Source organism: Mycolicibacterium cosmeticum (genome assembly GCF_000613185.1).
GTDB lineage: Bacteria > Actinomycetota > Actinomycetes > Mycobacteriales > Mycobacteriaceae > Mycobacterium > Mycobacterium cosmeticum.
On the sequence record NZ_CCBB010000003.1, the window covers coordinates 1354318 to 1467570 of the forward strand.

Sequence of the window (113253 nt, forward strand, 5' to 3'; positions counted from 1 at the left end):
AAGGCCAGCCCCATATCGTGATAGAGCGGCAGCCACGAGTGCCCGGTTTCGCCGGCATCCACCTCGACCCGGGCCACGAGTGCCTGCAGGTTCGCCAGCACCGCCTCGGGTGAAAGCTGGGCGGTACGAGGCGTTCCCGTCGATCCGGCGGTGCCTTGCAGGACGGCCACGGTGTTCCCGACGGTGCCGTCGTGGGTGACCGACCGGCGCGGGTGCGCGACGGTGGTGACGTCGTGCACGGTCAGCGCGCTTTCGGCGGCGCCGAGTTCGCGCAGGTGCCCGCCGTGGCTGAACACGGTGCGCACGCCGATGCCGTCGAACCGGGCCAGGGTGGACTGTGCCCATCGTTTCGGGTCGGCGCCGCGGACCGGCCCTGGCAGGATCGACACGGCGGCACCGGCCAGGAAGGCGCCGGTGATCGCGGCGATGAACTCGACGTTCGGCTCTCCGACGAGGCCCACGGCCGGGGCCCCGTCGGCGCAGATGCGGGCCGCCACGTTCTCGGCGCGGGCATGCACCTCGGCCCACGGGTGGCGGGTCCATGCGCCGGTGTCGGTGTCGAAGACGTGCAGGTCGTTGGTCGACGTGGTCATCGACCGCCGCAGGGCGTCGGCCAGAACGTTCACGAGTTGCCCTGCCCGGCGGGGAGTTTGGCCAGCACCGCGGCCTCCAGTTGGCCCACGGTCTCGCAGCTGAGCAGGTCCTCTTCGCTGAGGGCGGCGTCGAGGCGGTCCTCGATGGCAACCATGCCGACCGCGAAGGCCACCGAATCCATGCCCAGATCGTCGATCAGCCGGGAGTCTCGGGTGATCCGGCTGACGTCGACGCTGAGATCGTCTCTCAGGATGGCGAGCAGCTCAGGGTTGACAGCAGCGGGTGGTGACTGTTCCATGTCGGTGGACGCTACACGGGCAAGTTAGCCAAGGCTAGGCTTACCTCGTGGCTTCATCCGCTGTGCGCGGCCAGCCCCGTGTCACCGCGCCGGTGGCCGCCGTCGATACTCACCAAGGCCGGAACAAGCTCGCTGGTGACCAGGCCGTGCCGGCCGGTCAGCTCGTCGACGATATCGAAGCACGCAGCGATGCGCGCCGGGGTGTCCACCACCACCGTGGTCACCGGCACCCGGCGGCTGAGCTGAAACAGCTTGTCGCCGTGCGGTTCATGGTCACCGTGGAAGCCCCAGACGCCGCGCAGCACTGTCACCCCGCTGACCGCCCGGCGGTCTCGGAGCCGGGCAACCAGCGCCCGGTGAATCGGTATCTCGCCGTGCGGTGCCATGGTGTTCTCCGCGGTGTGGATCATCAGTTTCTGGTACAGCGGCCGTCCATCGGCGTCGGTGGCGGGCAGCGGGTCCGGCGTTGCGAGCAGCCGGCCGTCCCGCTTGCACACCTGCGCCCGCTCCACCGTCATGGTGGCGCCGGGCACCAGCCGCTGCAGCTCGGGCGCGGCGGCGGCCACCTGCTCACCGGTGCCCGGGGCGATGATCATCACCGGGACATCGGCGTTGGCGCTGAAGAAGCGGGCCCGCCTGCGCCGGCCACCGGTGGTGCCGTCCACGCCGAGGAACGCGGCCGCCCCGGCGAAGCCGTGCGCGCGCAGGATGTGGCAGACGGCGCGATAGGACCCGGTGCGCTTGACGTAGACGGTCAGTTTGGCGTGCTCGGGTGGCGGCGCACCGAGCAGCTGCGCCCGCTCCAGGGTGACGATGCCCCGGCTGATCATCGTCACCGCCTGTTCGGCCAGCCCGGTGATCCGTTCGGCGCGGTCCACCGCGGCCACGGCGACCGGCAGGTCCTCCGACAGCGACAGCGTCAGGTCGCTGCGCAATTCGTGGCGCGGCCCGTAGCCGGCGCTACCGCGCAGCACCACGCTGGTGGCCACCCGATGCGCCCCGAACAGGTCCAGCAGTTCGTCGGCGACGAAGCGGCGCTGCCCCCGCAACCGCTCCCCGAAATACGCGGTGAGCTTCAGGTACTCGGTGCTCACAGCGCGGCTCCCATCGTCTGGCCCAGCCACGCCGCGGCCAGCCCGAGCGCCATGCTGATCACGATATTGGCGGCGGCCGGCCACATCTGGCGTTCCTCGCCCAAGCGTTGGGTCTCCAGCATCCACGTCGAGAAGGTGGTGTAGGCGCCGACGAACGCGGTGCCGGCCAACAGCGCCACGTGCGGGCTCAGGGCCAGCCCGCCGATGAAACCCAGCAGCCAGGCGCCGCTGATGTTGACCACCAGCGTCCCCACCGGAAACGGCCGCGACACCCGCTGCTGCACGCGCTTGTCCACCACGAACCGGCATACCGCGCCGACACCGCCGATCAGCGCGACACCGATCCAGAGGGCGACGGTCGTCATCGGACCCGCGCCCGCCGCACCAGCGCGGTGGTGACGTGCATGGCAAGCAATCCGACGACGATGCCGGCCACGGTATAGGCGGCGGCCAGCGCGTAGAACCGGTGCTCCAGCATGGCCACCGTCTCCACCTGCATGGTGGAGAACGTGGTGAGGCCGCCACACAATCCGGTGCCCAAAAGCGGCCGCCGGTACGCCGATGTCGGCAACCGCTCCAGCAGGCGCGTGGTGAAGAAGGCCAGCAGCACCGTGCCGACGATGTTCACGATGAACGTCGGCCACGGCCAGTGCCCGGGTGGCACCGTCAGCACATGACCCAGCCCCGCCCGGGCCAGTGTGCCCAGGGCGCCACCGGCGAACACGGCCGCCAGTTCGCGTCGGTCGAAGCCAGTCATGCCGCTCAGTATGTAGCCCGCCGCTGGGAACGTTATGTTGGGCACACCATGACAGCTGTGCGGATCTGTGTACTGGGCCCGGTCCGTGCATGGGTGCAGGGCGAGCCGGCGGGCAGGAGCGAAGCGACCGGGGAATTCAGGTCGGTGGATCTCGGCGGTCCCAAGCAGCGCGCCGTGCTGGCCCGGCTGGTGCTGGCGCACGGTCACGTGGTGTCGGTGGATCGCCTCATCGAGGACCTCTGGGAAGGCGAACCACCACCGAAGGCGCTGGCCGCGCTGCAGGCCTATATCTCTCATCTGCGCCGGGTGCTCGAACCGGGACGGCAGCGTCGCGCCGCGGCGCAGGTGATCGTCAGCGCCGCACCGGGTTACTGCCTGCGGCTACCCGACGACGCCGTCGACATCTGGGCGCTGGAAGCCAAAACCGTTGCGGCCGAGTCGCAATCGGACCAGCTGGAGGATGTCCTCGCCGGATGGGTCGCCGATCCGTACGTGGAGGTGGCCGACACCTTCTGGGCGGCGCCAGAAGTGGCCCGGCTGACCGAGCTGCGGCTGTCGGCCGTGGAGTCCTATGCCGGCGCCCAATCCGCGCTGGGACAGCACGCCGTCGTGGTGCGGCTGCTGGAACCGCACGCCCGCGACCATCCGGGCCGGGAGACCGCCGCGTGTCTGCTGGCCGCCGCGCACTACCGCGCCGGACGACAGGTCGCCGCGCTGGAGGTGTTGCGCCGCACCCGGGAGTACCTGACCGATGAACTCGGTCTGGAACCCGGCCGTGCCCTGCGCGACCTGGAGCGTGACATCCTGCGCCAGGCCGATCACCTCGAGCCGATCGCGGTGGCTCCCGCCGTGCTGCCGGCCCCCGCGGTGCCGGCGTCGGCGATGCCCCGGACCCGTGGTCGGGCAGGCGAACTCGCCGCGATCGCCTCGGCCGCCAAGGCCGCCTGCCGGGAAGGACTGAAGGTGGTGTGGATCGGCGGGGAGGCCGGTGCGGGCAAGACCACACTGGCCGACGCCGCCGCCGCGACCCTGCGCCAGTCCGGTTGGCTGGTGACACTCGGGCGGTGCCCCGAGGTCGACGGTGCGCCGGCGGGCTGGGCCTGGACGGAGGTGCTCGGCACGTTCCGCCCCGGGTTGGACCCCACGGCGGCGGCGGCGCTGGCACCGCTGCTGCACGACGCGGGCGCACCCGCACCGGAGGGTGGCGCCTTCTGGCTGGCGCACACCCTGGCCGATGTGCTGGGCCGGGCCGCGTCCGCCCAGCCGCTGGCCGTCGTGCTCGACGATCTGCACCGTACCGACGGCCTGACGCTGGAACTGCTGCGCCTGGTGTCCGACCGGCTCGGGGCCCAACCGGTGCTCGCCGTGGGCACCTACCGTCCATCGGAATCCGGTGCCGAACTCGAGATGGCGCGCGCGGCACTCGCCAATGTCACGGCCGCACATGTGCATCTCGGCGGACTGGACGACGCGGCGCTCGTCGAACTGGCCGCCGACTGCGGCCTGCCCACGGTGACGGCAGAAACCCTGAAACTGTTGCGGGACAGGACGGATGGCAATCCGCTGTTCGTGCGCGAGATGGCGCGGCTGATGGCTGCCGAGGGTCCCGCCGCCGGGTATGCCGGTGTCCCGGCCGGCGTGCGTGATGTGGTGCGTCGCCGGCTGGCCCGGCTACCCGGACAGACCGCCACCGCGCTGCGCCAGGCCGCGGTGCTGGGCCGCGAGGTGGAGCTGGATCTGCTGGAGGAGCTGGCGCACAGCGGGGACGAAATGCTGGACGCGCTGGAACCCGCGGTGTTGGCCGGCCTGCTCGACGAGCCGGCGCCGGGCCGGATCAGGTTCGCGCACAGTCTGATCCGTGACACGCTGTACGACGACACCTCGCTGCTGCGGCGCACCCGACTGCACGCCGCCGCGCTGGCCGTGCTGCGCGGGCGTGGCGCCGACGCCGCCACGCTGGCCTACCATGCGGTGGCCGCCGCCACCACCGAGACCGCCGGTGAGGCAGCCCGATTCGCGACCGCCGCCGCTCGTGAGGCCGACGCCATGGGTGCGCCGGGCGAGGCCGCGCGGCAATGGCGGGCCGCGGTGCGGATGCTCGAACTGGCCGCCGCGGAACCGCAGCGGGCCGTCCCGGCGCGCTGCGGTCTGATCTCCGCGCTGGCGCGGGCCGGTGACGCCATCTCGGCGCGCGAGGAGTTGAACAGGACCGTCACCCTTGCCGCCGCCGACGATGACCTGCTGGTGCAGACGATGACCGCGCTGGACAGCCCGCTGGTGTGGCGGTTGCGCACCGGTGACCACATCGATCCGGTGATCGTCGATCCGCTGCGTCGGTTGCTGACCCTCGACCACCCGCCGCACCTGCGGGCGCGGCTACTGATCACGTTGTTCAAAGAGGTGGAGGGCGCCGAGCACGCGACGGCGATGGCGGCCAGCGCCGAGGCCCTCGAACTGGCCCGCGCGCTGTACGCGCAGGACCCGAATACGCATGCCCGGTTGCTGTGCGCAGCCCTGAACGTGCGGGCTTTTGCCTGTCTGGGGCCGGATCTGGCCGACCAACGCGACGCCGTGTTCGCCGAATTCCTGCGCACCGCACAGGACTGCGGTGCCGTCGACTATCAGGCCGTGGGGCACTGGCTGCTGTTCTTGGCGGCGTCCGGTCGATCCGATCTGGCCACCGCACTGCACCACGTCGACCAGGCGGTGGCCCGGGCAGCCACCGGCCAGCTGGCCTACCTGCTGGGCGTGCTGGACGCCTACTCCGCGCAGCTGACGGTGCTGGCCGGACGCCCGGACGAGGGCGAGGCCCGGTATCTGGCCGCCGGTGCCAAGCTGGCCGAACACGGGGTGGCCAACGGTGTGCTGGTCGGTCTGGTGGGCCGGGTCAGCGCCGCGCTGACCCGGGGCGATCTCGGGCCGATGGCCGACGAACTATTGGTGCTGCACCGCACGGTGTCGGTGACGATGGCCGACGGGGCGGCGCTGGCCTTGATGTCGGTGGGTAGAACCGCAGAGGCGCGGGAGGTCTGGTCACAGCGCGTTCCGCTCGAACGGTCCTATTACTGGGTGGCGATGGCAACCCTGCGAGTGCATGCCGCGGTGCGGATGGGTGACCTGGCCGTGGCCCGCGAGGTGGCCGGGGAGCTGATGCCCTACCGCGGGCGGATGGCCGGCCTGGACAACGGCACCCTGCTGACCGGTCCGGTCGACGAGGCGCTGGCGGTGTTGGCCGAAGCCGACGGTGACACCGCAGCCGCGGCCCGTTATCGGGCCGCCGCCGCGGAGCTGACGCGTCGGCTGGCCGCCGAGGCGGCCGCCCTGCTCTAGCCGAAAACCCGGCGTTCGAAACGGTTGTGCCGGCGCATCATCAGCTTGATGAAGGCGATCAGCAGCGGGTTGGCCGCGGCCGCGGCCGCGGCGAACTCCTCCGCGGTCGCCACGTTCATGACGCGCGGACCGTCGAACGACATCTTGCCGGCGCGCTTCGCGGCCTTTTCGACCACCGCCCAGTCGGCCACCGACACGTGGTCGCGGATCACCGCGAACACCGTTCGCTCCTCATCGGAGATGTGCTCACACACCAACTGGTGCAGGTCGGCCAGGGCGGCCGCCAGGGGAGCCGCGGTGGGCTGGCCCGGTGCCGTGCGGAACGCGGTGGACAGCGCCCGGATGCGATCGAGCTGGGGGTCCAGTGCGGCATGGTCGTCGACAAGCTCGGACAGGTCGACGAAGCTGCCCGCCGACGCCGTCACGATCGGCCAGAGCACCTCGTCCTCCACGGTGTGGTGATGGTGGATGGAATCGCACAGCAACCGGATGTAGCGGTCGACGTCCTTGGGGTGGGAGCAGGTGTAAGTGCCTTGGGCGACGGCATCCAGCAGCGCGGCCAGCCGCCCGACGTCGGCGATCATCGCGCGGTGCGCCATCGTGATACCGGACAGGTCGGGGACGGTGGTCTGTTGGGCTGATCGTGCGGAACTGTTCATGTCGGATACGTTGTCGCGCCGTACTTGTGACGCACTTGCGGCAGGCTTGCGGCAAGTACGCAAGAATCGTGGGCATGGCTGCCAATCCACGTGCCGGTACGCCGGCAGACCCATCCGACCTGATCGATATCGCACACGTGGTGACGGCGTATTACACCGTCGTGCCCGACCCCGAGGACATCGCCCAGCAGGTGGTGTTCGGGACGTCCGGGCACCGCGGCTCCAGCCTGGACGGGGCATTCAACGAGGCGCACATCGTGGCCACCACCCAGGCCATCGTCGAATATCGTGCCGGCCAGGGCACCACCGGCCCGCTGTTCATCGGCCGCGACACCCACGCCTTGAGTGAGCCGGCGTGGGCCTCGGCGCTGGAGGTGCTGGCCGCGAACGACGTGGTGGCGATGATCGACACCGCCGACCGCTACACCCCGACCCCGGCCATCAGCCACGCCATCCTGACCTTCAACCGGGGCCGGGAGGGCGACCTCGCCGACGGGATCGTCGTCACCCCGTCACACAACCCGCCCCGCGACGGCGGCTTCAAATACAACCCGCCCAACGGCGGACCCGCCGACACCGACGCCACCGGGTGGATCGCCAAGCGCGCCAACGAGATTCTGCGTGACGGCCTCAAGGACGTGAAGCGGGTGCCGCTGGCCCGGGCGCTGCAGAGCGCGCAGCGTCACGACTACCTGAACGCCTATGTCGAGGACCTGCCCAATGTGGTCGACCTGCATGCCATCCGTGCGCAGGGCATCCGGATCGGCGCGGACCCACTGGGTGGGGCCAGCGTGGACTATTGGGGTGCCATCGCCGAACGGCACCAGCTGGACTTGACGGTGGTCAATCCGCTGGTCGATGCCACCTGGCGGTTCATGACGCTGGACACCGACGGCAAGATCCGGATGGACTGCAGCTCGCCAAACGCGATGGCCTCACTCATCGCCAACCGGGACAAGTATCAGATCGCCACCGGCAACGACGCCGACTCCGACCGGCACGGCATCGTCACCCCCGACGGTGGGCTACTCAACCCGAACCACTTTCTCGCGGTGGCCATCGACTACCTGTACACCCACCGGTCGGGCTGGGCCCCAGACACGGCGGTCGGCAAGACGGCGGTGAGTTCGTCGATCATCGACCGGGTGGTCGCGGGCCTGGGCCGCAAATTGGTCGAGGTGCCGGTCGGGTTCAAATGGTTCGTCGACGGATTGATCAGCGGCTCAATCGGATTCGGGGGTGAGGAAAGCGCCGGGGCATCGTTCCTGCGCACCGACGGCAGCACCTGGACCACCGACAAGGACGGCATCATCCTGGCGCTGCTGGCCTCGGAGATCCTGGCGGTCACCGGGTCCACCCCGTCGCAGCGCTACGCGGAACTGGCCGGCAAATACGGCGCACCGACCTATGCCCGCATCGACGCACCCGCCGACCGTGAGCAGAAGGCGCGGCTGGCCAAGCTGTCGGCCGAGCAGGTCACCGCGACCGAACTGGCCGGTGAGCCGATCACCGCGAAGCTGACCACCGCACCAGGTAACGGCGCGGCCCTCGGCGGACTGAAGGTCACCACCGAGAACGCCTGGTTCGCGGCGCGGCCGTCGGGCACCGAGGACGTCTACAAGATCTACGCGGAGTCGTTCAAGGGCGCCGAGCATCTCGCCGAGGTGCAGCAGGCCGCCAAGGAGCTGGTGAATACAGTCATCGGGTGAGTTCTGTTACGGAGGGCGACTGCGGACGCGAGGAGCAAATCGAGCACTGTACGGCGCCCCAGAAGTCCAAGCTGCCCGCTGAAGTCTGGGTCCTGATCACCGCCAATGCGGTGATCGCCCTGGGGTATGGCGTCGTCGCGCCGGTGCTTCCGCAGTACGCCCGCAACTTCGGCGTCAGCATCAGCGCCGCGACGTTCGTCATCACCGCCTTCGCGTTGATGCGGCTGTGCGCGGCGCCGGCGTCGGGCATCTTCGTGCAGAAGCTGGGGGAGCGGCGGGTCTACCTCACCGGCCTACTGATCGTCGCGGTGTCCACCGGGGCGTGTGCGTTCGCGCAGACGTATTGGCAACTGCTGGTGTTCCGGTCGCTCGGCGGGTTCGGGTCGGCGATGTTCACGGTGTCCTCGCTCGGGCTGATGATCCGCATCTCGCCGGAGAACGCCCGCGGCCGGGTGGCCGGCATGTTCTCCAGCGCGTTCCTGGTCGGATCGGTCGGCGGGCCGGTGCTGGGTGCGCTGACCGCCGGGCTGGGACTGTCCGCGCCGTTCGCCATCTACGGAGTGGCGCTGCTGGTGGCCGCCGCGGTGGTCTGGGTCAGCCTGCGGCATTCCCCGCTCGCGGCGCCGGCCGAACGGGACGGGCCGACGGTGACGGTGCGGACGGTAGTGCGCAACCGGGCCTACCTGGCGGCGATGTTCTCCAACTTCGCCACCGGCTGGTCGGTGTTCGGGTTACGGGTCGCGTTGGTCCCGCTGTTCGTCACCGAGGTGCTCGACCGGGGGCCGCGGATGGCGGGGCTGGCGCTGGCGGTGTTCGCGGTCGGCAACGTCGCGGCGGTGATCCCCAGCGGTCACCTGTCCGACCGGGTGGGCCGTCGGGTGCCGTTGATCACGGGGCTCGCGGTGTCCGGGGTGGCCACCCTGCTGGTCGGGCTGACGTCGTCGCTGACGTTGTTCATGGCGGCCGCGTTCGTCGCCGGGGCGGCCGCCGGGGTGTTCACCTCACCGCAGCAGGCCGCGGTGGCCGACATCGTCGGCAGCAAGGCGCGGGCCGGCACCGCGGTGGCGGCCTACCAGATGATGTCCGACGTCGGCTCCATCATCGGATCGTTGGCGGTCGGGCAGATCGCCCAGTACGTGTCGTTCGGGTCGGCGTTCGTGATCAGCGGCGTCATTCTGCTGGTCGCCGCGCTTGCGTGGGTTTTCGCGCCCGAGACCCGCGGGATGGCCGCGCAAGAGCACACGCCGGCCCGTCCGTTGGGGCCGGAGGCGGGCGGTGAGCTCCCGTGACCAGCGGTTTTGAACCAGGGGTACGAGTGGTGTACTTTCGGTGAGCACAAGTTACGGGGCTATGGCGCAGTTGGTAGCGCACCACACTGGCAGTGTGGGGGTCAGGGGTTCGAATCCCCTTAGCTCCACTCGTGGAAAACCCGCTCTGGCCTCGGTCAGGGCGGGTTTTTGTGTGAACGCCTTCGCGAATGTCGGCCCCGGAAAGCCCGTGAGGAGCCGGACAGGATCAGGATCGGCGAGCCCTTCGCGTCTGCGGTAGCGTCCCGAGCCGGGGGTCGGTGGGGTACCGGTCATTGCGGGGGGACGAACGGTTGGCGGGCTATCTGCGGGTCGATGCTGACTCGCTTCAGGGGGACGGTCGTGATCTCGCGGCGTTGGGAGACGCTCCGCAGAAGGAGAGCTGTCCAGCGCCGGCCGGCGACCCGGTGTCGACCAGCATGGCGTTCGCTCTCACGGGCCACGACGAGAATCTCTGCGACAAACTTGCTTACGCCAAACTCGTCCGCGAGCATGGCGGGGCGATCGTGACTGCTGCGGGCGTGATGTTCGAGGTAGCTGATGACCATGGCGCTCTCCAGATCAGCCGAGTCGAGGTGGACCACCAGAGCCGCCCCGCCTCCGCGGCAGCGGCCGCTATGCCTGCGCTGCCGCCGCAACCTCCGCAGCCGCCGCGTGCCAACATTCCAGCCGTATTGGACCAGTCGATGGAACCAGAGGCATTCGCCGGTGCAATCCATTCCGGTCAAGGGTCCGGTCGCGTCCGCGATTTCTCGACTCATTGGCGTAAAGGCGCAGACAACGTCACCTATATCGGTGATCGCACCACGCACGTCGCCGACTCGATCGACGAACACTGGCCCGACAGCTCCAGCAATGCCGCCAGCAACGTACGCGATCATGGACGATGGATGCGATCCGCGTCCGAATGGGGCGACCGGCTCTCGAAGGCCGCCGAATCCGCCGCGGCGGCATACGACTACGCGCGAACCGACACGCCTACTCCAGCCGAGTTCGCTGATGCCCGCAAGGACGTGGAGAACGCCCAGCGGATCGGTTCACTCGCCGGCTACATCGCGGCCCGCGTGAAGTTCGAAGAACTCAAGGATAAGGCGAAGACAGCCGGCACCGATTACGAAGCGAGGATCAAGACCGCCGTCGCTTCCGTTGGTAACCCTATCGTTCCGCCGCCATTGATCGCCAAGAGCGCCACGATTCCCCACGAACTGGTGAAAGGTCCCGGTGAGTGGACGACAAAATCGCGGCGCGGTGGTGAGTGGCGTGACTTCGAGCAGCAGGCCACAGGCTATCCGTCCGGGATGGAATACGAAGTGCCTCGCGACGGTGGCCCTCCGCTTGCATTTGATGGATTCGAGCCTGACGCCGGTCCCAATGGTCTGCTGGTCGAAGCGAAAGGCAAAGGGTACGACTGGATGATCGGATCCGACGGCAAGTTCAAGCCGAACATGCAGGCGGCTGAGGTTATTTCGAACGAGCTCACTCGCCAGTTCCAGGTGTCGCAACAGACCGGGATCCCGGTTGAATGGCGGGTTGCTGAGCCGAGATTGGCTGAAGTGGTAGAAAACATGATCGATGACGCGGGCTACGGTAGCCGGATCCACGTCGTCGTGGTACCGGCAGCGTGAGGGAGTGACCGTGACGTTGAGACTCATCGGGGGATGGGGTAACCGCAGCGACGACCTTCCGTCATGCGTTGAGCGCGTGCAGCGTTCAGTCGAACTGATGCCTGCCGAGCCAGACGTCTATCACCCCTGGGGTGTGTGGCAACCGCAGGGAGCCGGATCCGCTTACCGCGACCTGGTACCCATTGACATCGACGACATTCAAGCGTTGACAACTGCAATCGCCGCGATCACTGAGCGCGTCAACGACGGGCCGATGACCAGCCCAGGCCAGCACATCAAGTTCACGCGAGAAGGCTTCGCCGAGCCGGGTTCGACCGAGCCGCAGTTCTTCGATTACACGGTGCGCGCTGGATTCGTCGGCTACCCAGAACCTTTCAATCATCTACTACTTGAGGTCTCTGACGGCACCGACGAAGCCGCACTTACCCGTTACCTGAGCGCTTGCGTCATCGCATGGGAGCCAGACCACCTAGCCGTGGCAACCCGGGCAACTCAACGCGCACAAGGGCATAGGCCCCCACAGGCCGTCGTCGGGTGGCTGACTTACGTGCGCGCCGGCACACCGCTGGACAGTGCTGTCCTCGATGAGCAGATCGCAGTCGCTCACGCCGACGGCGGTACGTACATCACTGTCCCGGGAACACCCGAAAGCCCCAGCCTCGACCACATCCGGCAGGTCCGCGCCGCCCTCGGCTACCCCGATTGACCAGTCGCCTACACGACCACCGGCGCCTTCCAGAACCCGTTCATCGGTTGGGCGTACGCGTCGTTGGCGGTGAGCGTGGGCAGGCCGAGTGAGTCCTCGATGGTGCGCAGCAGGCTGTAGTGGTTGGCGTACCCGCCCACCGTGAAGTTGCCGGTCCGCATCCCGGCCGCCGCCGCACCCGGTGACGGGATGACGATCGTCACGACGTGGTTGCCTTCGTTGGCGAAACCGACCGAGAGGTTGTTGCTGTCCTCGTCGAAGGTCAGGAAGATCCCGCTTTTCTGCGTGACATCTTGCCAGACAGTCGAATTCATGATCGTCGAGACGGTGTCCTGGACGAACGTGTCACCTGCCTTGATGTTGTACTGCCGATTGGTCAGCAGGCTGACGACGTAGCTCAACACGCCGCCCACCGAATCGACCGGGCCCTCCATGTTGTTGGCTTCGTTGGCGGCGAACCAGACGAAGTTCGGGGTGGTGGTCGGCGAGCTCAGGTCGGTGGCCAGCCGGGTCAACGGGAACAGGTGTGCCGTGGCCCGGGTGGGGTCGTCGTAGATGTCGCGATAGGCGAGGAAGGGCAGTTCCTCGGGTGCGTAGTCGGCGGTCTCGACGTACGGTCCCGCCGGTGACATGCCCTGTGCGTATCCGGCCCACGTCTTCTGGGCGGCCTCGATGTTGTCGGCGAGATTGTGCTGGTCGAAACAATCGGTCGGGCAGTTGTAGTTGAAGCCGAAGTCCGATCCGCCCAGGAGCGGGTAGTAGTTGGGGTCGCTGGGGTGGGTCAGTGCGTAGTAGGCCGTCGCGACGCCGTAGGTCTCGACGAGGCTGTTGATGTACGGGGCGTTGGGGCTGCCGACGACATCGGCGTAGCCCTTGTTCTCCATGTACACCATGAACACGTGGTCGAGCGCGCCGACAGTGGACGCCGGGGGAGCGGGCGGCGGCGGCGCGGGCAGCGCGGCGCCGACGGTGAAGGACACGTCGTCGGCGTAGGCGTTGTTGTAGCCCAGGGCGGCGGGGTTGGAATCCTTGAGCGTGACGACCACCTGCGCCGAGCGCGTGCCGGCGGGGATGACGCCCGACTTGTCCCGCTGGAGCAGCCCGCACTGCCACCAGCGATCGAGCGCGGTGACGGGCCCGATCTTGCCGACTCCCAAGGAGGTTCCGTCACCGGCCAGGAATTGCACGGTGATCGACGCCGCGGACGGGTCGGTCGATGCGCCGCCCAGCCACCCGCTGAGTTTGAACGGCACCGTACCGGCGTCGATGCTCGACGCTGCCGCGCCGAGGTCCACGGTCTGCGACAGGGTCGATGTGCCGACGTTCCCACCGCCGAAGAACTGCGTGTCGGTGGGTGAGGGCCGGACGCTGGGATAGCTGCCCCACACCGGACCCGGTGTCGACAGGGGCCATGCGGTGCGGCGTTGGGCGCCGTACTCGATGACGGTCGGGGTGCCGGTCACCGACCAGCCGGGGATGGTCACCGAACTCGTGCCGGACGGCGATGGATCACCGACTTCCGCACTCGGATTCACCAACAGGTTGGGACTGGTCACCGACCAGGCAGCCGTCGCCTGGTGTGGGAAGAGATTCTGTTCGACCTCCTTTCGCACCCACGCCAGCACCGTCCACACCACGGGTGACTGCGGGGGTACCTGCGAAGGCAGCGTCGACACCAGGGGCCCCAGGGCCACCTTGATGAGTTGTTTGGCCGCTGTGACCACCTCGCCGAACAGCGTCGGTGGATGCGACGGTGCCACCGCAGGCTCGGCCGTCGGCGTCACCGTTGCCGACGTGGCCGCCGCCGGTGTCGGACGGGCGGGCGCCGTTGCCGGCGCGGGCTTGGCGTCGGTGGGGCTGGGATCGGCCGGCGGCTTCTTGGTCTTCTTGGGCGGATGCGTCGACGAGGTGGTGGCGGTGTCGGCCGAGACCTGCATCTTCGGGGTGGTATCCGCTACGGCGGTGCGGTGTTTGTGCGTCGCGGCCGCGTGCAATGCGGCGGCGGGCAACACGGCGGTGGGCGCCGCGGCGCCGGTGGGATCCGCCGTCCCCCCGCCGGGATCCGCCGCGCCGGTGGCCACCGCATCTGCGGCCGGCGTGGAATCGGCAGGGGTGGAGCTCGTGGCCGGCGGTTCGGCCGATGCCACCCAGTCCGGCATCGTGACTGCGGCGCCGACGCCGAGGAACACGGCCAGTGCCCCGACGCGGCCGATATACCGTGAGCACTTCATCGAGGTTCCCTTCGCCAGGGCCGGACCACGCGATCACGCCGGCGGGAAATTGACGTCAGGGTAGTCCCCTCGGGCTGCGGCACGGAGGCGTATCCACGGCTTGGTAACGATGGGGCAGGAGTGCTCACCCGTTCCGCACGCGCCCGTCCAAACCTTTATGGTTGAGCCGCAATCCCGCACCTCGGCGTGGCACCGTCGGCACGCCGCCTCGACCATGGATCGGCGGAAACCATCAGCATCCTCATCCGCGAGGTGGGCACCCACCTCGACGTGGACATCACCGAGCCGGCCGCTCTGGAGTTCCAGATCGCCGTGGCCCCACACCCGGGCGCCGAGGTAGCGGAGTCGCTGACGTTCGTCCTGAACGGGCAAACGGTCTTCGCGACCGAGATCACCGGAGTGCACGGCAACCGGATCCACAAACTCGACGTCGGGGTCGGCAGCCTCAGCGTCGACTACGCGGCGACCATCACCGGCCGCAGCCAGCCCGCTCCGGTCACCGACTACGACCTGTCGCAGTACCTTCGGCCGAGCCGCTACGCCGAGTCGGACAAATTCTTCGGTTTCGCCGGGTACGAGTTCGGTCGATACTCCGACACCGCAACGTTATTGGAGACGATTTCGTCGTGGGTCGGGTCGCGGTTGCGCTACGTCCCGGGCAGCAGCGACCCCATCGACGGCGCCGAGGACACGCTGCTGGCCGGGGCGGGCGTATGCCGCGACTACGCTCACCTGGTCGTCGCGCTGCTTCGGGCCGTCAACGTCCCGGCCCGTGTCGTCGCGGTGTACGCGCCGGGCTGCGTACCCATGGACTTCCATGCCGTCGCCGAAGCCTTCGTGAACGGGCAGTGGTACGTCGTCGACGCCACCTACCTGGCGCCGCGCCAGACATTGGTCCGCATCGCGACCGGACGCGACGCCGCCGACACGGCCTTTCTCGACAACCACGGCGGCTCCATCACACTCACCAACATGGTCGTCACCGCGACCACCAATGAACCGCTGCCGTTCGACGCGCACGACGAGTTGATCTCGCTCAGCTGACCACCACACCCGTCAGTTCCTCCGACACCGCCCACAACCGTGCGGCGCTGGCGGTGTCGCACAACGGCTTCCACAGTGCGTGCTCGCCAGGCGGACCGCCGGCGTTGCCCGGCCACTGCGGCCCGTAGAACCCGCCGTCGCGGCCCGCGGTGGCGGCCAGCAGCGCAGGCAGCTGGGCGCTGTCCACGGTTCCCACCATCAGCCCCAGCGCCGACAGTCGCCGAATCACCCGGACCCCCAACGTGTCCCGGGCCCGCCCGACCTCGGGACGCGCCGCGAGCAAGCTGGTCGGCGCCACGCCGGGATGTGAGATGTTGCTGCTGATTCCCCAACCGGCCGCTTGACTGCGGCGGCTGAGTTCCAGGCCGAACAGCCCGCACGCGATCTTCGACTGCCGGTACGCGGCCATGCCGTCGTAGCTGCGTTCCCAGTTGAGGTCGTCCCAGTTGATCGCACCGCGCTTGGCGGCCACGCTGGTCTGGGAGGTGACCCGCGCCCGCCCGGCTTTCAGCAGCGGCAGCAGGCGCCCGGTCAACGCGAAGTGCCCAAGGTGATTCGTCCCGAACTGCAGCTCGAACCCGTCGGCGGTGCGCTGGAGATCCGGCGGGGTCATCACCCCGGCGTTGTTGACGAGCAGATGTATCGGGGCTCCCTCGGCGCGCAGCTTGTCGGCGAGCGCAGTCACCGACGCCAGGGCGGACAGGTCGAGGTCCTCCAACGTCACCTTGGCGTGCGGATACCGCTTGCGAATACCGGCCACGGCGATCCGGCCCTTGTCCGGGTTGCGGACCGGCATGATCACCTCGGCGCCTGCCCCGGCCAGCCTCGTGGCGATGCCCAGTCCGATACCGTCGCTCGCGCCGGTCACCACCGCTCGCTTGCCGGAGAGGTCGGGCATGGGAATGTCGTACTGGGCGCGGGGCATCGGGTGTCTCCTGTCGTGGTGTTACCGCCTACCGATCACACTGGTTGCCGACGCGCCGGATAGCCACGGACTGACGATCCGTGGCTACGCGATGCCGAACGGGGACACACTGGACAGGTGATCGATCGGGCGGGATTGGCGGAGTTCCTCACGCGCAGGCGCGCGGCGATGCAGCCGGAGGATGTCGGGCTGCCCCGCGGGCGGCGCCGTCGCACCAGTGGGTTGCGCCGCGAGGAAGTCGCCGCGCTGTGCCACATGTCGGCCGACTACTACGCACGCCTGGAACGGCAACGCGGCCCGCAGCCGTCGGCGCAGATGATCGCCTCGATCGCGCAAGGGCTTCACCTGTCCCGGGACGAGCGCGACCACCTCTTCCGGCTGGCCGGTCACCAGCCACCCGACCGCGGCGCCGGTACCGACCACATCAGCCCGGGCATGCTGCGGATCTTCGACCGGCTCACCGACACCCCCGCCGAGATCGTCACCGAATTGGGGGAGACGTTGCGGCAAACCCCGCTGGGCGTCGCGCTCGTCGGCGATCTGTGCCGGTACACCGGCCCGTCCCGCAGCATCGGCTACCGGTGGTTCGCCGACCCCGGCGCACGCGACATCTATCCACCCGAGGATCACGAGTTCTACTCGCGCATGTACGTTTCGGGGCTCCGGGCCGTGCTCGCCCGGCGCGGCCCCGGGTCGAAGGCCGCCGGGCTCGCCGAACTTCTCAGCGCAGAGAGCGACGAGTTCCGGATGCTGTGGGACGCACACGAGATCGGTATCAAGCCGCGTGAGATCAAGCGCTACCGGCATCCCGAGGTGGGCCGACTCGAGCTGAACTGCCAGGTCCTTCTCGACCCCGAGGAGTCACATTCGCTGCTGGTCTACACCGCCGCGCCGGGCAGCGAGAGCTACGAGAAGCTGCAACTGTTGTCGGTGATCGGTGCACCGTCGACGGTGTGAGCTCAGCACGCATGGGTACACCCGTGCCATGGCGATCACGAAAGAAGACCTCCGTCGACTGTTGGCGGCCGACGATGACGCGACACTGGTGTTGGTCGAGGGTCGGGCCGAGATCGTGTCCGGCCCGTCCGCTGCTGGGCTGGAGGTGATCTCGCGCGCGGATCTGCGGGCCCGGATGGGTGACGCGGAGCCATCCGATGCCGAGCTGGCCGACCAGGCGGCCGCGCTGCAGACCGCGGTGTCCGAGCTCGGGGGATGATCCGGCGCACCGAACGTTGCTGCCGCTCTCATCTGCCGTGATTAGAAGACGTCGCGGCCGGGTATACGGGTGTTGTCGCTGTCGTCAATAACCAAGGAGTCCACGGTGATCGTCCTCGGCATCATCCTCATCGCGATCGGCTATTTGTTGCCGGTCCCCGCCATCATCGCCACCATCGGCTGGATCGTCCTGGTCGTCGGCCTGGTGCTGTTGGTGCTCGGCCAGGTCGGGCGCCCCGTCGGCGGACGCAAAGTCTGGTACTAGCGTCTGATCCGGCATGTCGACCCGGTGCCCCCGCCCCCTCGGCCGGGGGCACCGGCTTGTCGAGATGGTTACCGCTCAACGGGTTTGGCTGCCCCCGGGCTGCACCGACCAGGCCAGGCCGATGACGTCGTCGACCGCTACGGTCCCGGCCGCCGGGTCACCGGTGCACAGCACGCCACGCTCGACATGAGCCTGAACCTGGGCGCAGTAGACACGCGAATCGGCGGAATGCGTGCGGTTGTCGCCCATCACCCACAGCCTGCCCGCCGGCACCGTGACCGGGCCGAAAGCGCTGCCCAGACAGGGCAGTAGCGCGGGATCCACTTCCAGTGCCGTCTTGTCCAGGTAGGGCTGGGCGATCGGGGCGCCGTCCACCGTGACACCGGTTTCCATCCGGCATTCGACGGTCTGCCCGCCCACCGCGATGACCCGCGTGACGATCGCATGGTCATCCGGTGCGCCGAAGCCGAACACCGCCAACGCGTCCTGCGTCCAGCGCAGCACCGGATTGGCGGACCGGGGCGACGGATAGCCGACGTCCCAGTGCGCCGGGGCGCGCAACACCACGATGTCACCCGGCCGGGGTGGATGGCTGCGGAAGGCGAGCTTGTTGACGACGACGCGGTCGTCGGGCTTGACCGTCGGGGCCATCGCCACCGACGGGATCCGGTATTCCTGCCCGACGAACGCCAGGACCAGCGCCCACGTGACCAGAACGAGCACGGCGGCCAACGCGGTCGCCGGTACCACCCACCGGAGAATGCGCCGCAGTCGTCTGTGTCTGGGTGGTCCGGACATGGTGGTGGCTCTCCAGCGGCTCGGTGCGTCGTCGTTTGGGCCAGGTTAGATGCCGTGCCGCTGACGACCATGGCGGCAAACTGGCCCTTGGTAGCTGCCGTCGACCGGCTTCGACCGGCCGTTCGTCACACCGCGGCCGAGAGTGGTGGTCTTCCGAGTGGGTGAGAAAGGTTGCCACCATTGCAACTCGGCGGCGATTTCATCCGCAAGAGTGCACCTCAACCGGCCGCGAGACAAGACAGCGCAGACGCACGAGAATTCACTGAATCTGCCAACCTGGGAATATTTGCTGGAGGCATGCGGAGGCTTGACACGCGCCCAGATACCGTCAGGTCACTGCCCATTCGGCGGTTGACCAGGTGGTCGCCTATTCTTCGCCCGTGGCCCTCTCACCTTTGCGAAAGCAATCACGCGCGTGACCGTGCCAGCGCTCTCGTCCCAGCTGGGCGGACGATCCAAGCGCCTCGACATACAGGGCATGCGCGCCATCGCCGTGGCTCTGGTCCTCCTGTTCCATGCCGAGATTCCGGGGTTCGGTGGTGGCTACGTCGGCGTCGACGTGTTCTTCGTGATATCGGGTTTTCTCATCAGCACCCACTTGCTGGAAAGCCTGCAGCGCGGCGGCCGTATCGGGTACGGCGCCTTCTACGCCCGTCGGGCACGACGCCTGCTGCCGGCGGCGTTCCTCGTCATCGCGGCCACGTTGGTCGCGGCGACGGTCTTGGTGTCACCCGTGCAGTTCCGCTACGTCGTCAAGGATGCGGTCGCGGCCGCGCTCTACGTTCCCAACCTCTTGTTTGCCTACAACGCGACCGACTACCTCGCGGAGAAGACGCCGTCGCTGTTCCTGCATTACTGGTCGCTCGGTGTGGAGGAACAGTTCTACCTGGTGTGGCCCGTCCTGCTGGCGTTGGTGTTCGGGCGGTTCGCGCTGCGGTGGCGGTTCGGGTTGACGCTCGCCGTGCTGACCGCAGTCTCGTTCGTGCTGTGCGTTTGGCTGACCGGATTCAGCCAGGCGAACGCGTTCTTCATGCTGCCGGCGCGGATGTGGGAGTTCGGACTCGGTGCCCTGGTGGCGTTCGGTGTGCTTCGGCGCGGCCGGATCCTGCCGACTTCGATTGCCCCGCTGGCGGGTTGGCTGGGTTTGGGCGCCATCGTCGCCAGTGGGGTGCTCTTCTCCACCGCCACGGAGTATCCCGGATACGCGGTGGCCGTCCCGGTCGCCGGGGCGGCGCTGCTGATCGCGGCCGGGCCGGTCGCGCGCGGTCCCGCCGCCGTGTTGAGTGTTCGTCCGCTCACCTGGCTCGGTGACATCTCCTACTCGCTGTATCTGGTGCACTGGCCGGTCCTGATGCTGCCCGTCGCCGCGACCGGTTACATGCAGGCCCTGCCGCTCTGGCTGCGCGTGGCCGCGGCGACCGCATGCATTCCGCTGGCCTGGGTGCTCTACCGCTTCGTGGAACAACCGGGTCAGCGCGCCGCATGGCTGACCGACGGACGTCCGCGCCGGACCTTCGCGGTGGCCGCGGCAGCGATGGCCGCCATCGTCGCGGCCGGGACGACGGCCGGGGTGACGCTGCACCCACCCCTGAGTGCGGCCAAACCGGTCGCCCATACGTCGCTGACCGTCAAACCCGCTGGCACGCCGTATGTCCCGGACAACCTCAACCCGGCCCTCGGCACCGCCGAGGGTGACCAGCCCGTCGTCTACACCAACGGCTGCCACCGCTCGCAGTGGTCCACCGACGCCGCGGGCTGCCTGACCGGAACCAACCCGGCAGCACCCCTGGTGGCGCTGTTCGGCGATTCCCATGCCACGCAGTGGTATCCGGCCCTGTCGGCGCTCGCCGAGCGTGGGGTGATTCGGCTCGACAGCCATACCAAGAGTGCGTGCCCGGCGGTCCCCATCCCCATCGCGCACTACGCGGCATGCGCGGCCTGGCGCAGCGCGGTGCTCGGCAGACTCGTCGACTCGAAGCCCGACCTGATCCTGCTCGCCGGCTACCCGCGCAACTACCTGAGCCGCGCCGATGACCCGGCCAGGGACTGGGGGAGCGCCTTCGCCACGCTTCTCGATCAACTACCCAAGGCGGCCCGCGTCGGAATCTTCGCCGACACACCGTCGATCGGTGTCACACCGTCAATCTGCCTGGGGCGCTTCGTCGACGACGCGCTTCGCTGTGCGCTGCCGCGTGCCGTCGCGCTCGATCAGAACATCCGCGAGACCGAGCGTGCGCTGGCGGCGGGCCGATCGATCACCTACCTGGACTACTCCGACTACCTGTGCAACGACAGGATGTGCCCGGCGATCATCGGGGACACGCTGGTGTATCGCGACGGTTCGCATCTCACGGCCACGATGAGTGCCGAATTGGCGCCGTTGGTCGGCGCGGACATCACCGCCTTGCTGCCGGCGCGCGGGAGTGCGACGGTCGACGCGGCCGGGCCCGAGATGCTGATACGCCGGCCGGGTGGGTGAACCGACCGGCTTCACCGGGGCGCCCGGGGAAAACCCGGACGCCGGTCGGTCAGTCCGTCATCCTCGTGTCGGGGGTGGTCCGTTTCTCCACGTACATCAGCTCGTCGGCACGGACCAGCAACGCATCCAGCGAGTAACCGCCCGCGTCGGTACCTGCCAGACCCACACTGGCCGACATCGCGTACGGGCGAGCCTTCGACTCGTTGAAGATCCGAAACGCCTCGGACAGCCGGTCTTTGAGACCGGCAGGGTCACCGTCGGGCTCGGTGATCAGCACGCAGAATTCGTCCCCGCCGATGCGGCCGAGGATGTCGGAGTCGCGAAGCGTGGTCCGCAGCACCTCGGCCACATCGCTGATGAGTGAGTTCCCGGCATCGTGGCCCAGCTCGTCGTTGACCCTTTTGAGTCCGTCGACGTCGATATAGGCAAGCAGGCACGGATGGTTGTTGCGCCGGGCGGCGCGTAGCGCGGACTCGGCCAGGAGATAGAACCCGCGCCGGTTGTTGAGTCCGGTGAGATCGTCGGTGACGGAGAGTTGCCGAATCTCGTCGTTGGCCCTCTCCAGTGCAGCGGTGCGATCGCGCACCCGCTGTTCCAGTTGCGCGTATAACTGGATGTTCTCCATGGCGATCGATGTCGAGTCCGCCAGGGCTTGAAGCAGTGCCACCTCACGCGGGGTGGCGTCGCGCTCGGTCGCCCAGTATGCGCCGATCGCCCCGACCGGGCGCATCCTGCGGATGGGCACCATCACGAGGCTCTTGACGAACGTCGGGCGGTAGGCCTCGTGCGGCACCCGCGGGTCGAGATAGATGTCGGGAATGACCGCCGCCGTACCGTTGAGCATCACCCACCCGCTGACACAGGCCGCCATCGCGAATCGGCTACCTTTCCACAGCGGGGCGATCGCGTCCTCGTCGGCGTAGTAACACATGTCGTCGTCCCTGAGCACGAACGTGATGCCGTCACAGCCGACAACGTCGCGCGCCGAGTGCCGGACGATGCGCTGAATCTCGCCCAGGCTGCGGGCCAAGGACAGCTCCTGCACGGCCTGCAGCAGTCGTTCCATGCCGCGGAGATAGTCGTCCTCGGAGAAATCGGGGCCGTCGGTACCGTCGGACAAGGGCATGCCGAGTGGCGCGTTCACTCGCACCTCCGAGGCGGGAACTGGACCACAAATGGGCGACGGGCTATGTTCGGGTCACATTAGCAGACTGTCGATACCACACCCGGAGAAGCTATTTGCGTTGCCGCAAATTGCGCGAAAAGCGTTGATGTGGCGCCTCTTCCCTCCTCGGGTCGGATTTGCCTCGGAACGCGGAGGGCAAAGGCTGCGCAATATCGGGCAGGCTTCGTGTGACAATCCCCTGGTGACCAAGGTTGTCGTCATCACCGGCGCCGGTAGCGGGATCGGCCGCGCCACGGCGCGGGTTCTGCTCGACGCGGGGCATCGTGTCGTGCTGGCCGGTCGGCGCCCCGGGCAGCTCACCGAGACCGCCGACGGCCGGCCCGATGCCCGCGTGGTGCCCACCGATGTCACCGACCCGTCATCGGTGCAGGCCCTGTTCGCCGACACGGTGTCGGCCTTCGGCCGGGTCGACGTGTTGTTCAACAACGCCGGGATCTTCGGGCCCTCCGCATCGATCACCGACATCGACATCGAGGCGTGGCACACCGTCTGGCGCACGAACGTGGACGGCTCGGTGTTCTGCGCCCGCGAGGCCGCTCGCGTCATGGCCGCGCAGCTCCCTCGCGGCGGGCGGATCATCAACAACGGCTCGCTGTCGGCGCACCGGCCGCGACCGAACAGCCTGGCCTACACCGTCACCAAACACGCGATCAGCGGGCTGACGGCGTCGATGCTGCTGGATCTGCGGGATCTCGACATCTGCGTCACCCAGCTCGACATCGGCAATGCGGCGACCGACATGACCGCCGGATTCAGTGAGACGCTGCAGGCCAACGGAACCCTGGCCGCCGAGCCGACGTTCGACGTCGAGCACGTCGCCCGGGCGGTGGCCCACCTCGTTGATATGCCGCTTGCGGTTTCGGTGCCCGAGTTGACGGTGATGGCTCGTGCCATGCCGTACTACGGGCGTGGATGAGTCGTGAGCGCCCACTACGTCGTCAACTGTTCGATCCTGCTCACCCACCTGCCGCCGCTGCAGCGGCCGCAGGCCGCGCGCGATGCGGGTTTCGAGGCGGTCGAATTCTGGTGGCCCTTCGCCGATTCCGTACCCGGTGATGCCGAGGTCGACGGGTTCGTCCGGGCTGTCGCAGACGCCGGGGTGGCGCTGGTGGCGTTGAACTTCGCCGGTGGTGAGATGGCGGCGGGGGAGCGTGGCTTGCTGTCCGACCCGGCCCGGTCGGCCGAGTTCAGGGACAACGTCGATGTCGCGATCGGCATCGCGCAACGGTTGGGCACCAAGGGATTCAATGCGCTCTACGGCAACCGGATCGACGGCGTGCCGGCAGAAGCACAAGACGAGCTGGCCACCGAGAACCTGGCTCATGCGGCGGCGCGGGCCGACACGGTCGGCGCCGCCGTCCTCGTCGAACCGCTGAGCGCGGTGCCCAGGTATCCGCTGCGGACGGCCGCCGACGCGGTCGCGGTCCTGGACCGGGTCGGATCACCGTCGCTGCGGCTGCTGGCCGATCTCTATCACCTGACCGTCAACGGTGATGATCTCGCCGCGGTGATCGAGACCTACGCCGACCGCATCGGGCATGTTCAGATCGCCGACGCACCGGGGCGCGGGGCGCCGGGCACCGGAACGATCGACTTCGCCGGCCACCTTGCCCACCTGAACCGCCGCGGCTACCGGGGCCATGTCAGCCTGGAGTATGTGTCCGCGGACGAGGACCCGTTCGGGTGGTTGTCGCCGCGGCGCCGCGGCGACAGCCCGTGGCGGTAGCCCAACACAAATCAGAGCCGGGGCCCGTATGGGCCACCGGCTCTGTCTGCGAGATCGTTTTCGATCAGCGGATCAGCGCACCGAATCTTCGAGCTCGTACCGCTGCGCCACCGCGATCAGTTCCTCACGAACCGTCGAGTGGGGCATGGCGTTGATCCGCGCGTAGAGGCGCCGCCGGTTGTTGGCACGCTTCACGTCGGCGCGAAACTTCGCGAAAGACATTCTTCTCACTCCTTGAAAGTGCCCCCGGGTTACGGGGGCTTTCGTTGTCATCGTCGTCCACAGATTGGGGATCGCCCGATATGTGGAACACCTCGATGGTCCTTGTTAATTCTGTGTAAAGCAACTTTCGCGGTGTGAGATTCGATACAGCTCAAGCGAATTGGAGTGTTCGCCGTCACATTCCTCAGTCCAGGATGCGGCGCGCCACGTTGGTGGTCATCAAGTCGAGCAGTTCGTCGGCGCGTCCGGCCATGATGGTGCGGATTGCGTACAGCGAGAAGCCCTTTGCCTGTTCGACCGTGATAGCCGGCGGAATCGACAACTCCTGCCGCGCGGTCACCACGTCCACCAGCGCCGGGCCGTCGTGGGCCAGCGCCGCGCTGAGCGCGGACTCCAAATCCGCCGGATTCTCCACCCGGCGCGCGAACAAGCCGAGGGACTGGGCCACCGTGGCGAAGTTCGGGTTCTCCAGGTCGGTGCCGAAGGTGACGATGCCCGCCGCCTTCATCTCCAGTTCGACGAAGTTCAGCGACGAGTTGTTGAACACGACCAGTTTGACCGGTAACCGGTTCTGGACCAGCGTGATCAGCTCGCCGAAGAGCATGGTCAATCCGCCGTCGCCGGCGAACGCCACCACCTGCCGGTCCCGGTTGACGGTCTGGGCGCCGATAGCCAGCGGCAGCGCGCACGCCATGGTGCCGTGGTTGAAGGAACCCAGCAGCCGGCGCTTGCCGTTCATCGTGAGGTACCGCGCCGCCCACACCACCGGCGAACCGACGTCCACGGTGAACACCGCGTTGTCGGCGGCGAGCCGATCGGCCACGGCCGCCACGTACTCGGGGCGGATGGGGGTGCGGTCCCGGTCGTTGACGGCCAACTCGTCGAGCCGGCGCCGGGTCTTGCGGTAGTGATTCAGGGACCGGTCCAGATGGGTGCGGTCGTGCCGGGCGGTGAGCAATGGCGCCAGGGCGGCCAGCGTATCGGTGACGGTGCCGACCAGCCCGAGATCGATCGGGGTGCGCCTGCCCAGATTGCGGCCGCGGATGTCCACCTGGATGACGGTGGCGTTCTCCGGATAGAACTGCCGGTAGGGAAAGTCGGTGCCCAGCATGAGCAGCACATCGGCTTCCTTGATGGCCTTGTAACCGGAGGCGAAGCCGAGCAGACCGGTCATCCCGACGTCATACGGGTTGTCGTACTCGACGAATTCCTTGCCGCGCAAGGCGTGTACGACTGGAGCCTGCAGGGTCTGCGCCAGCTGCACCAGTTGGTCGTGCGCGCCCTGGACGCCCGCGCCGGCGAGGATGGTGATGTTGCCGGCGCCGTTGAGGATCGACGCCGCCCGCCGCAGTTCGTCATCGGAGGGGCGGATCACCGGATGGCTGGGCAGGACCGGCGTGACGCGCACGTCGGCGATCTTGGACAGGAAGATCTCACCGGGGACCACCACGACGGCGACGCCGTTCTCCTCGATCGCGGCGCGCATGGCCATCTCCAGCACGCGGGGCGCCGACTCGGCGGTGGTGACCAGTTCGCAATACACGCTGCATTCGCGGAACAGTTCCTGCGGCCGGGTCTCCTGGAAGTACTGCGACCCGATCTCGGCCTGCGGGATGTGCGCGGCGATCGCCAGCACCGGGACCCGGCTGCGCTGCGCGTCGAACAGTCCGTTGATCAGGTGCAGGTTCCCGGGTCCGCAGCTTCCCGCACACACCGCCAGCCGTCCGGTGAGCGCCGCGTCGGCGGCGGCGGCGAACCCGGCGGCTTCCTCGTGTCGCACATGCTCCCAGGTGAAACCGTCGGATCGCCGGATGGCGTCGGTCAACCCGTTCAGGCTGTCCCCGGGCAATCCATAGACGCGCTGCACGCCGCTGGCGCGAAGGGTCGAGATGACGTGATCGGCGACTGTGGTCATGTGCTCAACCCTAGGCGCCGCGCGCGGCGCGCACCGGGAGCGGTGCGACGGTGTCCGGCCGCGGGAATTTTGGGATCGGTAGTGATCCGCGCGCCGTGTACTTGCTGCCATGCGACGCCATCGGGGCGGAGCAGAGGAAAGGACCCAGACATGAACATCGTGCCCGCTCGTATCCAGGAACAGATCAACCGCGTCGACCGCAGCCGCGCCATGGTGCTCGGCATCGTCGCCGGCCTGACCGTGCTGTGGTCGGTCTACCGGCTGATCTGGCTCGTCTACTCGGCCACCGTGCTGGCCGGCGTGGGCTGGTCACCGATCGCCCTGATCTTCCCCTTCGTGCTGTGGACCGCGGTCGGTGTCGCCGCGGCGATCGCCGGGCTCGGCTTCCTGAACCGTTACAAGCAACCCGAGTAACGGAACCTGTTGACGTACTGGGTCATGGTCTTGAGTTGGTAGGCCGAGACCTCGTGGGCCGTCTCGTCCTCGGCGAACACCGAGGACACCATGACGGTGTCCTCGCGGTCGTAGAAACCGATCTCGGCCAGGCCGCCGAAGAACTCGTCCCAGTCGATGTCTCCGTCGCCGATCTTGAGGTGCTGGTGCACCCGCACCGGGTTGCCCGGCGGGTTGGTGATGTAGCGCAGGCCGTGGCTGCGGTGGTGATCCATGGTGTCGGCCACATGCACCAGGCGCAGCTTGTCTGCGGCCGCGCGGATGGTCTCGAGCATCTTCCCGCCCATGTGGAACGCGTGGCAGGCGACGTACACCATGCCGATGTTCGGGGAGTTCACCCCGCGGATGATGCGCAGCGCCTCCAGCCCGTCTTCGACGAAATCGTCGGGGTGCGGGTCGATCCGGACGTCGATGCCCTCGCGTTCGATGATCGGCAGCAGTTCCTCCATGGACCGGAAGAACGCCCGCTCGGATTCCTCGGCCTTCTCCGGGCGGCCGGAGAATTCGGTGTTGATCACGTTGACGCCGAGGTCGACGGTGATCTGGATGACGCGCTTCCAGTTGCGCACCGCGGCCTCGCGGGCATCGGGGTCCGGGCTGGACCAGCGCAGCACCGGCAGTACCGAGGCGATCCCGACGCCCGCGTCGGCGCACGCCCTGCGGAACGCGGCGACCAGCGCGTCATCGGCGCGCGGGTGGTTGAAGAACGGGATGAAATCCCGGTGCGGGGTCAACTGCAGGTGCTCGTAACCCAATTCCGCGACCACCCGGGGAAGTTCGAGCAGCGGGTAATCGTGATGAAACGGTGTCGGATCGAGGGCGATCTTCATCTCATGCCCCTTCGATCGATCCGCGGTCGGCCAGCGTCACCTCGACCGGCAGCCCGGTGTTCAGCGACTCGACACCGGCCTCACACACCGCCGCGGCCGCGTAGCCGTCCCAGGCGGTCGGTCCATCTGTGTAGTCTCCCGTCGTCCCGCCGCGCGCTACCGCGTCCACCCAGCGCTGGAATTCGGTGTCGTACGCCTGCCCGAAGCGCTCCTTGAACGACGGCGTGATCTGGCCACCCCAGCTCCCGGGCGACGTCTTGCGCACCAGACCGACATCCAATCCGATCATGGCGCTGCCTTTTTCGCCCACGAGCTCGGTGCGCACCTCATAGGCGACACCGGTGGTGACGAACACCTCGACGTCCACATGCTTGCCCGAGACGGTCTTGAAGATGGCGATCTGCGGATCCTGCAAACCCTGCGGCGCACCGGGATTGGCGGCCGGACGGATGATCTGCACCGAGGCGATCTCCTCGCCGAACAGGAAGCGGGCCACGTCCACCTCGTGCACCAGCGAGTCGCGCACGATTATCGCGCTGTCGAAGTTCGGCGGTACCGCCGGGTTGCGGTGCGCGCAGTGCAGGACCAGCGCCTCACCGAACTCGCCGGCGTCCAACAGCGCCTTCAGTTGCGCATACTCGTGGTCGAAGCGGCGCATAAAACCGACCTGGATGAGCCGCTTGCCCAGTTCGGCCTCGCGCTTGACCACCGCCAGCGAGGTCTCCACATCGGTGGTCAGTGGCTTCTCGCAGAGCACCGGCTTGCCGTGCTCCAGACAGGCCAGCAGCTGTTTCTCATGAGTGGACCCGGGGGTGGCGATCACCACGGCGTCGACCTCGGGATCGGCGATGGCGTCCAGCGGGTCGCCGACGGCGCGGCAGCCGGGCACACCGGCGGCGACGGCCTCGGCCTTGTCGGTGAGGTAGTCGTTGACCACCACCACCCGGGCGCCCGAGATGCGCGACGTGATGCGCGCGACGTGGTCGGCGCCCATCATCCCGACGCCCAGGACGGCAATCTTCAGATCGGACATGGCTTTTGGACTCCTAGTTGAAGCGGACGGACGGGACGCCACAGGAACCCAGGTAGTTGCGGGTGCGCTTGGCGATGGGCAGGGGGGCGTCGACCTCGCAGGGATACATGTCCTGCTCGACGATGGCGAACACGTCGATGCCGAGCTTGTCGATCTCGGCGAGCAGCGGCGGCATCTCCGGGATGCCGAGCGGCGGTTCGGTCATCGCGCCGAGCTTGACGGCCTCGCCGAACGGCAGGTCCTCGGCCTCGACCTTGGCACGCACCTGCGGGTCGACCTGCTTGAGGTGCAGGTAACCGATGCGCTCCGGGGCGCGCCGGATGATGGCGATGTTGTCACCGCCGCAGTACGAGATGTGCCCGGTGTCCAGGCACAGGTTGACGAACTCGCCGTCGGTGCCGTCCAGGAAACGGTAGACGTTGTCCTCGGTGTCGACATGGCTGTCGGCGTGCGGGTGGTATTGCGCACGGACGCCGTACTTCTCGAACATGGCCTTGCCCAGTTCGTTCATGCCCGTGGTCTTCTTGCGCCACTGTTCGGGGGTCAGCTCACGGTCTTCCAGCACGGCGCCGGTGGCCGGGTCACGCCACATCTCCGGGATGACGACGACGTGCTTACCGCCCACGGCGGCGGTCAGTTTCGCGACGTCCTCGATCTGGGACCACACCGCCGACCACGAATCATCCTGGTGCAGGTGCTCGAACACCGTGCCGGCCGACAGCTTCAGGTTGCGCTCGGCCAGCTCGTCGGCCAGCTGCTTCGGGTCGGTGGGGAGGTAGCCGAACGGGCCCAATTCGATCCACTGGTAACCGGATTCGGCGACCTCGTCCAGGAAGCGGGTATAGGGCGTCTGGTTGGGGTCATCGGGAAACCACACGCCCCAGGAGTCGGGTGCGGAGCCAACGAGGATGGTGCTCATCGGGGGATTGTCCTTTCGGTGGTCACGGGGTTGGTGGTGCCGTGCTGGGCCTCGAAGCGCTCTTCGAGTTCTTCGAGGGTGGTGCCTTTGGTTTCGGGGACGCAGCGGACGACGAACAGGAACGACGCGACGTTGATGAGGACGAACAAGGCGAATGTGCCCGTCGATCCGAGTGCACCGGTCAGCAGGGGGAAGGCGAAGGAGATGATCGCGTTGGTGCACCAGAGCACGAAAACCGCGACACCCATGGCGAATCCGCGGATGCTCAGCGGGAAGATCTCCGACAGCAACAGCCACACCACGGTGCCGATGAACATCTGCACGAACGCCACGAACAGCACCATGCAGCCCAGGATCACGTAGCTACGGGTGCTCGATTCGGGTAGCACGAACGTCGCTGCCAGTGCCGCCTGGGAGACGGCGACCCCGGCGAAACCGATGAGCAACATGGTGCGCCGGCCGACGAAGCCGAGCAGGATGATGCCGACGATGGTGGTGACCACCGACGTGACGCCGACGGCGATGGTCGCGATCAGGGCGGCGCTGACGCCGAGACCGCTCTGTTCCAGGATGGTGGGTGCGTAGTAGTTGACGGTGTTGATTCCGGTGGCCTGTTGTACGACCGCCAGGCCGCAACCCACCAGCACCACCCGGCGGATCCACGGCACGTCGCGAATCACCGAGAACGGCGTCGCGGTGCTGGCCTTGAGCATGTGGGCGGTGTGTTCGGCGATGACGGCGAACTCGGCGTCGGCCTCGTGGGCGGGCCGGCTGCGCAGCAGCACATTGCGGGCCTCGTCGAGCCGGCTCTTGAGCCCGTACCAGCGGGGCGAGTCGGGCAGCACCAGCATGCCGACGAGCAGCGCGACGGCGGGAATCGCGGCGACGGCGAGCATGGTGCGCCACACGTGTGGGTCACCGATGAGGTGATCGAGCAGGGCGTTGGTGGCGAACGCCAGCATCTGGCCGGTGACGATCATCAGTTCGTTGATGGTGACCATGCGACCGCGGCGGTCGGCCGGTGCCATCTCGGCCAGGTACAGCGGGCACGTCACGGCGGCGGCGCCGACACCGAGACCCAGCACGATGCGCGCGGCAACCATGACCTGGACGTCGGGTGCCAGCGCGCAGCCGACGGCGCCGACCAGGAACAGTCCCGCGCAGAGCAGCAGCGTCTTCTTGCGCCCGATCCGGTCGGCGACCCGGCCGCCGAACAGCGCCCCGAACGCGGCACCGGGGAACAGCAGGGAGCTGACGACGGTGGCTTCCCCGAACGACGAGAGTGCCAGGTCGTCCTTCATGTACAGCAGCGCGCCGGAGATGACGCCGGTGTCGTAGCCGAACAACAGGCCGCCGAGGGTGGCGATGACGGTGAGTTTGGTCAAGAACCGCGTGTGCGTCGGCATCGTCGTCGGTGCCCCCTTGCCTGTCGAGCCTGGTGCGGTCAATACCCGCGCTGTGTGCCGGCCTAACGCGCGTTAGTAACGCGCGTTAGAGCTACTATGGGTGCTCGGTGCGGTACGTGTCAACCGTCACGTCGAACAGGAGGTGTGATGCCGTCAGCCCCACGCGGCCCCGCGTCGTCGCGCCGTCCGACGATGGCCGAGGTCGCCGCCAAGGCCGGGGTGTCCCGCACGCTGGTGTCGTTCATCCTCGACGGAAAACCTGGTGCCAGCGAGGAAACCCGGCAGCGGGTGCTGGCCATCGCGAAGGAGGTCGGCTACCGGCCGGACGCGGCGGCGCGGCTGCTGGCGCTGGGGCGCAGTCGCACCCTCGGCGTGCTGACCGACGTGCGCCAGCTGTTCCAGGCCGAATTGGTCACCGGCATCTACCCGGCCGCCGAGCAGTTGGGTTACGAGGTGCTGCTGACCACGAACCTGTCCGATCGCCCGGAGTCGGTGCCGATCGACGCCCTGATCAGTCACCGGTGCGGCAGCCTGATCCTGCTGGCGCCGACATCGGGCCACGACTACCTGATCAAGCTGGCGGCGGAGGTACCCGTCGTGGTGGTGGGCCCCCGGCTACCGGCAGAGGTGCTGGGCGCCGGGGTCGACCTCGCCTCGGTACGCACCGACGACGCCCGCGGCATCGGCGACGCCGTGGACTACCTGGTCACGTTGGGGCACAAGGATATTCTGCACGTGGACGGTGGCGACGGTTCGGGGTCGCCGGAGCGTCGACGCGGATACCGCGAAGCCATGTCCGCCCACGGCCTCGAGGAGCGAATCGACATCATCGCCGGCGACCACACCGAGGAGGCCGGTGCGGCCGCCGCGCGCGAACTCCTGGCCCGTCCCGGCCTGCCCACCGCCGTGCTGGCCAGCAACGACCGCAGCGCGCTGGGCCTGCTCGACGTGCTGACTCGCTCCGGAGTCGACATCCCCGGTGAGCTGTCGCTGGTGGGTTTCGACGACACCCGACTGTCCGACTTTCCCAGGATCGACCTGACCACCGTGCACCAGGACGCGCCGGGGCTGGCACAGCACGCGGTGCGGCTGGCCGTGGAACTGCTGGAGCGGCGCTGCTCCGGCCCCAAGGAAGTGGTGCTGCGCTCACAGCTCGTAATCCGCGGCACCAGCGGGCCGCCGCCGGCGACGGTGCGCCGGTAAGGTCGCCGGCATGGTGAATTTCGCGCTGCGGTCGTGTGGCCTGCGCGGGCATGCCACGTTCGCGCCCGACGAGCCCGAGCTGCGGGAGCGGCTGCGCGTGGACACACCGGTCGGCGAGGCGTGGCGCTGTCTGCGTTGCGAGACGTTCGTCGTCGGACCGCCGCGCGGCCACGGGCCTGCCGACACCGCGCCCGAGGTGCCGCGCGGCCGGTTGCTGCGGGACCGCACCTTGATGCGAATCCTGGCCGCCGAGCGGGTGATTCGGGCACTGCTGCTGCTCCTGGCCGCCGGTGGGGTGCTCAAGGTCCGCGGCGAACGTGAGCACCTCAAGCAGGCGTTCGAGCAGGAACTGCCGCTGTTGCGCCCGCTGGCCGACCAGATCGGCTGGAACCTGGACGATTCCAAGATCATCCGGCATATCGGCGAGGCTTTCTCGTTGTCCTCCACGACGCTGCTGTGGATCGCGGTCGGTCTGGCCGCCTATGCCTGCACCCAGCTGGTGGAGGCGGCCGGGCTGTGGTTGATGAAGCGCTGGGGCGAGTATTTCGCGGTGGTCGCGACCAGTGCCTTCCTGCCGCTGGAGATCTACGAGCTGACCGAGAAGATCACCGTGCTGCGGGTTGCCGCGGTGGTCATCAACGTCATCGCCGTGCTCTGGTTGCTCTGGAGCAAGCGGCTTTTCGGACTCAACGGCGGCGCCAAGGCGTACTGGGCCGAGCATCACACCGAGAGCCTGATGAGCGTGGAACGGGCCGGCCTGGAAGGTGCGTTGCCTTAACCCACCCGCTCGCGGGCGTATTGGCGCACCGCCTGTTTCGCGACCTTGCCGTTACCGGTGAGCGGAAGCTCGTCGACGAACAACACGTGCCGGGGCCGTTTGAAGCCGGTGAGGCTGCCGCGCACCTGGTCGACGAGCTGTGCGGCGGTGACCTCCGAGCCGGGCTGCGGGACCACCACGGCGCAGATCGCCTCGCCCCAATAAGGATCCGGCACGCCCACCACCGCAACCCGTTCCACGCCGGGGTGCCGGCACAGCACATCCTCGACCTCCCGGGAGGACACGTTCTCGCCGCCGGTGATGATCACGTCCTTGAGCCGGTCCGACACCACCAGACGACCGGCACTGTCGAGATAACCGAGATCGCCGGTGTGCAGCCAACCGTCGACGGTGGCGGGCGTGTCCGGCCAATAGCCGGCGGCGACTTGTGCACCGCGGACCAGGATTTCGCCCACCGGGTCGGGCCCGGCGATGCGGATCTGCACGCCGGCGTGTGGGCGTCCGGCCGTCGCGAGCACCGCGGGGTCACCGGACCGGTGCTCCTCGGGCCCGAGAAAGGTGATGTTGCCGCCCGTTTCGGTCATCCCGTACCCCTGGTGGAAATCGACGCCCAACCGGGTGATCGCCCGCTCCAACAGGTCGGCGGGGATGGCCGCCGAGCCGTAGGCGATATCACGCAGGGTGGGCAGTTCGGTGCCGGTCTCGTCCAGATGAGCGAGCAGGCTGTGCAGCATCGTCGGGGCCAGCGAGCACGCGGTGACACCGTACGTGTTCACCGCCGCGACGAAGGCTTCCGGCCGGAACGCGGGCACCGGCAGCACCGTCGCGCCGGCGCCGTGGTGCACCAACATGTTGTATCCGGCGATGTGGCACATCGGAAACGGCAGCAGGTAGGTCCCGCCCGGGCGCACTGACCGGCCGGCGATCGTCCCATTCGCGGCGGCGAGCAGTGTGCGGTGCGTGTGGATGACACCCTTGGGTTCACCGGTGGACCCGCTGGTGAACAACAGCCAGGCCGGGTCGTCGGGTCCGGGGGACACGTCGTCGTAGCGTGGCACCGGGCCGTGCCATTCGGGGCTGTCGAACGACACCAGCGGCACACCCATCTCGGACAGCGGTGTGAGATAACGGGAGTCGCCGATCACCAGTGCGGGGCGCACCGCCGTGAGTTGGGCCAGCTGCTCGGCGCTGCTGAGCCGTTGGTTGATCAGCACCAGTGTGCGTCCGCTGCGCGGCACGCCGTAGTAGAGGCGTGCATAGCCCGCGCTGTTGTCGGCGACGACGGCGATACGGTCGCGCGGTCGGCTGCGCGCCGCGATCCACGCCGCCGTCGCGCGGATCTGATCGTCGAACTGCGCGAAGCTGATCGAGGTCCCGTCCGGGCCGATGACGGCTGGCCGGTCGGGCGTTTCGGCGGCGCCCGCGGTGATCAGCTCATGCAGCAGGAGTGCGGTCATGGGCTCCGATCGTGCCATGGTGTCGGCGTCGAACCCGCTGTGACCGTCAAGCCCTGGTGAGCGCGGCGTAGCGGGCGGTGTGAAAGTCGGTGGAACCGAACTCGTACTGCACGGCGGTGAGGCGCTTGAAGTAGTGTCCGATCGCGAGTTCCTCCGTCATGCCCATCCCGCCGTGCAGTTGCACCGCGTTCTGGCCGACGAACCGGGCGGCCCGCCCGACGGTCGCCTTGGCCGCCGACACCGCCCTGGCCCGCTGAGCGGGCTCGGCCTGCAGGTTGAGCACGGCCAGGTACACCGCGGCCACCGCCTGCTCGAGTTCGATGTGCATGTCCACCATGCGGTGTTGCAGCGCCTGGAAACTGCCGATCGGGGCGCCGAACTGCTGGCGTTGCTTGCTGTATTCGATGGTGTCGGCCAACACCTTTCGCATGTTCCCGACCGCTTCGGCGCACACCGCGGCGGCGCCCTCGTCACGGGCCTGCGCCAGCGACGGCCACGCCGCCCCCTCCTCGCCGAGCAACGTGGCCCGGACCCCGTCGAGGTGGATGTCGGCGGCCCAGCGGTCGTCGACGGTGCGGAACGGGCGCAGGGTGAGCCCGGCGGTGTCGCCGTCCCGGTCGATCAGGAACAGCGACAACCCGGCCGGCGTTGTCGCCGTCACGAGCAGATGCGTGGCCAGGGGAGCGTTGAGCGCCACGATCTTGGCACCGTCGAGCACCCACACGTCACCCTCGCGGCGCGCGGTGGTGATCACGTCCTGCCAGCGATCGCCCGACTGCGCCTCGGCTGCGGCCAGCGCGACGATCGCCTCACCCGCGACCAGCGTCCGCAGGAGTTCACTCGCGCCGGTGCCTTCTCCCGTCGCTTCGCTCGCCCTGGTCCTATCTCCCGTCGCTTCGCTCGCCCTGGTCGCCCGCAACAACAGACCGCCGGCCACCACGGCGGTGTCGACATACGGCTCGACCACCAGCGCGTACCCCAGTGCCTCGGCGATCACCATGACTTCGACTGGGCCGCCGCCGATTCCGCCGACCCGCTCGGGCAGGGCGGCGCCGAGGATACCCAGCTCGTCGGCGAACGCTCGCCAGATCTCGGGTTGCCAGCCGGCGCCCGTCTTTGCGGCGGCCCGGCTGGACTCCAGCCGGTACCGGGTCGACAGGAACTTGGTGAGGCCGTCGCGCAGGAGTTCCTGTTCGTCGGAAAGGGTGAAGTCCATTTACAGTCCCAACTCCGCCTTGGCGAGGATATTGCGCTGAATCTCGTTGCTGCCGGCATAGATCGAGCCGGCCCGGTCGTTGAAGTAGCGCAGCGGGGCGACGGCTTGCCACGGCTCCCCACTGAGATAATCGTCCTCGGGCACGACGAAATCGGCGATCGGCCCACCCGGGCAGGTGGCGTGCGGTTGGTAGGCCCGGCCGCGGGGACCGGCCGCCTCCATCAGCAATTCGGTGAGCACCTGGCTCAACTCGGTGGAGATGATCTTGAGCATCGACGATGCCGCGCCCGGATGCCCGCCGCCGGCGAGCGCCGCCAGCACCCGGTACTCCAGGATTTCGAGCACCTCGGTGCGGATCCGGGCGTCGGCCAGCTTGCGGGCGAAGGACGGGTCGTCGATGAGCACACCACCGGTCGGACCGGGCTGTGTCGCGGCCACCTCGGCGATCTGTTCGGCCATCACCTGAAGGGCCGGAGCGGTGGCGCCGCCGCCGCGTTCGAATTCCAGCAGGTACTTCGCGACGGTCCAGCCGTCGTCGATCCGGCCGATGACGTTGGCCTTCGGCACCCGCACGTCGTCGAAGAACACCTGGTTCTGCACCTCTTCGCCGGAGGTCATGACCAACGGCCGGATCTGGATGCCCGGTGCCGTCATATCGACGAGGACGAAGGTGATGCCCTGTTGCTTCTTGCCGGTCCGGGAGGTGCGCACCAAGGCGAACATCCAGTTGGCCTCGGTGGCGTGCGTGGTCCAGATCTTGCTGCCGGTACAGACCAGGTCGTCCCCGTCGGCCACCGCGGACATGGACAGCGCGGCCAGATCCGATCCCGCCTCCGGCTCGGAATAGCCCTGGCAGAAGAACACCTCACCGGTCAGGATGCGCGGGAGGAAGAAGTCCTTCTGCTCCTGCGTGCCGAATGCGATGATCGCGTGCGCCACCATCCGGATTCCCATCGGCGACAACGAGGGAGCGCCGGCGAGCTGCGATTCTGCTGGTGGAGCGGGCGTATTCCGAACGTGCGCTATTCCTAGGGAATTGAATGTCTTCTGTCGCGTCCCCATTTCCGTGTTGAGAGTCAGACCTGGAATCAGCGCGCTGGATACCTTGCTTGTGTCAGCGTGGGCCCTTCGAAATTGACCACCGAGGCGGACGAGTGGTGCAATCGGTGAACTGGTTCAGCGAATCCTCAGCGAAGCGTCCATACGGTCCGGCGTCATGAGCGAGTTGACCAGATCTGGGGCCGGCAGGGCCTCGCGCGAGATGCTGAGCAAGGTTCCCGAGATCACAGTGTGGTTCTGGGTGATCAAGATCCTTTGCACCACCGTGGGCGAAAGCTTCGCCGACTACATCAATGTGACTCTCGGCGTGGGTTTGGTCCCGACCGCAGTCATCTTCACCGTTGTGCTGGCCGCGGTGCTGGCGTGGCAACTGAGCTTGAACCGCTATCAACCGTTTGCGTACTGGCTGACGGTGGTGGTGCTCAGTGTGACCGGCACGCTGTACACCGACATCCTCACCGACAGCCTCGGTGTTCCTTTGGCCGTCAGTTCGGCCGTCTTCGCGGCGGTCCTGGCGCTGGTGTTCGGGGTGTGGTTTGTCCGCGAACGCACGTTGTCGATTCACAGCATCACCACGTTGCCCCGCGAGTTGTTCTACTGGCTGGCGATTCTCGTCACCTTCGCCCTGGGTACCGCCGTCGGTGACTGGACACTCGAGTTCACCGGTTGGGGTCCGGGCGTCTCGGTGCTGCTGCCGGCGGGCCTGATCGTCGCAATCGTCGTGGGCTGGAAGCTGGGGGCCAATGCGGTGCTGTCGTTCTGGCTCGCCTACATCCTGACCCGCCCGCTGGGCGCCAACCTCGGCGATTGGCTGGGATTCCCCAAGGACCAGCAGGGCCTCGGTCTGGGCGTCGCGATCACCAGCGTGATCTTCCTGACCGCGATCCTGGCCACCGTCGTCTATCTGACGGTGACCCGCGCTGACGTCATCAACGACGCCGACACACCGCGCGCCGCCGATCCGGGACGCGAGAAGGTCATGCTCGGCTACTTCGCCGCCGTCGCCGTTGCCACCGGTGCGTTGCTGACGTGGGCTCACGCCCAACCGCACGGGGCCCCTCCGGGAGCCGAAGGACCCGCCGTGATCGTCCCGATCTCCGCGGGGCAGGCATCCGCGCACTTCCCGGCAGCCGACGTCATTAACTTCCGCACCATCACCCAAGCCGCGTTGTCCAAAGTGCAGTCTGGTGATCAGACCGGTGCTACGGCCAGCGCGAAGAACCTCGAAACCGCTTGGGATGACGCACAATCCCGGCTCAAAGCCGCCGACGACGCCACCTGGACCGCCATCGACGGACGCATCGACGCCGTGCTGACGGCCATCCGAGACCCGCACCCCGACCTCGCAACGGAGTCGCAGGCACTCAACGATCTGCTGGCCGCGCTCACGTAGCGGCAGGCTGTCTAATCGAGGGCCTGCGCGGGAGCAAGCCCCTCATGGGCGGTGCTCACGGTGGTCGAGCCATCGCGGATCGGCGTGCTGGAGTGACGCGGTATCAGCCGGCCCCGCGCGCGGCCGTGGAAGCTGCTTCACTCCATGGCGTCGGCGACGGCGCGCCGACAGCCGGCGAGGAAGTCGCGCGCGACGATCCCCGGCACGGAGTTCTTCTCGGCGAGGGCGTCACAGAACACCGTCGGCGTCACTCCGGGTTCCGTCATGGCGGCGCGCACCATCGTGCCGTTGGAGGCGGCCGCATAGCCGGCGCGAAAGGACGCGTCGTCACGTTGGTGCGGCCCGGATGCGATCTCGGCCAGGGCCAGCACCGCGACGAGGGCCGCGGAAACTACGACCACGCGGCCTGCGCGCAGTTCGTCGGATGTCGGGTGCGCCACGGCCTGATGTTCGCAGGCCGCACCTGACGACGCGCTGAAACGCAGAGATTTGTCGGGTGGATGCGGGTCGTGAACGCGTTTCGCCCGCGGCCGTTACTGCTCAGCCCTGACCCGTCGACACCCCATTTGGAGGTTATTCGACAATCGTTGTGCCCCAGCTGTTTTTGCTATGTCACAAGGTGACCAGACAGAGTCGACGGCGGTGACTCGAGTCGCCTTCAGTTGCTCTCAGCGAACCTTTCAGCCGTCCGCGAGCATGGTGACTTCGCCCATCAGCCCCCCGAGACACGAGGAACGGAAACCCTCATGCGGCACTGGTCTTCGGAACGTGAGAGTACCGGGCCTCTGCTGAGGCTGCAGGAACGCAACGCCCACAACCATGAGGAGATCTGATGAGCGTTCGACGACGGCCGCTGACTGTGCCGGTAACGCTGCTGATGGCGGCGACCGCGGTTTCGGTAGCGGCGTGCGGGCAGAAGGGCGCGGCAGTCAAGCAGTCCTCCCCGGCGGCATCGTCGTCCTCGAGAAGGCGTTTCCGGCGGGTACGGTGACCGATGCCGCGTGAGCATTCGCGACCTGCTACGCACCGAGCGGGCGGCGACCCCAACGGATTGCGTTGATCCGATCGCTCGACGGATCGTGAGGCCACACCCCGAGAACGACATCACTTTATTCGCGTTCAGCGATTCCTCAGCCGTCTCGGCGCAGGGTGCCCACCGTGACAACCTCATACGATTACGCGCAGTTTCCTGTACCCGCGAGCGACCTCGCCGAATTCCGTGACCCGCGTCGGTGGCGACGCCGGTGCAAGGGCGGGCGCTGTGTCGCGGCGGGCCCCGGAGGGCGCAGCTGCCGACGTGCACACCGGGCGCGGGTCGGCGCAGCTGTCCGAGGGTGGTGAACTTCCGTGTCCACGATCGGCGGACTGCCCGCCCACGTACTACTGGTTCACCTCGTCGTCGCCCTCGCCCCGCTCGCCGGGCTGCTGTTAATGCTGTGCGCGGTGTGGCCGGCGGCGCGGCGACGGGCGGTCTGGCTCGCGGTTGGCCTGTCCGTCGCCGTGGCGGCGCTGACTCCGCTGACCATCGACGCCGGTGAATGGCTGCAGGACAGGTTGGGCGCGCCGCCCGACGTCGCGGTACACGCCCGACTGGGTGACTCCATGAGCTACGTCGCGGTGGCCCTGGTCGTCGGTGCTGTGCTGGTGGCGGGTATTCACCTCTGGGAGCGGTTCCGAACGCCCACGCGGCTGGCGGTGCGGATCGCGGTCGCAGCCGTGACCGTCTTGATTGGCGTGGGCTCGGTCATTCAGGTTTATCGCATCGGCGACTCGGGTGCCCGCGCCGCCTGGGCGGACCAGATCGCCGCGACCGCACCGGCGGACCCGTCGTGATTCGTTCCGCCACCACTGCTGAGTCCGGCCCGTCGATGTGGAACCGCGGCAGTGTTCGACATCGAACCCGTTGCACAGCAACGTTTTTAGCGTGTCGCGATTACTGCTCGGCGCTGACGACAGGCGAGCGGTGTCGTCTTCAGCCGGGCACAGCGAACGTTCAGCCGGTCGCGAGCACCGTGGTCACATCAGCCCCGCTGGGGTTGACCCGAAAAGGAAAGGACACCCACACATGATGAACCCCAGACAGCGGCTGCTCGCCGGGATCGGCACCCTCGCGGCGGCGGTGACGATCGGCGGTGCCGGCACGGCGCTGGCGCACGCCACACCAACGCCGCCACCCCCACCGCCACCGGCAGCCTCCGAGCAATGCGACGCCCCCGAACCCGGTGACACCCCCGATCAGCCGGGCGCCCCGGACACCGACAACGTCCAAGACGGCGACCAGGCCGGACCCGAGGTCCCCGACGCCCCCTGCTGAGGACGCCCCTACGCCGACGACGGCCCGGTCACCACGGGCCCGGCAGTCGGTGCCCCTGTCGCGGTGCGGGACGCCGATACACGCATCCCGTGATATCGCTCCCGCACCGCGACACCCCATCCAGCCGAATCGAGGAAGAAACCATGACCGTCATCAAATCCGTGCTGACGGCGCTGGCCGGCGGCGTCGCGGTCGCGGCGGTGGCCGCCGGATGCGCTACCGGTGGTCGGGCCGCCGGCCCGTCGACACCACCGCCGCCCAGTGGCGCCGCGCAGTCGGTAACCGAATCCAACCCGCCCGGCGACATTCCCGATAACCAGGCCTTCGTCGCCTACACCGCCGCCGACGGGTCCTACACGCTGAAGTATCCCGAAGGCTGGGCGCGCACCGATTCCGGAACCACGGTCACCTTCACCGACAAGTACAACAGCATCACCGTGGCCCCCCATAACGGGTTCTACCAGCCCACCGAAGCCTACGCCCGCACCGTCGAGGTTCCTGAGATCGCCTCCCGCACAGCGGGCTTCGCAGGCGGCGACGTGACCACGGTGCAACGGACCGCCGGCCCGGTCATCCAGATCAGCTATCAGGCCGATTCCGCGCCGAACCCGGTGACCGGCAAGTCGATCCGACAGGACGTCGCCCGCTACGAGTACGCGCACAACGGCCGCGGCGTAGTAATCACCCTGTTCGCGCCCGCCGGTTCAGACACCGTCGACCCGTGGCGCACCGTCACCGACTCGTTCGCGTGGCAGCGATGACCGCGCCGGAACTCACGACGGTCCAACCCGCGCCGGCGTCTCCGGTGCTGGAAGCGACCTCGCTGTACCGGTTCTTCCGCGCCGGCGAGGAGGAGACACTGGCGCTGCGCGGGGTGTCGGTGACCCTGCATCCGGGCGAGCTGGTCGCCGTGGTCGGCCCGTCCGGGTCGGGCAAATCCACCCTGCTGTCCTGCCTGGCCGGCTTGGACGAACCCGACGGCGGCACCGTGGTCGTCGCCGGGCAGCGCGTCAGTCACCAACCCGAACAGCACCGCGCCCGGCTACGATCTCGATACGTCGGCATGCTGTATCAGGAACGAAACCTGTTGCTGCCGTTCACCATCGAGCAGAACCTCGCGCTGGTGCAACGCCTGGCCGGCGGCTCGGCGCGAACACACCCGGCGGTGCTGCTCGGGTCGCTGGGCATCGCCGACCGCGCCTCCGCCTACCCCGAAGAGCTCTCGGGTGGGGAGCTGGCCCGCGCCGGGCTGGCCGTCGCGCTGGCCAACGACCAGGTGGTGGTGCTGGCCGACGAACCGACCGGCGAACTGGACACCGCCACCGAAGCCGACGTGCTGGCCGTGCTGCGCGCCCGCGCCGAGACCGGAACCGCGATCCTGATCGCCAGTCACAGCCCGGCCGTGGCCGCGGCCGCCGACCGCATCATCACCCTGGCCGACGGGCAGGTCGTGCCGTGACCAGCATTCGACACACCCCCGCGCGGTCGGCTGCGGTTGGTGAGGATGCCGCGGTGGTGCGCATCGAGCGGCTGACCCGCTGCTTCGGCATCGGTGCGGCCACCGTGGTCGCTGTGCGCGGCGTCACCGCGGCGGTGGCCGTCGGGGACCGCATCGCGGTGACCGGCCCGTCGGGATCGGGTAAGTCCACCCTGTTGCATCTGCTCGCCGGGCTCGACGACCCCACCTCCGGCAGCGTCTGGCGCCCCCCCGCCGACGTGGATGCGCCGCCGCTGGCGGCCGGGCTGGTGTTCCAGGGCCGCAGCCTGGTGCCCAACCTCGACGTCACCGAGAACGTCGCCCTGCCGCTGCTGTTCGCCGGACACGGCGAGGCGGAGGCCACCGGGCGCGCCCGCGCCGCCCTGGACCGGCTGGGGATCGGTGCCCTGGCCGCCGCGCTGCCCGACACCCTGTCCGGTGGGCAGGCCCAACGGGCGGCGATCGCTCGCGTGCTGGCCGTCGCGCCCCCGCTGATCCTGGCCGATGAACCCACCGGGCAACTCGACCACGCCGCCGCGGCGCTGGTGATGGACGTTCTGCTGGCCGCCGCCGACGACCTCGGGGCGGCGCTGGTCGTATCGACCCACGATCCGCTGATCGCCCGCCGACTGCCCACCCAGTGGGCGATGCGCGACGGCCGGCTGCGCATCACCACCACCGAGCAGGCTCGGCGATGATCACTGTGTGGCTAGCCGGGCTGCTGCGCCGCCAACCGACCCGGCTGCTCGGTGCGGCCGCCGGCGTCGCGGTCGCCGTCGCGCTGATCGCCACCCTGGGCTCGTTTCTGGCCACCTCACAGGCCACCATGACCGAGCGCGCCGTGCGCAGCGTCGCCGTGGACTGGCAAGTCCAACTCACCCCGAACGCCGACACCGCCGCGGCCAGCCACCTGATCACCTCCACGGCCGGTGTCGCGGCCAGCGCCCCGGTCGGCTTCGCCCACACCACCGGCGTGTCGGCCACCGTCGGCGGCAGCACCCAACAGACCGGTCCCGGTGTCGTGCTCGGGATCCCCGACACCTACCGGCAGCTGTTCCCCGGCGAGATCCGCACGCTGGCCGGCGCCGACACCGGAGTGCTGCTGGCCCAGCAGACCGCGGCCAACCTGCACGCCGCCCCTGGCGACAAGATCACCATCGGGCGCGCAGGGCTGCCCGCGGCGGAGGTGCGCGTCGCCGGCATCGTCGAACTGCCCCAAGCCAATTCACTGTTCCAAACCGTCGGGGCCCCACCGGCCGCACAACCGACGGCACCACCGGACAACGTCGTCCTGCTGCCCGAACCCCAGTGGCACACCCTGTTCGACCCGCTGGCCGGGCCGCGCCCGGATCTGGTGTCCACTCAGATCCACTTGCGACGCACCCAGGACCTGCCCGCCGATCCCGCCGCCGCCTACACGACGGTGCGCGGCGCGGCGCGCAACCTGGAAGCCCGCAGCGCCGGCTCCGTGCTCGTCGGCGACAATCTGGGGGCGGCGCTGGACGCCGCCCGTAGTGACGCCGCCTACGCCCGCGTGCTGTTCCTGTTCCTCGGGCTGCCCGGCGCCGTGCTGGCCGCCCTGCTCACCGCCACCGTGACCTCCGCCGCCGCCGGGCCGCGCCGCGCCGAGCAGGCGCTGCTGCGCGCCCGCGGCGCCACCACTCGCCAACTGCTCGTGTTGGCTGCCGCCGAGACGGCGAGCATCGGAGCGCTCGGCGCGCTCGCCGGGCTGGGCGGCGCGGCGGTGGTCAACACCCTGGCCTTCGGGTCGCCCCGATTCGGAACCACGATCGCCGCCGCGCTGGGCTGGCCCGCGGTCGCCGCGGCTGCCGGGATCGCCGTGGCGGCCGCGACGGTGCTGTTGCCGGCCTGGCGTGACCTGCGCGGGCGCACCGTTGCCGACGGTCGCGGCCGCATCGGTGCGCTGACCCTGCCGATCTGGGCGCGCCTCGGTGTCGACGCCGTCTTCCTGGCCGGTGCGGCGCTGGTGTTCTACGCCACCACCGGCCGCGGCTACCAACTGGTGCTGGCCCCCGAAGGGGTGCCCGCGATCTCGGTGTCCTACTGGGCCTTCGCCGGACCGGCGCTGCTGTGGATCGGTGCGGGGCTGCTGAGTTGGCGGCTGGCCGATCTGCTGCTCGGGCGCGGCCGCCCACTGATCGCGGCCGCGCTGCGCCCGGTCACCGGCGAACTGGCGGGCACCATCGCCGCCGGCCTGTCGCGGGCACGCCGACCCCTGGTGCGCGGCATCGTCATGCTTGCCCTGGCCGTCGCGTTCGCCACGTCCACCGCGACGTTCAACGCCACCTACCGCCAGCAGGCCGAAGTCGACGCCCAGCTGACCAACGGCGCCGACGTCACCGTCACCGCCCCCACCCCGCTTCCGGCCGCGGTCACCGATCAGCTCACCGCCGTTCCGGGGGTGCGTGCGGTCGAACCGATGGCCCACCGATTCGCCTACATCGGCAACGACCTGCAGGACCTCTACGGGATACAACCGGACACCATCACCCGCGCCACCGCGCTCCAGGACGCCTACTTCCCGCAATCGGGCGCCGCCGCGGCGATGCGGACCCTGGCCAGGACCCCGGATGCGGTTCTGCTGTCAGCCGAGACGGTGCACGACTTCCAACTGCAGCCCGGCGACCCGGTGACCCTACGCCTCGTCGACGCTTCCACCTCCCAACCCCGCCCGGTCACCTTCCGTTACGCCGGTGTGGTCACCGAGTTCCCCACCGCCCCCAAGGACAGCTTCCTGGTCGCCAACGCCGACTACCTGGCCGCCCACACCGGCACGCCGGCACCCAACGTGTTCCTCGTCGACACCGGCGGCCACGACACCACCGCCGTCGCCGCACGCATCCGCGCCATCACGGGAGCCTCGGCGACGGTGACCGACATCGCCACGGTGCGCGCCGACGTCGGATCCAGTCTGACCGCGGTGGACCTGGCCGGCCTGACGCGCGTCGAACTGTCCTTTGCGCTGGTGCTGGCCGTCGGCGCGGGCGCGCTCGTGGTGGGCCTCGGGCTAGCCGAGCGCAGACGCGTGTTCGCCCTGATGTCGGCGCTGGGCGCCCGATCCCGCCACCTGCGCGCCCTGGTGTTCAGCGACACCGCCATCGTGACCGGCGCCGGGATCCTCACCGGCGGGGCGCTGGGGGCGGTGCTGTCGATGATGCTGGTCAAGGTGCTGTCCGGGGTGTTCGACCCGCCGCCGGACACCGTCGCCGTCCCCTGGCCCTACCTCGGGGCGACCGCGCTGGTGACCGTGGGCACGCTCGGCGCTGTCAGCGCGTGCGCGGTTCTGCTGTTCACCCGGCGCCCGGCACGCACCCTCATCCGCGACCAGTGAGCCTCACACCCGCCCCGCACGCATCGCCGGTCTCTCCGACCTGGCGGTTCAGCGGATCCTCAGCGGCAGCCCACGACCCTGCGACCATGACTCCCCTCACCGTGCGCGGGCGGCCCACCCGCGCTGTGCTGCTCGCCGGGATGCTGCTGGCGCTGTTCGCCGGGCTGGGCCTGGTGGCCCATCAGGCGCGGTCGGGCACCGCCCTGGATCACACCGTGCTGAACACGATGCTCACCCACCGCAGCCCCACCCTGACGACATGGGCGCTGATCATCACCACCGTGTTCAGTCCCGTGGGCACCGGCGTGCTCGCCGTGCTCGCCGGGGCGGTGGTGTGGTGGCGCAGCGGGTCGCCGCGCCCGGCGCTGGTGATGGTGGGCGCCCTGGCCGGTGCCGGTGCGGCCAGCACCCTGACCAAACTCATCGTCGGTGCGCACCGCCCGCCGGCTGCGGTGCAACTGATCGCCGAGACCGATGGATCGTTTCCGTCCGGCCACGTCACCGGAACCCTTGCGCTGCTCGGGACGCTGGCCGTCGTCGCCGGCCACCGGAGCGGCCGCACCACACGGGCGGTGATGGAGGCGGTGGCCGCTCTGGCCGCGGTCGCGGTCGGCTTCACCCGCCTGTATCTCGGAGTGCACTGGGTCAGTGACGTGGTGGGCGGGCTGCTGCTCGGCGCGGCGGCCGTGGTGCTCGCCCACCTCGCCGTCCAGCGCGTGATGGACCCGGTGGGCGCCGCCGGGACATCGGCGACTCAGACTGCCGTGCCCACCAACGCCAGCTGAGGATCGGAAAGGAGACCCATGGGCTCGTGGGGATTGTTCGTGGCGGTGTTCCTGGCCTGCGCCGTGGAAGCCGTCGAGGCGTTGACCATCGTGCTGGCCGCCGGCTTGTCCCGCGGATGGCGCTCGGCCGGCACCGGGCTACTGTCCGGGCTGCTGGTGCTGGCGGTGCTGATCACCGCCCTCGGCCCTGCGGTCACGGCGATCCCGATCGGCATCCTGCGGCTGATCGTGGGTGCGCTGCTGCTGGTGTTCGGGCTGCAATGGCTGCGCAAGGCGATCCTGCGCGCCGGCGGGCACAAACCGCGCCACGACGAGGCCGCGGCGTTCGCCGCCACCATGGCCGCCGCAACGCAGCACGCACCCGCGCGGCGCGGCTGGCACATCGACGGGTACGGCGTCACGTTGGCGTTCAAGGGGGTGGTCCTAGAGGGCCTGGAAGTGGTGTTCATCGCGCTCAGCATCGGCAGCAACCAACACAACGTGACCTTGGCCGCCGCTGCGGCGGCCGCCGCGGTACTGGTCGTGGCCGTTGCCGGACTGGTGGCCCGCGCACCGCTGACGCGGGTGCCGGAGAACACGATGAAGTTCGCCGTCGGGGTGATGCTCACCGCCTTCGGCATGTACTGGGCCGCCGAGGGCGCCGGCGCGCACTGGCCCGGATCCGACTTCGCCCTGCTGGTCCTGATCCCCGCCGTCGGTGTCTACGCCCTGGTGCTGGTCGCGCTGATCCGGCGCCGAGCACCCGGACGTGGCCCCGCGGTCGACACCACCACTGCGCCGACCGCCGCCAGGACCGAGCCGTGATCGGGCGGCTACGCACCATCGGCGCCTTCTGGTACGGATTCGCCATCGGCGACGACTGGCGCGTCGCGGTCGGCGTCGTCGCGGCGCTGGCACTGACCGCGGCGCTCAGCCGCACCACCCACGCGCCGGCCTGGCCGTTGATCGTGATCGCCGTCACCGCGCTGCTGGCGGCCAGCGTCTACCGCGCCGCCCGAGACCGGTTAACCCACCGATAGGCAACCCGCACCCAGGCGAATCGGACGAATGAACGCCGCGTGGTCGACGATGACGAACGATGGATGATCACGACGCCCGGCCGGCGCGCCCACGTCGGCAACAAGCGCCGGCCTCCCCACGAACCCTTCACCGTCAGGAGACACCACCGTGCCGTCACCCGTCGTATCGCCGCCGCACAGTGGCGGGCGAAGGTAATGGCGGCCCGATCACAACCTCTGGTGGGAAGGCTGTCGCGCTGGTCGGTGCGGACCCGCTCGACCGTGGCGGCGGCCGTCGTGGTGACTCTGGGCATCGGTGTCGCATCGGCGGCGATGTTGATCGTGCTCTACCAGACCTTGCAGGGGTCGACTCAGGCCGCCGCGACGCTTCGCGCCGGGCAACTCGTCGAGCAGTTGCGCACCGACGGCCCCGCCGAACTGGATCCGGGACTACTGGGCACCGACGGTCAGATCGGCGTCATCCAAGTCCTCGACGACCGCGGGGTGCTACGCCTTGCGTCCGCCGGTGCCCCCAAGACACCGCTGGCGGAGATGATCGTGCCGGCCGGACAGATGGTGACCGTCGGACGCGTCCAGCTGCCCGCCGAGCGGGGTGACTACTGGGTGATCGCCCGTGGCGCTGCGACACCGGCCGGGCCGGTAACCGTGCTCGTCGGCGGTAACCGCGAACCCGTCGAAACGGTCGTCGGCACCGTCGGGTTGATGTTGGCGATCAGCGGACCGCTGGTCGTGGCGCTGGTCGCGTGGGCCACCCACCTGTTGGTGGGCAGGGCGCTGGACCCGGTGGAGCGCATCCGCGCCCGCGTCGACACCATCTCCACCGAACAACTTGACGAACGGGTCCCGGTCCCGCCGTCCGGCGACGAGATCGCCCACCTCGCGCAGACGATGAACCGGATGCTGACCCGCTTGCAGGCCGGGCACGCCGCGCAGCGCCGGTTCATCTCCGACGCCTCCCATGAGTTGCGCAGCCCCTTATCGGCGATCAGCACCGCCCTCGAGCTGGCCCACAACCGGCCCGAGATGCTCGACGCCGAACTCGTCGACGAGTCGTTGATCCCCGAAACGCGACGCATGCGCGACCTCGTCGACGATCTGCTGCTGCTGGCCCGCGCCGACGAACACCAACTGAGCGTGCGCGCCGATAACGTCGACCTCGATGACATCCTCAACGCCGAAACCACACGGCTGCAGGCAGATCCGAAGCTGAGCGTACAGGCGCGGATCGGCGCCGCGCGGGTCACCGGTGACCGCGGACAGCTCGCGCGCATGGTGCGCAACCTGGTCGACAACGCCGCCCGCCACGCCCGCAGCACCGTCGAACTGCACTGCCAACGCCGAGGTGACACCGCGGTCATCGCCGTCGCCGACGACGGACCGGGAATCCCGCTCGACCAACGCGAGCGGGTCTTCGAACGCTTCGTGCGACTCGACGCCGCCCGCACCCGCGACGCCGGCGGCAGCGGACTCGGTTTGGCCATCGTCGCCGAGATCGTCGCCGCCCACCGAGGCACCGTCGACATCAGCGAACGGGCCGGCGGCGGCGCCTGTGTCACCGTCACGCTGGCCGCCGACACCGACAGCTATGCGCCCGCCGACATCCGATAACCGACCCCACGCACGGTGTGAATGGTTTGCGCGCCGAAGGGCACATCGAGTTTGCGGCGCAGATAGCCGACGTACACCTCGACGATATTGTCGTCACCCTCGTAGTTCACATCCCACACCGACTGCAGGATCTCCTGCTTGGTCACCACCGTCCCGGCGTGGCGCATCAGGAACTCCAGCACCCCGTACTCCCGCGGCGTCAACTCCACCTCCACACCCGCACGGCTCACCCGATGACGTGCGGGATCCAATTCGACGTCATCGACGCGCAGCACCGGGGGGCGCACCGGCGCGCCGCGGCGCAGCAGCGCTCGTAGCCGTGCGATCAGCACCACGAACGAGAACGGCTTGATCAGATAGTCGTCGGCACCCAGGTCGAACGCGTCGGCCAGGTCGTACTCGCCGTCCTTGGCCGACAGCATCAACACCGGTGTCCACACCTGCGCCTTGCGCAACTCGCGCACGATGTCGTAGCCGCTCATCGAGGGCAGCATGATGTCAAGGATCAGGACGTCGAAGCCGCCGCCGAGCGCCTCGTCGAATCCGACGCGCCCATCCCCGGCCACTTCCACCACGAATCCTTCGGCGACGAGGCCGCGGCGGATCAGTTCGGCCAGCCGCGGCTCGTCCTCGACGAGCAGAATGCGCACAGTGACCTCCAGCTGGTCGTCGACCGGTTGCTCCAGTACAGCAGACCGCGGCCGGGCAGCGCCCCGGGTCGTCGCGGCCACGGCGTCACCGACGCTGAATCGGGCTGCGTCGGCGGTCAGCACCGCAGGTCCACGTACATCGTCTTGTGCACCGTGACAGGGCTCTGCACGCCGTGGATCTCCTTGCTCTTGCCTGTGAAGGTCTGGCCGGGACGCACCGCCGCGACCGAACAGGGTCCGGATTCGTTGCCCGACGTCCGGGTGACGACGACCTCATAGCCCTTGGCCTCCAACTGGTGGATGACGGCGTCGGGTGAGGTAGGGGCCGCGGCTGCGGCCGTAGCCGCGCCGGCCAACCCGACCGCGGCCCCGGCCAACGCCGCTGTGGTCATGGTGGTGATGACGAAACGCTTCATTTTCGTTCTCTTCTCTCGTCGTCGAGCGGACACCCTTCACCGTGCACCGGCACGACTGAAACGGCGCTGAGGTGCGCTGAACCCGACCTCAGCGCCGTTCAGCCGGGTCTCAGCAGCCGCCCTCGACGCTGTGCGCCGTGAGCACATCAGCCGAAGAACCGACCCCACAGCACAATTCACTCGCCGACACCGGTGCACGCGGCGCACCCGCACAGCCATCGCCTTCGCCAGTGCGCTGGGTGATGCGCAAACTGCCCCACGTCACCGCGCTGTTCTGGGCGCTCAAGATCGCCGCCACCACCCTGGGTGAGACCGGCGGTGACCTGCTGGCCCAGACCCTGCACGTCGGCTATCTCGTCAGCACCGCGATCTTCCTGGCCGCGTTCCTGGTCGCCGTGATCTGCCAGCTCAAGGCTGGCCGGTTCCACCCCGCTGTGTTCTGGACCGTGATCGCCCTGTCCAGCACCGCCGGCACCACCCTGTCGGACCTGATGAACCGCACCGGCGGCATCGGCTACACCGGCGGCGCTGCCATCCTCACCACCGGCCTGGCGGTCGTCTTCGTAATCTGGTGGCGCAGCGGGCAGACCCTCGACGTCGAGAACGTCGCAACGCTGCGCGGCGAACTGCTGTTCTGGGTAGCCATCCTGTTCTCCAACAGCCTGGGCACCTCCAGCGGCGACTTCCTCGCCGACAGCGTCGGACTCGGATTCCGCGACAGCGCAATCCTTCTCGGCATCGTGATGCTGGCACTACTTGCCGCACACTACTTCACCCGCATCAACGCCATGATCCTGTTCTGGATCGCCTTCATCCTGACCCGCCCCCTGGGCGCCACCCTCGGCGACTTTCTCAGCAAGCCCCGCGACCACGGCGGATTGCAATGGGGCACCATGTGGACCTCAGCGGCGCTGCTGGCGGTACTGATCGGTCTGATCGTCTACCAGATCGTTCACATCCGGCGCCACCCGCTGACGCCGCTACCCGAACCCGTTCACCGCCGCACCGGGGAACCCCAGCAACCCAATGGCGACCTCATCACCATCGGTGCACGATGACCGGGTGTTGGCAGGCGCCACGCACCACCGGTCGGCGATGCCTTCGAGAAAGGTGCCGTGATGACGACTGAAGGAACGATCATGTCGGAGCGCTTGTCCCACATGGGATGTCCTTCCGATCGGCGTCGGCAGTCACTCGGGTGTACCCGCCGCGTCTACATCGGTAGCGCGAACACGGTGTCGGCGGCGACGAACGCGGCGACCGCGATCAACGCGATGGCGAAACCGCGCGTCAGAGCAGTGGGCGAAATGCGTTCGCTGATGCGCGTGCCGAAGAACGATGCGGCGATCGCGGCCACGGTGAACGGAAGCACCACGTGCCAGTCGACGGTGATGGATCCGATGCGTTCGGCGAAGGCGCCGGCGGTGGTGATGACGATGATCACCAGTGAGGTTCCTACGGCGACGGGCATCGAGAAACCCAGTGCGAGAACGAGTGCCGGCACGATGAGGAATCCGCCTCCCACGCCGAGGAATCCAGTGAGGAACCCGACGACAAGCTCCACGGCAAGCACCCGCGCGATCCGGGCCGCGGCGCGGGTCCGGTTACCGGTGCGGGTGAGCGTGGTGGTGCCACCCGAACCCTGTTGCCCGCCAGACGGTTCGGCGACATCCGGCTCCGCGGCGGTGCGCCGGGTCCGGTAGAGCATGGCGCCGGCGGCCAGCAGCATCACCACCGACAGGGCCACCATGAGTAGATCCGGGTCGGCGGCGCGGTTGGCGATCGACCCGCCGACCGCCGTCACCGAGGCGACGACGCCGAAGATCGCGGCGGCCTTCCAGTCGACGTGACCGGCGCGGGCGTGGCCGATGGTGGCGGTCAAGGCGCTCAGTCCCACGATGATCAACGCCGCGCAGGTGGCTGCGTGCGGGTCCATATGCAGCAGCGACACCAGCACCGGGACCGTCAGGATGGATCCGCCGCCCCCGAGGGCGCCGAGACACAGTCCGATGACGGCTCCGGCGGCGAGTGCGATGAGCAGCGACGCCATGTCAGGCCACCGTGCCGGGGGTGCCGTCGTCGCGGATCAGGGGATGACCGGCCTCGACCCAGGCCTTCATGCCGCCGTCGAGGTTGACCGCGTCGACGCCGGCGCCGACGAGTGCGGCGGCGGCCTTGCGGGACCGGTTGCCCGAACGGCACGTCACGACCACGGTGCCGGGCCCGGTGAATGCGCTCGCGTCGAGGTCGCCCAATCGGACGTGTTCGGCGTCGGCGGCGTGACCCGTCGCCCATTCGTCGTTTTCTCGTACGTCGAGTAATCGCACGTCGTCGCGGGTGAGCATGGTGATCGCGCGGGTCACGTCGATGTCGGGTGCTTCGCTGGGCATGGCTGCTCCCTCTCGACGACCGAGTCGTGCCGGCGGTTGCGCACGGTGCGGTACGCGCGCCAACCGTGGTAGTAAATGTACGTACATCCGGATGAGCGAGCAACCCGTGCTACGGTGGCCGTCATACCCCTGCGGGTATCTCCACCCCTGCCTCAAACCCCGTGAAGGAGCTGTTTCCGATGCCGACTTCGAATACCGCAGCCATGATCGACCCTTCGGAACTCGACGCAATGCTGACCTCGAGTGCTCCGCCGCGCGTGCTGGACGTCCGCACGCCGGGTGAATTCGAGACCGTTCACATCGGCGGTTCCTACAACGTGCCGCTGGAGCTGTTGCGCGAGCATCGCGACGACATCGCGCGTCATCTCGATGAGGATGTGGTGTTGGTGTGCCGGTCGGGCCAGCGCGCCGCGCAGGCCGAGGAGACTCTGCGCGGGGTGGGTCTGCCGAATCTGCACATCCTTGATGGCGGGATGACGGCGTGGGAGAGTCGCGGCCTGGCGGTCAACCGGGGTCGGGAGCGGTGGGAGTTGGAACGTCAGGTCCGCCTGGTGGCCGGGTCCATCGTGTTGAGCAGTGTGCTGGCTAGCGTCGCCGCCCCGAGACTGAAGTGGGTCGCCGCGGGCATCGGCGGCGGTCTTACCTTCGCCGCGGTGTCCAACACCTGCGCGATGGGCATGATGCTGGCCAAGCTGCCCTACAACCGCGGCGCGTCCTGCGACGCAGAGACGATCGTCGCCCAGCTGTCGTCGCGCCGCTAGCGCTGTACACGAAAGGTCCTGTCCATGAGGTTCATTCAGTACTATCTCGACTGCCTGTCCCACGCGTCGTACCTCATCGGCGACGAGACGACGGGGCGGGCGGTGGTGGTCGATCCGCAGCGCGACGTGGCCGAGTACCTCGCCGACGCACAGCAGCACGGTTTGAGCATCGAACTGGTCGTCGAGACGCACTTCCACGCCGACTTCGTCTCGGGCCACCTGGAGTTGGCCGATGCGACGGGTGCGGCCATCGCGTACTCGTCGGCGGCCGACACGCAGTTCGCGTCGACGGCCGTCGAGGACGGCGATCGCTACCCGCTCGGCGACGTCGTCCTCGAATTCCGGCACACTCCGGGACACACACCGGAATCGATGTCGGTGGTCGTCTTCGAGCACGCCGATGCGGTCGCTCCCTACGGTGTGCTGACCGGTGACACGTTGTTCATCGGCGACGTGGGCCGCCCCGACCTGTTGGCATCGGCCGGCTTCACCGGCGAGCAGTTGGCCGGCATGCTGTACGACTCAATACAGGCCAAACTACTCACCCTGCCCGACGCAACGCGGGTCTTCCCGGCCCACGGGGCGGGATCCGCGTGCGGCAAGAACCTGTCTACGGAACGCAGCTCGACGATCGGCTGGCAGCGCAGGACCAACTACGCACTGCGCACGACCGACAGGGACGCGTTCGTCCAGCTGGTCACCGAAGGACAGCCACCCGCCCCCGGCTACTTCTCCTACGACGCCGCGCTCAACGGCCTGCAACGCGGGCTGCTCGCCGAAGCCGAACCCCCCGCGCCCATGACCTACGACGAGATGCACGCGGCGACGGCCACCGGCGCCGTGCTCCTCGACGGGCGCGGCCCCGAGGAGTTCGCGCGAGGGCACCTGCGCGGTTCGATCAACGTCGGTCTCGACGGTCGCTACGCGCAGTTCGCGGGCTCGGTCCTGCGACCCGACGTCGACGTCGTACTGATCGTCGAGCCGGGTCAGGAGCGTGAAGCCAAGAACCGCCTGGCGCGCATCGGATTCGACCGCGTCATCGGGCACCTCGCCGACCCCGACCGCGCGATGATCGAACATCCCGGCGACGTCGAAGTCGCCTCACGACTGACCGCGGACGCCGTCGCGCGCCGCATCGCCGACGGCGCCGGCGTCCAACTCGTCGACGTCCGCAACCCCGGCGAGACGGCCGACGGAGTCATCGAGGGAGCGCTCACGATCCCGGTGGGCGAGTTGCCCGACCGCATCGGGGAACTCGATCTGACCGCGCCCACCGTCGTCTACTGCGCAGGGGGATACCGCTCCTCGGTCGCCGCCAGCGTGTTGCGCCGGTACGGCGCGACCGACGTCAGCGACGTGCTGGGCGGATTCGGTGCGTGGCGGGAGTGCGCGGCCGCCGAGTCAGCCGCTCAATGACAGGGCGTCCGACGTCAGGAACCGGTAGCCCTCGGTGGGGGAGAAGCGGGCGCTGACGGTGAACCGATCCGCGCGAATCAACGTGTGCCGCAACTCGACTGGACGCTCGTCCACACAGCTGAGGCGACGGATCGCCAGCGCGGCGCAGCGCTCGTCGAGTGCCAGCAACTCGGCCTCGCTCGGCTCCGGGACCACGGCGGTGATGTCCTCGCGGCCGCCCGTCAGCCGGACGCCGCAGCGCGCCTCGAGCTCGATGTAGAGCGCGGTGTGGGTGAAGTCGGCCTCGAGCAGCGGCTCGGCGATCTCGGAGGGCAGCCAGGCGAAGTCGAGCGCGAGGGGGTGCTCGCCGGCCATGCGCAGACGTTCCAGGTACACCAACGGCGCGTCGGAGGGCAGTTCCAGCGTCTGCGCCACGGTCGGATCGCGCCGGATGTCGAGGACTCGCACGACGCTGTGCTGCGAGACGCCGGTGGCCTCGACCGCCGCGAACAGGCTGTACAGCGCGCCCAGCGGCTGTTCGATGACCGGGATGTCGGCGAGCCGGGTGGCTCGCCCCCGCTCGGCGATCAACACCCCGGCGTGCCGCAGATGGCGCAGCGCTTCACGTATCGTGTGCCGGCTCACGCCGTAACTCGTGGTCAGGGAGTGCTCGCCGGGAAATCCCTCGGTGAACTCCCCGGCCTGGATGCGCGCCAGCAGATCGGCGTGCACCTGCGCCCACAGCGGCAGGGCACTGTTGCGGTCGACACGCGCCGACAGGTCATCCTCCGCGACCATCACGGCCTCCTCGCCACCATCTCACCGTCCATTGTCACGCGCACTAGTGCGTTACCGCCCGTGACACGCTAGCCTAGGCGGATGTACGTACATCCCTACAAGTTGGGATTGTCGTGGTCGATCCCGCCGATGCGCTCGTCGAGCAGCGTCGCGATGGGGACGCGCACATCCGATTCGAGACTTCAGGAGGTCGAACAGTGACTGCAGTGGGACATCAGATCGTCGTCGTCGGCGGTGGCAACGCGGGCGTGTCACTCGCCGCGCGGCTTCGGCACGCGGGCGTCAACGACATCGGCGTCATCGAACCCTCCGACACGCACTACTACCAACCGCTGTGGACGCTGGTCGGCGGCGGATGCGTCAAAGCCGACGCCAGCGCACGGCCGCAGGCGTCGGTGATGCCGCAGGGGGTGGGGTGGATCAAGGATCGGGCCTGTGAGATCGACCCGGAGAAGCAGCGCGTCACCACCGAGGGCGGGATCACAGTCGGCTACGACCACCTCGTCGTGTGCCCCGGCATCCAGCTCGACTGGACCGCCGTGCCCGGTATGGCCGAATCGCTCGACTCGCCGGCCGTGTCGAGCAACTACCGCTACGACCTGGCGCCCAAGACCTGGGAGCTCATCAAGTCGATGCGCTCGGGCACGGCGATCTTCACGATGCCCTCGGGCCCGATCAAATGCGCCGGCGCGCCGCAGAAGATCGCCTACCTGGCCGCCGACTACTGGCGACGCCAAGGCGTGCTGTCGAACATCCGCGTCGTGCTCGTCCTGCCGACGCCGGGCATGTTCGGGGTCAAGGAGTTCTCCGACGAACTCGAACGCGTCGTCGCGCGCTACGGAATCGAAGTGCACAAGAACAGTGAGGTCACCACCGTCAACCCCGGCACCCGCACGGTGACCGTCACCGACAACTCCGCCGACACCACCAGCGAGATCGGCTACGACATGCTGCACGTCGTCCCACGCCAATCGGCGCCCGACTGGATCAAGTCCAGCCCGCTGCGCGCCGCCGACAATCCGGGCGGCTACGTCGACGTCGACAAGAACACCATGCGGCACAACCAGTTCGACAACGTGTTCGCGCTCGGCGACGCCGGCTCGACGCCGAACTCGAAAACCGGTGCCGCCATCCGCAAACAGGCGCCCGTGGTCGCCGCCAACCTCGCCGACAGCATGGCCGGGCGCCCACTCTCGGGGTCCTACGGCGGCTACGCATCGTGTCCGCTGACCACCGCACGCGACAAGATGCTGCTCGCCGAGTTCGACTACACCATGAAACCGAGGCCTTCGATCCCCTTGATCGACACCACCCACGAACGTCGAGACATGTGGCTGCTCAAGCGATACGGGTTGCCGGCGATGTACTGGAACCTCATCCTCAAGGGGCGGGCGTGACCACCGCACCCGCGCCGAGAACGGCCACGGCGTGGAACGACTACTACGCCGCCACCGAGCACCCCTACTGCTGGGCCGCCTACGGCCCGCTGGTCACGCTCGCCGCCGCGATGCCGGTCGGTCGCGCCGTGGATCTGGGCTGTGGGTGCGGCCGGCACGCCCGCGCGCTGGCCGATATGGGTTGGCACGTCGAGGCAATCGACTACTCGGCAGCCGCCATCGAGATCGCCCGCGGCGGCGGGGACACCGACCTCATCGACTACCAGCTCGCCGACCTGTGCTGGTGGCACCCCCACACCCCCGTCAGCCTCGTCCTCGTCGCCTACCCGACACTCCCGCCGAACGCGCTGAACGCCGTGCTCACCCGTGCCGCCGGATGGCTAACCCCCGACGGGGCGCTGATCTACGTCGGTGACGAACTCACCGACGCCACCCGCCTCGTGCTGAACATGCACTTCGCCGGCGGCGACGAATCCGCTTCACCCACCGGCGGTTCGATGCTGGTCAGCTGTCACCCTCTCGGCTTCGCGCTACCGCAACCCGATGGCGACACGACCGGTGCGGCCCTCGCGGCGGTTTGACCTATACCTACGGGGGTATTTGATACACGTGGCCAACGCCACTCGGGCGGCCCGACACCTAGAAGGTGAACACGCGGTGATCGCTGACGACGATTCAATATCTCTGGTGCTCAACAGGTTACGAAGGGCACAGGGTCAACTGTCCGGCGTGATCTCGATGATCGAGCAGGGTCGCGACTGCAAGGACGTGATCACGCAGTTGGCCGCGGTGTCGCGCGCGCTGGACCGCGCCGGCTTCAAGATCGTGGCCACCGGGATGCGGCAGTGCCTCACCGGCGAGACACCAGAGGGAGCCGAACCGTTGACCGAGGCCGAACTGGAGAAGCTCTTCCTGGCACTGGCCTGATCAAAGATTCCACGACCTCAAGGAGGACGCACCATGTCGATGGCGATATCGACCACAATCGAGACCTCGTTCGCCGAGGCCGTCGACAAGACCCGAGAGGCGTTGTCCGATCAGGGTTTCGGCGTACTGACCGAGATCGACGTGACCTCGACACTGAAGCAGAAGCTCGACGAGGACATGGAGGACTACCTGATCCTCGGTGCGTGCAACCCACCGCTGGCCCATCAGGCACTCGGCGTGGACCGCCAGATCGGCCTGCTGCTCCCGTGCAACGTCGTCGTCCGAACCGACACCGACAACCCGGGCTCGGTACACGTGGAGGCAATGGACCCGCAGATCATGGTCCAAGTCGCCGAACAACCCGACCTGCAACCGGTCGCCGACGACGCCGCCACACGCCTGCGCGCCGCCATCGCCGCGCTCACCGACTCGCCGTGACAAGCCCAGACCGTCATGCCAACACCACGCGACCATGACGATCTCCCTAGCCCTGCTGTTCGGAGCGCTCATCGGCGTCCTACTGGGCCTTTTGGGCGGCGGCGGATCGATCCTGGCCGTACCGGCGCTGGTCTACGCCGTCGGACTGGACATGGAACAGGCGATCCCGGTGTCGCTCATCGTGATCGGCGTCGCCTCCGCGGTCGGAGCACTCCCGAAGATCCGCGTCGGCCACGTCCAGTGGCGCCTAGCCGCGGTTTTCGCCGCGGCGGGCATCCCGGCCACGTTCGCCGGGGCGGCGATCGGATCACACCTTCCGCAGTCGGCGCTACTGCTCGGATTCGCCGCGCTGATGGTGCTCGCCGGAATCCGCATGCTGCGCGACGACGGCCCCACCGGGACGGCATGCGACACCGACGGCGGGATCGACTGGCGACGCTGCGCCCCGCGCTCCATCCCGGCCGGTCTGGCGGTGGGACTGCTGACCGGACTGTTCGGCGTCGGAGGCGGATTCCTGATCATCCCGGCACTGGTGCTGATGCTCGGGGTCGACATGCCGATCGCCGTGGGCACCTCACTGCTCATCATCACCGCGAACTCAGCCGCCGGAGTGGTTTCGCACCTGCACGGCCTGCACATCAACTGGGCGATCGCCGCGGCGTTCGCCGGAACCGCCACCGTCGCCTCGCTCATCGCCGGCCACCTGGGCACCCGACTCAACACCGACCGGCTGCAACGCTGGTTCGCCCTGCTGGTCTTCGCCGTCGCCGCCTTCGTCGTCATCGACACCCTCTGGCTGCGATGACATACGACATCAATTCCCAGACAACACCTTTCAACTGGAGGAGCGCACCATGGACGTGACCATCATCGACACCTCGGGCCTCGGAGATCGCAGCTACCTGGTCAGCCAGGACGGAGTCGCCGCGGTCATCGACCCCCAGCGCGACATCGACCGCGTCACCGCCCTCGCTGCCGACCACGACGTGACCATCACCCACGTCCTGGAGACCCACATCCACAACGACTACGTCACCGGCGGCCTGGAACTCGCCCGCACGGTGGGCGCCGAATACGTCGTCGCCGCCGACGACGACGTGGCCTACGACCGACGCCCCGTCGCCGACGGCGACGTCGTCGACGTCGGCCCGTTCAGCTTCCAGGTGATTCACACCCCCGGACACACCCACCACCACGTCAGCTACGTCCTGCAGGACGGGTCCGGAACCCCCGTGGGGGTGTTCTCCGGCGGATCGATGCTGCACGGCACCACCGGACGCACCGACCTGATCGGCGACGAGCACACCGAAGAGCTGACCCGCGCGCAGTTCCACTCCGTGCGCCGCCTCGCCGCCGAACTCGCCGACGACGTGCAGGTCTACCCGACCCACGGGTTCGGCAGCTTCTGCTCAGCCAGCCCCGCCAGCGGCGACAGCTCGACGATCGCCGAGCAGCGCGACACCAACCCCGCACTGACCAACGATGAACAGACCTACGTCGACGAACTGATCGCCGGCCTGTCGGCCTACCCCGCGTACTACGCGCACATGGGCGTCATCAACGCCGACGGCCCCACCCCGGTCGACCTGTCCCTGCCCGACCCCGTCGACGCCGCAGAGCTGCGCCGCCGCATCGACGCCGGTGAATGGGTGGTCGATCTGCGCAACCGCACCGCCTTCGCCGCCGGGCACCTCGCCGGCACGAAGGGCTTCGAACTGTCCACCCAGTTCGTTACCTACCTGGGCTGGCTCTACGCCTGGGGCGCCCCGCTGACCCTCATCGGCGAGGACACCGACCAGATCCTCGACGCCCGCCGCGAACTGTCCCGCATCGGCGTCGACAACGTCACCGGATCCGCCACCGCAGATATCCGGACCTTCGCCGAGGAGACCCCGCTGTCCTCGTACCGTGTTGCCGACTTCGCCGACCTCGCCGAGGTGCACGGCGTCGACGACCTCACCGTCCTCGACGTCCGGCAGGCCGGCGAATTCGCCGACAGTCACGTCGCCAAGGCGATCAACATCCCGCTGCACGAACTGATCGCCCGCCTCGACGAGGTGCCCCGCGGACAGGTCTGGGTGCACTGCGGGTCCGGCTATCGCGCCTCGATCGCCGCATCGCTCATCGAATCCGCTGACCGCACCGTCGTACTCGTCGACGACCAGTTCGACAACGCCGCAGTCGCCGACCTCACGCGATGTGCAAGTGGCGCCACCCGCTGACACCGCTACCAGAACCCATCCACCGCGGTGCCGGGGAATTCAGGAACCCAACGGCGAAATCATTACCATCGGTGGGCGATGACCCGTGTCGGCAGGAACGGCGTCCACTCATACGAGCGGCGGCGGCAAGCCGCACAGACGGTGCACCGCGGCCAAACCCTGCGGTGATCCGGCCCAATGCGCCGACAAAGCGTCCGGGCCGGCGCGACGCACCACCGAACGCAACACCACTGCGACCACGATCACATCGTCGGCAACACCAAGCACCGGCACGAAATCCGGAATCAGATCGAACGGCACCGCCAAGTACGTCAGCCCGAGCAGTAGCCGCAACCGAACCCCCCGAGGGAGCGTCGAATCGAATGTCAACCGTCTCAGCAGCCGAAGGACGTCCGGCAGCAGCCGCAAGACCTCGCGACCAGCCACACCATCCGGTTTCATCGCCAGCAGAGCGATCAGCATGCCCAACCACAACAGCCCCACGCCGGCCGCGCCGCCAAGCAGCACCGACCATCCGTCGACGCTCGTCAACGGCGTTCCCGTGCTGCAGTTTTCGTGAGACCTACCCAGGCCTCGGCGTGGCGTGCGGCCAGATAACCGGCCCAGTCACTCTTGGCGTATTTCGCCCACCGCGTTGCGGTGACGATGTCGATGCCCAGCAGATCGGACACGACAACGGCAGGTAGTTCTGCGGCGAGTCCGACGAGGGCGGTGTTCCTGCCGCCCCGGATCGTCAAGCCGCTTCGTTTGAGTCTCTTACCGAATCCGCCCGCGTCGACCGAGCGGTGCGGAGTCCGTCCGGGGAAAAGCAGTCGATCGGGCGCCAGCGATTCGGGCAGGGTGCTACGCCGGCCCGCACGCGGCAGCTGAGCGAGCAGTTCGGCGAGCCGGGTCGGGAGAAATAGTTCGTGATCCTTCAGAACGAGATACGTGGCGCCGTCTATGACACGAAATTGGTTGTGGCGCAACGCCAAAACGCGCGTTGTGCTGATGCCGTAGAGGAGTATGAGTGCGCCGGCGGCCCGCAGGTCGACGTCAATCGCCTCGTCAGTGAGGCACCGCTGAAGCTGCTCGAGGTTAACTGACTCCTCGATGAAGATCGACGGCGGGCGGGGCCGAATGGCCGAGGCTGAAATGCCGCGCGTGAGGCGACGTTGGGCCGTCCACTGCAGGAAGGGCCGGATCTCGCGTTGTCGCCAGTTGCCGTGAGCGAGCCAGCGGTCCACGTCGCCCTGGTCGACCGTGTCGATGGTGCGTCCGCGATCCTCGATCCAGGCGAGGAATTCCATTGCGACACATACCCGGAAGCGAAACCGCGCGGCTCCGGATTTCGTCAGTGGCCGGCGTGCGCGGCGGATCCGGTGCAGGAGGCACCACTCCGCGTAGTTGCGGACGACCCGCGCATGGTGATGCGGTTGGTCTGCGAGGTGGCGCTCCAGCCAGGGGCCCAGTCGGCCGAGCTCGTCGTTTCGCGGCGGCAGAATCTCGGTCCTGACCAGGATCTCGCGAATGTAGTTGACATGACGGCCAGGCGCCTGGGCGTCGAGGGCAGCGTGGGTGACGGGTTCGCCCGTGGAAGCTAGATCGCGAAGGAGGTCCGCGGCGGTGCTGCCGTTCAGCCAGACGGCGACACTGCGAGGGTCCGGGGCAGCCCGCAAAGCCTCTAGGAGTGGCTGCAATGAGCCTGGGACACTCCCGCTGGGACCGCGCAGTGCGTCCGCGAGCAGGTCGGCGGTGACGCAGCGGCTGCATCGACCGTCGACCTGGACTCCGGGCTGCGCGCATTCACGGCAACGGTAGTCCAATGTCGTCCCGACGCACGGTCCGCAGATGCGCCCGCCACTCTCGTCGAGGCCGATCAGCACCGCGACGTCACGGCACTCGGCACACGGCTGCGGATAACTCTTCGCCTTCTTCGAGCAGGGTGGGCATATCGGGCCGGCGGGCCAGTGATTGGCGACGGCGCGCTCCCGATGACAGAAGGCGCAAGGTGACGACGGTGTCGATGATCGTCGTCCCCTGTAGGTTCCGGTTCGCACGCCATGGCACGCACCGCACAGGTGCGGGCCGAGCACGCTGCCACCTTGTCGTCGACGTACGACACCACAGAGCCCACAGGTCCATGACATCCTGATCCGCGCATAGCAGCCGTTGCACAGCGCACCGTCGTCGGTGATGCATTGGGCGGGTCGCTCCCGTCCGCAGCCGATGCAGGTGTGCGTGGGACGCGGCGCGCAACCGGGGCACAGGACACCACCGTCGGACAGGCGGCGGGCGCGAGCCCGGATCCTTCCGCACTTGCTGCATTGCCTGTGTGACAACGGATCTCGACTGAAACAGGTCGAACACACGGTTCCGTCGTGAAGATGGGTGCGTGAACTCACGGACAATCTGCCGCAGCGCACGCAGGTGAAGGGATTGTTGCGGCGTGCGCACTGCCCGCAGATGCGTCCGCTCGGGCCGGTTCCGCTCAACGTCACACGGCGATGACACTGCGTGCAGGCCGGCGGGGTAACTGCGGTGTGCCCGGCGGCGACGAGCAGATGGGAGAGGCGCATCACCGCGCGGGGGCAGGACGCGTCGGGGGCCTGAATGCCGTGGGGCGCCGCGGCAAGATAGGTGTCGACGGCGTTGAGCGTCTTGGGCTTGTGGATCCCGGCGTCGCGCAGTAGTCGTTCGGCCGTCGCACGGGTGATGTCGGGCAGGTCGCGCATCAGCCGTTCGATCACGCGTGTCCACGCTTCGGGGCGAAAGTCGGCTGAACCCTTCATGTCGTGTGCTTCGGCCGGCGGACGGTTGTGCGCCGCACGGTGGGTGCCGGGGGCGCAGCGTCACCGGCGGTCTTTCTTGTCACCGATTGGTTGACCGTCTCGATTTCGATGAGGTCGTTGGGCGTGCAGTCCAGGATGTCGCACAGAGCAGCGAGCACGTCCATGGACAGCCGCTGCGGCGGCTGGGTTACCAGCCGGAAGACCTGCTCTCGGGACAGCGCGATGCCCCGTTCGGCCAGCAGCGGGACCAGCTCGGTGGTCTGGAACAGCCCGTGTTGGGCCATCATCGTCCGCAGATGCCACTGGTGGCCCATCTTCTTGATCACGACTCGTCCTCCACGGTCAGGCCGCGTTTGGCCAGGGCGTCGCGCAGCAGGCGGTTGCGGTACTCGTCGGACACGTGGCTGTAGATCGAGGTGGTGCTGGCGTAGGCGTGCCCGACCTGGTCCTGCACGAAGCGCTCGGGATAGTCGAACTCGGTGAGATGGGTGACATACGAGTGCCGCAGTGAATGCAGGTCCAGTTCGCGGGGGAGTTCAGCGGCGGTGCGGGCGGCAGTGAAGGCGTCGTTGGCGCTGCGCTTGGACAATCGGCCAACGCGTTCGGTGATCCACATCGCCGGATGCCGGGCGGGTTGAAAGCACGGCCGAACCTCGCCCAGGTAGTGCTCGAGGACCTCGATGATCCAGTCCATCTCGGGCACCGTGAGCACGGTGCGACGTTTCGGCGTGTTGCCACGGGATGCCTTGCCGTGGCGTACGAACACGCCGCCAATTTTTCCGAAGTCGGGCAGCTTGGGATTCGAACGCAGATCGGTCACATCCAATCCCACGACCTCCTGGCGGCGTAAGCCGAAGGCGTACACGGTCTTCAGCATGGCGGCGTCCCGCAACGCCGACAGAGCGCCCTTGCGATGCTGCCGCCGAGCCTGATCGACCAATCCGTCGGCGGCGTCGAACAGCTGCTGCACTTCGTCGTAGCTCAACGGACGCCGGCCCGGCTTGCCCTCGAACTCCGTGACATGGGTGACGGTGTTCCACTCGTGCAGGATTTGCGCCGGCACCGCGCCGAAGCGCTCCAGGCACAGGGTGGCCCAGCCGTACCGCCCGTCGGTGATGAACCCGCAGAACAATCGCAAGGCGTTCTGGTAGCCGCGAATCGTCGAATCCGCCTTCGGCGAGTCTCCGGACAGCAGATGAGTGAAGAACGCGTCCGCGTCATCAGCGGCCCACTGCCACGGATAGGTTCCGGTGAAGTCACCGAAACGTCGCACCACACTGGCTCGCGCCAGAATCGTCGGCGCCTTGCACACCCGCGCCCGCTGCTGATCGGCCCAGCCCGCCAACATCGCCCGAAACACGGCCGCTTCCGGATCCAGCGGTGAGACTCTCGCCACCAAGGACAGCCCCGCCGACCCGGGCAATTCGGAACTCACCCGATAGTTGTATCAAACGCAACATTGTTGCGCCAGGCCCAAGTGCGCTGGTGGAGTGGGACGAGACCACGCCATCCGTGGTCAGCGGTACGCTCATTGTCAGGCTTTACGCAAGATTCGGTTCACGTACTGTGTTGCAACAGATGCAATTCCGCTCAGGCTCTGCTGAAGATGTAGTGCTGGGTGAGGCTCCAATCGCATCCGCCGTATTGCACCGGCCATGCGGGCGCGGCCCAGCCCCGGCCGTGCAAGATCCGCTGCCATTGCATGCTGGCCTCGTGGTCGCTGTACACACTGGTCATCAGCCGACCCGCGCGCTGTAGTTCGGGGGTGAGCTCGGCGGCGAGAAACTCGCGCACCTCGTCGCGGAAGGCGGAATCCGCCGCCGACCAACTCAGATCCATCCTGTCCGCCTCTCCGTCGGCTATCTAACTACGTAATATAACTGCCGCCTCGGCGCGGTCGGGCCGATGGGTTCGAAACGAGGTTTCACCCGGGCTTTCCGGATCGTGTGGTGCTATCTTCATGACGTTGCCGCGGTCCACGCTGGCAAACCCCCTCGATCCCTTGCGTGGACCGCGGCTCCGTTATGTGAAAAAGGGTCGGCGCACCATGGCGCGGCCCCGATCGGGTACTTTCACATGTGTTGATTACGGGGACGGCCGCGATGCTCGGGGCCATCCGACCTCATCGCCACTGTTGCTCAAAGCCAATTGCGTACGCGGCGATCGAAATTGAGCAACTGTGAGGACGCTAACGAGAAATGTGGGACGACGAAGTTGCGGTGCTGGCCGTCGGCGCGGGCCCGGGTGGCCAGGCCTACGCGGCCGTGGCTGCGGACGCGGGGCTTGACGTCCTGATCGCCACCCCGCCGTCCGGCCCGGCCGCGCCGCCGGCAGGACGAGGATGGCTCCCGGTCGCCGACGACCCACTCACCGAGGAGTACCTGTCCGAGCTGACGGCGGGCGTGACCGTGCCGGCCGAGCCCGCCTCGGCCGACCTGACCGTCCGGGCCGTGCACACCACACCCCGCCCACGCTCCGGTAAGGCCGTGGTGCAGACGTTCGACGGGGCGCAGTTGCCGGTATGGGCCGCGACCTGCCTCGCGTCACCTTACGGTGCCGTGCTCACCACCGTCGATCACTGGCCGGCGACCCGGCGCACACGGGACGGACGTTCGGTCGGCGTGGCCACGCTCGGCGGGGCGGACGGTCGTGCGGTCTCGGACTGGCTCGCCGATGCGGTGCGGGAGCGGGACATCGCCGTGCTCGGCGACGCGGCGCTGCGGAGGCTGGTGTTCGAGGACGGACTGGCGGTGGGCGCGGTGTTCGACACCCCCGACGGTGAGTACGCGGTGCACGCCCGGCACGGGCTGGCGTTGGCACCGGCCCGCGTCCCGGCCCTGCCCGCGGTGCGGGCATCGGCCGAGACCGAGTTCGCGCTCGTCGGCCTGGCCGGGAGTCGCTTCGTGCGGCTGGAACTGGTGCACACCGAGGACACGCCCGGCTAAGGCCGCAAGCCCGTCGAGAAATCCACCGGAACACTGCGTTGGCGCAGTAACGACTCCATCGCGTCGCTGGAGATCGGGCGGGACAGCAGAAATCCTTGCGCGCGATGGCAGCCGTGCCGCAGCAGTGTCACCGCGGCCGAATCGGTCTCCACCCCTTCGGCGATCAACTCCAAACCGAAGGCTTCGGCGAGTGCGATGATCGCGCGGACGATGGCCAGATCACCGGGGCTGGCGCCGAGATCCTGAACGAAACTCTTGTCGATCTTGATCGCGTCCACCGGCAGGGATTTGAGCAGCGACAACACGCTGTAGCCGGTGCCGAAGTCGTCGATGGCCACCTGCACACCCACGTCGCGCAGTCCGGCCAGGGTGATGCGGGCGGTCTCGATGTCCTGCACCACGATGCTCTCGGTGATCTCCAGGCACACCGAGCTGCGCTCCAACCCGAACTCGTGCAGGATGCCGGCCACCGATTCCACGAAGCCGTCACCGACGAGCTGGACCGGGGACACGTTGATCCGCAGCACCGTGTCCTGACCCAACCCGTTGGCCTGCCACCGCGCGAAATCGGCGCACGCGGTCCGCATCACCCAACGGCCTAGTTCGCCGGCGAGGTTGATGGACTCGGCCACCCCGATGAACGAGTCGGGGGACAGCAAACCACGCGTCGGATGCTGCCACCGCACCAGCGCCTCGGCGCCGAGGATCCGTCCGGTGCGCATATCGATCTCGGGTAGATAGCGCAGGAACAGCGCACCGGTCTCCACCACGTTCTGCAGATGCAGCTCGATGTCGTTACGGAATTCGGTCTCCAGCTCCATCGTGTGGGAGAACACCGCCACCTGGTTGCCGCCGGTGCTCTTCGCGGTCAGCACGGCCTGATCGGCTCGCCGCAGCAGGTCCGACGTGGTGTCGCGGCCGGGGACACCGAGCGCAACACCGATGCTCACGGTGCGCGTGAGCATTTCGCCGTCGATGGGTACGCGTTCGCGCAACACGGCCTGCAACCGGTAGGCCAGGTCTTCCGCCTCCGCGGCGGTCATCACGGCGTCCGGTACCACCACGAATTCGTCACCGCCGAGGCGCGCGATCATGGCGGGGCCGACCGCTGCGGCCAACCGCTCGGCCAGCGCCCTGATGAACCGGTCGCCCGCGATGTGCCCCAGGTAGTCGTTGATCGCTTTGAGCCTGTCGAGATCGAAGAACAGCGCCACCACCGGACCCGGCCTGCCGGTCCGCAGTCGCTCGTCCAGATGTGCGGTCAGGGCACGGCGGTTGTGCAGTCCGGTCAGATCGTCGTGCTCGGCCAGGAACCGCAGTCTGTCCTCGGCCTCGGTCCTGGCCTGCACCTGGGCGAACAGCGAGGCGATGGCCATCAGGGCGTTGAGTTCCTCGTCGCTCCACTCCCGGACGCCGACCTTGACGAAACCCAGCACCCCGGTGGTCACTTCGCCGGACAACAACGGCACACAGGCCATCGAGGTGGTGGGGATGTGCCGGCCCGACTCGATGGTGCGCTGGTAGTCCAGGGTCTTGTTGGGGTCGAATACCGCGGGTTTTTTGAGGGATTCGGCGAGTTTGAACACCGGGTCGGCGTCGGCGAAGTAGATCAGCGCGAGCGGATCGGGCCCCTCGCCTTCGGGTCTGGGCGGCCACTCGGCGACCAGCCGGGTGGCATGGATGGCGTGGTCGTTGTGTCGCAGGAAGCTGAAGTCGACGTCGAAATACTCGACCAGTTGGGCAAGAACCTGCCTGCTCATCGGGATGGCGGTCGCCGAGTCGACGGCGATCAGCCGAGTCGCGACCGCTGTGACGAGTAACTCCAGACTGGGTCGCGGCACCTCTACCTCTTGTGCGGGCGTCGCCGTCACGGCGACGCGGTCTGGCGGAATGGATGCTGACGGCGGCTCCGTACCGATGGAGGCGGGGCTTCGGTGAGTCGAAACACCAAGGCCTGCGCTTCCTGCGATCCGGCGCCGATCAGCTTTCGGAAAGTGTATTGCAGGGAACGCAGTTCATCGGTGAAGGCCGGCGACAACGCGTCCAATTCGCGGTCGTTGTGGGCGTAGAGAAAGGCCGGAGAGATGGGCTGCACGGCCAGACCGCGCATTTGGGCGGTGATCCATACCGCCTCGATGGCCTGGCCCGCCAGTGCGTAATCGGCAAGGGTGTGGCCAGAAAACGAAATGGTCGCCAACGCCGCACCCGCCACGACGCGGTCTCGGGTGTTGTCGCCCAACGCACCACCGGCGTTCCACCGAGCCAGATGCGCCATCACATCCGGGCGGCGCAACACGTCGAGCACGGCGAGGTCCGAAGGCGGTAGCTCAAGGCCGCGCACGTCGATTCCGTACTCCGGTTTGGGATCTCCCGGCCACCAGAGTTCGGAGAACATCTCCGCGTGCAATCTCGGGGTGAGATAGCGGATCCGGTCCGCGGCCGCGAGTACGGCTGCTCCGGCTTCGATCTCGGGGCCGGCGGTGAGCAGATGCAGACGGGCGCCGAACCGGGCGGCCGTGGTGCGCAACAGCTCTGCCAGTTCCGGCGAGATCTCCCGGCCCGAACCGTGATGACGATTGGTGGCGCGTTCCAGCATCGGGCCGTACAGTTCGGCCAGTTCCGGCTCGGCCCTGCCGGCGAGCGTGATGACCGCCTCCAGGGGCGAGCGTTCACCGCCGGACCCGATGTGCACCTCGGTGCCACGGCCACGGGCCGCGGCTGCCACCGTCGCATTGAACACCGCGGCGCCCAACGCGACGGCACTGCCGCGGAATTCGACGTCCATCATGGTGGTGCGCTCCGGATCGATGCGCACCGTCAGGGAGTCCGGCCCGATATCGATGCGCCACGGTTGAGCGTTGCCTCCCGACGGTGCACGGATCGCGGCGGTCGCCATGGCCGCGGGCACCGATGTCGGTTCATCCGGCTCCGCGGGGTCATCGGGGGGTGTGGGGGACAGCGGCTGTGCGGCATGAGGATCGGTGGACTGTGCCAACTGCGCGCCGATGTCGATGCGGACCCGGCCCGACGGCAGGGGTTCGCCCGAGCCGATGCGCCGCACGGCCTCGGCGATCAGCGCGGCGCCGAGGGTCACCTCACCCGCCAGTTGTGGCCAGGTGGACAACGTCTGGCCCACCTCGCACAACGATGCCGCCATCCGCCCCGACAGCTGACCGGCATCCAGGATGCCCAACACATAGGGCACCTTGTCGGCGCTGGTGAGGCCGGCCAGCCCGGCGGTTTCCACGTTGCCGAGCAACCCGTGCAGGATGGGGCGCGTCGGGTCCAGGTCGAACCGCTCGACGTCGACGAGGCCGCGGTCGCTGGTCGCCATCAGCACCGGGATGCGGCGGGCCCGCGCGGCTTCGCGGACAAGCACCTTGGTGTCGAGTGAGTCGCACACCTCGATGAGGATGTCCAGGCCGTCCAGGAAGGGATCGATCGTTTCGGCGGTGATTCCCGACGTGTCGGCGTGCACGGTCAGGTAGGGGTCGACCTCGGCGATCCGGCGCGCGGCGACGATCGCCTTGTTCTGGCCCTCGTCGAAAACGGTCGCGGGCACCCGGTTGAGGTTGCTCAGTTCCAGATCGTCGAAGTCGGTCAGCCGCAGTTCACCGCAGACTCCCTGGGCTGCGAGGGTATGGGCGATGACATGACCGACGCTGAGGCCCACCACACCGATACGCAACTGGCCGAGGCGGTGTTGTTCGTCGAGCGTGATCAGATTGCGGTTCCGGTCCAGCCGGAGCCGGCGGAAACCCAGCGGGCCGAGCATCGCCACGACCGTGCGCCGCCACGGGAAGTAAACCCACCGCGGGGGCTCGCCGAGGATGTCGTCCGTCGGTGCCGGGTTCAGCGCGTGCAGGGCCGTGCGCTGGGTTTCCCGGTGGTCGATGAATTCGATATCCGGGCGGGCGCGCAGCTGCCGGAGCAGGTCGGCGTGGTCGGGGTGGTCATCGGACAGAACGATCGCGTTGCCGGGATCGGTCACGCGTCACTCCCGGCGGCGGCGTCCTCGTCGTCGAGATCGGTCATGAGAGGCAACAGGTTTCGCGACTCGGCGAGGATCGTCGAGATCTGCTGGGGCTCAGCGGAGCGGGTGAATTCGGCACGGTCCCACCACATCATCTTGGTTTGGTATCTGGCATCCGGGTACGGCGTTGCGGGGATGCGGGAGACGACGATACCGCCGGAGGACCGCCAGCGGTCGAGCACATGGTCGGCGGCGGTCGCCAACGCGAACTTGGCGCCCAGGATCGCGGTCGCATGCAGCGGCATCCGGGCCAGGGCGGCGGTCAGGAAGCGGCCGCGGTCGTGCTTGCCGGCCCAGGCCGTCTTGATCTCCACCACGCCGAAGGGGAGGCGGTCGGCGATCATCTTGTGCACCGCGGACAGCCCGGGTTGACCCGCCCATTCCACGATGGCGTGCGACTGCTCGACGTCGACATAGGGGCCCTGCGCGCGTACGCCGCCCACCACGGTGCCGTCGGGGTCGATCGCGGCCAGGAACAGCGATGTCATGGCGGGGTCGCGCAGGACGTCCTCGTCGATGGCGCGCTCGGCGCCGTGTCCCCGGTAACTGGCCATCGCACCGTCGACGAAGTCGTCCCACAGCTCCGGCTCGGCCGGTGGTGTGCTCATCACCAGGGTGCAACCGGTGGCACCGTCGTACCAGTGCGCGGTCCCGGACGCGGGCAGTGCCGGTGTCGCCGCCTCGGCCAAGGAAGCCCTCATGTGTACCCCGATCGAGTCGCCGGCACCGCGTCCGCGATGACGTGCATTTTCATGCTTATTCAAATAGGTCAAATAAGTATCGTCATAATCAGGGGTAATTCCAGCGGAATCTTCTGACTGGAAATGCCAACTATTTGCTGCGTACGAATCCGTGTTTGACCAGCAATGTGCGCACGTGGGGCTTCTATTGTTTGGGCGTCAATTAACATCCGCGGAGTCCAGGTTACGGCAAAAAATGATGGCTGTGTCAATAATTGTCTGGTCAATACTGCTGACCGGGGCCGCAGACCCTTCCGGGACCCGCGACCCGACACGCACCCCGCGGTCCGCGCGAACTGAGGAGGGGGCCCGGTGAAAGGTCGGCACCCTCAGCAGGCTATGTATGAAGCACTATCTCGAGAGGAGAAATTGTGAAAGTCTTCGCCGACCTTGACGAACTCATTGCCGGAGCCGGTGCCGAACTCGGGCCCACCGAATGGCTGGAGATCACCCAGGACCGGGTGAACCTGTTCGCCGACGCCACCGAAGACCATCAGTGGATCCACGTCGACCCCGAGCGGGCCGCCGGCGGACCCTTCGGTGGACCCATCGCGCACGGCCTGCTGACGCTGTCGCTGCTGCCGCACTTCTCCCACCAGCTCTACCGCGTGGAGGGCATCAAGCTCGCGGTGAACTACGGCTACAACAAGGTGCGCTTCGTCAGCCCGGTCAAGGTCGGCGCGAAGATCCGGGCGCGTGGTGTGCTCACCGATGTGGCCGTACCCGCCGCGGGCACCGCCCAGGCCACCGTCACCATCACCGTCGAGATCGAGGGCTCGGACAAACCCGCCGCCGTGGCCGAGTCGATCGTCCGCTACATCGCCTGAGCCGCCTTGACGAGGGCGCCGCCGATGATGAGCCGCTGGATCTCGCTGGTGCCCTCGTACAGGCGCAACAAACGCACCTCGCGGTAGATGCGTTCCACCGCCACCTCGCGCATATACCCACTGCCCCCGTGGATTTGGACCGCCAGATCGGCGACCTTGCCCACCATCTCGGTGCAGTACAGCTTCGCCGTCGACGGCGCGACGCGGCGGTCCTCACCCGACACCCACAGCCTGGCCGCCTCCCGGACCAGCGCCCGGCCGGCCATCACGCCGGTCTGCTGGTCGGCGAGCATCGCCTGCACCAGCTGGAAGCTGCCGATCGGCGTGCCGCCCTGGGTCGCGGTGGCGGCGTACGCCACCGACTCATCCAGTGCCCTCTGGGCGGCGCCCACCGCCACCGCGGCGATGTGGATCCGGCCGCGGGCCAATGACGTCATGGCCGCCCGATAGCCGATGTCCACACTGCCGCCGACCAAGGCGTCATCGCCGACGCGGACCTCGTCGAAGCTGACGTCGGCGGTCCAGGCGCCCTCCTGGCCCATCTTCGCGTCCTTGCTGCCGACCACCACGCCGGGCGCATCGGCGGGCACCAGGAACACGGCGATCCCCGCGCCGTCGGCATCGGCCGGTCGGGTGCGGGCGAACACCACGAACAGATTCGCCGTCGGCGCATTGGTGATGAACCGCTTCTGGCCGCTGATCACCCACTGCCCACCGTCGCGCACCGCCTTCGCCCGCAGGCCGGCCGGATTCGAGCCGGCGCCCGGTTCGGTGAGCGCGAACGACGCCACCACCTCGCCGGAGGCGATGCCCGCCAGCCAGCGGGCCTTCTGCTCATCGGTGCCGAAGCCGACCAGAACCTGACCCGCGATGCCGTTGTTGGTGCCGAACATCGACCGCAGCGCCAGGCTGGTGTAGCCGAATTCCATCGCCAGTTCGACGTCCTGGGTCAGGTCGAGCCCCAGGCCGCCCCACTGCTGGGGGATGGCGTAACCGAACAACCCGAGGTGCCTGGCCTGGTCGCGGATGTCGTCGGGCACCTTGTCGGTGGCCATGATCTCCAATTCGCGCGGCACGACCTGGGTGCGGATGAACTGGCGGGTGGCGGCGAGGATGTCGGCGAAATCCTTGTCGCTGACTTCACTGCTGACCGTGGACGTCATGGGTCGGACTCCTGACTGCTACCCGGGGATTCAGACTTGATGCAAGAAATATCATATTTTATGTTGGGCTCCAGCCCGCGAGGTCTCAGAGGAAGGATGGCGATGGCCCTGCTAGACGGTCGCACCGCGGTGATCACCGGGGGTGCCCAAGGAATCGGATACGCGATCGCGGAACGATTCGTCGCCGAGGGCGCCCGGGTGGTCTTGGGTGACCTCAATCCCGAGGCGACCGAGGCGGCGGTGGCCACACTCGGCGGCTCCGCGGTCGCCCATGCCGTGCGTGCCGACGTCACCGACGCGGCTGCGGTGCAGGCCCTCGTCGACGCGGCCGTCGACACTTTCGGCGGTTTGGACATCATGGTCAACAACGCCGGTATCACCCGTGACGCCACCATGCGCAAGATGACCGAGGAACAGTTCGATCAGGTCATCGACGTGCACCTGAAGGGGTGCTGGAACGGCACCCGACTGGCGGCCAACATCATGCGCGAAGCGAAAAGCGGTGCCATCATCAACATCTCGTCGATCTCGGGCAAGGTCGGCTTGGTCGGGCAGACGAACTACTCGGCCGCCAAGGCCGGTATCGTCGGCCTGACCAAGGCCGCGGCCAAGGAGGTCGCGCATCTGGGCGTGCGGATCAACGCGATCCAGCCCGGGTTGATCCGCTCGGCGATGACCGAGGCCATGCCGCAACGGATTTGGGATCAGAAGCTGGCCGAGATCCCGATGGGCCGGGCCGCCGAGCCCAGTGAGGTCGCCTCGGTGGCGGCGTTCTTGGCCTCCGACATGTCCTCGTACATGACCGGCTGCGTACTCGAAGTGACCGGCGGGCGGCACATCTGATGTCCGCGGCGGCGAACACCGTGGTGATCTGCGAGCCGATTCGCACGCCGATCGGTCGTTACGGCGGGATGTTCGCCTCGTTGACCGCCGTCGAACTCGGTGTCGCGGCGCTGCGGGGACTGTTGCAGCGCACCGGCCTGCCCGCCGGCGCGGTGAGCGACGTCATCCTCGGCCACTGCTATCCGTCCCCGGAGGCCCCGGCGATCGGCCGGGTGGTGGCGCTGGACGCCGGGCTGCCGATCACGGTGCCCGGGATGCAGGTGGACCGCCGATGCGGATCGGGGCTGCAGGCCGTCATCCAGGCCTGCCTGCAGGTCGGCAGTGGCGCCAATGACCTGGTTGTCGCCGGCGGTGCCGAGTCGATGAGCAATGTCGCGTTCCACAGCACCGATATGCGCTGGGGTGGCTCCCGCACCGGCATCCGGGTGCACGACGGGCTGGCCCGCGGTCGCACCACGGCCGGCGGCAAGAACTACCCGGTGCCGGGCGGCATGCTGGAGACCGCGGAGAACCTTCGGCGGCAGTACGGCATCTCCCGCGCCGAGCAGGACGAGCTGGCCGTGCGCTCACACCGGAAAGCCGTTGCCGCCCAACGGGACGGGGTGCTGGCCGACGAGATCGTCGCCATCACGGTGTCATCGAAATCCGGCGAGCAGTCCATCGACACCGACGAGCACCCCCGCGCCGACACCTCGGTGGAGGCCTTGAGCATGTTGAAACCGATTCTGGGAAAACAAGACCCGGAGGCGACCGTCACCGCGGGAAACTCCAGCGGCCAGAACGACGCGGCGTCGATGTGCATCGTCACCACGGCCGCGCGCGCCGAAGAACTGGGCTTGCGGCCCCTTGTCCGCCTGGTGTCGTGGGGGCTGGCCGGGGTGGCGCCCAACGTCATGGGCATCGGCCCCGTGCCGGCCACCGAGGTGGCGTTGCGCAACGCCGGCCTGACGCTGGCCCAGATCGACCTCATCGAACTCAACGAGGCGTTCGCCGCGCAGGCACTGGCGGTGCTGCGGGAATGGAAGTTCACCGAGGCGGACATGGAGCGCACCAACGTCCGCGGCTCCGGGATCTCGCTGGGGCACCCGGTCGGCGCCACCGGTGGTCGGATGCTGGCCACGCTGGCCCGCGAACTCGACGCCCGCGGCGCCCGGTACGGGCTGGAAACCATGTGCATCGGCGGCGGTCAAGGACTGGCCGCCGTGTTCGAACGGATCGCCGCATGACCCGGTTGGCGCAGACCCTCGGCCTGACCGAGGTGCAGGCCGAGATCGTCGCGACCGTACGGCAATTCGTGGACCGGGAGGTCATCCCGAACGCACAGGAACTGGAACACTCGGACACCTACCCACAGGCCATCGTCGACGGCATGCGCGAGATGGGCCTGTTCGGGCTGATGATTCCCGAGCAGTACGGCGGGCTGGGGGAGTCGCTGCTGACCTACGCGCTGTGCGTGGAGGAACTGGCGCGCGGCTGGATGAGCGTTTCGGGCGTGATCAACACCCACTTCATCGTCGCCTACATGCTGCGCCAACACGGTACCGACGAACAGAAGCAGCGTTACCTGCCTCGGATGGCCACCGGTGAGGTGCGCGGCGCGTTCTCGATGTCCGAACCCGAACTCGGTTCCGACGTCGCCGCCATCCGTACCAAGGCGGCCCGCGATGCCGACGGCAACTACACGATCAGCGGGCAGAAGATGTGGCTGACGAACGGCGGCAGCTCGACCTTGGTGGCCGCACTGGTGAAAACCGATGAGGGAGCGGCCAAACGGCACCGCAACCTGACGGCCTTCCTGATCGAGAAGCCCGCCGGTTTCGGTGAGGTCAAGCCGGGCCTGACCATCCCGGGCAAGATCGACAAGATGGGCTACAAGGGCATCGACACCACCGAGTTGATCTTCGACGGGTATGCCGCCTCTGCCGACGACGTTCTCGGGAACGCCCCGGGACAGGGCTTCTTCCAGATGATGGACGGTATCGAGGTGGGCCGGGTGAACGTCTCGGCACGCGCGTGTGGCGTGGGTATCCGAGCTTTCGAGCTGGCCGCGCGTTACGCCCAGCAGCGAGCCACGTTCGGGAAGCCGATCGCCGAGCACCAGGCGATCGCCTTCCAACTCGCGGAGATGGCCACCAAGGTCGAGGCCGCGCATCTGATGATGGTCAACGCCGCACGGCTCAAGGATTCCGGTGAGCGCAACGACATGGCCGCGGGGATGGCGAAGTACCTTGCCAGCGAATTCTGTTCGGAGGTCACCCAGCAGAGCTTCCGGATCCACGGGGGCTACGGCTACTCGAAGGAGTACGAGATCGAGCGGCTGATGCGCGACGCACCGTTCCTGTTGATCGGTGAGGGCACCAGCGAAATCCAGAAGACGATCATCAGTAAGAACCTGCTCGATGAGTATCGCGTCTGATTCCGGCGGGCGAGCGAAACGTCGGGGGGAGCACGAACTGGCCGATCGCCCGCAGCTGTCCGACGATGTCGCGCGGGTGGTGCGGCGCCGGATCTTCCACGGCACCTATCCGGCCGGGATGTACCTGCGGTTGGACCAGCTGGCGGCCGATCTGGGCATCAGTGTCACGCCGGTGCGCGAGGCACTGCTGAATCTGCGCGCCGAGGGCCTGCTGGTGCAGCACCCGCGCCGCGGATTCATGGTGCTGGAGGTCACCGCCCGCGATATCGCCGACGTCGCCAACCTGCAGGCCTATATCGGTGGCGAGCTGGGGGCGCGGGCGGCCGCCAATATCACCGACGAACAGCTGGCCGAGCTCACCGCCATCCAGGACGCGCTCGAAAAGGCTTACGACCACGACGATCTGGACCGCACCGTGCGGCTCAACCACGAATTCCACCGGCTGATCAACGTCATCGCCGATTCGCCGAAGCTGACCCAGGTGATGTCCGTCGTCACCCGCTACGCGCCGGAGTCGGTGTTCCCCACCCTGGAGGGCTGGCCGGCCCAGTCGATCCGGGACCATCGCACGGTGATCGACGCACTGCAGCGGCGTGACGGGGACATGGTGCGGGCCGCGATGGCCGAACATTTCACCATCGGGGTCCGGCCGATGACCGAGCACCTCACCGAGCGGGGCGTGATCCGACCGGCCTGAGGCGCCCGTTTGTGCGGATCGATCCGCGTGGAACGGCGCGTCGCGGATGAAACGGCACAAACGCGACCCGGGTGCGTCGCTCAGCCCAGCCGCACCGTGCCGTCCGGGTCGACCCGCCATCCCGGATTGTGCGCGATCTCCCAGACCACTCCGTTGGGGTCGCGGACGTGGGCGTGGAACACACCACCGAACTGGCCCGGCTGTGGGGCCTTCAGTATCGTGCCGCCGGCCTCGGCCATCGCCGCGACGATGTCGATGACCGCGCTGTCGCTGCCGACGTTGTGGGCCAGGGTGATTCCGGACACCGTGGCGCCCGGATGGTCGGCGGGCAACCCGAGGTCGGCATTGAACTTCTCGGCGAGGAAGAACGCGAGCACCTGTCCCGGGGCGGTCTGGTAGAACACGATCTCGCCCTCGACGTCCAGCAGCGCATGCCAGCCCAGCGTGCCGTAGAAGCGGCGGGTGGCGTCCAGGTCGACCGCGGCGATGGTGACGAAGTTGAGCTGCTGGTCCATCACCCGACCATAGCGGTCAGCCGACGTCGTACGGTGCGGCTTTCCGCGGCCGGCCACCGCAGTAGCCAACCACACGCCGGCCCGCCTACAGTGGGTGCTACGTTTACATAATCACTGGATACCGTAAAGGTGGAAGAGATGCCCACACCCGTCATCGTCGGCGCTGCCCGCACCGCCATCGGCCGGTCCTTCAAAGGCACGCTGGTCAACACGCCGCCGGAGGCGTTGCTCGGTGCGGTGCTGCCGGAGGTGATTCGCCGGTCGGGTGTCGACCCGTCGGTGATCGACGACATCATCATCGCCGAATCGCATTACGGCGGCGGTGATCTCGCGCGGTACGCGGCGCTGGTCGCGGGTCTGGAGAACGTGCCGGGCCAGTCGGTCAACCGGCACTGCGCGGGCAGCCTGACCGCGATCGGCAACGCGTCGGCGCAGATCGGCTCGGGCATGGAGCGTGCCCTGGTCGCCGGTGGCGTGCAGTCCCTGTCGATGACACCGCTGATGAACCAGCGCATCCCGGGGCCCGAGCTCAAGTTCGAGGAGCGGTGGCTGCCGCCGATCCACGTCGAGACGCCGGACGCCCCGGCGCGGGACATGTCGATCACCGTCGGCTGGAACACCGCGCAGACCTACCGGCTCACCCGCGAGGACCTCGACGCGTGGGCCGCCCGCTCACATCAACGCGCCGTCGCCGCCCAGGACGCCGGCAAGTTCCTCGACGAGATCGTGCCGCTGAAGGTCACCCAGCCCGACGGCTCGGTGATCGACTTCAGCGTCGACGAGCACCCGCGCCGCGACACCACCGTCGAGAAGCTGGCCGCCCTCAAGGTCCTGCATCCGGAGATCGAGGGATTCTCCATCACCGCGGGCAACAGCAGTGGCACCAATGACGCCGCCGCTGCCGTCGCGCTGGTCGCCGATGACTACGCGGCGGCCGAAAATCTGACGGTGCTGGGCAAGGTCCGCGCGTGGGGTTCGGTGGGCGTCGCGGCCCGCGACACCGGGCTCGGTGGGGTCAAGGTGATCGGCCGGGTCCTGGACCGGGCCGGTCTCAAGCCTTCGGACGTCACGCTGTGGGAGATCAACGAGGCGTTCGCCTCCGTGCCGGTGGCGGCCGTGCGCGAGTACGGACTGGACGAAGACCGGGTCAACTTCTCCGGCAGCGGCTGCAGCCTGGGGCATCCGATCGCCGCCTCCGGCGCGCGGATGATCACCACCTTGATCTACGAACTGCAGCGTCGCGGCGGCGGTATCGGGGTGGCCGCGATGTGCGCCGGCGGCGGACAGGGCGGCGGCGTCGTCATCGAGGTGTAGCCCAGCGGGCTACTTGCCGCGCGCCTTACCGCCCTTCGGTTTGCCGATCTTGGTGGCCGCGTGGTCGAGAATGCACGTCAGCCCGTACTCGAAGTTCTTCTCGTCGGAGGCGCCGAAGCTGTGCCCCGCGCTGGTGAGCTGGGCCAGCAGCGGCGCCACCTCGGGGTCGATGACGAAGGTCCGGTCGGGGGCGCTCGGTCCGTCTCCATCGGCCTGGTGATTCTTCTCGGCCAGCCGCTGTAGCACCACCGAACCGCGGACATGCAACGTGACCGCCGAGTATGTGTCGAACGCATCGGCCGGGCTCAGGCCCGCCTGGATCAGGCCCGCGATGGCCTTCTCCATCTCCTGCACGCCCAGTTTGGCCGCGCGCGGGCTCAGCGCCGCGCGGATCAGGATCAAATCGCACAGAATCGGGTTGCCCACGAACGTTTTTCGCATGGTGCGGGCGTGATTGCGCAACGTCTCACGCCAATCCTCGGCCTCCACATACGGTGTCGCGAAGACGTACTCGCTGAGCGCCCGATCGGTCATCGCGTCGAGAAGTTCGTCCTTCTTGCGGAAGTACCAGTAGATGCTGGTGACGCCGACGCCGAGGTGCTTGCCCAGCAGCGGCATGCTGAGGTTGTCGATGCCGACCCGTTCGGCGAGTTCGAAGGCGCCCTTGATGATGTCGTCTGGATTGATGGACCCGCGCTCCCGTCGTTGCCGCTTCTCGGCCACCGGCTGCTTTGCCACCGCAGACACCTCCATCCGTACTCTCTGCCACGACGCGTGGTGGGAGGCCGTCAAGCTTACCGGGAGGCATACCGTGGCGAGTGGGCCCAGATGCTTCGCGGGCTGGTTACTGTAATGGATTTAGTAGTGTTTTCCAGACCTACCGGAACGCACAATCGGACAGTGAGCGAGGGATGAGCGTGGCAGACGAAGTCCTCACCGAACGGCAGGGCCGAACCCTGGTCATCACCATCAACCGGCCCGAGGCACGCAACGCGTTCAACCTCCCGGTGGCTCAGGGGTTGGCCGCGGCGATGGACGAGCTCGACGACAGCGCGGACCTTTCGGTGGCGATCCTCACCGGCGCCGGCGGAAACTTCAGTGCCGGAATGGATCTCAAGGCGTTCGCCGCCGGCGAGCTGCCGTATGTGCCGGGCCGCGGAATCGGATTCACCGAGCGGCCGCCGCGTAAGCCGGTGATCGCCGCGGTGGAAGGCTACGCGCTGGCCGGCGGCACCGAGATGGTGCTGGCCACCGATCTGATCGTCGCCTCGCGCACCGCGAAGTTCGGCATCCCCGAGGTGAAGCGCGGTCTGGTGGCCGCCGGTGGTGGGCTGCTGCGGCTGCCGCACCGCATCCCGTATCAGAAGGCGCTGGAACTGGCACTGACCGGGGAGAACTTCACCGCCGAAGAGGCCGCCGAGTGGGGGTTCGTCAACAAGCTGACCGAACCCGGCGGCGCGCTGGCCGGCGCGCTCGAACTCGCCGAGAAGATCACTGCCAACGGTCCGCTCGCGGTGGCGGTCACCAAGGAGATCATCGTCAAGTCGGCCGAGTGGAGCCACAGTGAGATGTGGCATAAGCAGAACGAGTTGATCGCACCGGTGTTCTCGTCCAAGGACGCGATCGAAGGGGCGACCGCGTTCGCCGAGAAGCGCAAGCCGAATTGGACCGGTAGCTGATCGCCCAGGGAGCCCAGGCGGGTCAGTCGGGCGCGCTGTCGCGTCGTGACCGCGCCGCCCGGCGCTGCATCTCGGCGCGCTCCCGGCACCGCCGGCGGAACTCCTCTTCGGCGGCCTCGTCGATGCTCGGCGCTGCGGGGACGACCCGGTCGGGCGACGGGCGCCCCGCGATGAACCAGGCGAGCGCGCCCGCCACCGGGGCGAGGACGACCAGCAACGTCCATTGGGTGCGGCCGAAGCCGCGGATGCGCGCCTCGTCAGCGCGTGCGATATCGACGATGGCGGTCACCAAGAGCGCGGTGACCAGTAATCCCAGGTAGGGCACGGGCAGTATCCTCTCGTGGGCCGGCGGCCAGCGTTGGGACGACACAACGCTGGGCCGACTCACTTACTGCGAATCTAGCAAGCGCGCGGGGCGCGGCTAGTTGTCGCTCGTCGCCGGTGGTGGTTGGAAGGGTTGGTACCACCACCATTGGGCGCGTTCCCCAGGGCGGCGATCGAGCGGCAACCGGTCATCCCGGCCAGGTCCTCGCGCTCGATCTCGGCGACGATCTCGACCAAACGGCCGTCGATGGCGTTGCGTTGCCCGCACAACTCACCGATCTCACCGAACAGCACCGCCAACCGCTCTTTGGGTTCCAAAGACGCTGCGGCGGTGGACATGACACCCTTCTCGCAGAGGGGTCCGACAACTAGGGTGGCGTCGATCGACTCGAGTCACGTCGCATCCACCAGAAGCCGTAGCGCGATCTCGTCAACCGCGACGGCGGTGTTGGCGAGCATCACCACCGCCGCGGCGCCGGCCCGGTCGAGAGCCAGCATGCTCGAAAAGCCCCCGGTGGCGCCGTTGTGCCAGGCGATGTCGACATCCGCAACGCGATCGGTGAACCACCCGTAACCGACCCGACTTCCATTCCCGGCATCCCAACGGGGTTCGAGCGCGGTGAGGCCCGGCGCCTCCCCGTCGAGCAACGCTTGCGCGTAGGTCGCCATGTCGGCGGCAGTTGAGCGGACCCCGCCCGCAGGCGCGTACGCGCCCAAAGTCCAGGCCTGCTCGCGGGTGCCGCGCGCACTCCATCCCGTCGGCGCACCGGCGGGCAGGTCCAAGCTGGACAACGGTGTGTTCGACCGCGTCATACCGAGCCGAGTGAACAGGTGGCGGTGCAGCAGTTCGGGAAACCCTGTCCCGGCGTGGGCGGCGAGCGCCTGACCCAGCAGCGCAGCACCGAGATTGGAGTACGAAAACTGGCCTCTGCCAGCTATTTTCGCGCCCCGGGCCTGGGTGAGCAACCCCTGAAGGTCGGCTGTGTACGGATTGCGGTGCCGCAGGACCGCGACAATCGCATTCGCGCGATCCCGCAGGCCCGTGGCGACGCGAGGCAGCCCGGAACGGTGACTGGCCAGTTCCTCGAGTGTGACGTCGGCCGCCGGGCTGCTGTCGAGGTCCAGCAGGCTCCCGACGCGTGTGTCGGTGCGCAGCTCGCCCGACTCGACGGCCTCTGCGAAAAGCAGTGATGTCAGGGTTTTGGTGACGGACCCGATCTCGTAAACCGTGCCGGGCCCAGCTCCGAAATGGGCGTGGCGGTGTACGCCGCCACGGATGCTCACCACGCTGAGTCGGTCGGTGAGGCGGGCGGCCCGGGCAAGGGGTTCGACCCGCGCGATCAGATCCGAGTCGCCGGTCGCCTCTCCGAGTTCAGATGCCTGCACCGGTCCATCATGGCTGTCGTGTCCGCGAAGGCGGCCACCCGGCTGCTACCGTTGCCTTTACCGGAAGGGGTCAGTGCATGGGTGTAACCGACGAATGATGGAACCTGAATACGAAGCCATCCGCCAGCTCAAGGCCCGTTACTGCAGATTCCTGGACACCAAGGACATCGAGGCGTGGAAAACGGTGTTCGCACCGGACGTCGTGGTCAAGCTCGACATGGCGATCTCCACCGGCGGCGCCGACGGTCAGACCGCGCCGGAGTTGCACGGCCTCGACGAGTTCCTGCCCGTCGTCCTCGGCGGTGTCGAGGGGGCTCAGACCAAACACCACTGTCACACCCCGGAAATCACCATCACCTCCGACACCACCGCCTCGGGCATCTGGGCAATGGAGGATCTGTTGTTGTTCCCCAACGGAAGTGAGCTCTTCGGTGCCGGTCACTATCACGAGACGTACGAAAAGCGTTCGGGGACATGGGTGATCACGACACTGCACCTGACCCGCACCATCCTGCGGTTCACCCCGCCCGCCGATGATCGCCAGCCCGCACCGGTGACCAGGGGCTAGGGGCGTGACCGCGGCGCCGCTGGACGAACTGGGTTTCTATCTGCTGGCCGGCGCCGGTGGAGACGGGCCGGCGACCTTGATGGACGAGGCGCGCCGCGGTGAGGAACTCGGGTTCGGTACGGCGTTCATCTCGGAGCGCTGGAACGTCAAGGAGGCGTCGTCGCTGACCGGGGCGGCGTGCGCGGTGACCAGCCGCATGCGGATCGCCACCGCGGCCACCAATCACAACACCCGGCATCCGCTGATCACCGGGTCGTGGGCCACCACCATGCATAAGTTGTCCCGCGGCAGGTTCACCCTGGGCATCGGCCGCGGCATCGCCGCCATGTACAACGCCTTCGGGGTGCCTGCCGTGACGACCGCCCAGATGGAGGATTTCGCCACGGTGATGCGCCGGCTGTGGCACGGCGAGGTGATCTTCAACCACGACGGCCCGATCGGCAAGTATCAGTTGTTGTTCCTGGATCCCGATTTCCGCGAGGACATCCGGCTGGCCGTCGTGGCATTCGGGCCGCAGACCCTGGCGCTGGGGGGCCGCGTCTTCGACGACGTCATCCTGCACACCTACTTCACCCCCGAGACGCTGCAACGCGCGGTCAAGACCGTCAAGGACGCCGCCGAGCAGGCCGGCCGGGATCCGGCCGACGTGCGCGTGTGGTCCTGCTTCGCCACCGTCGGCGACCACCTGCCCGAAGAACTGCGACTCAAGAAGACGGTGGCCCGGCTGGCCACCTACCTGCAGGGCTACGGCGATTTGATGGTCAGCACGAACAACTGGGATCCGGCCGTGCTGCAGCGCTTTCGGTCGGATCCGGTGGTGACGTCGATTCCCGGCGGCATCGATCACAAGGCCACCGCCGAGCAGATCGAACACATCGCCACCCTGATCCCCGACGAATGGCTGGAACCCTCAGCCACCGGGACGGCACAACACTGTGCCGACCGTATCCGCCAGGAGTTCGGCTACGGTGCCGACGCCGTCATCCTGCACGGCGCCACGCCGGACGAACTGGAGCCGATCGTGAGCGCGTACCGGGGATCCTGACCGGCGGACGTGCTGAGCAGGTCAGCAGCAGCGGGCCGCGGGGTTGGCGTCCGCGGCTGCGTGGCGCTGACGCCAGTACTCCCGCTCGGTCAGCACCGGTTCGCCGGGGTGGGTGCGGCGGCGATGCTGCAGGTATCGCTGGTAGTGGTTGTCGCCCATCAATGATGAGCAGTACCAACGGATCTGGCCGGCGAGGTCGGCAAGGCGTCCCATTCCTTCTGCACCTCCTTCTCCGCGGCGGTGGGGATCAGCCCGGACGGGGCGAACAGTTTGGAGGGCACCGGGTCGTCGGCCGACAGCGGGCGGCCCGCTCCGCGCAGCACCCGCACGGCCACCACCACACCGGCGACGAACACGATCAGTACCAGCACGGCGAAGATGATCGACAGGGTGCCCTGGATGAACGTGTTGCGGATGACGGCGTCCAACTGGTCGGGATTCTTGGCCGCCCCGAATGCGGTCTTGCCGGCGTCCTTGGCCGCAACGTACTGCGAATGCTGCTTCCAGTAGCCGACTTTCGGATCACCGGAGAAGATCTTCTGGAACGAGGCGGTCATCGTGACGGTCAGGTCCCACAACAACGGGACACCGGGGATCCACGCCCACTTCACCAGCCCACGTTTGATGATCACGACGGTGACCACCGTCAACGCGATGGCGGCCAGCAGCTGGTTGGCGATGCCGAACAACGGGAACAGCGTATTGATGCCACCCAGCGGGTCGGTGACACCCATCAGCAGGATGCTGCCCCACGCGGCCACCACGATGATGCTGCAGACCCACGCACCCACCCGCCAGCTCGGATCGCGCAGATTCTTCAGCGGCCCACCCAGATTGGCCAACCCGTCCGACAACATGAACCGGGCCACCCGGGTGCCGGCGTCCACGGTGGTCAGGATGAACAGGGCCTCGAACATGATCGCGAAGTGATACCAGAACGCCTTCATGCTCGCCCCGCCGAACACCTGGTGCAGCACCTCGGACATGCCGAACGCCAGGGTGGGTGCGCCGCCGGTGCGGGAGACGATCGACTTCTCGCCGACGCTCTCGGCGGCATCGGCGATCTCCGCTCCGGTGATCGGCTGGCCGGACAGCCCGAGCCCGTTGACGTAGTCGGCCGCGGTCTGCGCGGTGGTACCGGTTTGCGCCGACGGCGCGTTGATCGCGAAGTACAGATGCTGATTGAGGATGGCCGCGGTGATGAGCGCCATGATGGCCACGAACGACTCGGTGAGCATGCCGCCGTAGCCGATCAGCCGCATCTGCGATTCCTTCTCCAGCAGTTTCGGCGTGGTCCCCGAGGAGATCAGCGAATGGAAACCGGACAGGGCGCCGCAGGCGATGGTGATGAACAAGAAGGGGAACAGCGCCCCGGCGAACACCGGGCCCGAGCCGCTGCCGGCGAAGTGGGACAGCGCCGGTGCCTCCATCACCGGGCGGGCCAGCAGGATGCCGATGGCCAGCAGCACGATGGTGCCGACCTTCATGAACGTCGACAGGTAATCGCGGGGCGCCAGCAGCAGCCATACCGGCAGCACGGAGGCGGCCAGGCCGTAGATGATGATGCACCACGACAACGTCACCTTCGACAGGGTGAACCAGTCGGCACCCCAGGACGTTTCGGCCACCCAGCCACCGGCGACCACCGCCAGCAGCAACAGCACCACGCCGATGAGGGACACCTCGGACACCCGGCCCGGGCGCAGGAAGCGCAGGTACAAGCCCATGAAGATCGCGATCGGGATGGTCATCGCGATGGAGAACACGCCCCACGGGCTCTCGGCCAGCGCGTTGACCACCACCAGCGCCAGCACCGCGAGCAGGATCACCATGATCACCAGCACGCCGACGATCGCCGCCACACCGCCGATGCTGCCGAGTTCGTCGCGGGCCATCTGGCCCAGTGAACGGCCCCGGCGGCGCACCGAGATGGACAGCACCAGGTAGTCCTGGACGCAACCGGCCACCAGCGCGCCGATGATGATCCAGATGGTGCCGGGCAGGTATCCCATCTGCATGGCCAGCACCGGCCCGACCAACGGTCCGGCGCCGGCGATCGCGGCGAAGTGGTGGCCGAACAGCACCCGCCGATCGGTGGGCATGTAATCGGTGCCGTTCTCGAAGATCTCGGCCGGGGTGGCGTGATCGTCGCGCGGCTGCACGATCTTGTTCTCGATCAACCGCGCGTAGAACCGGAACCCGATGACATAGGTGCAGATGGCCGCGATGACGAACCACACCGCATTCACCGTCTCACCGCGCAGAAACGCGATCACCGCCCAGGCGATCGCACCGAGCAGGGCGATCACCCCGAAGATGACCCGGTGCCGCACGGTGATGGGGGAGCGATCGATGATCGCGACCGGCGGGAGGTCCTCATCGGTGCGGAGATAGGTGATATCGCCCTTGCGTTCTTCCAGAGGTCTCGTCGGTGAAGCCATAGGGCGATCTTTTCATCGCGACAAACCGGGCCGGGGCCGAACCGCCGTTTACGGTCGATCGCCGCGCTCGTAATGGGCCCGGACGGTGTCGATGGTGTCGGCCTCGTCGGCGCGTTTGTCGTCGCGGTAGCGGATCACCCGCGCGAACCGCAACGCCATGCCGCCGGGATACCGCGTGGAGCCCTGCACGCCGTCGAAGGCGATCTCCACGACCTGTTCCGGCCGGACCGTGACCACGTACCCGTCGGTGCCGCCGACGGCGAGCTCGGTGAAACGCCGCGTCTGCCAGTCCAGCGTGGCGTCGGTCATGCCCTTGAACGTCTTGCCCAGCATCACGAATCCGCCCGTCGCGGGATCGCGGGCGCCCAGGTGGATGTTGGACAGCTTGCCGGTGCGCCGTCCCGAACCCCATTCCACCGCCAGCACCACCAGATCCAGGGTGTGCACCGGTTTGACCTTGAGCCAGCCGGACCCGCGCCGGCCCGCCTCGTACGGGGCAGCCGACGATTTGGCCATCACCCCTTCGTGACCGGCGGCCAGCACGGTCTGCAGGAACCGCCCGGCGGCCTCGGGGTCCGCGGTGATCAGCCGGTCCACCCGCTGCCCGGCGGGCACCACCGCGTCCAGCACCGCCAGCCGGTCGGTGGTCGGCCGGTCGAGCAGATCGGTGCCGTCATGGTGCAGCACGTCGAAGAAGAACACCGACAGTGGGTGTTCCCGCGCCCCGGACTTGTTGCCGAACCGCGACGCGGTGACCTGGAACCGGTGCGGGCGACCGTCCGGACGCAGCGCGATCGCCTCGGCGTCGGCGATGAAATCGGTGACCGGCAGCGCCAGCGCGGCGTCGACCACCTCCGGCAGCCGCGCGGTGACGTCGTCGAGGCTGCGGGTATACACCGCCACCTCGGCACCGGCGCGGTGGATCTGCACCCGGGCGCCGTCCAGCTTCGCCTCGAAAACAACGTCACCGCCCAGCTTTTCGAGTGCGTCACCGACACCGGTGGCGGTCTGTGCGAGCATCGGGCCGACCGGCCGGCCGACGGTGAGGGCGAACCGGGCCAGACCCGCGGCGCCGTCGGACAACGCGGCGACGGCGACGGCGGGCAGCTCACCGGCCAGCATCGCAGCCCGGCGCACCTGCGCCGCGGGCACCCCGGCGGCCTTCGCGACGGCCTCGGACATCACCCCGGCCAGGGCGCCCTGACGCAGCTCGCCGGACAGCAAGCGGCGCAGGAAGGCCTGCTCGCCGGCGGTGGCCGCGGTGAACAGGTCGCCGAGCAGCTGGGCGCGCAGTGCCTGCGAGCCCTTGCCGGTGGTCGCCTTGATCCGGGTGAACGCCTGGTCGACCCCCGGCACCGTCAGCGTGGCGGCGTCGGCGGGCCGGGGCAGCCGGCGCAGGGCGGCCCAGCCGACCCCGATCTGGCGCTGGGGGAGCTCACCGGCCAGCCAGGACACCACCAGGCCCACGTCGGCGGGATCGGCGTGTGCCAGCAGCTCGGCCACCCTGGCGGTCTTGGCCAGCCGCGACGACGACGCCGCCACATCGACCGAGGCCTCTGCCACCGCGCTGAGCAACATGGTTCCACGGTGCCATGGACGGCCGACAAGTCGGGACTTTCGGCCCTGTGCCCGCCGCGCATCCGGGCGGACAGTGGAACCATGCCGAACACACACGACCTCGACGTCCTCAACCGCAGGCAATGCCTGGACAGGTTGCAGACCACCCGCGTCGGCCGGCTCATCTTCACCCAGAGCGCGCTACCCGCCGTCCAGCCGGTGAACTTCCGGCTGTGGGGCGACGACGTGGTGATCCGCGTCGCCGGTGGCGCCAAGCTCGCCGCCGCCGCGGAACGCCAGGTCGTGGCCTTCGAAGCCGACGAACTGGACCAGGACCTGCGTTCGGGCTGGAGTGTGGTGGTCATCGGGCACGCCGAACCCATCACCGAGGTCGACGACCTGGTGGCGGTGGCCGGGACGTTCGTCTCACCATGGGTGAGCGGTCGCCGCGATCACTTCCTCAGGATCAGGACCGAAGAGATGAGCGGCCGGGAATTCCGTGACCCGACCAGCCCGCAATACCACGCCGCGGCCGCCTCAGGGCCCGGCCAGTAACCCGTCGAGCACCGCGGCCTCGGCCCGGAGCCGGGCCGCCCGGTCTCCGTGCCCACCGGCGCTGAACTGCGTTGCGGCGCCGATCCGTTCGTCGATCTCGGCGCGCAGCAGGGCCAGGATCTCGGCCTCGGTGAGTTCCCGGCGCGCGACCTCGGCGGCGCCGAGGCCGGCGACGCTGTGCGCGATCGGGCCGTCGATCCGGGTGCTGGTGTGCGCGGTGTCCGGGGTCTCGGCGTTGTCGATCGCGCTGAGCGCACTGCGGATCGCCGCCACCCGTACGGTGTCGCGCTGTTTGCGGGCGTGCAGCAGGGCCGAGCGCAGCGTGGCACGCCAGCGCTGAGCGGGCGCAGATGTCATGCCGGACAACTTAGCCCGGCACCGGCGGACCACGAAACCGATTTAGGTGACGGTGAAGTCGACGCTGTGATAGCCGGTCGCACCGTCGGGCACCACATCGGCGATGTCGGCGGTCTGCACGGCCCCGGTGTTGTCGGTGGCGCGCACGGTGATGGTATACAGGCCCGGCCGATCGGCCTGCCAGTCGAAACTCCACAGCCGCCACGTCTCGTTCGAGTACGCCGAGCCCAGCGTGGCGGGCTGCCAGGTGCCCTCTTGACCGGGGGCGTCGATCCGCACCTCCACCGCGCGCACCCCGCGATTCTGCGCCCAGGCCACCCCACCGAACCGGGCCGGCCCCGCTGGGATATCGGCTCCGGACCGGGGCACGTCGATCCGGGACTGCGTCTTGATCGGTCCCTGCGGGGCCCAACCCAGCTTCGTCCAATAGGCCTGGGCCCGATCGAATCTGGTGAGTTCGAGGTCGACGACCCACTTGGTCGCCGAGACGTAACCATAGAGTCCGGGCACCACCAGCCGGGCCGGATAACCGTGCTCGACGGGCAACGGCTGACCGTTCATGGTGATGGCCAGCAACGCGTCGCGATCATCGGTGAGCGCCTGCACCGGGGAGCCGGCGGTGAAGCCGTCGCTGGACTTGGACAGCACCATATCGGCGTCGTCATGCACGCCGGCGGCGGCCAGCAGATCACGCACCCGGTAGCCGGTCCACACCGCGTTGCCGATGAGGTCGCCCCCGACCGGGTTGGACACGCACGTCAGGGTGACCATCTTCTCGATGAGTTCGAAACCGGCCAGATCGTCGAAACGGTAGGTCTTTTCGTGATCGACCATGCCGTGGATGCGCAGTTTCCAGTCGGCCCGGGACAGCTGCGGCACCGCCAGTGCGGTGTCGATCCGGTAGAAGTCGGCGTTGCCGGTCACGAAGCTCGGCAGCTGCACGCCGGCCGGTTGCACGCCGGCCGGTACCGGTGGTGCGGGTTTGGCCAGCGGTGGCGGGGTGAACGAATTCCGGTCGCCGGAAACGGAATTGACCCGGCCGCCGTAGATGCTGCCCAGCGCGCCGGTCAGGGTGCCCACGCCGAGGAACCCGAGAGCGGCCAGTGACAGCCGGCGGCCCGGATCGGTGTCGGCGGCACTGTTGGCCGAATCGTCGCGCAGCCGGCCCGAGGTGAGGAAACGCAATGCGAGGATTCCGGCCAGCGTGCCCACCACCGTCGGCAGGATGTCGAGCGGGCGGGCACCGGTGCGGGTCAGCACGGCCACACATCCGGCGACTCCCGCGGCGGCGAACATGACGCTGCCGATCGGGACACGGCGACGTTCCAGCAGCCCGGCCAGCGCGGCCAGGATGGCGATCACCACCAGCACCGCCACTGTCAGGAACAGCTTGTCGAAGGTGGCGAACGTTTGGATGGCCCATTCCTTGACCGGCCCCGGGGTGTGGTCGATGACGCTCGACCCCACGGCGGTGCGGGCGTCGGCCGACGCGCCGAGGGGGATCGCCGCCAGCGCGCTGACACCGAGGGTGATCGCCGCGGAGGCGATACCGCAGAGCAATCGGGTACCGGGGGCGATGGGCGCGCTCACGAACCCACGCTAGCCCAGGCAGGTTCCGGAAAGCCTTACCGAAGAGTGACGCCGTTCCGTTAACGTTACAGTTTCTGTCGAAGATGGAAAGGTGCGAGATGGAGATCTCTGGCAAGAAGGCCGTCGTCGTGGGCGGCGCATCCGGCTTCGGCCGCGCCACCGTGGAGGCGCTCGTCAAGCGCGGCGCCAGGGTGGCGATCCTGGACCGGCCGGCACCGCACTCCAAGGGCCAGGAGGTGGCCGACGGCATCGGCGTGCCCTTCTTCGCCACGGACGTCACCGATTTCGCCGGGACCGAGCGGGCGCTGGCCGGCGCCGTCGACGCCCTGGGCGGCCTGCACATCGTCGTCACCACCGCCGGTGGGGGCGCGGCGATGCGCACGCTGACCAAAGACGGCCCACACGACCTCGACATCTTCCGGCAGGTCACCGATCTGAACCTGATCGGCACGTTCAACGTCAGCCGGCTGGCCGCGGCGCACATGAGTAAGAACGACCCGGTTGACGAGGAGGCCGAGGAGCGCGGCGTCATCGTCAACACCTCCTCGATCGCCGCGTTCGAAGGGCAGATCGGCCAGGTTGCCTACACCGCGTCGAAGGCGGCCATCGCGGCCATGTGCCTGACCATGGCCCGGGATCTGGGCAGCGTGGGTATCCGGGTGCTGGCGATCGCGCCGAGCCTGTTCGCCACCGGCCTGACCCAGGGCATCCCGGACGAATACGCGGCCGTGCTGACCAAGGACGCGGCGTTCCCCAAGCGCCTGGGCAAGCCCGAGGAGTACGCCAAGCTGGCGCTGGCCATCGTGGAGAACCCGATGCTCAACGGGCAGTGCCTGCGGCTGGACGCGGGCCAGCGGTTCGCCCCCAAGTAGGCCCGCACCAAACGTTGCCCAAGTCACCGCCGAGCACGCCGGATACGGCGAAGAAACTGCTCACCGGTTTCCAAGCCAACTCCAAGCCAGCGCATTAGTGTTTGCCCATGTTCAAGCGAATCGCCGCGGTCTGCGCCGCGGTCGTGGTGGTCGCCGGCTGCGGCGGGCCGAAGGTGGAGCTGCCCGCCAAACCCGCCAAACCCTCGGCCCTGGCCAAGCCGGACACCTCGGGCATCGAGGTGCAGGGCGACGCGTCGGGGCCGCTGAATCAACTGGCCGTCGAGGCGATCGCCGATCTGCAGCAGTTCTGGGGTGAGAAGTTCCCGGAGTTGTACGGCAAGGACTACGAACCCGTCTCGGGTGGCTTCTTCGCCGTCGACCCCGCTTCGGGGGAGACACCGCCGTGCGCATCGAGCCCCGACGACGTCGCCGGCAACGCCTTCTATTGCGGCTCCAAGGACGTCGTCGCCTGGGATGCCACCGGACTGTTCCCCGAACTCAGCTCGAAGTACGGCGAATTCGTCATCCCGGTCGTGATGGCCCACGAGTGGGGGCACGCCATCCAGACCCGCTCCAACTTCACCGCGCGCACCGTCACCCGCGAACTGCAGGCCGACTGTTTCGCTGGTGCCTGGGCGCGCCATGCCAAGGACGACAAGGTCTTCGAGGTGACCAGCGGCCAGCTCGACATCGCCCTGGCCGGCATCCTGGATCTGCGTGACCCGGTGGGCACCGACAAGTTGGATCCGTCCGCGCACGGGAGCGGGTTCGACCGCGTGGGCGCGTTCCAGGACGGCTTCGACAACGGTCTGGACCGCTGTAAGCAGTACCGCGACGACGAGCCGATGGTGCTCGCCCTGCCCTGGGGCGATGCCGAGGACGAGGCCAGCGGTGGTGACGCACCGTACGACTCGATCGTCAACGGGGTGCCCTACGACCTGGAGGACTACTGGACCCAGGTGTACCCGGAGATCACGCGCGGCGAGGAGTGGGTGCCGGTGCGCGGACTGGAACCGTTCGACCCGTCCAGCCCGCCGAACTGCGGGGACCAGTCGGCCGAGGGTTTCGCGCTGTTCTATTGCGTTCCCGACGATTACATCGGTTGGGACAACACCGAGACGATGCCGCGGGTGTACCAGCAGGGCGGTGACTACGCGGTGGCCACCCTGCTCGCCACCCAGTACGGGCTGGCCGCGCTGACCCGTCTCGGCGACGAATCCGACGAGAAGATCTCGACGGCCCGTTCCGACTGCTTCGCCGGCGCCTACACCGCCAGCGTCATCCTGCACAACCGCTCCGACACCAGCTCGTGGTCCATCTCACCGGGTGATCTCGACGAAGGCATCAAGGCGCTGTTGCTGTTTCGCGGTGACGACGACGCGGAGCGCCAAGGCGCCGGGTTCGATCGGGTACGGGCGTTCCGCGAGGGCGTCATCAACGGAGCCGAGGCGTGCCTGGAGTACGAGCACTGACCTGCGTCACGCGTTGTTCCCGTAGGTGTCCACGCCGAGTTTGACGGCCAGGGCCAGCCCGGCGACCGCGATGAGCAAGCGCAGCGGGGTGGCCGGGGCATGGCGGACGACCACCGGTCCCAGCCGTGCCCCGAGCAGGCAACCCAGGCCCAGCGGTAGGACGGCGGCCCAGCTCACCGGCGCGTAGACGATGAAGCCGAGCGCCGCGACGCCGTTGGCCACGCCGAGCACCACGTTCTTGGCGGCGTTGGCGTCGGCCAGGGTGGCGCTGCCGGTGCGCAGGAACAGGGCCAGCAGCAGTACGCCCGCCGCGGCCCCGAAGAACCCGCCGTAGACGCAGATTGCCAACACCGAAAGCGTCTGCAGGACAAGGTGCTTGGTGCTGTGAATGCGTTCGGGGTCGTTGCGGACCGGCAGCGCGATCGCCACCGACGACGCGGCCAGCAGCACCGGCACCACGTTCTCGAACCCTTCGGCCGGGATCGACAGCAGCAGCGCCGCACCGGCCGCGCCACCGAGCGCGGCCGCCGGCAGCATCCGTCGCACCGCGGCGCCCTGGCCCCGCAGTTCGGGCAGGGACCCCCACACCGAGCCGATGCCGTTGCCCACCAGTGCCACGGTGTTGGTGACGTTGGCGGCCACCGGCGTCAGGCCGACCAGCAGCAGGGCCGGATAGGTGGACACCGACGCGAGCCCGGCGATGCTGCCGGTCAAGCCGCCACCGATTCCGGCGGCCACCAAGAACAGCACCTCCCACCACGTCACCGGCCCATCCTGGCGCAGCGGCCGAGCAGACACAGAATCCTGGTTTCACGGCCGTGAAACCAGGATTCTGTGTCTGCTCGCGGGGAGCGGATCAGCGTTTCTTGCGGGCGACCAGCGCGTCGACGGGGTCGGGTGCGCCGTCGCGATCCTTGACCACCCGGTAGGCGGCGTACCCGGCGACCAGCGTCAGTGCGACGAAGATCACCGCGAAGTACTGCAGGAACCACGAATCGCCCGCCGGGTTGTAGACCTCTTGGCGGGGCCAGCCGATGTTGATCACCAGCAGGCCGCCCATCATCACCGCGACGAGATTGACCGGGATGCCCCAGCGGCCCAGGTCCATCACCGGCTTGCCGTGCGACAGGCTGGTGCCGCGCAGTCGGTGGACCAACGCCGGCACCGTCACCATCAGGTAGGCCAGGTAGACGATGACCACCGACACCGAGGCGATGGCGGCGAACACACTGGACTGCCCCAGGTTGACCAGCAGCACCGCGATGGCGAGCAGGCTGACCGCGACGCCGGTGATGACCGGGGTGCCGGTGCGCTTGTTGACCCTGGCCAGGGCCTTCCCGAACGGGAGCCGGTTGTCGCGGGCCATCGAGAACATCACCCGGGAGGCCGATGCCTGGATGGCCAGGGTGGCCGAGAAGATCGCCACCGCGACCAGTCCGAGCAGGGTCTTGCCCAGCCAGGCGTCGAGTTGGCTCTCGATGACCCACGCCATGCCGCCGTGGGCCAGGTCGTCACCCAGTTCGGGGGCGGACATGAGGGCGGCCAGGATCATCAGCCCGCCACCCACGAACGACACCAGCAGGGCGTTCACGATCGCCTTCGGCGCGGTGCGGCGCGGGTCCTTGGTCTCCTCGGAAAGCTCTGCGGCGCTGTCGAATCCGTACATCACGTAGGCGGCCATCAGCATCGACGCCAGGAAGGCGGGCAGGTAGTGCACGCCCGAGCCGTGCCCGCCGGTGTCGCTGATCGCCTGCACCGGGTTGCGTTCGGCGGTGAAGAACATCGCACCGATGATGAGCACCACCCCGATGATCTCCAGGGTGACGCCGGTGACGGTGATGCGCGCCATGAAGCGCACACCGGCGGCGCTGATGACCGTGCACAGCACGATGGTGACGGCGCCCAGGATGATGCCGTTGGTGGCGCCGTCGACCGACAGCGGGTCCATGTCGGTGCCGACGAGTTGGAAGCCGCTCCAGATCGGCGGCAGCACGGTCTGCATGGCGATGGCCAGCGCCGCGATGGACACGATGTAGCCGATCAGCATGAACCAGCCGGCGAACCAGCCCACGGCGTTACCGGCCAGCCGGCGTGACCACTGGTAGATGGCGCCGGCGACGGGGAACTTGCCCGACAGTTCGGCGAACACGAGGCAGACGCAGAACTGGCAGACGAACACGATGGGCCAGGTGAAGAAGAAGGCCGGCCCACCGAGCGCGAAACCCAGTGGGAAGAAGGCGAACACGGTGGTGAGGATCGACACGAAGGAGAAGCCGGCGGCGAAGGCGGCGTAACCGCCGATGCCGCGGTGCAACTCCTGCGTATAGCCGAGCTCCTCCAGGGTGGCGGCGTCCTCCTGGGAGGAGATCGCCGGGTCGAAGGTGGCGGTCATGGCGTGTGCTCCTGAGTGGTGGAGAATAACTGTCGTGCGATAGAAATTAGAGCGTGTTTTTGATCCGCGCATTTCCGCGATGTGACATCTGTGTGACCAGCGCCGGGGGAGCAGGCGAGTGACAATCGATGCCATGCCCTCCGGTGCGGTCCATGCCATGGATGCTGCCAGCGACGAAGCCGGGCTGCGCGCCGCGATGGAGCAGGCCCGACTGGCCCTGATCGACGAGCTGGCCGCACAGACCCCGGCGCCGGACCTTGCCGCCGGCTGGTCGACGGTGCTGCGCCACGGTGTCGCCGCGGCCGTCCGGCTGGCCTCCGGCACCGGCGAGCCGCAATGGAGCTGGTTCGTCTCCGGCAGTGCGGCCCGCGGCGAGGCGGCTCCGGGGTCGGACGTCGAGACGATGATCGTGGTGGCCGACACGGTCTCCGACGCGCAGAAGGCGGCCCTGCTGACCGGGGCCGCCGACGTGCACGCGCTGCTGGAGCGATGCGGCATCCAGGGTGACGGCAACGGGGTGCTGGCCAGCCGGCCGCGGTTCTGCCGCCGGGCGTCGAGCTGGCTCGACGGCATCGAACACTGGGCGGCCGAGCCACGCGCCGACCGTGGCGTCGTCATGACCGGGCTGATGGCCGACGCCGTCGAGGTGGGCCCGGGTACCGGGGACCTGCTGCGGCACCGCGCCGTCGACGCGGCACGCCGGCATTACCCGGTCCGTCAGGCGATGCTGGACGACGCCACCACCATGCGCGCCGGCTTTCCGTCGCGGCTGCGCATCTTCTCCCGGCACGCCGACACCGTGGACCTGAAACTGGCGATGGTCGACCCGGTGGTCAAGATCGCCCGCTGGGCCGGCCTGTCGGCAGGCTCGGCGGCGGTGTCCACCATGGATCGCCTCGACGCCGCGGGCGCGGCCGGGATCCTGGACGCCGACGACGTGGCGACCCTGCACGAGTGCTTCCTGTGGTTGACCCGGTTCCGCTGGCGTCTGCGCGCCGGTCCGTGGTTGCGGGGCGCCCCGGTCGGTGACGTGGTCGGGTTGGCCGAGATCGCCCCGCACGAGCGGGCGGTGCTGCGCGACGTGCACCGCGAAGTCGTCGGTGTCAGCCGCAAACTCACCTTCCTGGCGTCGACGTCGGCGTTCCGGTAGTGGATTCCGGTGCGGTGCGCCGCGCGCTGGACCAGACCGTCGCCGCGCTTCGGCTGGAGGGCTGGCGGCCCACCGGCGAGCAGCTGGCCGATCTGGCGCGGCTGGCCGCTGCCGACGTGAGCTTCGGCGAGTATCTGGCCGGTCATCGCGCCCGGCACCCACCGCCCGCACCCGAATCCCGTCGCCGGGTGCTGCGCCGCCGGATTCCGTATGTCATCCCGGGAACCACGGTGCTGCGCAACAACTTCGGCGTCTCCGATCCAGCTGTGCTGGCCGAGCTGGAGTTCGCCGCGACCGCGGGCCGGATGCTGGCCTGGCAACTGCGGATCGCGGCGGGGCACACCGGCGCAGCCGATCTCGATGCCCGGGTGATCCACCGGCAGTTGTTCGCCGACGTGTACGCCTGGGCGGGGGAGTACCGCGTCACCGAATTGCGGCGTGGTGACACGGCTTTCGGGTGGCAGGCCGATATCGCCGCCCGCATGCAGGAGGTCACCGACCGGGCTCGCCGGTTGGCGACCACACCACCCGGCGACGGTCCGCAGCTGGCCTACCAGCTGTCCCGGTTGTACGCCGACCACAACCAGGTGCACCCGTTCCGGGAAGGCAACGGCCGCACCGGAACCCTGCTGCTGCACACCGTCTCGGCCCTGTGCGGGTATCGGCTGGACCTGTCCGGGATCAGCCGTGCCGACTGGTACGCCGCCTCGGCGGACAGCATGCCGTTCCGGCGCGACGGCCGGGCCAACCACCGGCCTTTCATCCCGCTACTGGTACGTGCGGTGGGCCGATAAAAGGAGATGAAAAACGGGTTGCACGCGCAGGGCCGCAGCCGCTACCCTCGCTGACGTGCATCGCATTCTCGTAGTAGCCAGCACCCGCAGCGGGGTCTGATCCAGACCGACCCCCCGCTGTGGGTCGGAAGCTACTACCCGTCGGTCGCTCCCTTCAGAGCAGAAAGACCGACACCGTGACGATCACCACCACAACCTTCACCGGCCCTCGTTTCGCCGACTTCTTCGATACCCCGTTGCCACGCGGCCTGCGCGAACTGGCGGGCGGCATGTCCTGGGACGATGTTGCGGCGACCTTCGCGTCCGGCGCCGGCCCGGTGGCCCTGAGCGACCGGACCATCGCGTCACTGGCCGCCCAGCCCGCACCGATCGCGGCGCTGACCGCCATGCTCTACGACACCGGCATCGCCGTCGAGATGCTCAACTTCCACCAGCTGCGCGCCGGCGGCCAGACGGCGACCTTCATCCGCGGCACCGACGGCATGCACACGCAATGGGCGATCGGGTGGTCGGAGTCCCCGACCGAGTCGGCGCTGCGCGCGTTCATCGCCTGCGCCAACCGCCTGGCGGCGTGACGGCCCGGGCCGGGGTCAGCGGATCGGGCGCAGCACGATGGGCATCCCGTCGATCGGCACCGGCATCCCGCCGTAGTCGTAGTGCGGGCGGTATCCGGGATGGGTCAGCTCCAGGCGGTAGCGCCGCAGCAGGCGGTGCATGACGGTCTTGATCTCCAGCTGGCCGAACACCATGCCGATGCACTTGTGCGCGCCGCCGCCGAACGGCGCGAACGCATACCGGTGCTGTTTGTGCTCGCTGCGCGGCTCGGCGAACCGGGACGGATCGAATTTCTCCGGGTCGGTCCACAGCTCCTCGAGCCGGTGGTTCATCGACGGCCAGGTCATGACGTTGGTGCCGGCCGGCAGGTAGTAGCCCAGCAGTTCGGTGTCGCGCACGGTCTGGCGGAAGTTGAACGGCAGCGGCGTCTGCATCCGCAGCGCCTCGTTGATCACCAGGTCGTAGGTTTCCAGCTTCTCCAGTGCCTCGATGTCCAACGGCCCATCGCCGATGCGGTCGGACTCCTCACGGCAGCGGTCCTGCCAGTCCTGGTTGGCGGCCAGGTGGTAGGCCATCGTGGTCAGCGTCGAGGTGGAGGTGTCGTGCGCGGCCATCATCAGGAAGATCATGTGGCTGACGATGTCCTCGTCGGTGAACCGCTGCCCGTCCTCGTCCTCGGCGTGGCACAGCACGCTGAACATGTCGGTGTCGCCCGACGCCCGCTTCTCGGCGAGGCGGCTGTTGAAGTAGTTCTCCAGCGTCTCGCGGGCCTTGATCCCGCGCCACCAGCTCAGCGGCGGCACCGGCTTGCGCACGATCGCGTTGCCGGCGCGGGTGGTGGTGGTGAAGGCGTTGTTGACGGTGGTGACCAGTTCGCGGTCGGCCCCGGGCTGGTGGCCCATGAACACCACGGAGGCGATGTCCAGGGTGAGCTCCTTGACCGCGGGGTAGAACAGGAAGCGCTTGTCGTTGGCCACCCAGTCGTTGGCCAGTACCTGGCTGGCCACCGAGTCGATGTGCTCGACGTAGCCGGTGAGCCGGCTGCGGGTGAACGCCTCCTGCATGATCCGGCGGTGGAACATGTGGTCGTCGAAGTCGCGCAGCATCAGGCCGCCCTCGAAGAACGGCCCGATCACCGGATCCCAGGCCCGCTGCGAGTAGTCCTTGTTCCGGTTGGAGAACACCGTCTGGGTGGCGTCGGGTCCCAGCGCCAGCACCGCGGGCAGCACCGGCGAGAACATGTAGTGCACGGGCCCGTACTTGCGGTACAGGTGCAGCAGGAAGTCGGGGCCGCCGCGGAACATCTCGATCATGTGCCCGAACACCGGCAACCCGCCGTCACCCATCACGGTCTTGAGGCCGCTGCCCGGTGGGGCCGGCGCCAGCGGGAACTCGTCCCACTCGTGGGCCAGCAACTTCTTCTCGACCACACCCATGCCCGGAATGGTCACCGGAGTGGGCGTCAAGCGGCGTTTGGCCTGATCGAGCAAATAGGCCGGAGTGCTGATGGTAGGCATCGCTGGTACTCCTGGGAGATCGTCGGGCTAACAGACCTGTGGTCGATGTCACTCGTGAAGCCATCCTGTATGCCAGACTTGACGCATGTCAAGTTTTGATCTGGCGCGTCGCGATGCAAAGGTCTAAACCATGACTGCACAGCCGGAATCGGCACCGGATTCGCAGGTTCGCCGCAGCAGGGGTGACCGGCAACGCGACGCCATCGTGGCGGCCGTCCGCGAACTGCTGGAGGAGAAGCCGTTCGCCGATCTGTCGGTGAGCATGATCAGCGAACGCGCCGGCGTCGCGCGGTCCGGGTTCTACTTCTATTTCGACACCAAATACGCCGTGCTGGCCCAGATTCTGGCCGAGGCGACCCGCGAGCTCGAGGAACTCACCCACCACTTCGCGCCCCGCGGACCGGACGAAACCCCGGCGGCGTTCGCCAAGCGGATGGTCGGCAGTGCCGCCCTGACCTTCGCCCACAACGACCCGGTGATGTCGGCCTGCCACGTCGCCCGGGCCACCGACGCCGAGATCCGACGGATCCAGGACGAGCAGATGCTCGCGGTGATCGACCAGATCATCGTGGTGGTGGAGAACGAGATCGCCGCGGGCACCGCGCACCCGATCTCCGACGACATCCCCACGCTCATCCGCACCCTCGGCGCCACCACGGTGATGGCCTTCTCCGGCGACCCCTCATTCCTGCGGCCCGGTGATGACCTGGAGCGCACCGTCGGCGTGCTGGAGAAGTTGTGGTTGCACGCGCTGTGGGGCGGCCAGGCCGTCTGATCGGTACCGCCGGTAGCATCTGGGCCATGCCGGAAACGTTCGCGGGCAAACGGTGTCTTTTGACCGGTGCGGCGAGCGGCATCGGCCGCGCCACCGCCCTGCGGCTGGCGGCCGACGGCGCCGAACTGTTCCTCACCGATCGCGACGCCGACGGCCTGGCGCTCACCGTTGCCGATGCCGAGGCACTCGGCGGCACGGTCGCGGCCCACCGGGCTTTCGACATCACCGACTTCGACGCGGTCACCGCCTTCGCCGCCGACATCCACGCCGCGCACGGCTCGATGGACCTGGTCTGCAACATCGCGGGCATCTCCGCCTGGGGCACCGTCTCCACGCTCACCCATCAGCATTGGAAGTCGATGGTCGACGTCAACCTGATGGGGCCCATCCACGTCATCGAGTCGTTCCTGCCGCCGATGGTGGCCGCCGGGCGTGGCGGTCACCTGGTCAACGTGTCCTCGGCGGCCGGCATCGTGGCGCTGCCCTGGCATGCCGCCTACAGCGCGAGCAAGTTCGGGCTGCTCGGACTGAGCGAGGTGCTGCGCTTCGACCTGGCCCGGCACCGGATCGGCGTGTCGGTGGTGGTGCCGGGCGCGGTGAAAACACCTCTGGTGCAAACGGTTCAGATCGTCGGCGTGGACCGGGAGGATCCCCGGGTGGCCAAATGGGTGGACCGGTTCGCCGGGCATGCGGTCTCGCCCGAGCATGCCGCCGCCAAACTTCTCGCCGGCGTGGCGCGCAACCGGTTCCTGATCTACACCTCGACCGACATCCGGGCGCTGCACCTGTTCAAGCGGCTGGCCTGGGGGCCGTACAGCGTGGCCATGACCCGGGTGAACGTGCTGTTCACCCGGGCGCTGCGGCCCAAGCCGCGCCGCGTCTAGCGTTTACCCCAGTCCCACCGCGGGGCGGTGAGCATGGTCTGCCCGTCCACGCGGGTCTCGCCCCACTCCTTGTACAGCGCGACCTCGGAGTCCGCGGTGAGTTGCCGCACCAGCGCCGCGGCATGGGTGATGACGACCACCTGCGTGCGGGTGGCGGCGGACCGGATCATCGCGGCCAGCGGCGCGACCAGATCGGGGTGCAGGGAGGTCTCCGGCTCGTTCAGCACCATCAGCGACGGCGGCCGCGGGGAGCACAGTGCGGCACCCCACAGCAGGAAACGTAATGTGCCATCGGACAATTCGGCTGCCCGCAACGGCCGCAGCATCCCGGTCTGGTGCAATTGCAGGTCGAAAAGGCCGTCGTGTACGGCAACGGAGATGCTCGCCCCGTCGAACGCATCGGCCACCGCGCGGGCCAGATCGTCCTGGCCGACCTCCAGGATGGTCTGCACCGCCGCGGCCAGGTCGGCTCCGTCGTCGGAGAGCACCGGGGTGCGGGTGCCGATCTGCGGCCGGCGGGCCGGGGCGCCGGCATCCACCCGGAAGCCGTCGTAGAACCGCCAGCCGCGCAACCGGTCCCGCACCGCCGCCAACTCGGGATGTGCTCCCGGATGGGCGAATTCGGACAGCACGCTGTGGTAGGTCGGCAGCCCGCGGGTCAGCGGGTCGAACCCGCGGCCGTGCTCCGAGACCACCTCGGCATACTCGCCGGCGCGCCGTACCAGAACGGTACTGGGCCGCGCGACCGGGCCGGCGAACACCACTTCCCGTTTGATCTCCGGATCGCGGGCGAAGGCCGAGTTGGGACCGGCGTACTGCGGCAGGCCCAGATCGATCAGGTAACCGAAATCGTCGGAGGCGAAACCGAGTTCCAGCGACACCGGGCGGGTGCGGGTGGTGCCGGTGCTCTCACCGGTGCGCCGGGCGCCGGAGGTCTGCTCGGGCCCGGCCCACAACACCGATTCCAGGCCGCCCTCGCGGGCCAGCGAGCCGATCACCGCGCCGCCGGCGCAGTCGGCCAGCAGGCGCAGCGCCCGGTACACCGAGGACTTCCCGGTGCCGTTGGCGCCGGTGATGACCGTCAACTCGCCCAACGGCAGCGCGATATCACGCAGCGACCGGTAGCCGCGGACCGCAACGGTGCTCAGCACGGCATCGCCAATTCCAGCCGCACCCCGAGCAACCGCACGGGACGGTCCAGGTCGAATTCGGCGAGCAGGTCGAGGGCCGTGGCGACGATGGGTTCGGGGTCGTTACCGGCGACGGCCAGCTTGCGAATCTTGGTGCGGGTGAAGAACGTCTTGGTGCGCACCGTCACCGCAACCCGCGTCACGGTGCGGCCGGCCTCGACGATCTCGGCGAGGGTGCGGCGGGCCAAATCGGTGACCGCGGCCTCCATCTCGGCGCGGTCGACGAGATCGTGCGGGAAGGTGACCACATGGCTGCGTGATCGCGGCACCCATGGCTCGGTGCTCACCGTGTCGTCGCCACCACCCTTGGCCAGCAACAGGATCCACAGGCCGGTGGTGGGACCGAAGGCGGCGGTGAGGGCGGTCGCGTCGGTGGCGGCCAGGTCCGCGACGGTGGTGATATCCATGGTGGCAAGTTTTTTCGCGGTCTTGGGCCCGATGCCCCAGAGTGCGTCGACGGGCCGGTCGCCCATCACCGCCATCCAGTTGTCGTCGGTGAGTTGGTACACCCCGTCTGGTTTACCGAACCCCGTCGCCACCTTGGCCCGCTGCTTGTTGTCGCTGATGCCCACCGAACAGGACAAGCCGGTTTCGGCGGCGATCACGGTGCGGATCCGCTCGGCCAGTTCGAACGGATCATCCACGGCGGCACCGATATACGCCTCATCCCAACCCCAGACTTCCAGCGGATGGCCGAGATCGCGGAGCAGGCCCATCACCTCTTCGGAGGCGGCGTCATAGGCGGCCGGGTCCGACGGCAGGAAGGTGGCGTCCGGGCATTTACGGGCCGCGGTGCGCAGCGGCATGCCGGCGTGCACACCGAACTCGCGCGCCTCGTAGGAGGCACAGGTCACCACCTTGCGCGGCTCGGTCGGGTCACCCGAGCCGCCGACGATCACCGGCAGCCCGGCGAGCTCGGGATGGCGGCGAAGCTCGACCGAGGCCAGGAACTGGTCCAGGTCCACATGCAGGATCCAGGTTCTCACGTGCCGCAGAGTTTGCGGGCGACGTGCTCCCACGCGTCGCCGAGGCGGTCGAGGTCCTGGCCGCGGTCGTCGAGTTGGTGCACGACGTAGTCGGCGTCCAGCAGGGCCAGCAGCGCGTCGGTCTGCGCGTCGAGATCGCCCGTGGTTCCCGCGGACTCCAGCAGCATCCGGACATGCGTGTGGTGCAACGTGGCGGGGGAGTTGAACCGCATCTGCGGGTCGCGGTTGGCGTCGGAGAGCAGCGCGTGGTGGGTGCGCACGAACCGGAGCCGCTCCCGGCCGTAGGCCAGCAGACGCTCCAGCGGCGGGGCGCCGGGCCCCAGCGGCGGCGGGCCGAACATGAACGCCTGCTGTTCGGCCTTCTCGTCCTCGTCGAGCAGCACGATCATCAGGCCGGCCCGGCTGCCGAAGCGCCGGAACAGGGTGCCCTTGCCGACCCCGGCGGCGGTGGCGACGTCGTCCATGGAGACGCCCTCGGCGCCGCGCTCGGCGATCAGCCGTCGCGCCGCCTCCAGCAACAGGGCACGATTGCGGGCGGCGTCACCGCGTTCCTGCGGCACGGCGTCGGCGCCGTTCGTCAGCGGCAGCGCTGTCAGCGGATCGGGGGCGCCCATGACTGCACTTTAACTCAGCGGGAATTATTCGGACCACGGTCCGGTTAGACTGTGTGACGATGGCAATGACCGTACAGACTCAGGGAGTGAACATGCCGGATACCAAAGTCCTCGTACTGCTGGGCAGCCTGCGGGCCGCGTCGGTGAACCGCCAACTGGCCGAGCTGGCCATCGAGTCGGCACCGGACGGCGTGGAACTGCGGCTCTACGAGGGGCTCGGTGACCTGCCGCACTACAACGAGGACATCGACAACGAGGACGCCCCGGCGCCGGTGGTTGCGCTGCGCGAGGCGGCCGCGGGTGCGGATGCCGCGCTGGTGGTCACCCCCGAGTACAACGGCAGCATCCCCGGCGTGCTGAAGAACGCGATCGACTGGCTCTCCCGCCCGTACGGCAACGGCGCGCTCAAGGACAAGCCGGTGGCCGTCATCGGGACCGCGCTGGGACAGTACGGCGGCGTCTGGGCGCACGACGAGACCCGTAAGTCCTTCGGCATCGCCGGCCCGCGCGTGATCGAGGAGAAGCTGTCGATCCCGTCCACCACCTTCGACGGTAAGCACCCGCGCGAGACCGCCGATGTGGTGGCCAGCGTGCGCGATGTGGTCGGCAAGCTCGCCGCTGAGGTCGGGTAAGCAAGAACGGAAGCCGCCGGCGTTCTCCATCGACGGAGGACGCCGGCGGCTTTTTGCTGCCCGCCTCGGCGGCCCCGCGGGTTGTCGGTGCCCGGTGGTAGACCTCTAGATATGGCGACACACCCTCGATGTGACGTGCGACACGCCGGGGCGTGTCGTGCTCGAAGGGCTTACGACCAGGGAATTTCATGAATGTGGTTCAGAACATCTTGTATGTCTTCGGATTGTCGGACACTAGGTGTAGTGTTTGGCGAACCGACGGACCCCAAGCAGTACGGGTCGGTGGGGGCCCGGAATTCGATCGGTCGGCGTCACGCCGGCGGGCGGATCTCGGCCCCGGCCGGCAGGAATCTCGGGACCCGTAGGAACGCTGTACCAGACAAGTTGCCAGTCCTATCCGCAAGAGGAGCCGTACCGCCGATGACTCAGCCGTTGATCACCGTGTACACGAAGCCCGCGTGCGTGCAGTGCAACGCCACCTACAAGGCCCTGGACAAGGCCGGCATCGCGTACGACGTCGTCGACATCAGCGTCGACATGGAGGCCCGCGACTACGTGATGGCCCTCGGCTACCTGCAGGCGCCGGTCGTGGTGGCCGGCAACGAGCACTGGTCGGGTTTCCGGCCGGACCGCATCAAGGCGCTCGCGGCGGCGGCGGTCAGCGCTTAGTCGGACAAGTCACGGACGAAGGGGTGGACGGATGACCAACCTGGTGTACTTCTCCAGCGTCTCCGAGAACACCCACCGCTTCGTCCAGAAGCTGGGTATCCCGGCGACGCGGATCCCGCTGCACGGCCGAATCGAGGTCGACGAGCCATACGTGCTCGTCCTGCCGACCTATGGCGGCGGTAAGGCCACACCCGATATCAACAACGGGGGATACGTCCCCAAGCAGGTCATCGCCTTTCTCAACAACGAGCACAACCGGTCGTTGATCCGCGGCGTCATCGCCGCGGGCAACAACAACTTCGGCGCCGAGTTCGCCTACGCGGGCAACGTGGTGTCCCGCAAGTGCGGCGTGCCGTACCTGTATCGCTTCGAACTCATGGGCACCCCCGACGACGTGGAAGCCGTCCGCGCGGGATTACAAGACTTTTGGAAGGAACAGACGTGCCACCAACCGTCACAGCTGCAGAGCCTGTAGTCACCGGCACTCATGCGCTCCCCGGGGAGACGGATTACCACGCGCTCAACGCGATGCTCAATCTGTACGACAAAGACGGCAAGATCCAGTTCGACAAGGACGTCCAGGCCGCGCGGGAGTACTTCCTGCAGCACGTCAACCAGAACACGGTGTTCTTCCACAGTCAGGACGAGAAGCTCGACTACCTGATCGAGAAGGAGTACTACGAGCGCGAGGTGCTCGACCAGTACTCGCGGAACTTCATCAAGTCGCTGCTGGACCGTGCCTACGCCAAGAAGTTCCGGTTCCCGACCTTCCTCGGCGCGTTCAAGTACTACACCTCCTACACGCTGAAGACGTTCGACGGAAAGCGTTACCTGGAGCGGTTCGAGGACCGCGTGGTGATGGTGGCGCTGACCCTGGCGGCCGGTGACACCGACCTGGCCGAGAAGCTGGTCGACGAGATCATCGACGGCCGGTTCCAGCCGGCCACCCCGACGTTCCTGAACTCGGGCAAGAAGCAGCGCGGCGAGCCGGTGTCGTGCTTCCTGCTGCGCATCGAGGACAACATGGAGTCCATCGGGCGCTCCATCAACTCCGCACTGCAGCTGTCCAAGCGCGGCGGCGGAGTCGCCTTGCTGCTCACCAACATCCGGGAGCACGGCGCGCCGATCAAGAACATCGAAAACCAGTCCTCGGGCGTCATCCCGATCATGAAACTGCTGGAGGACTCGTTCTCCTACGCCAACCAGCTCGGTGCCCGCCAGGGTGCCGGCGCGGTGTACCTGCACGCCCACCACCCGGACATCTACCGGTTCCTGGACACCAAGCGGGAGAACGCCGACGAGAAGATCCGGATCAAGACGCTGTCGCTGGGCGTGGTGATTCCGGACATCACCTTCGAACTGGCGAAGAAGAACGAGGACATGTACCTGTTCTCGCCCTACGACGTCGAGCGCGTCTACGGCGTGCCGTTCGCCGACATCTCGGTCACCGAAAAGTACTACGAGATGGTCGACGACGCCCGGATCCGCAAGACCAAGATCAAGGCGCGCGAGTTCTTCCAGACGCTGGCCGAGCTCCAGTTCGAGTCGGGCTACCCGTACATCATGTACGAGGACACGGTGAACCGCGCCAACCCGATCGCCGGCAAGATCACCCACTCCAACCTGTGCTCGGAGATCCTGCAGGTCTCCACGCCGTCGGAGTTCAACGAAGATCTCTCGTATGCCAAGGTGGGCAAGGACATCTCGTGCAACCTCGGCTCGATGAACATCGCCAAGGCGATGGACTCGCCGGACTTCGCCCAGACCATCGAGGTGGCCATCCGGGCGCTGACCGCGGTGAGCGATCAGACCCACATCTGGTCGGTGCCGTCCATCGAGCAGGGCAACAACAGCTCACACGCCATCGGCCTGGGGCAGATGAACCTGCACGGCTACCTGGCCCGCGAGCGGATCCACTACGGCTCCGAAGAGGGCGTCGACTTCACCAACATCTACTTCTACACGGTGCTGTATCACGCGCTGCGGGCCAGCAATCGCATTGCGATCGAACGGAATACCCGTTTCGGTGGCTTCGAGCAGTCCAAGTACGCCTCGGGCGAATTCTTCGACAAGTACACCGAGCAGGTGTGGGAGCCCAAGACCGAGCGGGTGCGGCAGCTGTTCGCCGACGCCGACATCCACATCCCGACGCAGGACGACTGGCGCCGGCTCAAGGAGTCGGTGCAGGCGCACGGCATCTACAACCAGAACCTGCAGGCCGTCCCGCCCACGGGGTCGATCAGCTACATCAACCACTCGACCAGCTCGATCCACCCGGTCGCGTCGAAGATCGAGATCCGCAAGGAAGGCAAGATCGGTCGCGTCTACTACCCGGCGCCGTACCTGACCAACGACAACCTGGACTACTACCAGGACGCGTACGAGATCGGGTACGAGAAGATCATCGACACCTACGCCGCGGCCACCCAGCATGTGGATCAAGGGCTTTCGCTGACGCTGTTCTTCAAGGACACCGCCAATACGCGCGATGTCAACAAGGCGCAGATCTACGCCTGGCGCAAGGGCATCAAGACGCTGTACTACATCCGGCTGCGTCAGATGGCTCTGGAGGGCACCGAGGTGGAGGGTTGCGTCAGCTGCATGTTGTGACGCACCGAGACTGAAGCCAGGGACTGATCACGCCGCTGCGGCGTCCCTGGCTTCAGTCTCGACGGCTGCTCTCCCGAGCCTGTTCGGCCCGGGCCGCCTTCAACCGTCGCTGCTCGCTGAGCACGTTCTGATAGCTCTCCCGCTCGGCGACCAGCCAGTCCGGCATCTCCGCAAGCAGCGCATCGATCTGCTCGGTGGTCAGCGCGTCGGTGACGCCGCCGCGCGCCAGGCCGGCGATCGAGACACCCAGCTTGGCGGCGACGAGGTTCTTCGGGTGCGGCCCGTCCTTGCGCAAGTCCTTGAGCCACTGCGGCGGATCCTCCTGCAGCGCGGCCAGTTCGACGCGGGTGATCGCGTTCTGCTGGAACTCCGCCGGCGTCGCGGGCAAGTACACGTCCAGTTTCTTGGCCGCGGTGGCCGGTTTCATCGACTGCGCGTTGGGCCTGCTCATGGCATGAGCCTATCGGTAGCCTGAGGCGGTGGCCGCGCCCTCACCGTCCTCGCTCACCCTCGGGTACGTCCCCGGGGCGACGCCGGCGAAGTGGGCCAGGAACTGGGCGCAGCGCCACCCCGAGACGCCGCTGAACTTGCACGTGGTCACGGCGGCGGAGGCGGCCGACGCGGTGCGGGCCGGGGCCGTCGACGTGGCGGTGCTCCGGTTGCCTGCCGACACGTCGGGGCTGGCGGTCATCCCGCTGTACGAGGAGACGACGGTGGCGGTGGTGCCGACCGATCACCTGCTCAGTGCCGCCGACGAGATCACCGCCGCCGACCTGGACGGCGAGCCGGTGCTGGTGCCGCTCGACGACGTCGTGTCCTGGGCCGCCGCTCCCGGCGCCCCGGTCGAATACCGGCCTGAAACCACCGAGGCCGCAATCGAACTCGTCGCCGCGGGGATGGGCGTGCTCATCGTCCCGCAGTCGCTGGCGCGGCTGTACCACCGCAAGGACCTCACCTACCGGCCGATCACCGGCGCGCCCGCCTGCCCGGTGGTGCTGACCGTGCCGGAAGGGCCGCAGGCGCCTCTGGTCGAGGAATTCGTCGGCATCGTGCGGGGCCGCAAGCCCGGGTCCTCGCGCGGGCAAACCGAGCCGACGCCGAAACGCACGGCCCGGGAAAAGACGCTGGCCAAGCAGGCGGCGCGGGCCGCGGCCGGCAAGCTCGCCCGTAAGCCGGCCAAGCGCGGCCGACGCTGACCCATCGCGAGCGTGGGGCTGTGTACGCGGTCCGGCAGATTCGTGTGGACAGGGCCCACACTCGGCGGCGCTGCGCCTCGGAACTCCTTGCATCGGCAATTTTCCTGAAACGTTTCAGACCGCGGAGTGCTTTCGCTAGAGTCCTGCGAGGAATCGCTTCAGGTGTCCCCGGGTCAACGCCCGGGTAGGTCGCTCGCGGTGGCAGCACGGGCGCCGGCAGACCACGAAAGGCCAAGCATGACTTCACCGTCCACCGCGACGTTCTTCAGCCGTGAGCGCATCGTCGCCTCGCCCGGATGGAGCCGCTGGCTGGTACCGCCGGCGGCGCTGTCGATCCACCTGTCCGTCGGCGCCGCCTACTCGTGGAGCGTGTTCAAGAAGCCGTTGGAGGGGGCGCTGGGCATCTCCGGCACCCTGTCCGCCCTGCCGTTCACCATCGGCATCGTCATGCTCGGGCTCTCGGCTGCCGTCTTCGGCACCTGGGTGGACCGCAACGGTCCACGCATGGCGATGTTCGCCGCGATGTGCTGCTTCTGCGGCGGATGGCTGGTCGGCGCCGCCGGCCTGGCCACCCGCCAGTACTGGCTGGTGCTGCTGGGCTACGGCGTGCTCGGCGGGATCGGCTGGGGCATCGGCTACATCTCCCCGGTATCGACGCTGATGAAATGGTTCCCGGATAAGCCGGGGATGGCGACCGGACTGGCGATCATGGGCTTTGGCGGCGGCGCCCTGATCGCCTCACCGTGGTCGACGGCCATGCTCAAGGCCTTCGGCCCCGACCCCGCAGGCATCGCGAAAACCTTTGTGGTGCACGGTTTGGTGTACGCGGTGTTCATGTCGCTGGGGTGGCTGCTGGTGCGGGTGCCCCGCTCGGACTGGCGACCGTCGGGCTGGACACCACCGCCGCTGCAGCAGGGATCGATCGTCACCGGCGGCCAGGTGTCGGCGGCCAACGCCGTCAAGACGCCGCAGTTCTGGTTGCTGTGGGTGGTGCTGTGCTTCAACGTGACCGCCGGCATCGGCATCCTGGAGAAGGCCTCGCCGATCTATCAGGACTACTTCCCGACAGCGGGCGCGGCGGCGGGTGCCCTGGCAGCCGCGGCCGCGGGATACGTGGCGATGCTGTCGCTCGGCAACATGCTGGGCCGGATCGGCTGGTCCAGCCTCTCGGATGTGATCGGCCGCAAGAACGCCTACCGGCTCTACCTCGGTGTGGGCGCCCTGCTGTACCTGACCATCACCCTGATGCAGAACTCCAACAAGCTGGTGTTCCTGGTGGCGACGATCCTCATCCTGAGCTTCTACGGTGCCGGCTTCGCCACCGTCCCCGCCTACCTGCGCGACCTGTTCGGCACCTACCAGGTGGGAGCCATCCACGGCCGCCTGCTCACCGCGTGGTCGGCCGCCGGGATCCTCGGGCCCATCATCGTCAACTCGGTGGCCGACAGCCAGGCCGCGGCGGGCAAGGACGGCCCCGCGCTGTACACGGTGTCGTTCAGCATCATGATCGGGCTGCTGGTGCTCGCGCTGGTGTGCAATGAGCTCATCCACCCGGTGTCGTCGAAATGGCATGAAAGCCAAGCCGATTCGGCCCGCGTCATTGACAAGGAGGTCGTTCGATGAGCGAGTCGCCTGCCGAACTGCACGAATACACACCGACGGTGCCCAGGGTGTACATCGCGCTGGCCTGGCTGTGGGTGGCGGTGCCGTTCGGCTACGGCGCCTACCAGCTGGTGCTCAAGGTCGGTCAACTGTTCGGGTAGCGGACAGGTGGCGCTGACGCATCGCGAGCGTGGGGGCTGTGTACGCAGTGCGGCAGATTCGTGTACACAGGGCCCACAGTGGCGCGCCAGCCGGGCAGCCGTAACGGATGCGTGACGCTGTTTTACCTGGTCAACACACATGACCCGCGATACTCGAACCATGACCGCGCTGAACCACGTTCCGGCTACCACCTCCGCGGCTGACCTCGCCGACCATCTCCGCCGCGACGGTTATGTGATCGTCGACGAGTTGGTGCCGAACTCGTTGATGGACACCATCACCGATGAGCTGACGCCGTACCTGGACGCGACGCCGATGGGTTACAACGCGATGATCGGCCGCAAGACGCGGCGCACCGGTGCGCTCATAGCCCGGTCGCCGGCGTGCCGCACGCTGGTTCAGAACCCCACCGTCCTCGGGGTCTGCAAGGACTTCCTCGGTCACGCCAGCGCTTTCCAGTTGATGCTGACCCAGGTCATCTCGATCGAGCCCGGCGAATCGGATCAGGCGTTGCATCGCGACCAGAATGCCTTCGACTTCTACCCGTTCCCGGACGACTACCACGTGCAGTGCAACACCCTGTGGGCGATGACCGATTACACCGCCGAGATGGGCGCCACCCGGGTGGTGCCGGGAAGCCAGGTCGGGGACAAGAAGCCCACTGACTATGCCGACGACGAGTGCCTGCAGGCCGAGATGTCGCGCGGTTCGGTGCTGTTGTACTCCGGCAAGATCGTGCACAGCGGCGCCGCCAACCGCAGCGACCAGGTTCGGCGTGCCATCAACGTCAACTACTGCGTCGGCTGGGTCCGCCAGGAGGAGAACCAATTCCTCTCCGTACCACCCGAAGTCGCGCGCACCCTCGACGACGACCTGCTCAAGCTCATCGGCTACCAGGAGGGTGCGTGGGCGATGGGGTACTTCCGCGACTTCGAGGATCCGCTGCGCGCGATCCGTGGCGATGCGGTCGGATACGGCTTCGACGCGGCCAAACTCAACGGCAGCGCCGGTGCCGCGTACGCAGACCAACTGACCCACAGCGAGTGACGACACCGTCACGGCGAAAATCGGTGGCGCCGCACGACGAATCCGGCCACCCTGGGAGGAATGCACGTCAGCCTGCACCGCACCCGGGACGAGTTCGCCCCGGTCGCCAGGGCGGTCTATCTGCCCGACCCGGTGACCTTCACGGTCGAATTGACGACCCTGCGCATGCCGGTCTCCGATGAAGGCCGGCTCATGGTGTCGGTCACCGACGGCGACACGGTCGGGGCCGCCGTTCAGCTCGGTGATGGCGCCCTGCTGACCAGTGGCCTGCCGTCGGCCGGCGCCGCAGATGTGGCCGCCGCGCTGACGCGGGCCCACCCCGGGTTGCCCAGCGTGCGCGGAACACGGGACAGCACAACGGCGTTCGCGACGGCGTGGAGTGAGGTCACGGGCAGTCACGCCGAGCTGACCGAGGTGGAGCCCCTGTACCGGCTGGCGGCGTTGGCGGCACCGACCGGTGTGCCGGGGGAGGGCCGGCCGGCCGTCGGCCGGGAGGTGGACCTGCTCGTCGACTGGCTGGACGCGTTCTTCGTCGAGGCCTTCGGCGCGGCATCGGACCGCGACGCCCGGCGGGTCTACCTGCACCAGATCGCCCTCACCGACGGCGACATCGTGCTGTGGACCGTCGGCGGCACGCCGGTCAGCATGGCGCGGGTACACGCGCCGCTGGCGGGCATGTCCCGGATCGGCCCGGTCTTCACCCCGCCGCGGCACCGCGGGCACGGATACGCGGCCGCGGTGACGGCGGCCGCCGCCAGGCACGCACACGCGCGCGGCGCCGACGAGGTCGTGCTGTTCGCCGACGCCGCCAACGAGGTGGCCAACAGGGTCTATCGGCGGATCGGGTTCGTCGCCGTCGACGAACACGTCCACTACGCGTTCGATTAGACCTTGTGGTGCGCGGGCCCCTGCGCCTTCTTGTACAGCGCCTTGAGCAGCCGGTCCCGGAACGCCGCATTGTCGATCAGCTTGATACCGGCCTCGGCGACCTTCGGGTTCCCGATCAGCTTGTGCATGTAGCGCCCGCGCCGGTACTCCCTGCCCCAGGCGGCTTCCATCCGCTGCGCATAGTTGGTGAAGTCGTCGGGACCACCGTTCTGCAACGCCGCGATGGCGCATTCGCCTGCGGCCAAGCCGGATTCGAGGGCCTTGGAGATACCGGCACCGGATGCCGGCTTACCGGCCCCCAGCGAGTCACCGGTGAACAGCACACCGGGACGCCACGGCGGCCAGGCCGTGAAGCCCATCGGCAATCGCCACGCCCGCACGCTCTTGTTCTTCTTCAACTCCTCGATCGGCGGCAGCTCCCAGTCGCGCGGCAGTGACCGCAGGAACTCGCCCAGGAACTGGGTGGCGTTGATCGACTGCCAGTTCTTGTAACTGTTGACGTAGCCCAACCCGATGTTGAAGACGCCGTTGCCCATCGGGAACACCCACCCGTAGCCGGGTAGCTGATCGCCCTGGAACAGCAGCTTCAGGTAGATGTCCATGCTGTCGCCGTCGGGGCGGTTGGCATGCATCTCGGAGCGGATCGCGATGGCCGAGTAACCGTTGTACTGGGAGTCCAGTTTCAGCGCCCGCTTGATGGGCGAGTAGGCCCCGTCGGCCGCGATGACCGCGTCACCGAGCACCTTCTCACCGCTCTTGAGCACCACGCCCACCACCCGGCCGTCGGCGTCGAATTCCGGGCCGGCCACCTCGGCGCCCTGACGAACCTCGGCGCCTGCGGACTCGGCGTGCTTGAGCAGCTTCAGGTCCAGGTCGGTGCGGCTGGCGGTGTGCCCGTGGTCGGGCATTCCGGGCCGGCGGGGAAACGACAGCTCCCACGCACTCGGGCTGTACACCGTGACCCGGTTGATCCGGTGGTACTTGGCCACCTCGTCGGCCAGGCCCATCTTCTGCAGGTAGCTGACCGCGCGAGCGGTCAGGCCGTCACCACAGGGCTTGTCCCGGGGAAAGTCCGCCTTGTCCAGGACGATCACCCGTGCCCCCGTCTGGGCGGCCTGCCAGGCAGCCGCTGATCCAGATGGGCCGCCGCCCGCGATGACCAGGTCGTATCGGGCCGTCATCTTCCGCCTCGTTGAAAGGGAATGTGTCCGCTTGATGGTACCGAAGACATTCGTAGCCGGTCCCGCGGTGGATGGCGCACCGAGCGGTCACGGCAGGTCAGGGACGGCGAGCCGGTACAGTAGGTGGGTGCGCAGACCATCTCTTCCCTCCATACCGCTGCCCGGTGGGCAACCCGGCGTGAAGGTCGATGCGCGCAGCGAGCGGTGGCGTGAACATCGCAAGAAGGTGCGCGGGGAGATCATCGACGCGGCCTTCCGGGCGATCGACCGGCTCGGCCCCAACGTCAGCGTCCGGGAAATCGCCGAGGAAGCCGGCACCGCCAAGCCGAAGATCTACCGGCACTTCACCGACAAGTCCGACATGTTCGCCCAGATCGGCGAGCGGATGCGCGACATGCTGTGGGCGGCGGTCATCCCGTCGATCAACATCGAGACCGACACCGCCCGGCAGATCATCGGCCGGGCCGTGGAACATTACGTGGAGCTGGTCGACCAGCACCCCAACGTGGTCCGGTTCC

At 68.2% G+C, this 113253-nt stretch carries 113 protein-coding genes, 1 tRNA gene and 2 pseudogenes (2 of these 116 cut by a window edge); 64 read left to right on the forward strand and 52 right to left on the reverse strand.

What is annotated here, in order from left to right; all coding sequences use genetic code 11:
- The 5 genes in view from mbtM to crcB (BN977_RS25730) are tightly spaced (at most 53 nt apart) and all read right to left on the reverse strand, a layout consistent with a single transcriptional unit that may run on beyond the window.
- A protein-coding gene (gene mbtM / locus BN977_RS25710) for a long-chain-fatty acid--ACP ligase MbtM (RefSeq protein WP_191262510.1) crosses the window boundary here: on the reverse strand, window positions 1-617 show its beginning. The gene continues 952 nt to the left of window position 1, outside the view; only the first 617 of its 1569 coding nucleotides appear in the window; it begins with the start codon at window positions 615-617; its stop codon lies beyond the left edge, outside the window.
- Between the two features lie 5 nt (window positions 618-622).
- Window positions 623-892 carry an acyl carrier protein gene (locus BN977_RS25715; RefSeq protein ID WP_036402530.1) on the reverse strand — a complete coding sequence of 90 codons (270 nt, stop codon included), beginning with the start codon at window positions 890-892 and terminating at the stop codon, window positions 623-625.
- Between the two features lie 53 nt (window positions 893-945).
- The gene (locus BN977_RS25720; RefSeq protein WP_036402532.1) at window positions 946-1986 is read right to left on the reverse strand and encodes a putative PII-like signaling protein; all 1041 of its coding nucleotides are present in this window, start codon (window positions 1984-1986) and stop codon (window positions 946-948) included.
- Window positions 1983-2351, reverse strand: a complete 369-nt coding sequence (crcB, locus tag BN977_RS25725) for a fluoride efflux transporter CrcB (RefSeq protein ID WP_036402534.1) — start codon at window positions 2349-2351, stop codon at window positions 1983-1985. Before crcB (BN977_RS25725) ends, BN977_RS25720 begins: the two co-directional genes overlap by 4 nt.
- On the reverse strand, window positions 2348-2743 hold the full coding sequence (gene crcB, locus BN977_RS25730; protein ID WP_024451289.1) for a fluoride efflux transporter CrcB: 396 nt from the start codon (window positions 2741-2743) through the stop codon (window positions 2348-2350). The genes crcB (BN977_RS25725) and crcB (BN977_RS25730) overlap by 4 nt, the downstream gene beginning before the upstream one ends.
- 48 nt (window positions 2744-2791) lie before the next feature.
- On the opposite strand from crcB (BN977_RS25730), the gene BN977_RS25735 reads away from it, so the two are divergent.
- Window positions 2792-6073, forward strand: coding sequence for an ATP-binding protein (locus tag BN977_RS25735; RefSeq protein ID WP_036402547.1), 3282 nt, complete (start codon window positions 2792-2794; stop codon window positions 6071-6073).
- On the opposite strand, the gene BN977_RS25740 is transcribed toward BN977_RS25735, so the two are convergent.
- Complete coding sequence (locus BN977_RS25740) at window positions 6070-6732, reverse strand: hemerythrin domain-containing protein (protein ID WP_036402549.1); 663 nt, start codon at window positions 6730-6732, stop codon at window positions 6070-6072. The genes BN977_RS25735 and BN977_RS25740 overlap by 4 nt on opposite strands.
- 74 nt (window positions 6733-6806) lie before the next feature.
- Here BN977_RS25740 and pgm point away from each other — a divergent pair, with 74 nt between their 5' ends.
- The 5 genes from pgm (at window position 6807) to BN977_RS25770 (ending at window position 12079) form a co-directional block, all read left to right on the forward strand.
- The gene (gene pgm / locus BN977_RS25745) at window positions 6807-8441 is read left to right on the forward strand and encodes a phosphoglucomutase (alpha-D-glucose-1,6-bisphosphate-dependent) (RefSeq protein ID WP_036402552.1); all 1635 of its coding nucleotides are present in this window, start codon (window positions 6807-6809) and stop codon (window positions 8439-8441) included.
- Window positions 8438-9730 (forward strand): MFS transporter, encoded by a 1293-nt coding sequence (locus BN977_RS25750; protein ID WP_036402554.1) that lies wholly within the window; start codon window positions 8438-8440, stop codon window positions 9728-9730. The genes pgm and BN977_RS25750 overlap by 4 nt, the downstream gene beginning before the upstream one ends.
- 55 nt (window positions 9731-9785) lie before the next feature.
- Window positions 9786-9858: transfer RNA gene (locus BN977_RS25755), tRNA-Ala, on the forward strand.
- A 183-nt stretch (window positions 9859-10041) separates the two neighbouring features.
- Window positions 10042-11373 carry a PPE domain-containing protein gene (locus BN977_RS31585; protein ID WP_051561902.1) on the forward strand — a complete coding sequence of 444 codons (1332 nt, stop codon included), beginning with the start codon at window positions 10042-10044 and terminating at the stop codon, window positions 11371-11373.
- A 10-nt stretch (window positions 11374-11383) separates the two neighbouring features.
- Window positions 11384-12079, forward strand: coding sequence for a hypothetical protein (locus tag BN977_RS25770; RefSeq protein ID WP_227456185.1), 696 nt, complete (start codon window positions 11384-11386; stop codon window positions 12077-12079).
- An 8-nt stretch (window positions 12080-12087) separates the two neighbouring features.
- Here BN977_RS25770 and BN977_RS25775 read toward each other — a convergent pair whose 3' ends face one another.
- A complete protein-coding gene (locus tag BN977_RS25775; protein ID WP_051561904.1) occupies window positions 12088-14310 on the reverse strand; it encodes an alkaline phosphatase family protein in 2223 nt (740 codons plus the stop codon).
- A gap of 252 nt (window positions 14311-14562) precedes the next feature.
- Between BN977_RS25775 and BN977_RS25780 the strand changes: the two genes are divergently transcribed.
- The gene (locus BN977_RS25780; protein WP_036404432.1) at window positions 14563-15354 is read left to right on the forward strand and encodes a transglutaminase-like domain-containing protein; all 792 of its coding nucleotides are present in this window, start codon (window positions 14563-14565) and stop codon (window positions 15352-15354) included.
- On the opposite strand, the gene BN977_RS25785 is transcribed toward BN977_RS25780, so the two are convergent.
- Window positions 15347-16279, reverse strand: a complete 933-nt coding sequence (locus BN977_RS25785; RefSeq protein WP_036402559.1) for an SDR family oxidoreductase — start codon at window positions 16277-16279, stop codon at window positions 15347-15349. The two genes, BN977_RS25780 and BN977_RS25785, sit on opposite strands and share 8 nt — an antisense overlap.
- Window positions 16280-16396: 117 nt before the next feature.
- On the opposite strand from BN977_RS25785, the gene BN977_RS25790 reads away from it, so the two are divergent.
- The 3 genes from BN977_RS25790 (at window position 16397) to BN977_RS32970 (ending at window position 17759) form a co-directional block, all read left to right on the forward strand.
- Window positions 16397-17236 (forward strand): helix-turn-helix transcriptional regulator, encoded by an 840-nt coding sequence (locus BN977_RS25790; RefSeq protein ID WP_036402561.1) that lies wholly within the window; start codon window positions 16397-16399, stop codon window positions 17234-17236.
- 28 nt (window positions 17237-17264) lie between these two features.
- Entirely contained in the window at window positions 17265-17495 is a 231-nt protein-coding gene (locus BN977_RS25795) for a hypothetical protein (RefSeq protein ID WP_036402563.1), read from the forward strand.
- Window positions 17496-17600: 105 nt separating this feature from the next.
- Window positions 17601-17759, forward strand: coding sequence for a DUF6131 family protein (locus tag BN977_RS32970; RefSeq protein ID WP_165576372.1), 159 nt, complete (start codon window positions 17601-17603; stop codon window positions 17757-17759).
- Window positions 17760-17834: 75 nt separating this feature from the next.
- Here the strand turns inward: BN977_RS32970 and lepB are convergent, their stop codons facing one another.
- Window positions 17835-18509, reverse strand: coding sequence for a signal peptidase I (gene lepB / locus BN977_RS25800; protein WP_051561906.1), 675 nt, complete (start codon window positions 18507-18509; stop codon window positions 17835-17837).
- Window positions 18510-18972: 463 nt separating this feature from the next.
- Here lepB and BN977_RS25805 point away from each other — a divergent pair, with 463 nt between their 5' ends.
- Window positions 18973-21036 carry an acyltransferase family protein gene (locus tag BN977_RS25805; protein WP_206666810.1) on the forward strand — a complete coding sequence of 688 codons (2064 nt, stop codon included), beginning with the start codon at window positions 18973-18975 and terminating at the stop codon, window positions 21034-21036.
- A 49-nt stretch (window positions 21037-21085) separates the two neighbouring features.
- Here BN977_RS25805 and BN977_RS25810 read toward each other — a convergent pair whose 3' ends face one another.
- A complete protein-coding gene (locus BN977_RS25810; RefSeq protein ID WP_036404440.1) occupies window positions 21086-22162 on the reverse strand; it encodes a GGDEF domain-containing protein in 1077 nt (358 codons plus the stop codon).
- A 238-nt stretch (window positions 22163-22400) separates the two neighbouring features.
- Between BN977_RS25810 and BN977_RS25815 the strand changes: the two genes are divergently transcribed.
- Window positions 22401-23138: an SDR family oxidoreductase gene (locus BN977_RS25815; protein ID WP_036404444.1), complete on the forward strand. Its 738-nt coding sequence runs from the start codon at window positions 22401-22403 to the stop codon at window positions 23136-23138.
- A gap of 3 nt (window positions 23139-23141) precedes the next feature.
- Entirely contained in the window at window positions 23142-23948 is an 807-nt protein-coding gene (locus BN977_RS25820; protein WP_036402565.1) for a hydroxypyruvate isomerase family protein, read from the forward strand.
- A 72-nt stretch (window positions 23949-24020) separates the two neighbouring features.
- Here BN977_RS25820 and BN977_RS32975 read toward each other — a convergent pair whose 3' ends face one another.
- Window positions 24021-24170, reverse strand: coding sequence for a hypothetical protein (locus BN977_RS32975; protein WP_165576373.1), 150 nt, complete (start codon window positions 24168-24170; stop codon window positions 24021-24023).
- Window positions 24171-24354: 184 nt separating this feature from the next.
- Window positions 24355-26085, reverse strand: coding sequence for a ubiquinone-dependent pyruvate dehydrogenase (gene poxB, locus BN977_RS25825; RefSeq protein ID WP_036402567.1), 1731 nt, complete (start codon window positions 26083-26085; stop codon window positions 24355-24357).
- Between the two features lie 150 nt (window positions 26086-26235).
- On the opposite strand from poxB, the gene BN977_RS25830 reads away from it, so the two are divergent.
- Entirely contained in the window at window positions 26236-26499 is a 264-nt protein-coding gene (locus BN977_RS25830; protein WP_036402569.1) for a hypothetical protein, read from the forward strand.
- Here the strand turns inward: BN977_RS25830 and BN977_RS25835 are convergent.
- The 4 genes from BN977_RS25835 to BN977_RS25850 are packed head-to-tail and all read right to left on the reverse strand — an operon-like array spanning window position 26481 to window position 30726.
- Window positions 26481-27368 (reverse strand): sugar phosphate isomerase/epimerase family protein, encoded by an 888-nt coding sequence (locus BN977_RS25835; protein WP_036402571.1) that lies wholly within the window; start codon window positions 27366-27368, stop codon window positions 26481-26483. The genes BN977_RS25830 and BN977_RS25835 overlap by 19 nt on opposite strands.
- 1 nt (window position 27369) lies before the next feature.
- Window positions 27370-28401, reverse strand: coding sequence for a Gfo/Idh/MocA family protein (locus tag BN977_RS25840; protein ID WP_036402573.1), 1032 nt, complete (start codon window positions 28399-28401; stop codon window positions 27370-27372).
- Between the two features lie 13 nt (window positions 28402-28414).
- Complete coding sequence (locus tag BN977_RS25845; protein ID WP_036402575.1) at window positions 28415-29320, reverse strand: sugar phosphate isomerase/epimerase family protein; 906 nt, start codon at window positions 29318-29320, stop codon at window positions 28415-28417.
- Entirely contained in the window at window positions 29317-30726 is a 1410-nt protein-coding gene (locus BN977_RS25850) for a sugar porter family MFS transporter (protein ID WP_036402577.1), read from the reverse strand. The genes BN977_RS25845 and BN977_RS25850 overlap by 4 nt, the downstream gene beginning before the upstream one ends.
- A 147-nt stretch (window positions 30727-30873) precedes the next feature.
- Between BN977_RS25850 and BN977_RS25855 the strand changes: the two genes are divergently transcribed.
- Together BN977_RS25855 and BN977_RS25860 are read left to right on the forward strand one after the other, a co-directional pair.
- Window positions 30874-31929 carry a LacI family DNA-binding transcriptional regulator gene (locus BN977_RS25855; protein ID WP_036402580.1) on the forward strand — a complete coding sequence of 352 codons (1056 nt, stop codon included), beginning with the start codon at window positions 30874-30876 and terminating at the stop codon, window positions 31927-31929.
- Window positions 31930-31939: 10 nt separating this feature from the next.
- On the forward strand, window positions 31940-32707 hold the full coding sequence (locus tag BN977_RS25860; RefSeq protein WP_036402583.1) for a DUF2127 domain-containing protein: 768 nt from the start codon (window positions 31940-31942) through the stop codon (window positions 32705-32707).
- Here BN977_RS25860 and BN977_RS25865 read toward each other — a convergent pair.
- The 3 genes and pseudogenes from BN977_RS25865 to BN977_RS25875 form a co-directional block, all read right to left on the reverse strand.
- Window positions 32704-34164, reverse strand: a complete 1461-nt coding sequence (locus BN977_RS25865; RefSeq protein ID WP_036402585.1) for an AMP-binding protein — start codon at window positions 34162-34164, stop codon at window positions 32704-32706. The genes BN977_RS25860 and BN977_RS25865 overlap by 4 nt on opposite strands.
- Before the next feature lie 46 nt (window positions 34165-34210).
- Window positions 34211-35380, reverse strand: a complete 1170-nt coding sequence (locus BN977_RS25870) for an acyl-CoA dehydrogenase family protein (RefSeq protein WP_036402587.1) — start codon at window positions 35378-35380, stop codon at window positions 34211-34213.
- A pseudogene (locus BN977_RS25875) lies at window positions 35381-36370 on the reverse strand (acyl-CoA dehydrogenase family protein); the annotation flags it as partial.
- Between the two features lie 226 nt (window positions 36371-36596).
- Between BN977_RS25875 and BN977_RS25880 the strand changes: the two are divergent.
- Entirely contained in the window at window positions 36597-37832 is a 1236-nt protein-coding gene (locus BN977_RS25880; protein ID WP_024451176.1) for a COG4705 family protein, read from the forward strand.
- 137 nt (window positions 37833-37969) lie between these two features.
- Here BN977_RS25880 and BN977_RS25885 read toward each other — a convergent pair whose 3' ends face one another.
- Window positions 37970-38272, reverse strand: a complete 303-nt coding sequence (locus BN977_RS25885) for a hypothetical protein (protein WP_024451175.1) — start codon at window positions 38270-38272, stop codon at window positions 37970-37972.
- A 907-nt stretch (window positions 38273-39179) separates the two neighbouring features.
- Here BN977_RS25885 and BN977_RS25890 point away from each other — a divergent pair.
- The 10 genes from BN977_RS25890 to BN977_RS25935 all read left to right on the forward strand — a co-directional run bounded on the left by BN977_RS25890 (window position 39180) and on the right by BN977_RS25935 (window position 48387).
- Window positions 39180-39665, forward strand: a complete 486-nt coding sequence (locus tag BN977_RS25890; RefSeq protein WP_024451174.1) for a DUF2231 domain-containing protein — start codon at window positions 39180-39182, stop codon at window positions 39663-39665.
- 232 nt (window positions 39666-39897) lie between these two features.
- Window positions 39898-40146 carry a hypothetical protein gene (locus BN977_RS25895; RefSeq protein WP_024451173.1) on the forward strand — a complete coding sequence of 83 codons (249 nt, stop codon included), beginning with the start codon at window positions 39898-39900 and terminating at the stop codon, window positions 40144-40146.
- A 143-nt stretch (window positions 40147-40289) separates the two neighbouring features.
- Window positions 40290-40907 carry a hypothetical protein gene (locus tag BN977_RS32535; protein WP_024451172.1) on the forward strand — a complete coding sequence of 206 codons (618 nt, stop codon included), beginning with the start codon at window positions 40290-40292 and terminating at the stop codon, window positions 40905-40907.
- A complete protein-coding gene (locus BN977_RS25905) occupies window positions 40904-41605 on the forward strand; it encodes an ABC transporter ATP-binding protein (protein ID WP_024451171.1) in 702 nt (233 codons plus the stop codon). The genes BN977_RS32535 and BN977_RS25905 overlap by 4 nt, the downstream gene beginning before the upstream one ends.
- The gene (locus BN977_RS25910) at window positions 41602-42321 is read left to right on the forward strand and encodes an ABC transporter ATP-binding protein (protein ID WP_024451170.1); all 720 of its coding nucleotides are present in this window, start codon (window positions 41602-41604) and stop codon (window positions 42319-42321) included. Before BN977_RS25905 ends, BN977_RS25910 begins: the two co-directional genes overlap by 4 nt.
- Window positions 42318-44975 carry an ABC transporter permease gene (locus tag BN977_RS25915; RefSeq protein ID WP_024451169.1) on the forward strand — a complete coding sequence of 886 codons (2658 nt, stop codon included), beginning with the start codon at window positions 42318-42320 and terminating at the stop codon, window positions 44973-44975. Before BN977_RS25910 ends, BN977_RS25915 begins: the two co-directional genes overlap by 4 nt.
- Window positions 44976-45061: 86 nt before the next feature.
- A complete protein-coding gene (locus BN977_RS25920) occupies window positions 45062-45760 on the forward strand; it encodes a phosphatase PAP2 family protein (RefSeq protein ID WP_024451168.1) in 699 nt (232 codons plus the stop codon).
- Window positions 45761-45778: 18 nt separating this feature from the next.
- The gene (locus tag BN977_RS25925) at window positions 45779-46564 is read left to right on the forward strand and encodes a COG4280 domain-containing protein (RefSeq protein ID WP_024451167.1); all 786 of its coding nucleotides are present in this window, start codon (window positions 45779-45781) and stop codon (window positions 46562-46564) included.
- A complete protein-coding gene (locus tag BN977_RS25930) occupies window positions 46561-46779 on the forward strand; it encodes a hypothetical protein (RefSeq protein WP_024451166.1) in 219 nt (72 codons plus the stop codon). Before BN977_RS25925 ends, BN977_RS25930 begins: the two co-directional genes overlap by 4 nt.
- A 195-nt stretch (window positions 46780-46974) precedes the next feature.
- Entirely contained in the window at window positions 46975-48387 is a 1413-nt protein-coding gene (locus tag BN977_RS25935; protein WP_046872866.1) for a sensor histidine kinase, read from the forward strand.
- Here BN977_RS25935 and BN977_RS25940 read toward each other — a convergent pair.
- Together BN977_RS25940 and BN977_RS25945 are read right to left on the reverse strand one after the other, a co-directional pair.
- A complete protein-coding gene (locus tag BN977_RS25940) occupies window positions 48363-49037 on the reverse strand; it encodes a response regulator transcription factor (protein ID WP_024451164.1) in 675 nt (224 codons plus the stop codon). The genes BN977_RS25935 and BN977_RS25940 overlap by 25 nt on opposite strands.
- Before the next feature lie 116 nt (window positions 49038-49153).
- Entirely contained in the window at window positions 49154-49453 is a 300-nt protein-coding gene (locus BN977_RS25945; RefSeq protein WP_024451163.1) for a hypothetical protein, read from the reverse strand.
- Between the two features lie 242 nt (window positions 49454-49695).
- Here BN977_RS25945 and BN977_RS25950 point away from each other — a divergent pair, with 242 nt between their 5' ends.
- Window positions 49696-50511, forward strand: a complete 816-nt coding sequence (locus BN977_RS25950; RefSeq protein ID WP_036404459.1) for a COG4705 family protein — start codon at window positions 49696-49698, stop codon at window positions 50509-50511.
- A gap of 155 nt (window positions 50512-50666) precedes the next feature.
- Here BN977_RS25950 and BN977_RS25955 read toward each other — a convergent pair whose 3' ends face one another.
- Together BN977_RS25955 and BN977_RS25960 are read right to left on the reverse strand one after the other, a co-directional pair.
- Complete coding sequence (locus BN977_RS25955; RefSeq protein ID WP_024451161.1) at window positions 50667-51503, reverse strand: sulfite exporter TauE/SafE family protein; 837 nt, start codon at window positions 51501-51503, stop codon at window positions 50667-50669.
- A gap of 1 nt (window position 51504) precedes the next feature.
- Window positions 51505-51843, reverse strand: a complete 339-nt coding sequence (locus BN977_RS25960; protein WP_024451160.1) for a rhodanese-like domain-containing protein — start codon at window positions 51841-51843, stop codon at window positions 51505-51507.
- Between the two features lie 179 nt (window positions 51844-52022).
- On the opposite strand from BN977_RS25960, the gene BN977_RS25965 reads away from it, so the two are divergent.
- Together BN977_RS25965 and BN977_RS25970 are read left to right on the forward strand one after the other, a co-directional pair.
- Window positions 52023-52604 carry a rhodanese-like domain-containing protein gene (locus BN977_RS25965; RefSeq protein ID WP_036404460.1) on the forward strand — a complete coding sequence of 194 codons (582 nt, stop codon included), beginning with the start codon at window positions 52023-52025 and terminating at the stop codon, window positions 52602-52604.
- Window positions 52605-52628: 24 nt separating this feature from the next.
- Window positions 52629-54020 (forward strand): MBL fold metallo-hydrolase, encoded by a 1392-nt coding sequence (locus BN977_RS25970; protein ID WP_024451158.1) that lies wholly within the window; start codon window positions 52629-52631, stop codon window positions 54018-54020.
- Here BN977_RS25970 and BN977_RS25975 read toward each other — a convergent pair.
- Complete coding sequence (locus BN977_RS25975) at window positions 54006-54797, reverse strand: GntR family transcriptional regulator (protein WP_036402588.1); 792 nt, start codon at window positions 54795-54797, stop codon at window positions 54006-54008. The two genes, BN977_RS25970 and BN977_RS25975, sit on opposite strands and share 15 nt — an antisense overlap.
- Window positions 54798-54994: 197 nt before the next feature.
- Between BN977_RS25975 and BN977_RS25980 the strand changes: the two genes are divergently transcribed.
- The 6 genes from BN977_RS25980 to BN977_RS26005 all read left to right on the forward strand — a co-directional run bounded on the left by BN977_RS25980 (window position 54995) and on the right by BN977_RS26005 (window position 59781).
- Window positions 54995-56194: an NAD(P)/FAD-dependent oxidoreductase gene (locus BN977_RS25980; protein WP_036402589.1), complete on the forward strand. Its 1200-nt coding sequence runs from the start codon at window positions 54995-54997 to the stop codon at window positions 56192-56194.
- Window positions 56191-56775, forward strand: coding sequence for a class I SAM-dependent methyltransferase (locus BN977_RS25985; RefSeq protein WP_024451155.1), 585 nt, complete (start codon window positions 56191-56193; stop codon window positions 56773-56775). The genes BN977_RS25980 and BN977_RS25985 overlap by 4 nt, the downstream gene beginning before the upstream one ends.
- A gap of 76 nt (window positions 56776-56851) precedes the next feature.
- Window positions 56852-57121, forward strand: a complete 270-nt coding sequence (locus tag BN977_RS25990) for a metal-sensitive transcriptional regulator (RefSeq protein WP_024451154.1) — start codon at window positions 56852-56854, stop codon at window positions 57119-57121.
- Between the two features lie 33 nt (window positions 57122-57154).
- Complete coding sequence (locus BN977_RS25995) at window positions 57155-57559, forward strand: DUF302 domain-containing protein (RefSeq protein ID WP_024451153.1); 405 nt, start codon at window positions 57155-57157, stop codon at window positions 57557-57559.
- A 34-nt stretch (window positions 57560-57593) separates the two neighbouring features.
- Window positions 57594-58364: a sulfite exporter TauE/SafE family protein gene (locus tag BN977_RS26000; protein WP_024451152.1), complete on the forward strand. Its 771-nt coding sequence runs from the start codon at window positions 57594-57596 to the stop codon at window positions 58362-58364.
- A gap of 49 nt (window positions 58365-58413) precedes the next feature.
- Window positions 58414-59781: an MBL fold metallo-hydrolase gene (locus BN977_RS26005; protein ID WP_024451151.1), complete on the forward strand. Its 1368-nt coding sequence runs from the start codon at window positions 58414-58416 to the stop codon at window positions 59779-59781.
- Between the two features lie 108 nt (window positions 59782-59889).
- Here the strand turns inward: BN977_RS26005 and BN977_RS26010 are convergent, their stop codons facing one another.
- From BN977_RS26010 to BN977_RS26030, 5 genes and pseudogenes are all read right to left on the reverse strand, one after another.
- A complete protein-coding gene (locus BN977_RS26010; RefSeq protein ID WP_081664299.1) occupies window positions 59890-60243 on the reverse strand; it encodes a DUF1232 domain-containing protein in 354 nt (117 codons plus the stop codon).
- 65 nt (window positions 60244-60308) lie between these two features.
- A complete protein-coding gene (locus BN977_RS32070) occupies window positions 60309-62552 on the reverse strand; it encodes a hypothetical protein (RefSeq protein ID WP_046872855.1) in 2244 nt (747 codons plus the stop codon).
- Window positions 62549-62878 carry a helix-turn-helix domain-containing protein gene (locus tag BN977_RS26020; RefSeq protein WP_024451147.1) on the reverse strand — a complete coding sequence of 110 codons (330 nt, stop codon included), beginning with the start codon at window positions 62876-62878 and terminating at the stop codon, window positions 62549-62551. The genes BN977_RS32070 and BN977_RS26020 overlap by 4 nt, the downstream gene beginning before the upstream one ends.
- Window positions 62875-63987: a tyrosine-type recombinase/integrase gene (locus BN977_RS26025; RefSeq protein ID WP_024451146.1), complete on the reverse strand. Its 1113-nt coding sequence runs from the start codon at window positions 63985-63987 to the stop codon at window positions 62875-62877. The genes BN977_RS26020 and BN977_RS26025 overlap by 4 nt, the downstream gene beginning before the upstream one ends.
- Before the next feature lie 161 nt (window positions 63988-64148).
- Window positions 64149-64391: pseudogene (locus BN977_RS26030) on the reverse strand (acyl-CoA dehydrogenase family protein); the annotation flags it as partial.
- A gap of 359 nt (window positions 64392-64750) precedes the next feature.
- On the opposite strand from BN977_RS26030, the gene BN977_RS26035 reads away from it, so the two are divergent.
- On the forward strand, window positions 64751-65497 hold the full coding sequence (locus BN977_RS26035) for an FAD-dependent oxidoreductase (RefSeq protein ID WP_051561912.1): 747 nt from the start codon (window positions 64751-64753) through the stop codon (window positions 65495-65497).
- Here BN977_RS26035 and BN977_RS26040 read toward each other — a convergent pair.
- The 3 genes from BN977_RS26040 to BN977_RS26050 are packed head-to-tail and all read right to left on the reverse strand — an operon-like array spanning window position 65494 to window position 70231.
- Window positions 65494-67338 carry a bifunctional diguanylate cyclase/phosphodiesterase gene (locus BN977_RS26040; protein ID WP_036402597.1) on the reverse strand — a complete coding sequence of 615 codons (1845 nt, stop codon included), beginning with the start codon at window positions 67336-67338 and terminating at the stop codon, window positions 65494-65496. The two genes, BN977_RS26035 and BN977_RS26040, sit on opposite strands and share 4 nt — an antisense overlap.
- A 26-nt stretch (window positions 67339-67364) precedes the next feature.
- Entirely contained in the window at window positions 67365-69488 is a 2124-nt protein-coding gene (locus tag BN977_RS26045; RefSeq protein ID WP_036402599.1) for an Rv1355c family protein, read from the reverse strand.
- A complete protein-coding gene (locus tag BN977_RS26050; protein ID WP_024451141.1) occupies window positions 69485-70231 on the reverse strand; it encodes a hypothetical protein in 747 nt (248 codons plus the stop codon). The genes BN977_RS26045 and BN977_RS26050 overlap by 4 nt, the downstream gene beginning before the upstream one ends.
- A gap of 410 nt (window positions 70232-70641) precedes the next feature.
- Here BN977_RS26050 and BN977_RS26055 point away from each other — a divergent pair, with 410 nt between their 5' ends.
- Entirely contained in the window at window positions 70642-71097 is a 456-nt protein-coding gene (locus BN977_RS26055) for a MaoC family dehydratase (protein WP_024451140.1), read from the forward strand.
- Here the strand turns inward: BN977_RS26055 and BN977_RS26060 are convergent.
- The gene (locus tag BN977_RS26060; RefSeq protein WP_024451139.1) at window positions 71085-72260 is read right to left on the reverse strand and encodes an acyl-CoA dehydrogenase family protein; all 1176 of its coding nucleotides are present in this window, start codon (window positions 72258-72260) and stop codon (window positions 71085-71087) included. The genes BN977_RS26055 and BN977_RS26060 overlap by 13 nt on opposite strands.
- A 102-nt stretch (window positions 72261-72362) precedes the next feature.
- Here BN977_RS26060 and fabG point away from each other — a divergent pair, with 102 nt between their 5' ends.
- From fabG to BN977_RS26080, 4 genes are read left to right on the forward strand one after another with little or no spacing between them, the layout of a single operon-like run.
- Window positions 72363-73103, forward strand: coding sequence for a 3-oxoacyl-ACP reductase FabG (gene fabG / locus BN977_RS26065; RefSeq protein WP_036404466.1), 741 nt, complete (start codon window positions 72363-72365; stop codon window positions 73101-73103).
- A complete protein-coding gene (locus BN977_RS26070) occupies window positions 73103-74329 on the forward strand; it encodes an acetyl-CoA C-acetyltransferase (RefSeq protein WP_036402601.1) in 1227 nt (408 codons plus the stop codon). Before fabG ends, BN977_RS26070 begins: the two co-directional genes overlap by 1 nt.
- Complete coding sequence (locus BN977_RS26075) at window positions 74326-75519, forward strand: acyl-CoA dehydrogenase family protein (protein ID WP_036402603.1); 1194 nt, start codon at window positions 74326-74328, stop codon at window positions 75517-75519. The genes BN977_RS26070 and BN977_RS26075 overlap by 4 nt, the downstream gene beginning before the upstream one ends.
- Window positions 75503-76216, forward strand: a complete 714-nt coding sequence (locus BN977_RS26080) for a GntR family transcriptional regulator (RefSeq protein ID WP_051561914.1) — start codon at window positions 75503-75505, stop codon at window positions 76214-76216. The genes BN977_RS26075 and BN977_RS26080 overlap by 17 nt, the downstream gene beginning before the upstream one ends.
- 80 nt (window positions 76217-76296) lie before the next feature.
- Here the strand turns inward: BN977_RS26080 and BN977_RS26085 are convergent, their stop codons facing one another.
- Complete coding sequence (locus BN977_RS26085; protein ID WP_024451134.1) at window positions 76297-76731, reverse strand: VOC family protein; 435 nt, start codon at window positions 76729-76731, stop codon at window positions 76297-76299.
- A gap of 138 nt (window positions 76732-76869) precedes the next feature.
- Between BN977_RS26085 and BN977_RS26090 the strand changes: the two genes are divergently transcribed.
- Entirely contained in the window at window positions 76870-78045 is a 1176-nt protein-coding gene (locus BN977_RS26090; RefSeq protein WP_036402607.1) for a thiolase family protein, read from the forward strand.
- 9 nt (window positions 78046-78054) lie between these two features.
- On the opposite strand, the gene BN977_RS26095 is transcribed toward BN977_RS26090, so the two are convergent.
- On the reverse strand, window positions 78055-78783 hold the full coding sequence (locus BN977_RS26095; protein WP_051562165.1) for a TetR/AcrR family transcriptional regulator: 729 nt from the start codon (window positions 78781-78783) through the stop codon (window positions 78055-78057).
- Between the two features lie 179 nt (window positions 78784-78962).
- Here BN977_RS26095 and BN977_RS26100 point away from each other — a divergent pair, with 179 nt between their 5' ends.
- Window positions 78963-79724 carry a crotonase/enoyl-CoA hydratase family protein gene (locus BN977_RS26100; RefSeq protein ID WP_036404471.1) on the forward strand — a complete coding sequence of 254 codons (762 nt, stop codon included), beginning with the start codon at window positions 78963-78965 and terminating at the stop codon, window positions 79722-79724.
- A gap of 22 nt (window positions 79725-79746) precedes the next feature.
- Here the strand turns inward: BN977_RS26100 and BN977_RS26105 are convergent, their stop codons facing one another.
- The 3 genes from BN977_RS26105 to BN977_RS26115 form a co-directional block, all read right to left on the reverse strand.
- Window positions 79747-80049, reverse strand: coding sequence for a PLDc N-terminal domain-containing protein (locus BN977_RS26105; protein WP_036402611.1), 303 nt, complete (start codon window positions 80047-80049; stop codon window positions 79747-79749).
- Between the two features lie 74 nt (window positions 80050-80123).
- Window positions 80124-80387: a hypothetical protein gene (locus tag BN977_RS26110; RefSeq protein WP_036402614.1), complete on the reverse strand. Its 264-nt coding sequence runs from the start codon at window positions 80385-80387 to the stop codon at window positions 80124-80126.
- Between the two features lie 54 nt (window positions 80388-80441).
- Window positions 80442-81335: a serine hydrolase domain-containing protein gene (locus BN977_RS26115; RefSeq protein WP_165576374.1), complete on the reverse strand. Its 894-nt coding sequence runs from the start codon at window positions 81333-81335 to the stop codon at window positions 80442-80444.
- 196 nt (window positions 81336-81531) lie between these two features.
- Between BN977_RS26115 and BN977_RS26120 the strand changes: the two genes are divergently transcribed.
- Together BN977_RS26120 and BN977_RS26125 are read left to right on the forward strand one after the other, a co-directional pair.
- Entirely contained in the window at window positions 81532-82002 is a 471-nt protein-coding gene (locus BN977_RS26120; RefSeq protein WP_036404476.1) for a nuclear transport factor 2 family protein, read from the forward strand.
- Between the two features lie 4 nt (window positions 82003-82006).
- The gene (locus BN977_RS26125) at window positions 82007-83047 is read left to right on the forward strand and encodes a TIGR03857 family LLM class F420-dependent oxidoreductase (RefSeq protein ID WP_036402617.1); all 1041 of its coding nucleotides are present in this window, start codon (window positions 82007-82009) and stop codon (window positions 83045-83047) included.
- A 21-nt stretch (window positions 83048-83068) separates the two neighbouring features.
- On the opposite strand, the gene BN977_RS32075 is transcribed toward BN977_RS26125, so the two are convergent.
- From BN977_RS32075 to BN977_RS26135, 3 genes are read right to left on the reverse strand one after another with little or no spacing between them, the layout of a single operon-like run.
- Entirely contained in the window at window positions 83069-83260 is a 192-nt protein-coding gene (locus BN977_RS32075; protein ID WP_081664281.1) for a YbdD/YjiX family protein, read from the reverse strand.
- The gene (locus BN977_RS26130; RefSeq protein ID WP_024451126.1) at window positions 83206-85488 is read right to left on the reverse strand and encodes a carbon starvation CstA family protein; all 2283 of its coding nucleotides are present in this window, start codon (window positions 85486-85488) and stop codon (window positions 83206-83208) included. The genes BN977_RS32075 and BN977_RS26130 overlap by 55 nt, the downstream gene beginning before the upstream one ends.
- 48 nt (window positions 85489-85536) lie before the next feature.
- Entirely contained in the window at window positions 85537-87066 is a 1530-nt protein-coding gene (locus tag BN977_RS26135) for an ATP-dependent DNA ligase (RefSeq protein ID WP_036402620.1), read from the reverse strand.
- An 81-nt stretch (window positions 87067-87147) separates the two neighbouring features.
- Here BN977_RS26135 and BN977_RS26140 point away from each other — a divergent pair, with 81 nt between their 5' ends.
- A complete protein-coding gene (locus tag BN977_RS26140; RefSeq protein ID WP_024451124.1) occupies window positions 87148-87600 on the forward strand; it encodes a pyridoxamine 5'-phosphate oxidase family protein in 453 nt (150 codons plus the stop codon).
- Here BN977_RS26140 and BN977_RS26145 read toward each other — a convergent pair.
- Together BN977_RS26145 and BN977_RS26150 are read right to left on the reverse strand one after the other, a co-directional pair.
- Window positions 87583-87957 (reverse strand): GatB/YqeY domain-containing protein, encoded by a 375-nt coding sequence (locus BN977_RS26145; RefSeq protein ID WP_036404478.1) that lies wholly within the window; start codon window positions 87955-87957, stop codon window positions 87583-87585. The two genes, BN977_RS26140 and BN977_RS26145, sit on opposite strands and share 18 nt — an antisense overlap.
- 42 nt (window positions 87958-87999) lie before the next feature.
- Complete coding sequence (locus tag BN977_RS26150) at window positions 88000-89547, reverse strand: molybdopterin-dependent oxidoreductase (protein WP_084172681.1); 1548 nt, start codon at window positions 89545-89547, stop codon at window positions 88000-88002.
- Between the two features lie 98 nt (window positions 89548-89645).
- On the opposite strand from BN977_RS26150, the gene BN977_RS26155 reads away from it, so the two are divergent.
- Together BN977_RS26155 and BN977_RS26160 are read left to right on the forward strand one after the other, a co-directional pair.
- The gene (locus BN977_RS26155; RefSeq protein ID WP_036402623.1) at window positions 89646-90419 is read left to right on the forward strand and encodes an SDR family NAD(P)-dependent oxidoreductase; all 774 of its coding nucleotides are present in this window, start codon (window positions 89646-89648) and stop codon (window positions 90417-90419) included.
- 107 nt (window positions 90420-90526) lie between these two features.
- On the forward strand, window positions 90527-91891 hold the full coding sequence (locus tag BN977_RS26160; RefSeq protein WP_036402624.1) for a neutral zinc metallopeptidase: 1365 nt from the start codon (window positions 90527-90529) through the stop codon (window positions 91889-91891).
- Window positions 91892-91897: 6 nt separating this feature from the next.
- On the opposite strand, the gene BN977_RS26165 is transcribed toward BN977_RS26160, so the two are convergent.
- Together BN977_RS26165 and BN977_RS26170 are read right to left on the reverse strand one after the other, a co-directional pair.
- Complete coding sequence (locus tag BN977_RS26165) at window positions 91898-92656, reverse strand: sulfite exporter TauE/SafE family protein (protein WP_036402625.1); 759 nt, start codon at window positions 92654-92656, stop codon at window positions 91898-91900.
- 91 nt (window positions 92657-92747) lie between these two features.
- The gene (locus tag BN977_RS26170; protein ID WP_036402632.1) at window positions 92748-94283 is read right to left on the reverse strand and encodes an amino acid permease; all 1536 of its coding nucleotides are present in this window, start codon (window positions 94281-94283) and stop codon (window positions 92748-92750) included.
- A gap of 133 nt (window positions 94284-94416) precedes the next feature.
- Here BN977_RS26170 and BN977_RS26175 point away from each other — a divergent pair, with 133 nt between their 5' ends.
- From BN977_RS26175 to BN977_RS26185, 3 genes are all read left to right on the forward strand, one after another.
- Entirely contained in the window at window positions 94417-95433 is a 1017-nt protein-coding gene (locus tag BN977_RS26175) for a putative nucleotidyltransferase substrate binding domain-containing protein (RefSeq protein ID WP_036402635.1), read from the forward strand.
- The gene (locus BN977_RS26180) at window positions 95433-96227 is read left to right on the forward strand and encodes a Fic/DOC family protein (protein ID WP_036402637.1); all 795 of its coding nucleotides are present in this window, start codon (window positions 95433-95435) and stop codon (window positions 96225-96227) included. Before BN977_RS26175 ends, BN977_RS26180 begins: the two co-directional genes overlap by 1 nt.
- A gap of 176 nt (window positions 96228-96403) precedes the next feature.
- Complete coding sequence (locus BN977_RS26185) at window positions 96404-96802, forward strand: homocitrate synthase (RefSeq protein ID WP_084172682.1); 399 nt, start codon at window positions 96404-96406, stop codon at window positions 96800-96802.
- 15 nt (window positions 96803-96817) lie between these two features.
- Here the strand turns inward: BN977_RS26185 and BN977_RS26190 are convergent, their stop codons facing one another.
- A complete protein-coding gene (locus tag BN977_RS26190; protein ID WP_024451114.1) occupies window positions 96818-98299 on the reverse strand; it encodes a cytochrome P450 in 1482 nt (493 codons plus the stop codon).
- Window positions 98300-98429: 130 nt separating this feature from the next.
- On the opposite strand from BN977_RS26190, the gene BN977_RS26195 reads away from it, so the two are divergent.
- Together BN977_RS26195 and BN977_RS26200 are read left to right on the forward strand one after the other, a co-directional pair.
- The gene (locus tag BN977_RS26195) at window positions 98430-99074 is read left to right on the forward strand and encodes a TetR/AcrR family transcriptional regulator (RefSeq protein ID WP_036402639.1); all 645 of its coding nucleotides are present in this window, start codon (window positions 98430-98432) and stop codon (window positions 99072-99074) included.
- A gap of 26 nt (window positions 99075-99100) precedes the next feature.
- Entirely contained in the window at window positions 99101-99958 is an 858-nt protein-coding gene (locus tag BN977_RS26200; RefSeq protein ID WP_036404486.1) for an SDR family oxidoreductase, read from the forward strand.
- Here the strand turns inward: BN977_RS26200 and BN977_RS26205 are convergent.
- The 3 genes from BN977_RS26205 to BN977_RS26215 are packed head-to-tail and all read right to left on the reverse strand — an operon-like array spanning window position 99955 to window position 102748.
- On the reverse strand, window positions 99955-101109 hold the full coding sequence (locus tag BN977_RS26205; protein ID WP_036402652.1) for an AAA family ATPase: 1155 nt from the start codon (window positions 101107-101109) through the stop codon (window positions 99955-99957). The two genes, BN977_RS26200 and BN977_RS26205, sit on opposite strands and share 4 nt — an antisense overlap.
- Complete coding sequence (locus BN977_RS26210; protein ID WP_036402655.1) at window positions 101103-102134, reverse strand: DNA polymerase IV; 1032 nt, start codon at window positions 102132-102134, stop codon at window positions 101103-101105. The genes BN977_RS26205 and BN977_RS26210 overlap by 7 nt, the downstream gene beginning before the upstream one ends.
- Complete coding sequence (locus BN977_RS26215) at window positions 102131-102748, reverse strand: TetR/AcrR family transcriptional regulator (protein ID WP_036402658.1); 618 nt, start codon at window positions 102746-102748, stop codon at window positions 102131-102133. Before BN977_RS26215 ends, BN977_RS26210 begins: the two co-directional genes overlap by 4 nt.
- A gap of 92 nt (window positions 102749-102840) precedes the next feature.
- Between BN977_RS26215 and BN977_RS26220 the strand changes: the two genes are divergently transcribed.
- From BN977_RS26220 to nrdE, 4 genes are all read left to right on the forward strand, one after another.
- Window positions 102841-103380, forward strand: coding sequence for an NADPH-dependent FMN reductase (locus BN977_RS26220; RefSeq protein ID WP_036404489.1), 540 nt, complete (start codon window positions 102841-102843; stop codon window positions 103378-103380).
- A 420-nt stretch (window positions 103381-103800) separates the two neighbouring features.
- On the forward strand, window positions 103801-104049 hold the full coding sequence (gene nrdH / locus BN977_RS26225; RefSeq protein ID WP_036402661.1) for a glutaredoxin-like protein NrdH: 249 nt from the start codon (window positions 103801-103803) through the stop codon (window positions 104047-104049).
- A gap of 31 nt (window positions 104050-104080) precedes the next feature.
- Entirely contained in the window at window positions 104081-104524 is a 444-nt protein-coding gene (gene nrdI / locus BN977_RS26230) for a class Ib ribonucleoside-diphosphate reductase assembly flavoprotein NrdI (protein ID WP_024451106.1), read from the forward strand.
- On the forward strand, window positions 104491-106659 hold the full coding sequence (gene nrdE / locus BN977_RS26235; protein ID WP_084172683.1) for a class 1b ribonucleoside-diphosphate reductase subunit alpha: 2169 nt from the start codon (window positions 104491-104493) through the stop codon (window positions 106657-106659). The genes nrdI and nrdE overlap by 34 nt, the downstream gene beginning before the upstream one ends.
- 52 nt (window positions 106660-106711) lie before the next feature.
- Here the strand turns inward: nrdE and BN977_RS26240 are convergent, their stop codons facing one another.
- On the reverse strand, window positions 106712-107110 hold the full coding sequence (locus BN977_RS26240) for a DUF5997 family protein (protein ID WP_036402667.1): 399 nt from the start codon (window positions 107108-107110) through the stop codon (window positions 106712-106714).
- Window positions 107111-107138: 28 nt separating this feature from the next.
- Between BN977_RS26240 and BN977_RS26245 the strand changes: the two genes are divergently transcribed.
- From BN977_RS26245 to BN977_RS26260, 5 genes are all read left to right on the forward strand, one after another.
- Complete coding sequence (locus BN977_RS26245) at window positions 107139-107855, forward strand: LysR family transcriptional regulator substrate-binding protein (RefSeq protein WP_036402669.1); 717 nt, start codon at window positions 107139-107141, stop codon at window positions 107853-107855.
- Between the two features lie 237 nt (window positions 107856-108092).
- A complete protein-coding gene (locus BN977_RS26250; protein WP_051561917.1) occupies window positions 108093-109478 on the forward strand; it encodes an L-lactate MFS transporter in 1386 nt (461 codons plus the stop codon).
- Window positions 109475-109618 (forward strand): MFS transporter small subunit, encoded by a 144-nt coding sequence (locus BN977_RS32545; RefSeq protein ID WP_109790290.1) that lies wholly within the window; start codon window positions 109475-109477, stop codon window positions 109616-109618. Before BN977_RS26250 ends, BN977_RS32545 begins: the two co-directional genes overlap by 4 nt.
- Window positions 109619-109778: 160 nt before the next feature.
- Window positions 109779-110666, forward strand: a complete 888-nt coding sequence (locus BN977_RS26255; protein WP_036402671.1) for a phytanoyl-CoA dioxygenase family protein — start codon at window positions 109779-109781, stop codon at window positions 110664-110666.
- A gap of 60 nt (window positions 110667-110726) precedes the next feature.
- Window positions 110727-111554, forward strand: coding sequence for a GNAT family N-acetyltransferase (locus BN977_RS26260; RefSeq protein WP_036402673.1), 828 nt, complete (start codon window positions 110727-110729; stop codon window positions 111552-111554).
- Here the strand turns inward: BN977_RS26260 and BN977_RS26265 are convergent.
- Window positions 111551-112735, reverse strand: a complete 1185-nt coding sequence (locus BN977_RS26265; RefSeq protein WP_036402676.1) for an NAD(P)/FAD-dependent oxidoreductase — start codon at window positions 112733-112735, stop codon at window positions 111551-111553. The genes BN977_RS26260 and BN977_RS26265 overlap by 4 nt on opposite strands.
- A 127-nt stretch (window positions 112736-112862) precedes the next feature.
- Between BN977_RS26265 and BN977_RS26270 the strand changes: the two genes are divergently transcribed.
- On the forward strand, window positions 112863-113253 hold the 5' portion of the coding sequence (locus tag BN977_RS26270; RefSeq protein ID WP_024451098.1) for a TetR/AcrR family transcriptional regulator. 365 nt of this gene lie beyond the right edge of the window; 391 of the gene's 756 nt are visible here — the first part of the coding sequence; the start codon lies at window positions 112863-112865; its stop codon lies beyond the right edge, outside the window.

Coding starts and splice junctions, on each gene's coding strand:
- BN977_RS25715 (WP_036402530.1), bottom strand. CDS start 892: ATGGAACAGTCACCACCCGCTGCTGTCAACCCTGAGCTGCTCGCCATC.
- crcB (WP_036402534.1), bottom strand. CDS start 2,351: ATGACGACCGTCGCCCTCTGGATCGGTGTCGCGCTGATCGGCGGTGTC.
- crcB (WP_024451289.1), bottom strand. CDS start 2,743: ATGACTGGCTTCGACCGACGCGAACTGGCGGCCGTGTTCGCCGGTGGC.
- BN977_RS25735 (WP_036402547.1), top strand. CDS start 2,792: ATGACAGCTGTGCGGATCTGTGTACTGGGCCCGGTCCGTGCATGGGTG.
- BN977_RS25740 (WP_036402549.1), bottom strand. CDS start 6,732: ATGAACAGTTCCGCACGATCAGCCCAACAGACCACCGTCCCCGACCTG.
- pgm (WP_036402552.1), top strand. CDS start 6,807: ATGGCTGCCAATCCACGTGCCGGTACGCCGGCAGACCCATCCGACCTG.
- BN977_RS25775 (WP_051561904.1), bottom strand. CDS start 14,310: ATGAAGTGCTCACGGTATATCGGCCGCGTCGGGGCACTGGCCGTGTTC.
- BN977_RS25785 (WP_036402559.1), bottom strand. CDS start 16,279: ATGCCCCGCGCCCAGTACGACATTCCCATGCCCGACCTCTCCGGCAAG.
- BN977_RS25795 (WP_036402563.1), top strand. CDS start 17,265: ATGGCGATCACGAAAGAAGACCTCCGTCGACTGTTGGCGGCCGACGAT.
- BN977_RS25810 (WP_036404440.1), bottom strand. CDS start 22,162: ATGCCCTTGTCCGACGGTACCGACGGCCCCGATTTCTCCGAGGACGAC.
- BN977_RS32975 (WP_165576373.1), bottom strand. CDS start 24,170: ATGTCTTTCGCGAAGTTTCGCGCCGACGTGAAGCGTGCCAACAACCGG.
- poxB (WP_036402567.1), bottom strand. CDS start 26,085: ATGACCACAGTCGCCGATCACGTCATCTCGACCCTTCGCGCCAGCGGC.
- BN977_RS25830 (WP_036402569.1), top strand. CDS start 26,236: ATGAACATCGTGCCCGCTCGTATCCAGGAACAGATCAACCGCGTCGAC.
- BN977_RS25835 (WP_036402571.1), bottom strand. CDS start 27,368: ATGAAGATCGCCCTCGATCCGACACCGTTTCATCACGATTACCCGCTG.
- BN977_RS25840 (WP_036402573.1), bottom strand. CDS start 28,401: ATGTCCGATCTGAAGATTGCCGTCCTGGGCGTCGGGATGATGGGCGCC.
- BN977_RS25845 (WP_036402575.1), bottom strand. CDS start 29,320: ATGAGCACCATCCTCGTTGGCTCCGCACCCGACTCCTGGGGCGTGTGG.
- BN977_RS25850 (WP_036402577.1), bottom strand. CDS start 30,726: ATGCCGACGCACACGCGGTTCTTGACCAAACTCACCGTCATCGCCACC.
- BN977_RS25855 (WP_036402580.1), top strand. CDS start 30,874: ATGCCGTCAGCCCCACGCGGCCCCGCGTCGTCGCGCCGTCCGACGATG.
- BN977_RS25860 (WP_036402583.1), top strand. CDS start 31,940: ATGGTGAATTTCGCGCTGCGGTCGTGTGGCCTGCGCGGGCATGCCACG.
- BN977_RS25865 (WP_036402585.1), bottom strand. CDS start 34,164: ATGACCGCACTCCTGCTGCATGAGCTGATCACCGCGGGCGCCGCCGAA.
- BN977_RS25870 (WP_036402587.1), bottom strand. CDS start 35,380: ATGGACTTCACCCTTTCCGACGAACAGGAACTCCTGCGCGACGGCCTC.
- BN977_RS25880 (WP_024451176.1), top strand. CDS start 36,597: ATGAGCGAGTTGACCAGATCTGGGGCCGGCAGGGCCTCGCGCGAGATG.
- BN977_RS25895 (WP_024451173.1), top strand. CDS start 39,898: ATGATGAACCCCAGACAGCGGCTGCTCGCCGGGATCGGCACCCTCGCG.
- BN977_RS32535 (WP_024451172.1), top strand. CDS start 40,290: ATGACCGTCATCAAATCCGTGCTGACGGCGCTGGCCGGCGGCGTCGCG.
- BN977_RS25905 (WP_024451171.1), top strand. CDS start 40,904: ATGACCGCGCCGGAACTCACGACGGTCCAACCCGCGCCGGCGTCTCCG.
- BN977_RS25915 (WP_024451169.1), top strand. CDS start 42,318: ATGATCACTGTGTGGCTAGCCGGGCTGCTGCGCCGCCAACCGACCCGG.
- BN977_RS25920 (WP_024451168.1), top strand. CDS start 45,062: ATGACTCCCCTCACCGTGCGCGGGCGGCCCACCCGCGCTGTGCTGCTC.
- BN977_RS25925 (WP_024451167.1), top strand. CDS start 45,779: ATGGGCTCGTGGGGATTGTTCGTGGCGGTGTTCCTGGCCTGCGCCGTG.
- BN977_RS25935 (WP_046872866.1), top strand. CDS start 46,975: ATGGCGGCCCGATCACAACCTCTGGTGGGAAGGCTGTCGCGCTGGTCG.
- BN977_RS25945 (WP_024451163.1), bottom strand. CDS start 49,453: ATGAAGCGTTTCGTCATCACCACCATGACCACAGCGGCGTTGGCCGGG.
- BN977_RS25950 (WP_036404459.1), top strand. CDS start 49,696: ATGCGCAAACTGCCCCACGTCACCGCGCTGTTCTGGGCGCTCAAGATC.
- BN977_RS25955 (WP_024451161.1), bottom strand. CDS start 51,503: ATGGCGTCGCTGCTCATCGCACTCGCCGCCGGAGCCGTCATCGGACTG.
- BN977_RS25960 (WP_024451160.1), bottom strand. CDS start 51,843: ATGCCCAGCGAAGCACCCGACATCGACGTGACCCGCGCGATCACCATG.
- BN977_RS25965 (WP_036404460.1), top strand. CDS start 52,023: ATGCCGACTTCGAATACCGCAGCCATGATCGACCCTTCGGAACTCGAC.
- BN977_RS25970 (WP_024451158.1), top strand. CDS start 52,629: ATGAGGTTCATTCAGTACTATCTCGACTGCCTGTCCCACGCGTCGTAC.
- BN977_RS25975 (WP_036402588.1), bottom strand. CDS start 54,797: ATGGTCGCGGAGGATGACCTGTCGGCGCGTGTCGACCGCAACAGTGCC.
- BN977_RS25995 (WP_024451153.1), top strand. CDS start 57,155: ATGTCGATGGCGATATCGACCACAATCGAGACCTCGTTCGCCGAGGCC.
- BN977_RS26000 (WP_024451152.1), top strand. CDS start 57,594: ATGACGATCTCCCTAGCCCTGCTGTTCGGAGCGCTCATCGGCGTCCTA.
- BN977_RS26005 (WP_024451151.1), top strand. CDS start 58,414: ATGGACGTGACCATCATCGACACCTCGGGCCTCGGAGATCGCAGCTAC.
- BN977_RS26010 (WP_081664299.1), bottom strand. CDS start 60,243: ATGCTGATCGCTCTGCTGGCGATGAAACCGGATGGTGTGGCTGGTCGC.
- BN977_RS32070 (WP_046872855.1), bottom strand. CDS start 62,552: ATGAAGGGTTCAGCCGACTTTCGCCCCGAAGCGTGGACACGCGTGATC.
- BN977_RS26035 (WP_051561912.1), top strand. CDS start 64,751: ATGTGGGACGACGAAGTTGCGGTGCTGGCCGTCGGCGCGGGCCCGGGT.
- BN977_RS26050 (WP_024451141.1), bottom strand. CDS start 70,231: ATGAGGGCTTCCTTGGCCGAGGCGGCGACACCGGCACTGCCCGCGTCC.
- BN977_RS26060 (WP_024451139.1), bottom strand. CDS start 72,260: ATGACGTCCACGGTCAGCAGTGAAGTCAGCGACAAGGATTTCGCCGAC.
- fabG (WP_036404466.1), top strand. CDS start 72,363: ATGGCCCTGCTAGACGGTCGCACCGCGGTGATCACCGGGGGTGCCCAA.
- BN977_RS26070 (WP_036402601.1), top strand. CDS start 73,103: ATGTCCGCGGCGGCGAACACCGTGGTGATCTGCGAGCCGATTCGCACG.
- BN977_RS26075 (WP_036402603.1), top strand. CDS start 74,326: ATGACCCGGTTGGCGCAGACCCTCGGCCTGACCGAGGTGCAGGCCGAG.
- BN977_RS26080 (WP_051561914.1), top strand. CDS start 75,503: ATGAGTATCGCGTCTGATTCCGGCGGGCGAGCGAAACGTCGGGGGGAG.
- BN977_RS26085 (WP_024451134.1), bottom strand. CDS start 76,731: ATGGACCAGCAGCTCAACTTCGTCACCATCGCCGCGGTCGACCTGGAC.
- BN977_RS26090 (WP_036402607.1), top strand. CDS start 76,870: ATGCCCACACCCGTCATCGTCGGCGCTGCCCGCACCGCCATCGGCCGG.
- BN977_RS26110 (WP_036402614.1), bottom strand. CDS start 80,387: ATGTCCACCGCCGCAGCGTCTTTGGAACCCAAAGAGCGGTTGGCGGTG.
- BN977_RS26120 (WP_036404476.1), top strand. CDS start 81,532: ATGGAACCTGAATACGAAGCCATCCGCCAGCTCAAGGCCCGTTACTGC.
- BN977_RS32075 (WP_081664281.1), bottom strand. CDS start 83,260: ATGGGACGCCTTGCCGACCTCGCCGGCCAGATCCGTTGGTACTGCTCA.
- BN977_RS26130 (WP_024451126.1), bottom strand. CDS start 85,488: ATGGCTTCACCGACGAGACCTCTGGAAGAACGCAAGGGCGATATCACC.
- BN977_RS26135 (WP_036402620.1), bottom strand. CDS start 87,066: ATGTTGCTCAGCGCGGTGGCAGAGGCCTCGGTCGATGTGGCGGCGTCG.
- BN977_RS26140 (WP_024451124.1), top strand. CDS start 87,148: ATGCCGAACACACACGACCTCGACGTCCTCAACCGCAGGCAATGCCTG.
- BN977_RS26145 (WP_036404478.1), bottom strand. CDS start 87,957: ATGACATCTGCGCCCGCTCAGCGCTGGCGTGCCACGCTGCGCTCGGCC.
- BN977_RS26155 (WP_036402623.1), top strand. CDS start 89,646: ATGGAGATCTCTGGCAAGAAGGCCGTCGTCGTGGGCGGCGCATCCGGC.
- BN977_RS26160 (WP_036402624.1), top strand. CDS start 90,527: ATGTTCAAGCGAATCGCCGCGGTCTGCGCCGCGGTCGTGGTGGTCGCC.
- BN977_RS26170 (WP_036402632.1), bottom strand. CDS start 94,283: ATGACCGCCACCTTCGACCCGGCGATCTCCTCCCAGGAGGACGCCGCC.
- BN977_RS26175 (WP_036402635.1), top strand. CDS start 94,417: ATGCCCTCCGGTGCGGTCCATGCCATGGATGCTGCCAGCGACGAAGCC.
- BN977_RS26190 (WP_024451114.1), bottom strand. CDS start 98,299: ATGCCTACCATCAGCACTCCGGCCTATTTGCTCGATCAGGCCAAACGC.
- BN977_RS26195 (WP_036402639.1), top strand. CDS start 98,430: ATGACTGCACAGCCGGAATCGGCACCGGATTCGCAGGTTCGCCGCAGC.
- BN977_RS26200 (WP_036404486.1), top strand. CDS start 99,101: ATGCCGGAAACGTTCGCGGGCAAACGGTGTCTTTTGACCGGTGCGGCG.
- BN977_RS26215 (WP_036402658.1), bottom strand. CDS start 102,748: ATGGGCGCCCCCGATCCGCTGACAGCGCTGCCGCTGACGAACGGCGCC.
- BN977_RS26220 (WP_036404489.1), top strand. CDS start 102,841: ATGCCGGATACCAAAGTCCTCGTACTGCTGGGCAGCCTGCGGGCCGCG.
- nrdH (WP_036402661.1), top strand. CDS start 103,801: ATGACTCAGCCGTTGATCACCGTGTACACGAAGCCCGCGTGCGTGCAG.
- nrdI (WP_024451106.1), top strand. CDS start 104,081: ATGACCAACCTGGTGTACTTCTCCAGCGTCTCCGAGAACACCCACCGC.
- BN977_RS26240 (WP_036402667.1), bottom strand. CDS start 107,110: ATGAGCAGGCCCAACGCGCAGTCGATGAAACCGGCCACCGCGGCCAAG.
- BN977_RS26250 (WP_051561917.1), top strand. CDS start 108,093: ATGACTTCACCGTCCACCGCGACGTTCTTCAGCCGTGAGCGCATCGTC.
- BN977_RS32545 (WP_109790290.1), top strand. CDS start 109,475: ATGAGCGAGTCGCCTGCCGAACTGCACGAATACACACCGACGGTGCCC.
- BN977_RS26255 (WP_036402671.1), top strand. CDS start 109,779: ATGACCGCGCTGAACCACGTTCCGGCTACCACCTCCGCGGCTGACCTC.
- BN977_RS26260 (WP_036402673.1), top strand. CDS start 110,727: ATGCACGTCAGCCTGCACCGCACCCGGGACGAGTTCGCCCCGGTCGCC.
- BN977_RS26265 (WP_036402676.1), bottom strand. CDS start 112,735: ATGACGGCCCGATACGACCTGGTCATCGCGGGCGGCGGCCCATCTGGA.